This is a genomic window from Streptomyces sp. NPDC005803 (assembly GCF_040630435.1).
GTDB lineage: Bacteria > Actinomycetota > Actinomycetes > Streptomycetales > Streptomycetaceae > Streptomyces.
In genome coordinates this window covers 1-113,141 of sequence record NZ_JBEXXO010000010.1, presented here as the reverse complement: position 1 = coordinate 113,141, position 113,141 = coordinate 1, and the positions used below count along the sequence as shown (strand labels likewise).

Genomic DNA, 113,141 nt, shown 5'->3' with positions numbered 1-113,141 from the left:
CGTCCGCCACGCGGGCAACATCGCTACAGAGCCTTGTTGTCCGCCCTGGGCATATGCACCACCGTGCTGACAGCCGCTCCCGCGATGGCTCAGGGCGCCGGCCCCGGTCCGTCCGCGTCGTCGACGGCCGTACGAACGAAGATCGACCCCGGCCTGCTGAAGCGGATGGACACCGCGCAGGCGCGCGGCGACGGACGCATCGAGGCGGCCGTCGTCCTGCAGGAGAGCGCCGAAGCACCTGCGCCGGGTGACACCACGGCGCAGGTGCGCCGCGAACTGGCGGACGACGCCGAGTCCGTCCAGGCCCCGGTCGTGGACCTGGTGGAGGCTCGCGGTGATCGCGTGCTGAACACGTTCTGGCTCAAGAACATGGTGCTGGTCGAAGCCACACCGGACACCCTGGCCGACCTGACGGCGCTGGCCCCCGTCGCCCGCGTCATCCCCAACTTCACTCTTGAGGCCCCGCCCGGCGAAGCCGTGGAGAAGAGCAAGGCGGCCATCGCCCGCGCCACTGCCCAGGCGACCACCTGGGGCCTCGCCAAGATCGGCGCCGACAAGGTGCACAGCGAGCAGAAGGTGACCGGCGACGGTGTCCGCGTGGCCGTCCTCGACACCGGCATCGACATCAACCACCCCGACCTGGCGGGCAAGCTGGCCGGTGAGGACCCCGACGACGCCACCCACCCCGGCGGCTGGATCGAGTTCGACGCCGAGGGCAAACCCGTACCGGGTTCCGTACCCCACGACAGCAGCTACCACGGGACCCATGTCGCCGGCACCATCGCCGGAGGAGACGCCTCCGGCACGCAGATCGGTGTCGCGCCCGACGTGGACCTGATGGGCGGACTGGTCATCCCCGCCGGCAGCGGGAGCCTCGCCCAGGTGATCGCCGGCATGCAATGGGCCATCGCCCCGTACGCCTCCGACGGCACCCCCGCCGGGAAACCCGCGGACGTCGTCAGCATGTCACTCGGCTCGGAGGGCTACGCCGACGAACTCGTCGAGCCGGCCCGTAACATCCTGCGCGCCGGCATCTTCCCGTCCTTCGCCATCGGCAACCAGTGTCTCCAGGGCTCGGCGAGCCCGGGCAACGTCTACGAGTCCGTCTCCGTCGGCGCGACCGACTCCACTGACAACGTTGCCGACTTCTCCTGCGGAGAGGTGGTCCGCAAGAGCAGCTGGAGCGCCCCGCCGGAGGAGTGGCCCGACTCCTACGTCGTACCGGACGTCTCCGCACCCGGCGTCGACGTCCTGTCGACCCTGCCGAACGGCGGCTACGGCACGCTCGACGGCACCTCGATGGCCACTCCGCACGTGTCCGGCACCGTCGCCCTCATGCTCCAGGCGCAGCCGGACCTCTCCGTCGACGAGGCGCTGTCCATCCTCACCGGTACGTCCTTCTTCGACGACCGCTACGGTGCGCGCCCCAATGCCCGCTTCGGCTACGGCCGCATCGACGCCTACGCGGCGGTGAAGGAGGCGTCCCTGCGCAGCGGCGTACGGGGTACGGTCACCGACGGCAGGACCGGGAAACCGCTGGCGGGTGTCACGGTCACGCACACGGGAACCGGCCGCGCCGTCACCACGGACGAGGAGGGACGCTTCTCGATCCGGCTCGCGCCCGGCACCCAGGACCTGTCCCTGTCCCGTTTCGGGTACGTGGACACGCGGACCCGGCAGGTGGTGCGCACCGACCGCTACACCGACGTGCGCCTGAATCTCGCCCAGACCCGAAGGGGGACGGTCACCGGCACGGTGACGTTCGAACCGACCGGCTCGACCGTGCCGGGGGCGGCCGTCACCGTCCTGGACGTACCTGACGAACTGACCGCGGTGACGGACCACAACGGCCGCTACACCATCCGGGACGTACCCGTCGGCACGTACCAGGTCAGGGCGAGCGCACCCGGCATCTCCCGGTCCGAGCCACTGGCCGTGAAGGTGGACGGCAGGTCCGGCGCGGCCCGGAACACCCGCCTGGTGCTGCCACGCCCCTCCGCCACCGATCGCTCCTCCCTCACGACGCAGGGCGGCCAGGCGAACAACGACGCGTGGTGGCCCAGGGTGAGCGACGACGGCCAGGTGATCGCCTTCGCCAGCCCAGCCTCGAACCTCGTGCCCGAGGACACCAACGGCACCCTCGACATCTTCGTCACCGACCGGGGTACGCAGACGACCGAGAGGGTGTCGGTCGCCTCCGACGGGGCCCAGGGCGACGACTTCTCCCTGACCCCGACCCTCAGCGCGGACGGACGCTACGTCGGTTTCAGCAGCGGCGCCGCCAACCTCGTCGCCGACGACACCAACCGGCAGACCGACGCCTTCGTCCACGACCGGACGACCGGCGTCACGGAACGGGTGTCGGTGGCCTCGGACGGAACACCGGCCAACGGCCTGTCGTCAGCACCTTCGCTCAGCGCCGACGGCAACTTCGCCGTGTTCAACAGCGACGCCGACAATCTCGTGCCCGGCGACACCAACAACACCACGGACGTGTTCCTCCGCGACCGCCGGACGGGTACGACCGTCCGCATCTCACAGGCCGCGAACGGCACACCGGCGAACGGTTCCTCCCGCGAACAGTCGATCAGCTCCGACGGCCGCTACGTGGCCTTCCAGAGCGCGGCCGACAACCTCGCGTCCGGCGACACCGACGGCACGGTCGACGTGTTCGTGCACGACCGCGTGACCGGCACCACGACACGGGTCGACGGCCCCGACGGCGAGAACACGGGTCCGCAGATCAGCGGCGACGGCCGCACGATCGCGTTCAGCAACAACTGGCGGCTCTACGTCCACGACCTTCGCACGGGCGAGGACGAGCGGGTCTCCGACACCGGCGGTGGTGAACCGGCCGACGGCTGGGCCTTCGCGCCCTCCCTCAGCGCGGACGGCACGAAGGTCGCCTTCTACAGCGACTCCGCCAACCTCGCCCCCGGCGACACCAACGGCGCGTCGGACGTCTTCGTACGGGACCGGACCGCCGCCACCACGACCCGGGTCTCGGACGGTTTGGAGGGCGCCGCGGCGGACGGCGCTTCGGACCTCCCCGCCCTCAGCGGCAACGGTCGCTACGTCGTCTTCCAGAGCACCTCGGCCAACCTCGTCGCTGACGACAGCAACCGTCACTCGGACGTCTTCGTCCACGACCTGGTCGCAGGCCCCGAGCCGCTCTTCGCTCTGAGCGATCTGTCGGTGACCCCGTCCCGGGCGCGGCCCGGCACGCCGGTCCGTGTGACGGCACGCGTCAAGAACGTCGGCGAGGAGACGGGAACGTACTCGGCCGTCCTGTCGGTGGCGGGCGAGACGGAGCAGGAGCGTTCCGTCACGGTCCGCACCGGCAAGGAGGCACGTGTGCGGTTCACCGTCCGCCGCGACGCCGCCGGGACGTACACCGTCGGGCTCGGCCCGCTGACCGGGCGCTTCACCGTACGCAAGTGAGTGAGCCGGCCCGGTTCTCCCTGAACCGGGCCGGCACGACCGGCTCGGGGCTGCCGCACAGCCTTCCCGTGGTCGCTCGGCCCTGGCTGAGCGGCCCAGCCCGCTTCAGCGGGAGTCGGCGAACGCGCTTCGCGCCCAGTCGGAGAAGCTGGTCCAGGCGATTTCCGGGTGGGCCGCGTGCAGCGCGGGGATGTCGATGCGGTAACCAGGTCCGTTGAGGAACGTCCACATCGCGTGCATGTCCGGGTTGTCGATCGCCTCCAGCGGGACGCGCTCGTGCCGGACTTCCCGTCCCAGGGCCGCGCTCAGCGCGGCCGCCATGTGTGCCGGGGTGGGTGCGTCGCCGGCCAGCTCGATACGCTGCCCCACGTAAGGGGCGGGGTTGAGCAGCACCTCGGCCGCGAAGGCGCCGAGGTCGGGTCGGGCAAGCTGCTGCAACGGCCTGTCGGCGGGGAGCGGCAGGTCGAGCGCCCCGCTGAGGATGCGCTCCGCTCCGCCGAGGGCGTTGTCGAAGAAGTACGCCGGTCCCAGGACCGTATAAGGCACATCGCCGGAGGCCAGTTCGGCTTCGACGCGGGCCTTGCTGTCGAAGTGCGGCACGCCGCTCTCCTGGTCGGCGCCGGCCACCGAGCTGAACACCAGATGCGGCACGCGCTTCTCGCCGGCGGCGGTCAGGATCGCCTTCCCCTGGGCCACCTCGGCGTCCACGCCGGCCTCGAAGGGAGTCGTGAAGGCGAAGACCCCCGCCACCCCCTCCATCGCTGCGGCGAGGGATTCGCGATCACTCAGGGAACCCGCCACCACCTCGACGCCCTGACCGGCCAGTTGGCGCGCGGCCGTCCGCTCGGGGTCACGAACCAACGCCCGCACCCTGGCCCCGCGCCCCAGCAGCGCGTCGGTCACGGCCCTGCCCTGTCCGCCGGTCGCGGCGAGCACCAGGATCGGCTCATCAACCATCGAAGAACTCCCTCGTCATGAGCACGCGGCCATGGACCGGCAGCGGCAGCACCCACCGTATCCGGCCGTGACGGACGGCATGCGCGGCGACGCGGCGCCCTGCCCCGGGCGTCACCCGCGGACCGGATGCCGGCGCCACGTATCCCGCTTCAGCGCCGGGTACCTCGTCGTACGGCACCTGCCCCGGGCGGCGAAGGCTGCGAAGGCCCTTGCGGTGCGCCGGTTCCGGCTCCGGACGGCCTCCCCGTAGCGCCCGCCCGCACCCCCGCCGCCCCCACTACGGTGTCCCCCACCTACACCCCTGGCCTGCGTCTTCCTACGGCATGGCGAGGGGCGCCCCCGCCGCCCCGGCCGGGTCAGCCTGAGACGCTCGGCCGGCCGTTCTCGATGTGCCCCATCAGCCGGCGCCGGAAGGCGTCGTCCCCGTCGACGGTGACGTCCAGGTCGTACCAGCCGTGCGCGTCGGCCGCCGAGTGCACCACGGTGCGGCTGCGCCCCGGCTTGACCTTGACGCTCCTGGTCCAGTCGCGCAGGTCCGCCTCGTCGACGTATCCCCGCGGCCGCACGGTGAAGGTGAGCGTCGTCCGCCCCGTGTTGCGCAGCGTGAGGTGCAGATCGCGCTCCCGGGCGTCGACCCGCGACGCGACCTCGGCCGGGGCACCGCCCTTCCCGAGCCCGGCGAACTCGCGGCGGAAGCCGTTCGGGCCCGTCACCGTGAACCGGTACGCGGGGCCGGTGACGGGCACCGTCCACTGCGCCGTGCCCTTCACGTCCCGGTGCTGCGGCACGGGGAACTCGCCCGCGTACGGATACAGCGCGAAGTGCGCCGACGAGCGCCCCGTGTTGCTGAGGTCCACCCGCACCGCGCCCTCCACCACCTTCGCCTGCGCGTCCGGCTGGTACGGCAGTGCACGAGCCGGGCGCGCCCCCGGCTCCTGCACCGGCATGTGCTGCACGAGCGGCGGCCTCGGCGACCAGCGACCGCTGAACGGCGGAATGGCGCCCGGCTGCTCCACCTCGGGTCGCCGACGTCCTCGCGAGAAGTCGAAAGCGGAGGTCAGGTCGCCGGTGACGGTGCGCCGCCAGTCCCCGATGTTCGGTTCCCGCACCCCGGTCCAGCGCTCCAGGAAGCGGATCACGGAGGTGTGGTCGAAGACCTCGGAGCAGACGTAGCCCCCGATGGTCCATGGCGACACGACGAGCATCGGCACCCGCATGCCGAGACCGGTGGGCTTGCCCTCCCACTGCTCCTCGGCCACCTCGGGCGAGGCGACCGGCGGCGGCACGTGGTCGAAGAAGCCGTCGTTCTCGTCGTAGTTGATGAGGACGGCCGTGTGCCGCCATACGTCGGGGTGCTTGCCCAGCGCGTCCAGGACCTTGTAGACGATCGTCGCGCTGTGGATCGGCGAGGAGACACTCGGGTGCTCCGAGTCGACGGCGGAGGGCACCAGATAGGAGACCTCCGGCAGCGTGCCCGCGGCCACGTCCTTGGCGAACTCCTCGGCCAGCGTTCCGGTCTCCACCCGGCGCAACGCCCGCTCGAAGAGGCTGCGTTCAGCCTTGTCCAGGGCGGCGACACCCTCCTCCAGCAAGCCGAACAGCCGCTCCCGCTCCGCCGTGTCCGCGTCCCGTACGGCGGAGTAGAACGACTCCATGTACGTGTGCCCGCCGGTCTTCGCCAGCGCCTTGCGGGCGATGGCCTTGAAGGTGGCGAAGAACTCGATCTGGTTGTCGGTGAAGTTCTCCCACTCGGTGTACGTGCGCCAGCTGTGCCCGGCCTTCTCCAGCCGCTCCGCGTAGGTGCCCCAGTCGTATCCGGGGTGGGTGCCCTCGTCGTACGCGTCGTTGCCGACGGCCCGCTTGCCGTTCGGCTCGTTGCCCGTCTTCCCGCTCCACAGGTGGTTGCGGTTGGGGCTCGTCGAGGAGTGGATGGAGGAGTGGTAGGCGTCGCAGACCGTGAAGGTGTCGGCCAGCTCGTAGTGCAGCGGGATGTCACGGCGGTCGTAGTAGGCCATGGTGGCGGCCGTCTTCGCGGAGACCCAGCCGTTCATCCACCCGCCGGCCCACGCCTTGCCGCCGCCGCTCCAGGAGTGGTCGAGCGCACCGATGTACTGGAGGTCCTTCTTCTGCGTCTCGGCGGCGCCGCGCACCGGGAACGGCAGAACGGAGGTGCCCAGCGGTGCGGGCTGCTCGAAGACCGGCTTGCCCGAGGGCAGCTCGACGGCGTTGCGGTCACCGAAGCCGCGTACGCCCCGGAGCGTCCCGAAGTAGTGGTCGAAGGAACGGTTCTCCTGCATCAGGATCACCACGTGCTTGATGGCTCCGAGCCCGTCACGGTCTCCGGATCCCGCCGAGTGTGCCGGCTGCGCCGCTATCGCGGCCTGCAGCGAAGGCGGCAGCAGCGACCCCGCCGCCGCAGCGCCCAGCGCACCGCCACCGAGTGCGAAGAGCCGTCGCCGTGAAATGTCCGTGGCCAAGTTGAGCCTCCCGAGTTCTGTCGTACAGCCGGGAAGCTAATCAAGACGGGTGGCGCGGGGAAGTATTTCGTACGGCGTCGCGGTGAACCTCCAACAGGTCGTACGGGAAAGTCCAACCGCCCAGCACGCACCTCAGCACCCGCCCCGCCCCCTCCGCATCGCTCGCCGACGAGCTGACCAAACCGACCGAGCTGGCCGGTCAGCGAGACGAGGGGATCCGACCGCTACCGACCGCTACCGAGTTCGAGCAGCAGAAAGTACGCCTGCCCGGCCTGTGACGCCCCCGTAATTCCCTTCGTTCGAGGGTCCGGCGGTGACAGGCGGGCGGTCCCCGGCCCTTGGTCTGGGCCGAGGCCGGGAAGCGACTCCCCTCGTTTGACTGACTGGCCACTCTCCTACATGCTGTACTCATGCCCAGACCGAGGAGCGACGACAAACGCGCGGCGATCACGGCTGCCGCCACACGGATCATCGCTGCTCAGGGACTGGGGGCGGCGACGGCAGCGATCGCGAAGGAGGCCGGCGTCTCGAACGGGTCGCTGTTCACCTACTTCGACACCAAAGCGGATCTGCTGAACCAGCTCTACCTGGAGCTGAAGGGGGAGATGGGGGCAGCCGCACTCGGCGGCCTGCCCGCAGCGGACGCGCGCACCCAGATGGGGCACATCTGGTCACGATGGATGGACTGGGCGACAGCCAATCCCCAGAAGCGCCGCACACTGGCGCAGCTCCAGGTCTCCGACGAGATCACGGCGTCCACCCATGAGTCCGCAAGCCGGACCATGACAGGCATCGGGGAGATCCTGGAGCGAAGCCGGGCGAACGGCCCGATGCGCGATGCCCCGGCGACTTTGGTCTTCATGCTGTGCAATGCCCTGGCCGAGGCCACTATCGACTACATCATCGGCGATCCGGATCGCGCCGACGAGCACAAGCAGTCCAGTTTCGACGCGCTCTGGCGCATGATCGGCTGACCCGCCCCTGGTTCACATGCTCATTCACGCACAGCCATTAATGACTGACTAGTCAGACATCTAAGGAGCCTCATGCCCGACAAGGCTTACGTCATTACCGGCCCGACCTCCGGCTTCGGCCGCCGTACCGCCCTCGAACTGGCCAAGCACGGCACCGTCGTGCTGGTCGGCCGCGACGCCGCCAAGCTCAACGACGTACGCGCATGCATCGAAGGCGGGGACGGAGAGGCCGTGACCGTCGTCTGCGACCTCTCGGACCTGACGAGCGTGCGACGCGCATCCGCTCAGATCATCGAGCTCGGCCTCCCGATCACCGGCGTGCTCAACAACGCCGGCATCTTCCCCAGCCGTCCCGGCACGAACGCCCTCGGCTGGGACACCGCCTACGCGACCAACCACATCGGGCCTTTCGTGTTCACGGAGACGCTCGCGCCCCACCTCGAAGACGGCACACAGGTGGTGTTCATCGTCTCGGCTGTGGAGGATCCGGAGCGCAAGCCCGCCACCATGGCCGGTTTTCGTGGCGCCCGGTACATCTCCGCCGAGGCGAGCACCCGAGGCGAGTGGAAACCCGGCGGCTCGAAACTGCCCGGTGGAGACGCCTACGCCACATCCAAGCAGGGCAACCTGGCCACGGTGCTCGCCTTCGCCCGCGAAACACCCCGACTGCGGTTCAACGCCATCGAGCCCGGCTTCGCCCCCGGCACGAATCTCGGCCGTGACGCCAACCTGTTCCTGCGTCTGCTGTCGAAGTACGTGCTCTCGCCTCTGGCCCCGCTCATCCCGTACTGGACCAACCCGGGCACCGCCGCTCGCATGATCACCCGGATACTCACCGACGAATCGGACGCCACCGGCGTCTACTACGACGAGAAAGGACGTCCGATGCGGGGTTCCGCCCAGGTGCACGACCCGGCGTTCAACGCGCGGGTAGTCGCCGAGACCCGTGCACTCCTGGGGACGGTTCCCGCCGCTCCCGTATCGGAATGAGCTGACCTGGCCTGATGCGCCTCACCTGGACCGCGCAAGACATGATCTGCGACCTGTGCCATGGGGTGCCGAGCCGGCGTTGCTACTCGTCCGGCGCGAAGAGCCCGTGGGTGAGGTGTGCGTGGAGGCGTTTACGCGGGCCTGCGAGCTCCGGAGCTCTCGCGAACAGTAAGCACGGGGACGAGCAGGGTGACCTCCTCGGTGGGGCGTCCGTACAGCCTTGCCATCACCAGCCGGACCGGCGCGGGAACCCAGTTCCCGCGCCGGTCCGGTCACGGCGGTGAGGCGGGGCGAGTGCTGCTCGGCGAGCGGTTCCGGGCACAGGGCGATGACGGTGGCGTCCTCGGGGACGATGCGGCCCGAGGTGCGTAACAGCGACAGGAGCGGTCCGATGGGGCTCTCGTTCCGCACGACGAATGCGCTGGTGTCCGGCCGGTCGGCGAAGATCCGGGCGAGTGCACCGGCCACGGCGTCGTAGGTTCCCTCGCACGGCCGGTGCAGCGCGACGTCAACTTCGCCCGACTCCGCGACCAGGACCTGCGCGGCGAGGGCTTCGCAACGGCGGCCTGACCGCCCTCTTCCGGGAAGCACGGATCACCCTGCCCCACTCCGAACCGGCGCCGGGCCTGTGCCTCTCCAGCGTCCAGCGTTCCTGGGCCGACGCGGGCGCCATCGGCCACAGCGTCCTGCGCCTGTACGCCACAGGGCGCACCGGCACCGGCGCGCCGGTGTCCGGCCGGGACTGGCCGCCTATGGGGCCGGATCTGTGGGGCCTGATCGACACCGACGACGGCCAGGTGCCGTTGCCTCCGCCTCGACGTTTCCCTCGGGCTGGTTCCTCTCATGCGCGGATGGCCTCCCCGGGGTGCGTGCCCCACCGGGGCGGGCAATCCTGGCCCCATCAGCAGGACCGTGCGTGAGTACGAAGGGCGTCCGGAGGGACTTCCATGGTGGAGGACGAGAGCAGGTCGCTGACCGAGCTGCATGAAGCGGCGCGGGCCGAGGGCGGCACGTTGACCGTCTACGCGGGTGGCGACTTCGCCGGCCAGCAGGACAGTGCGCTGGAAGCGTTCCACGCGGCCTTCCCCGATATCACGCTCGACATGATCGTGGACTACAGCAAGTACCACGACGTCCGCATCGACCGGCAGATTGCCGCCGGCACCCTGGTTCCGGACGTCACCCACCTGCAGACCTCGTTCGACTTCCCGCGCTGGCAGCGGCTCGGCGTGCTTCAGGAGTACAAGCCCGCGGGCTTCTCCCAGGTGCACGACATGTTCAAGGACCCGGACGGGGCGTGGGTGGCCGTCAACGTCTTCGCCTTCAGCTACATGTACGGCCCCCAGGGCGGCCCGGCGACACCACGGGACCTGGTGAACCCGGAGTGGGAGGGGCAGATCGCCTCGTCCCACCCTGGCGACGACGACGCCACGCTCTTCCTCTACAAGAAATACGTCGACACCTACGGCTGGGAGTGGCTGGAAGCCCTGGCCCGCCAGGACGTGGCCTTCCAGCGCGGCACCAACAGCCCGGGCGACGCAGTGGACGCCGGCGCCAAGCAGGTCGGCGTGGCCGGCGCCGCCACCGGAGGCTCGGACACCACCTGGGTGACACCCCCCGAAGGCCACCCCTTCCTCGCCTGGGGACAGCGCGCGGCCCTTCTGCGCGACGCCCCGCACCCCGAAGCCGCCAAGCTCTACCTGAACTGGATGCTCTCCACTGAACGCCAGGCCGCCGGCTTCAACGGGTGGGGCGTACGCACCGACGTCATCCCCGAGGGCGGTCCGATCTGGACCTGCGAGAACGCCCACGTGGCCGAATTCGCAGACTTCATGGAGGACCGCGCCAAGGTGGAACGCTGGCGCCAGACGATGATCCTCTACCTGGGCGAGGTGCGCGGCGAGCCCACCCCCGGCTGGCTGGGCCTGCACCCCACCCGCCACGCCTGACACCCCGCACTGCACCGCACCGCCGGGCACCACGTGTCCGCCCGATGAGTCGGCACACCGAACTCTCGCCACCGCCCGGACGGCGAGTCGGCGCTCGGGCGGGACGATCCGGCAAGGAACCCGGCACGCCCGACCTACGCAAGGGAGTCGAAGATGACGGTGGACGGCCCAGCCGAGCGGCCGAAGGGGATGCCTGCTGCGTTCATCGGCCACGGCAGCCCGATGAACGCCCTGGAGCACAACCGCTACACCGCTGCCTGGCAGGCCTTCGGCCGGACCGTACCCCGTCCTCGCGCGATCCTGGTGATCTCGGCGCACTGGTTCATCAACGCCACGGCCGTCACGGTGATGCCCCGGCCCCGCACCATCCACGACTTCTACGGCTTCCCCCAAGAGCTGTTCGAGGTTCAGTACCCGGCCCCCGGCATGCCGGAGTTGGTGGAGGAGGTCAGCGAGGCGGTCAAGCCGACCTGGGTGGGCGCCGACGCCGACAGCTGGGGCATCGACCACGGCTCATGGTCGGTCCTGCGGCATGCCTTCCCCCGAGCGGACATCCCCGTGGCGCAGCTGAGCATCAACGCCAACAAACCGTTGGACTACCACTTCGATCTCGGCACGAAACTGTCAGCACTGCGGGCGAGCGGCGTCCTGGTCCTGGGCAGCGGAAACGTCGTGCACAACCTGGGGGGCGTCGATCCGCAGCTGCCGGACACCGGTTTCGACTGGGCGCAGCGCTTCGACGAGAGCGCCCAGGAAACCATGCTGCACGACCCCGCCGCATCCGCCAGGCTGCAAGGCCACAACGACTTCCGCGCCGCCGTGCCCACCCCGGACCACTTCATCCCGCTCCTGTACATCGCGGGGCTGGCCGCCGCCTCCGGCCGCGGCGCGGACATGCTCGTCGACGGCTACACGCACGGCTCGTTGTCGATGACGTCCTACACCCTTGACGTCCACTGCCCGGCCGCCGACGGTGAGGGGCCGGCCGCCGAGTTCCCCGACGGCGTCCCCGCGGACGGCACGAACACCTGACGCCGCGGTGGCTCCCCGCCGGCACACCCGTTACCAGGAACTGTCAATCAGCGCTATGGCGGGAAGGCGGCTTCCCGGGGGCGCGCCCCTTGGCACCGGCGTTCAGCCAGCGGCGGATCAGACGGGTCCAGCGGGGCATGAGCACGAACGTCAGCAGGCCGACGTTGATCAGAAGCGTGATCAGGGTCCGCAGGGCCGGAGAGGCGGGCAGCCGGACCAGATCCGCGGCGGCCTTGACCACCGGTGCGGTGAGCAGGGACAACGGGTACAGCACGGCGACCGTGGCCAGCCACTGCTTCCAGCGCGGCGCGGCGGGTGCGGCGGGGCTGGAAGGGAACCAGAAGTCCAGGCCGCTGTGGAGCGAGATGCTCTCGGCGTCCGCCAGCAGCGGGCGTGCCCGGGCCAGCAGCGCGGCGCGGGTGTCCGAGCGCAGCCATTTCTCCAGCTGCGCGGGCTGGGCGAAGCGCAGGGCAAGGGTGTACTCCCGGGCTCCGTCCCCGGGGCGGGGGGCGGAAGCCCGCACGATGTTGATGCCCCCGTGTCCCTCGAAAGCGGCTGCCGCGGGAATGATCTCGTTCTGCAGCCATGCCTCGTAGTCGGACTCACTGCCCGGGCGCACGACATGGGCGATCTCCGAGATCGCGGCATCGTCGTCACCCGACGGCGGCCTCGGGGCGGCGGACGCGTCCATGGCGTACCTCCTTGGGTGCGCAGCGCCCTGCACCACGTGCGCTGCGCTGTGGGTCGTACAGGGCGGAGTGCGCGCAGAGGGCAGGCCCGGAAGCCCGGCGACTGCGCCCAGCGGCCGGCGTGGGGTGTCACGCCCGGATGCCCGCCGGCCACAGGCGGCAGGTCGGGCCGGTCCTGACGGATTCGGATCGTCCTGGTTCGGGGAATCGCCTCTCGGACCCGCCCGGCGTCCGACGATCGCTGGCGAAGGCAGCCGCCCATCCCGCCTCAGCTTCCGGCGGCAGGTCCGTGCCCGCGCCGTCGGCGGTTACTCGACCTGGTCGAAGGGGTCGGGGACGGTGTGGCCGTTCGCGTTGTTCCAGAAGTTCTGGATGACGTAGCCGTACTCGGGCAGGTCCTCGCGGTACGGGGCGAACAGGGGGCCGCCGCTGGGTAGCTTCCAGTCGGCCTGGAGCTCGCAGCCCAAGGCGAAGGTGGTGACCAGTTCCGCGCCGGCGCGGGCCATCCGGGACATTGACGCGTCGGCCTCGTAGTGGTTCCAGGCAGCGCAGGCGTCGACCACGGGGAAGACCTGGTAGCCGTCGTTGAGCATGGCCAGGACCGGCATCACGGTGCACGTGCCGATGGTGACACCGGCGATGAGGATGTGCGTGCGCCCGGTGTCGGCCAGCAGTTGCTCGAAGGCCGCGCGAAAACTCGGGTCCTCGTAGCAGTTGATGATGCCGGTGCGGCGGTGGATCGGCACGTCCGGGAAGAGGTCCTTGAGCTCAGGGATGGTGTCGCCGTTCTGCCACTGCGCGTTGGACGTGCTGAGCATCACCGGGATCTCCAGGGCCTTCGCGATCTTCGCGAGGCCCACCGCGTTGGCTCGGAACTCGGCCAGCGAGGAGTAGTCCCGGGTGCTGTTGATCAGGCCGATCTGATGGTCGATCAGCAGCAGCACCGCGTTGCCCGGGGTGGGCTTGTCGTAGGCGACCCGGCCGGCGGCGCGCGCCTGTGCGGGCGTGGACTTCAACGGCAGGACACCGTCCGTAATGGGACTGACGATGTCGGCAGCGCGCTCGGCCATGACGGGGACTCCTCAGCGACGTGCGCGGTCGTTCTGCTCCGATCCGCGCGAGCACAGAGTGTGATTTCATCACGCCTCTGGGTCACGCTGCGTAGCGCCGCACACGGCCGACCGGGTGGACGTGCGGCACCACGGGACCGGCGCCTCAGCCGCGAGACCGGCGGGCGCACGCCTGCGGCGGCTCCCGGCACGTGGTGGGGCGCCCCGGTCAGAACAGGTCCCAGAAGCCTTGGGAGGCCGGATCCGCTAATGGCCCACGTGCCCCCGCTCCAGCCCGCGTCCGCCACAACTGTGGCATTGAGCGCAGTGTCACCGAGGAAGCTCGGGTCGTACCTGGCGTCCTCGCCGAAGTCGAACCGGAAGGTACGGCCGATGACCCGCACGACTGCCTCCCCCCGGTCGGAAAGGCGGCCTTGCCAGCCACTGAGTCCTTGCCGACGCCGCGACGGGGCGCCCGCCGGGCACGGCACATCAGGTGCAGGGCGCTCCCCGCCGGGTGACAATCGGCAAGGATGTGCCCCGCCCCACCCGGCTCCCGGAAATGGTCATGCCCGAATCCCCACGCCTCCCGCCGCCGCACACCGCGCGCACCGCGGCCCGGTTCCGCCGCTCGGATACCGCGCGGCTGGAAGCGTTCAGCGACGGCGTGTTCGCCGTCGCCGCCACCATCCTGGTCCTGGAGATCCAGGATCCGGCCCATCACAAGGGCGGGCTGGCCCGCGCCCTGCTCGAACAGTGGCCCTCCTACGTGGGCTACCTGGCATCCTTCGCCTACGTGGCCGTCATCTGGCTCAACCACCATCAGGCCTTCGCCCGGATCCGGTCGGTGGACCGCGGACTGCAGGGGGCCAACCTGCTGCTCCTGTTCACCACAGCCGCGCTGGCCTTCCCCACCGGCGTCCTCTCCGACGCCCTACAGGAGAGCGCGCACGGCGCGGACGCCCGCACGGCGGTCCTGACGTACGCCCTGGTCGCAGCGGCGATGTGCGCCAGCTGGCTGCTCCTGTACACCTACCTGCGCCACCACCCCTCCCTGCTCGACCCGGCCGTCGAGGCGTCCTACGTGCGCCACGGACAGCTGCGCTCCGCGGCAGGCGTGGCCGCCTACACCCTGGCGGGACTGCTCGGCTGGCTGGCCACCCCACCAGTCGCCCTGGCCGTCTTCGCCGCGCTCCCCATCTTCTACTTCGCCACCAGCGAGGGTCTGCCCCGCCACCCGCGCACCTGAACCTGCTGTACCCCCGTTCAGATCCTGTACGTCGACCGGTGTCCGCCCGTTGCACTCGTGTCACGGGTGGTCATGTCCCTCACCATCCCGTCGGCAGGCTGCTGAGGAAGCGCGTCCGTCGGTTCCCGAGAAACTCGCCGTAGGCGGTGCGGTAGGCGACCGCGAGGCTGTCGGGCGTCCACGGTTCACCGGGTGTGAGGTCCGAGAAGTCGTGGGCGCCGAGGCTGATCACCACGGATTGCGGTCGCGGGTGCCCGAGACAGTGCCGTAGCCCACCGTGAGGGAGTCCCCGATGAACTCGATCTGACGGTCCCGGGGGCGCCGGCTTGCTCAGTACGGCACCCCCGGGCGCGGCGACGAAGCCTCCGAACGTGCTGGTTTCCCCCGGGGTGTCGTTGCTGGACCAGGTCGGGCAACCAGCGGGCCCCGCGATGAACAGGTCCGGTCGGGTGCGCCCGGTCAGGCAGTGAGACGGTCGGTCGGCGCCCATCCCCGGCCCGCAGGAGTCGGCTCCCTCAAGGCGTCTGCCTGGGTCAGGTCCCAGACTTCGACCGCGAATTCGCTGCGCAGGGTGCCCGTCGTACGGGCCTGGAGCCGCCACGGCCCTTCGCCCAGTGGATAGAACCGCAGGGTGAGGACCTGTTCGTCGGCCAGGTAGATCTCGGCTATCGAGCGGTCCACGATCACGCGCAGTTCGACGGGGCTGCCAGGGCGCTTCATGGCCGGGAAGGGCATGGTGTACGAGCCTCCCCTGGCCCGCGTGTCGAGCGACGCGTGAGTGCGGTCCACGGTGAGGTGCCCAGCCGCGGGGTCAAGATGAATGTCGAGGTATTCGGCGCCATCGGCGGAGGTGATCAGTCGCAGCCCGCTCGTCCCCGTGGCGTCGGGAACGAGGGCGGCGGCCAGATCGAAGGTACGGCCGACTTGACCGAGCTCGGCCGGTTCGGCCTGTGTGACGTGTCCGGTTCGGTGCAGTGTGCGTGCACCGCGCTGAGCAAGTACTTCGCGAGCGGGGCGTTGGGCGACCGTCCCTTCGGCCGTCAGACGCACCTCGCGGGGAAGGGTGAGGACACCCGCCCAGCCCGCCTCGTGCGCCCAGGCGTCATCGCGGGCCTCCCACGCCCACGCCCACAACAGCCACCGGTCGTCCCCGGGGTCCTTCAGCAACGCGGGGGCGTAGAAGTCAGGGCCGTGATCCAGGGGCGCGGGGGGCGAGTCCGCCGCGAAGCGGCCGTCTTTCTCGCGGCCGGTGTGGACGGTGGTGTGACTGGGGCCGTTCTGCGGGGTCCAGTCACTGACGATCAGTGCGCTCCGGTCGCCGAACGTCGCGTACTGCGGGCACTCCCAGCCGATCGGGGCGGTGCCGGCCGCGGCGTCGCTGGTGTGGAAGGGGCCGAGGTACGTCCAGTTCTCCAGGTCATCGGACTCGTACAGCAACGCCGCGGCGCGGCCGTCGTCGAGGGCGGAGCCGACCAGCATCCGCCAGCGGTCGCCCTGCCACCACACGTAGGGGTCTCGGTACATGGTGGTGCCGGCAGGGGGCTCGGGGATGAGCAGTCGGGGGCGTTTGGCCCAGGTGCGGCCGTTGTCCTGTGACTCGGCGGTGGTGATGGGCTGCCACCAGCGGTCGTTTCGGTGGGCGGAGTAGAAGGCCACTATGCGGTCGTCGACGGAGACGGCGTTGCCCGAGTAGCAGCCGTCGGCGTCGTAGCCGTCGGGCGTGGGGGCAAGGGCGACGGGGAGGGGCTCCCAGTTGATCAGGTCGGGGCTGCGGAAGTGGCCCCAGTGCACGTTCGAGTGCTGCGGCCCGTGCGGGTTGTACTGGAAGAACACGTGGTAGTGACCGTGGTGAAAGACCAGCCCGTTGGGGTCGTTGATCCAGTTATGGGGCGGTCGCAAATGGAGGAGCGGGAGGTGGGGGTCGGCAGGCAGCGCGGACACACTGGGCCTTTCTCGGGGTGCGCGAAGCACACGGAAGTCATCAGGAGGAGGGCGAGCGGCTCGGGGGTGCCGACGATCAGCCCTTGACGCCGCTGGAGGCGATGCTGTTGACGAAGGAGCGCTGGAACGCCACGAAGAGCGCCAGGATCGGCACGGTGATCATGGAGGAGTACGCCATGATCTGGCCCCATCCCACATTCAGCTGGAAGAAGTAGGAGATACCCACCATCACCGGCCGCAGTTCCTCGCTCTGCACGACCATCAGCGGCCACAGGTAGGAGTTCCAGGCCGGCAGGAAGGTCAGGATCGCCACGGTGGCGACGGCCGGCCCGGACAGCGGCATGACGATGCGGCGGTAGATGGTGAACCAGCCGGCGCCGTCCACGATCGCTGCCTCGTCAAGTTCCTTGGGGATGCTCTGGAAGTACTGGTGGAAGAAGAAGATGGAGAAGGCGTTGGCGACGAACGGCAGGATCTGCACCTGGTAGGTGTCCATCCAGCCGGTGCTCCACTCCAGGTGGAATCCGTTGACGTTCAGCAGTGGAAGCTGGTTGACCCACCACACCAGCGGCAGTGCGAAGGTCTCGAACGGCACGATGAGAGTGGCGATGATCGCGGTCAGGACGAGCTTGCGGCCGGGCCACCGCATCCGTGACAGAGCGAAGGCGGCCAGGCTGTTGACGACGATGCCGAACACCACGGTGACCGAGGAGATCAGCACGGAGTTCAGCAGGAACCGTGCAGCCGGAACTCGCTCGAACACCGCTGTGTAGTTGTCCAGCGACAGGGCCCCGACCGGCAGGAACGCGCGCAGGGAGTCCAGGTCGCCGAAGATCTGGTCGTCCGGCTTGAACGACGAGACGAACATGAAGACGAGTGGCAGTGCGAAGACCAGGGCCAGGACGATGCGGCCGGTGTGACCGCCGAGGTGCTTGAGGAAGGAAGTCATGTCAGTCCTTCTCCCGGGTCAGGAAACGCTGGACGAGGGACACGCTCAGTACGAGCACGAAGAAGATCAGCGAGACGGCCGCCGCGTAGGCGGTCTGCTGCTGGTCGTAGCCGCTGTGCACCGCCTGGTACACGACTGTGGTGGTGGAGTCGAGTGGACCGCCCTGCGTCATCACCCTGATCTGGGTGAAGAGGCTGAGCGCGGCGATCGTGATGGTGACGAGCACGAACGTGCGGGTGGCGCGCAGTCCCGGCCAGGTGACGTGGAGGAAGCGGTGCCGGCGGGTGGCTCCGTCGAGGTCCGCCGCCTCGTACAGCTCGGCGGGGATGGTCTGCAGGCCGGCCAGCCAGATGATCATGTGGAAGCCGACGCCCTGCCACACCGACATCAGGATGATGGCGGGCATCGCGGTGGCCGGGTCGCCCAGCCAGTCCGGCCCCTGGACATGGCCGAGGGTGAGCGTGGAGAGGACGTGGTTGACCAGTCCGTCCTCCCGGTACAGGAAGGTCCACAGGAGGGACACCACGACCATCGAGGTGACGACCGGCAGGAAGTACACGGTACGGAAGAAGTTGACGCCTCGGACCTTGGCGTTGACCAGCAGGGCCAGCACCAGGGCGAGTCCGGCCTGCAGAGGGACGACGACGGCGGCGAAGTAGGCGGTGTTGCGCAGGGACTTGTAGAAGGTCGGATCCTGGAAGAGAAGGGTGAAGTTCCTCAGGCCCACGAAACGGGCCGGAGTGGGTGAGACGAGTTTCGCGTCGGTGAACGCCAGAGTGAAGGCCAGAGCGACCGGTACGACGAGGAAGACGATCAGTAGCACGACGGCCGGGGTGGCCATACCGAAGGCGGTGAAGCTCTCACGGCGACGGGCGTTGGTCGTTCGGGTTCGCCGGACCGGACGCAGCCGCTCGCGGGCTGCGAACATGGTGGGCACGGTATCTCCAGGGGATCGGCCCGGTTCGGACGGCGTGGTGGCGCCCGAACCGGACCGGACGGGTCAGTTGGAGTAGTAGTTGTTCGTCTTCAGGTTGTTGTCGATGCTCTTCGCGGCCTGACCGAGAGCGTCCTTCGGGTCGGCGCCGGCCAGGATGTCCTTGGACGCCTTCTCGAACTCGGTGGAGATGTAGGGGTAGGCCGGGGTCGCGGGGCGCACCATCGCGTACTTGCGCGCGAACTGGACCAGCACGTCGAACTTGCCGCCCGGCTGGTAGTCCGCGATCTGCTGCGCGGCGTCGTCGGTGGCCGGGATGGTACTGGTGGCCTTGGCGTAGTCGACGAAGTACTTCGTCTGGCGGGAGAACTTCAGCCACGCCTGCGCACCGGCCTTGTTGGAGCAGGTGGAGCTCATCGCCCACTGCCAGGAGGCGCCGCCGATCTTGGGCCCGTCACCGAAGTCCACCGGCGGGATGATCGCCAGGTCGTCGCCGAGCTTCTCGGCGTTCTTTGCCGCGTTCCAGCTGCCGTCCCACTGGAGGGCGCTCTTGCCGGCCAGGAAGTCCTTGTTGGGGTCGGCTCCGGACTTCTTCGCCATGTAGTCCTTGGCCACCAGCGAGTGGAACCAGGTGGCCCACTCCACGGCCTTCTCACCGTCGAGGGTGTCCGAGGCTGTCTTGTAGTCGCCACGGTCGATCAGGTCCCCGCCGAAGCTCTGCAGCTGCGGGGAGTAGGCGTAGGACCACCACTCGCCGGTGCCGCCGGTGCCCATCTCCAGCGGGTACTTGAACGTGCCGCTCTTCTTCAGCTTGGCGAGCGCCGCGTCGAACTCGTCCTTCGTCCAGGGCTTGTCCATGGTGGCGACACGGACACCGTTCGCGTTCAGCACGGACTTGCGGGCGAAGAAGCCCAGCGAGACATCGTAGAAGCCGAACGAGTAGAGCTTGTCGTCGTACCGTCCCACGGTGCTGGCCAGCTGGCTGAGCACGGGCACTTCACTGCCGGAGACGTCGATCGGGGACAGGTAGCCGCCCCACGCCCAGTTCGCCACGTTGGGGCCGTCCACGTCGAGCAGGCAGGGCAGCTTGCGGGCGGAGGCGGCCGCGACGACCGAGTTGTTGTAATCGCTCTGCGGCAACGCCTGCAGCTTGACCTTGTACGTGTCCTGGGAGCCGTTGAAGTCCTTGATGATCTTCTTGACCACATCGAGTTCCGCCGAGTTGCCGGCGTTGTGCGTCCACAGGGTCAGCGTGTCGCCGCTGGCACCGGACGTACTCCCGCTCCCGGACGTACACCCGGCGACCAGGGCGGTCGCCGCCGTGACGGCTACACTGACAGCAGCGAGGCGTCGTGTTCTGAACAGCATGAGGTTCCTCCATCTCACTGAGACGGGTCTTGCAGGACCCGCCCTCGGCGACCGGTGACGACGGTCGCTGTTCTTGGTGGCCGTCCCGCCACCCGCCCGAAATCATCGGTGCGGGCGGCGGGACAACTGTCTTCGGTGCCGGGGTCAGCCGCTGGTGGGTGCGGCGAGGGAGGCACGGCTCTGCAGCGGCATCGGCACGCGGTGCACGACCGCTTCGAGCGGGCCCGGGCGGAGAATCAACTCCATCGCCTGGTGTCCGAGCCGGTAGTGCGGCAGCCGTAGCGTGGTGAGCGCCGGACGCAGCACCGAGGCGATGTCCTGGTCGTCGAACGAGATGACCGACACATCGCCGGGCACCGACAGACCTGCCTCGCCGAGTGCCTGGTAGGCGCCGAAGGACACCCGATCGGCCAGGCACACCAGGGCACGGGGCCGGTGACCCGCTGCCAGCAGGGCGGACACCTCGCGGTGGCCGTCCAGCGTGTCCCAGTCGCACTCGATGACGCCTTCCAGGCGTGCCCCGCCCTCTCGCAGGACCTCCTCCAGACCGCGCATGCGCTCGTTGCCGGCGATGATTCCCTCAGGGGTGGCCGGAACGGCCTGGTGGCCGCCGATCGCCCAGATGCCCTCACTGTGACCGGCCGCGAGCAGAGCCCGGGCCGCATCCCGTCCGGCCTCCAACTCGTCCGGGACGACGGAGGGTGCGTCGAAGTCCGGGGCCAGGCAGTTCAGCAGGACCACGCGGCGCCCGAACAGCTCCTTGGGCGGGGTCACGTACCGGGTGAACATGGACGCGTAGACCACCGCGTCGACCTGTCGGTCCAGCAGTGCGTGGACCAGCGACGACTCGGCGGCTCGATCGCCGCCCGCCTCGGTGATGAACAACAGGTGGTCCCGCTCCCGGGCAGCCTCCATCGCCCCGCGGATCACTTCGCCGGCGAACGGGGTCGTGGTGATCCGGTCCGAGACGAGCCCGATCGTCTGGGTGGACTTCGTCCGCAGACTGCGCGCCGTGACGTTCGGGCGGTAGCCCAGATCCCGGGCGGCCTCCAGGACTCGTTCGCGGGAGGCGTCGGAGATACGCATGTCGGTCCGGCCCGACAGGGCGAACGACGCGGTCGTCGGCGAGACGCCTGCCCTGCGGGCAACGTCGGCCATGGTCACGCGGCGTTCGGACATCAGAGGATCAGCCCCGTTCAGCTAAATCGGATTAGCAACGTGTGACGAGATTGCTCCACCCGTCATCCACTGTCAACACCCCGGACATCTCACCTGCGTAACGGCGACGTTATGTCCTGATTCCGGCACCTTCAGTGGATACGAAAACGAAGTCTGTCTGCGTTAGCTCTTGCTTTAGCTGCGGCGGCGCACGAACCATGCCGACCCATGACCTAAATCGAATTGGCGACCCGTCAGGTGACGGTCAGCGTCCCGTGGGCGCCTCCCGTGTACCCGGCACGGCAATGGCCCGGCCCACCGGCCGCCGCACCAAGCAACTCCTCCGCACCGCCTTCGGCCTCACCCTCCACGTCGGCGACCGGAAACCGGGGACACAGCGTCGTCGCCGATGCCGGCATCCCCTTCAACCCCTCGCTTCCCGTACCCGCCGCCTCGGCCGTGTCGCGTCCGGGGGCGGCGTCCTGCTCCACCCGCTCATCTCGACCCCACACCACCGGAGGTTCGTATGCGAACCCGCTCGACACCGAAACCCGCGACAGCGAGCAGAGGCAACGTGCTGCGCCTTCTGCTCGCGCTCACGATATGTCTCGGTCTGACGTCACCTCTGATGTCAGAGCCCGCCAGCGCCAGCGAGACCACCCTGTCCAACCCCGGCTTCGAGACCGGCGACCTCAGCGGTTGGACCACCACCGGAACGGCCTTCAACGGGGCCGTCACCGACGACCCCGGCTGGGGGTGGGGATGCTGCTTCAACCAGGAAGGCACCCACCACCTGTGGGGCTTCGCAGGCGGCGGCGACGCCGCCACCGGAACCGTCACGTCCGAACCCTTCACGCTGACGGGTACGGGAATGGTCGGTGCCCTGGTCTCCGGCGGCCGCAACGAGGCTCAGTTGTACGTCGCACTGACCACCCTGGACGGAACCGTCCTCCACAAGGCGACCGGCACCGACGACGAGGCGTACCACCGCGTCACCTGGGACGCCCGCGATCACCTCGGGGAACAACTGCGCATCACCGTGGTCGACCAGGCCACCGGCGGCTGGGGCCACATCAACCTCGACGACGTGCGAGTCGGAATCGACAAGGCGCCCACCCCCGCCCAGGAAGGGCTCGCCGCCTACTGGGACTTCGCCGAAGGCCGGGGCACCGCGACAACGGAGCAGATCAGCCAGGCCGCGGACCCCATCAGCTACGTCTTCAACAACGCGGTGTACAAGCCGAACAGCGACCCCCTCTGGCGCACAAACCGCGAGGAGGAAGGCGTCCTGTCCGGCGCCCTCCTGTTCGACGGCTATTCGACCTGGGTCACACGCGCTGCCTCACAGACGCAGCTGCCCACCGACGGCATGACCGTCGAAGGGTGGGTCGCCCCGCGCGCCTTCGAATGGGGCGACGGCGGCAAGCCCTCCGCCATCGTCAACCAGCAGGACAAGGCCGCACACCGCGGCTTCTCCCTCGGCGTCGGACGACACGGAGTATGGGAATTCGGTGTCGGCACCGGTGACGCCTGGTACGAGATCAAGGTGCCGAAGTCCGCGGCCCTGGCTGCCGGGAAGTGGGCCCACCTCGCGGCAGTGTTCGCGCCGGGCGAAGGCGCCATCAGGCTGTACCTGAACGGCGAACAGGTCGCCCAGACCGCCATCCCCACGAATGCCCGGATGGCCAAGGCCGACGTCCCGATGATCATCGGGCGCCACAACCAGCCCACCATCATCAACGGCACCTTCGCCGTCAACATGTTCAACGGCTTGATCGACGAGGTGAAGGTCCACACCGGCCCGCTCACCGCCGCCTCGGTCGCGGCGAGCCATCAGCAGGATCTCCGGACGTTCAGCGGGGGCAGCATTCCAGAGGCCCGTATGGCCATGGACCGCTCACGCTACGACGGTGACCGCTACCGTCCCGGCTACCACTTCACCGCCCCCAACCACTGGATGAACGAGCCGCACGCCCCCATCCAGGTCAATGGCAAGTACCACCTCTTCTACCAGCACAACTCCCACGGCCCTTACTGGCACAACATCGGCTGGGGTCACGCGGTCAGCGAAGACCTGGTCCACTGGCGGGACCTGCCTGTCGCCCTCGCCCCCACCGCCGACAGCGTGGCGCCCGACGGTGTCTGGTCCGGTGATTCGACGCTGGACGAAAACGGCGTCCCTGTCCTGCTGTTCACGGCAGGCAACGACTCCCAGCGCCCCAACCAGGCCACCGGCCTCGCGCGCCCCGTCGATCCCAGCGACCCCGACCTGGTCGAGTGGAAGATGCACCCCACCCTGGTGACCAGCCAGACCGCCGACCTGAACGTCGGCGCGGGACGCAAGGTCCGCTTCGGCGACTTCCGCGACCCCTACGTCTGGAAGGAGGGGGACACCTGGTTCCAACTGATGGGCTCGGGCGTCCAGACCACCTCGGGCACCGACGTCGGCGGCACCGCCCTGCTCTACACCTCCAAGAACCTCACCGACTGGACCTACTCGGGCCCCCTGATGGTCGGCGACGTCGCGGCTCATCCCAAGACCGGCCAGGTATGGGAACTGCCCACCTTCCTGCCCATCGGAAAGGACGCCCAGGGCCGCCAGCGCCGGGCGCTGCTCGTCAACCCGGCGTTCCCCGCCGGGCCCGGCGAGTACAGCAGCAAGTACGTCTACTACTGGGTCGGCACCTGGGACGCCGGGGCCCGCCGATGGACACCCGACACGACCGAGCCCAAGCTGATGGACTACGGCGACCATTTCACCGGCCCGAGCGGAACGGTCGACGACAAGGGACGGTCTCTTGTCTTCAGCATCGCGCAGGACCGGCGCACGGAACGCGCCCACTACGACGCCGGGTGGGCCCACAACGCCGGCCTCCCCATCGAACTGTCCATGCTGCCCGACGGAGACCTCGGGTTCAGCCCCGTGGAGGAGGTCTCCCGACTCCACACCGGCGCGCCGCTCCTGGACATCAGCGAACCGGCCTCCGTCAACGACGTCAACACGCGCCTGGCCGGCATCAAGGGAGACATGCTCCACATCAAGCTGACCATGGCGCAAGGCACCGCCGGAACCTTCGGACTCGACGTACTGCGCAGCCCCGGGGACGAGGAACGGACCCGCCTGTTCTATGACGCCCCCGCAGGACAACTGGGCGTCGACCGAACACGATCCGGGAACAACTCCAGCGCAGAACCCGACCTCGGGATCCAGAAGGGCCCGCTCACGCTCTCCAACGGAAACCTGACCCTCGACGTGTTCCTCGACCGCTCGATGATCGAGGCATACGCGAACTCACACAAGTCCATCACCACCCGCGCCTACCCCTTCCGGCAGGACTCCCTGGGCCTGCGACTGTTCGGCGACGGCAGCGTCGTCACGTCCATGACCGTCTGGAAGATGGGCAACATGACCGACTGACCTGACCACACGTGCGGAGAGCACGGCGGCCACTGGTTCCCCATGCCCACACCCTGTTCGGTCCGCAGCCTCGTGGCTGCGGACCGAACAGGCGTTTCCCGGTACGTCGGTTCGCCGCGCGTGCATGGTTCTGCCGCCTCGACAGAGGGAAGCGATCCTCGGCGCGCCCCCCGGACGACGGCCAGCAGCCCCTCCAGGGGGAGATCCGCCGCCATGGCCAGCACTGACACCGGCGTCGACACCGAGAAGGACGGCTCCACAGCGGCCGAGCAGAACCGGGACGCTTAGACGACTACATCTGGACGTCCGTCTCGCGCGGTCTGCTCGGCTTCCTGCTGGCGCTCGCCGTCGGTACGCCGCTCGGCCTGCTGGTCGCCCGGTGGCCTTCGTCCGGGCGGCCATCGGCCCCATCCTGTCCGGCCTGCAGTCGCTGCCGTCGGTGGCCTGGGTGCCGCCCGCCGTGATCTGGCCGGGCCTGGACGACTCGATGATGTACGCGGCGATCCTGCTCGGCGCGGTCCCTTCCATCGCCAACGGCCTTGTCGCAGGCGTCGACCAGATCCCACCACTGTTCCTGCGGGCCGGCCGGACGATGGGCGCGACCTGCGCGGGGCCCGGCACATCGTGATGCCGGGGGCGCTGCCCGGCTATCCGGCGGGACTCAAGCAGGGCTGGGCGTTCTCCTGGCGGTCCCTGATGGCCGCCGAGATCATCGCCTCCTCACCCGACCTGGGCGTCGGCCTGGGCCAGTTCCTGGAGAACGGGCGCACCAAATCCAGCATGCCGCAGGTGTTTCTGGCCATCTTCCTGATCCTGCTCGTCGGCATCGTCATCGATCTGCTGATCTTCAGCCCGCTGGAGCGGTGTGTGCTGCGCAGCCGCGGCCTGCTGGTCACCCGCTGAAAGAAGCTTGCACGAGGACACGGTCAGGGATTCGTCCAGGCCCCGGGGTCCTCCGCGAGGATCAGGACCTCGTCGGGCAGCTTGGCCGCGGCCACGTGGGCCAGGGTGACCTCGCCGAGAATCTTGCGGACATTGGCGCGTACGGCGATCCACAGCGGCAGCAGCGACTCCGCCGGACCGCCGTAGGAGAGCTCGGGTGGCCGCACGCCGCGCACTGACACCAGGGGGCCGTCCGCCACACGGATGACGTCCGCGATGGCGATCGAGTCCGCGGGGCGGGCTAGCCGGTAGCCGCCCTTGCCGCCCCGCTGACTGACCACGAGACCGCCCCGGCGCAGGTCGCCGAGGATGCCTTCCAGGAATTTGTGCGGGATGCCCTGCGCCGCGGCGATTGCCTCGGCCTTGAGCGAGGCGTTGTCCCCTGCCGCGGCCAGCTCCAATGCCGCCCGCACCGCATAGTCCGCCCGCGCCGAGATCCGCATGCCGCGATTATCCATCACTGCCGTGTCCGCCCGTCACCGGCTGCGCCGTCAGGCAGGAAGGGCGAAGGGCGGGTGCGCACCGTTGAGGAAGTAGTCCCCGATCTCGCGCAGTCTGTGGGCGGCTGGTTCGCGCAGGGTGTGGGTCCGGGCGTCACGCCAGAAGCGGTCGAAGCCGTGCCGCGTGGAAGCGGCCTCGACGCCGACGACGTCCAGGGCACGGGTGGTGATCTCCTGCGCGGCACGGGAGGCCGCGGCTTCGGCCACGCTCGCGAGGACGGCGATCTCCGCGCACTCGTCGTCGTCGAGATCCTCGCCCTGCGCGAGGCCGCGCAACAGGGCATCCACCGCCTGGTCGGCGAGGGCGGACGCGGCACGTGCGACGACAGCCAGCTCGCCGTACATGGTCAGCGCGTACGGATCCTGCGGGGGGCTGTCCGGCCAGGGCTGAGGGGAGAAGGGCTGCCAGGGCGACCGCACGGCCCTTCCGTGCTCGTGGACCTCAGCCAGCAGTCCCTCGGAGATGCCGAGACAGAACTGGGCCGAGACCAGACGCGCGGTCGGCACGGCGAGAGAGGCGAAGGGTGACAGGACGCCCTCGTCCGGCGAGAGCGACCCGAACACGTCGTCCGCCGCGACCGGCACGGAGTCGAACTCCACGGCGCCACCGGCTGCCAGCCGCTGCCCGAAGGTGTCCCCGCCGCTGCCGCTCACGACACCCGGGCGGGCGGGGTCGACGAGGACGGCCAGCGGCACATCGGTGCCGTACTTGGCGGCTCGGACCACCAGCCGGTCGGCGATTCCGACGCCGGTGGCGTACCTCTGGTAGCCGTTCAGCAGATAGCCGTTCGCCTTGGGGGTCAGGATGAGTGCCGGTTCGTGTGAGGCGATACCGCCTCCCCAGCACCACTGCCCCTCCGTCGACTCCCGCTCGACGCGGGCGGCACGTGCAGGCCCGGCGAAGAAGCGGGCGCTGAAGGACAGGAAGTAGTGGTGGCCCAGCAGGTGGCCGATGGCCCCGTCCGCCGTGGCGACGGTCCGCACGACCGCGTAGGCCGTACGCCAGTCCGCACCTCCTCCCCCCTGCTCGGCCGGTGCCATCAATGTCAGCAGCCCCGACTCGCGCAGCCGTGCGACCTCGTCGATCGGTGCTTTGCCGGCCTGTTCGCGCTCGGCCGCGTCCGTCGACAGGTCGTCCGCGATCTCACGGGCGATGTGCAGCCAGTCGATCTGACCGGCTTCCGCGTCGGTCACCTCGTCCGCCGTCACCGTCATATCCGGACCCGCTTCATGCGACTGCGGCTGTCGTTACACCTCAGTGCTGTGGTCATGGCGTCTTCCTCCAAGGGTACGAGGACGACGCGGTGCCCGGCGAGGCAGCGGGGCAGTGCAGCGGTGTGCGGTGACGCGTCGGCTTCGCCATCCTCACTCTCCTCTTCGACCACCGTCAACACTTCCCTAGTAATTCGATAGGAAAACTAGGGATAGAGGTGCGCTCCGACTGATTCACGCTCCCGGATGGCGAGTTCGCGGTGGCGGGCGGCCAGGTGGTCGTCCCGGCCGCGAGGGCTGCCGACCGGGCGGTGGAGGCGCTCGCGCAGCGTGGCGCCGCCGGACGGGGCCGGGAGCCTGCCGCGGCTGCGGGGTTCCGGGACGACGAGATCGACGATCTCCGCGACGGCGGCGGGCGGCTCGCCCCAGGTGAGGTAGACGTCGACATGCTTGGCGGCGGCTTCTCCCGCGATCGGCGAGGAGCCCCCGGTACACGTCGGGGACCGGGTCGGGCACCCGTGCGAGCTTCACGTCCTCGACATGGAGGTGCTCGCCGCGCAGGTCGACGGTCCTGCCCTGCCACAACCCTCGTACGATCTCGAGGAATTCGCCGGTACGGCGGCAAAGCGCGTCCTTGTCGAGGAAGTCTCTCGGCGTCGCGGGCCGAGGCGCCCGCCCGGAACTCGTCGGGCAGGGCGGACGCGACAGTGACGGCCTCGGCGTCGTCGGTGATGACGTGTGCGGTCATGGCCTCAGCTCGCCGCGGCCAGGAGCGGGGTACGGCCCAGCGCCAGTGAGAAATGGTCGACGACCTGGGTGAGGGCCTCGGCGGCGGCCGGTGCGACAGTGATAGAGCCGTCGTCGTGGGCGGTGATGTCCTTGTCGAGGGTGAACCAGCCCTGCACGATGTGCGCGGCACCCATGGAGTTGAGGACCGGACGCAAGGCGTAGTCAATGGCGAGGACATGCGCGATGGAGCCGCCGGTGGCGAGAGGGAGGACCGTCTTTCCGGTGAGTGCGTACTGCGGGAGCAGGTCGAGGAGCGCCTTGAGGACTCCGGAGTACGACGCTTTGTAGACGGGTGTTCCTACGACGACGCCGTCGGCACTCGCGAACAGCTCGGTGGCCTCGACGATCGCCGGATGCCGGAAGTCCGCGCCGAGCAGGGCCTCGGCGGGGATGGTGCGGACGTCGAGCGGGACGACGTCGTGCCCCTGAGCGGCCAGTCGCTGGTCCAGGTGGCGCAGCAGGCGGTTGGTGCGGGAGGAGGCGGAAGGGCTGCCGGAGACTGACAGGACAGTGGCCATGGGTCCTCTTTCGGGGAGAAGTGGGCGCCTCCGCCGGGGAGGCGCTCTGGGGGCGGTCAGGAGTACCGGGTGGGTTCGGGCAGTTCGCCCTCGATGACCCGGCGCCCCACCTCTCGCCGCTTGTGGGCGACAGGGACGTGGAGGGTGTGGGTCCGGACGTTGCGCCAGAAGCCGCAGGCCCTCGGATGCCGCGGTGGCGCGGGCGCCGGTCACCGCGAAGATCTGGTTGCCGATCGCCAGGGCTCCGTCGGCGGCACGGGCCTTCACTGCTGAAAGGAGTGCCCCCGTCGGCGCCATTCCTCCGCGAGCAGTGCGTACGACCGGACCCGGTCCGTGTGGTCGTGAGTGATCGTCGTGATGAGCAACTCGTCCGCACCCGTGGCCTCCCGCAGTTGTTCCAACTGGTCGGCGACCCGGCCCGGCGAGCCGACGAACTGGGTGTCGAGGCGGTCCTGGACGAGGGCCCGGTCCTCGTCGGTCCACGCGTGAGCGCGCGCTTCCTCCGGTGTCGGGAACTCGATGGCGCCCTCGGCGGTACGGATGCTGCGCACCCACGGGCCGTAGCCGGTAGCGAGTTCACGGGCCGTCGCGTCGTCCTCTGCGACAACGACGTCCGCCGAGACGCTGACGTACGGCTTGTCCAGGAACTCGGAGGGCTGGAAGAAGGACCGGTAGCCCTCCACCGCTTCCAGGACCGTGGCCGGGCTGACGTGATAGTTGGCCGCGAACCGCAGACCGTTGCCGCCCGCCACCTCGGCGCTCTGACCGCCGCTGCTGCCCAGGATCCACGCCTCCACGTCGGCGCCCTCTCCCGGCACCACGTGCGCTTCGACGCCCTCCGGCGAGCGGTAGGTGCCGGCCAGCAGAGCGAGGATGTCGTCGATCTGCTCGGCGTAGTCCTGTGACTCGGCGCCCGGCAGCAGGAGCAGCCTGCGCTGCAGCGCGATGCGGGGTGAGCCGAGCAGATGCTCGAAGGAGAAGCGGGGTGGGATCAGCAGGCCGTTCGGGGTGCGGCCGTCGACGACCGGGGTCGCCGTCGGCAACGGCGCGGCCGGCTGTCCCGGCGGGCGGCCGCCCGAGCGGCCCAGGCCCAGATCGAAGCGGCCCGGATGCAGCGCGTCGAGCAGGCCGAACTCCTCCACGGTGGACAGCGCCGTGCGGTGGCCGAGCTGCACGGCCCCGGCGCCGAGCCGGATGGTGGAGGTGGCGGATGCGGTCAGAGCCAGGACGACGGCGGGTGACGTGCCGGCAACGCCCGGGTTGAGGTGGTGCTCGGCGAACCAGTAGCGGGCATACCCGAAGCGCTCGGCCTGCTGGGCGAGGTCGATGGAGTTGCGCAGGGCATCGGCTGCCGTCGAACCCGACGGGATCGGGACCAGGTCGAGGACGCCGAGGGAGATGTCAGACACTGGCGGGCTCCTGAGTGAACGGTGATGCCGGAAGCACGGGGCCCCAGGCGAACGGCGGATCCGGGATCTCCCGACGCAGCACGGGGGCGACCTCGGACTGGAACAACTCGAGCGAGGCACGGTGCTGGGACTCCGTCAGCCCGCTCGCGTCGGCATGCAGGTGCACCACCGTGTGGCCGAACTGTTCGTGGTAGCGGTGCACCTTGTCGATGACCTGTTGCGGGCTGCCGATCAGGGCGGAGCTGCGTTCGGCGAAGTCCTCCAGGGTCTCGAAGACGACCGGCAGGCCGGCCTTCTTGAAGAACGCCAGGTTGGACTCGAAGATCGGCCGGTACGCGGCCAGCGCCTCCTGGGAGGTGGGGGCCACGTAGATGCCGGCCGTCCCGGCGCCAACCGCGATGTCTGCCGGGTCGTGGCCGTAGAACTCCCAGCGCTCGCGGTAGTGGCGGATCAACTCGGCATACGACTCGATGGGGTTGGTGACGTTTGCCGAGAAGAGCGGGTCGCCGTAGCGAGCGGCGAGGTCGACCGACTCCTTGCTGGTGGCGCTGCCGTGCCAGACCCGGACCGGCTGCTGGTACGGCCGTGGCCACACCTCGGCGTCGGTCAGCGGTGGGCGGAAGCGGGTGTCGGCGGTGACCTTGTCCTGGCGCCAGATCTTCCGGAAGACCTCGTAGCTCTCGGCGTTGCGGTCCCACTGGTCCTCGGGCGTGACGTGGAACAGGTCGCGTTGGGCGGCGCCGTTGCCCTTGCCGATGATCAGGTCGAGGCGGCCGCCCGATAGGTGGTCGAGGGTGGCGTAGTCCTCGTACGCGCGGACCGGGTCCAGCAGGCTGAGCGTTGTCACGGCCGTGAACAGGCGGATCCGCTTGGTCAGGGCGGCCACATGGCTGAGTACGACGGTCGGGGACGAGGAGATGAACGGCCGCTCGTGGCGCTCCCCCACGCCGAAGCCGTCGAAGCCCAGCTCCTCGGCGAACAGGGCGTTGTCGAGGACCTCGCGGAAGCGGTCGTGGGTGGACTTCCGCACCCCGGTGACCGGGTCCGGGCGGTGCACTATCAGGGTGATGGAGAGGAACTTCACGACGCCGCCCGCTCGTCGGACGCCTCGTCCGGGTGCGCGAGGCCGAGGTGGTGGCGGAGGGTGGGGCCCTCGTACTCGGTGCGGAAGACGCCCTGTTCCTGCAGCAGCGGGACGACCTTGTCGGCGAAGTCGTCGAGGCCGGTCGGCGTGATGTGCGGGGCGAGGATGAAGCCGTCGCTCGCGTCGGCCTGGACGTAGTCGTTGATGGTCCTGGCGATGGTGGCCGGTGAGCCGACGAAGGTCTGGCGGTTGCCGGTCTCGATGACGAGGTCGCGGATGGACCAGTTGTTCGCGGCGGCCAGCTCACGCCATTCGCGGGCGGTGGCGATAGGGTCGCGGTACATGCGGACCTGGGCACGCCCCTTGGAGATGTGGTTGTCGCTGACGTCCGGGTCGATGTCCGGCAGCGGACCCTCCGGGTCGTAGGAGGACAGGTCCCGGTTCCAGACGAACTCCAGGTGCTTGAGGGCGGTGGCCCCGCTGACCTGCTGCCGTCGGACGGTCCGTGCCAGTTCCTCGGCCTCGGCGTCGGTGTCGGCGAGCGCGAAGGAGGCGGCGGGCAGTATCAGCAACTGGTCAGGGCGGCGGCCGTACTTGGCGAGGCGGTTCTTGACGTCCGTGTAGAAGGCCTGGCCGCCCTCCAGGGTGGCGTACCGGCTGAAGATGGCGTCGGCGGAGGAGGCAGCGAACTCGCGACCCTCCTCCGAGTCGCCGGCCTGGAAGATGACGGGGCGGCCCTGCGGGGAGCGTGGGACGTTGAACTGGCCGTGGACGTCGAAGTGCTGGCCGGTGTGGACGAAGGAGCCGGCCTTGGCGTCGTTCAGGAAGACGCCGGTCGTTTGGTCCGCGAGGATCTCGTCGCCGTGCCAGGAGTCGAAGAGCTCGCCCGCGGTGGCCAGGAACTCCTTGGCGCGGGAGTAGCGCTCCTCCTGCGGGAGGAAGCCGCCGCGGCGGAAGTTCTCGCCGGTGAAGGCGTCCCATGAGGTGACGACGTTCCAGGCGGTTCGGCCGCCGGAGAGGTGGTCGAGGCTCGCGAACTGGCGGGCCACCTCGTAGGGCTCGTTGAAGGTGGAGTTGATGGTTCCGGCGAGGCCCAGGTGTTCGGTGACGGCGGCCAGTGCGGCGAGGATCGTGAAGGTGTCGGGGCGGCCGACCACGTCCAGGTCGTAGATCTTGCCGCCCTGTTCGCGCAGGCGCAGGCCCTCGGCGAGGAACAGGAAGTCGAACTTGGCGCGTTCGGCGGTCCTCGCGAAGTGCGCGAAGGAGCTGAACTCGATGTGGCTGCCGGCCTTCGGGTCACTCCAGACGGTGGTGTTGTTGACGCCCGGGAAATGCGCGGCCAGATGGATCTGCTTCAGCGGCTTGCTGGTCATGTCGGTGCGGGTCCTTCCGGCTCAGATGGCGGCGTAGCGGTTGGCGGGGCGGGTCAGGCCCAGCAGGCCGCGCAGGGTGTCGGCCTCGTAGGCGGTGCGGAAGGCGCCCCGGCGCTGGAGTTCAGGGACCAGGGACCGGGAGATGGCGGGGACGTCGTGTCCGGCGACCGCGGGACGCAGCCGGAATCCAGTCAGTCCCGCCTCCGCCAACTCCTGAAGCAAATCAGCGAGTTGGGACGGTGTACCGGTGAATATGCGTGCGTCGCTCGAGTACGGCTCTCCCGCGAGGCCGTCCAGGCGCCAGCGGCGGTCCTCGGCGGCGGCCTGGTCGTCGTCGAGGAAGACCACAAGGTCGCCGAAGACATGCAGGAGTTCATCCGCGCGCCCGGCGGCCTCCTGTTCCGCACGGATCTCGGCGACGATGGCGTGGGCCTGGCCGGCATCGTGCGGGGTGACGTAACCGACGTCGGCCTGGCGGGCCACCAGGCGGTACGGGACGGTCTGGTGGGCGAGGGCGGTGACCAGTGGCTGACCCTGCGGCGGGCGCGGGGTGATGGAGGGGCCCTTGACGCTGAAGTGCCCGCCCTCGAAGTCGATGTAGTGCAGCTTGTCGCGGTCGACGAAGCGGCCGGTGGTGACGTCCCGGATCTCCGCGTCGTCCTCCCAGCTGTCCCAGAGCCGGCGCACGACCTCGACGTAGTCGGCGGCCTCGTCGAAGTGCTCGGTGAGCCGCTCCTGACCGGCCGGAGTCTGCAACTCCTCCAGGCTGAGCGGCGGGAAGGTGCGGCGGCCGAAGTGGTCGGCCTCGTACGGGCGGGCGCCGATCTGCACCCGCAGGCCGGCGCGGCCGGTGCTCACGTAGTCGAGAGTGGCGATCGCCTTGGAGATGTGGAACGGCTCCGTGTGGGTGGTGATCACGGTCGGCACCAGACCGATGTAGCGGGTGAGGGGGGCGATGCGGGACGCGATCAGGACGGCGTCCAGGCGGCCACGGACCTGGTCGGTGCGGCCGTCCGGCTCGCCGTAGTAGGAGGACTGCAGGCCGAGGCCGTCCTCGAGGGTGACGAAGTCGAGCAGGCCACGTTCGGCCTCGGCGACCAGGTCGGCCCAGTATCCGGCGGTGAACAGGTCCCGGGGGCGGGCCACTTGCTCGCGCCAGGAGGCCGGGTGCCAGCCGGTGCCGTCGAGGGCGACGGCGAGGTGAAGGTGGGAAGAGGGGGTTGAGGACACGAGGGTGCCTTCCTGGAGGTCCGTACGAGATCGCCGGCCCGCGGGAATCGGGGCGCACGGCGGCTGGGGAAACGGGGTCAGGAGCAACAGAGGGCGCCGGCCACGCGCTGGAGGTCGGTGTGGGGCCGGGAGTGGAGGCGGACGGCACGGAGTACACGTGTCATGTGTCGCACCTCCGTCCTAACGGGCCGGGCAACCGCCTTCGACAAGAACAAGGGCACGGCTATGCCGTTTCTTCCGGCGCGGCGGCCCCGGTGTGCCGGACGAGCGAGAAGACGGTACGGCGGCGCAGGGTGAACCCGATCGACTCGTACAGCCGGATCGCGTTCGCGTTCGTGGCCGCGGCGTGCAGGAAGGGGCGTTGGCCGCGCTCCTTGATGCCGACTGCGACCGCACGGACCAAACGAGTGGCCAAGCCCCGGCCACGGTGGTCGGGGTCGGTGCACACGGCACTGATCTCTGTCCAGCCAGGCGGGTGCAGCCGCTCGCCGGCCAGGGCGATCAGCCGGCCCCGGTGGCGGATGCCGAGGTAGGTGCCCATCTCCACGGTGCGAGGCAGATAGGGGCCCGGCTCGGTGCGGGCGACCAGGTCGAGGATCTCGGGCACGTCGTCGGGACCGAGCAGTACGGCTTCGGGATCGGGCTCGGCGCGCAGGGAGGTGTCCACGAGTTGGACGCCGTGTCCGGTGCGCACGACCTCCCAGCCCTCCGCCGCCTCGGTCACGCCCCGCACCGCGGCGGTGCCGCCGGGGCCGACGAGTGCGGTGAGGTCGGCCCAGGCGCGCGGGTCCTCCTCGTCGGAGAGGGCGTGGAAGGGGGCCACGTCCTGCTGGTAGCGGACGGCGTGGCCGATTCGTTCGGCGAAGTGGGCGTGCGGGCCGGTGAGCGCGGCCCAGGCGGGGTTGTCCAGAATGTGTGAGGAGCTGGTGTCGAGGGCGATGACGGACATGGTGTGGTGGTCTCCGGTGTGCGGCTCGGGGTGTCCGGCGCGCGGGGACGCCACCGCGAGGCGGCCATGGAGTCCCCAGCGTGCGGTGGTCAGGAGTTGTCGAGCGGCAATCCGGGCGGGTCGACCTCGGACTTGGCGACGGCCTCGTTGGAGAGGTTGTAGGCCTTGAGCCACTCGGCGTACTGGCCGTTCTTGATCAGGTAGTTGATGGCGTCCGCGAGCGGCTTGGCAAGGCCGCTGTCCTTCTTCGCGGTCGCCGCGATCAGGCCCTGCAGGCTCGCGCCGGCGCCGGAGTAGGTGCCGGCGGTGCGGGTGGCGTTGGGCGTGTTCGCGACCTGGCGGTTGTGGTAAGCGAAGCCGGGGTTGGGGCCGAAGGAGGCGTCGACCTTTCCGCTGTTCAGCGCCAGGTAGGTGCTGGTGCTGTCCTGGAAGTACTTGACGTTGAGTTTCTTGCCCTCCTTGGCGAGCTTGGCCTTCCACTCCAGGAGGATCCTCTCCTGATTGGTGCCGGAAGCGACGGCGATCGTCTTGCCCGCGAGGTTCCCGTAGTCGCCGTCGAAGTTCCAGGTGCTCTTCTTCGGCACGATGAACGCGAGGTTGTCCTGCCGGTAGGACGCGAACTCGTACTTCTTCTTGCGTTCCTCGGTGTCGGTGACGTTGGAGAACGCCACGTTGACCCTGCCGCTGTCGATGCCGACGAAGAGGTTCTCCCATGTCGAGTTCTTCACCTCGGGCTTGAGGCCGAAGACGGCGGCGACCAGGCGGCCGAAGTCGGGCTCGGCGCCTGTGAGGGTCTTCTGGTCGTTGCCCACGTAGGCCAGCGGCGGGAAGCCGGCCGGCAGGGCGCCGATGCCGATCTCCAGCCTGCCGCTCTTCTTGACGGCGGCGGGCAGTTCGGCGCTGATGGACTTGACCTCGGAGACCTTGATGGTGGTCTGCTTGGCGGCGCCGTTGGAGACCTTTCCGATGACGACCTCGCCGGACTGGGCGGCGCTGTCGGTGGAGGTGGCCGCGTCGCTGTTGCCACCGCAGGCAGCGAGCCCGGTGGCCAGGGAGGCGACGGCGGTCGCCGCGGTGATGCCGCGTATCAGGCTGCGTCGGGTGAACTGGGTGGGCATGGCCATTCCTGTCGCTGGAGGTAATGAGGGTGGCGTGGGGGGAGGTCTGAAGGGTGCGGCGGGTCAGAGGACCTTGCTGAGGAAGTCTCTGGTCCGCTCGTGACGCGGGTTGTCGAGGACCTCGGAGGGCGGGCCCTGCTCGATGATCCTGCCGCCGTCGATGAAGACGACCCGGTCGGCGATCTCGCGGGCGAAGCCGATCTCGTGGGTGACGATGACGAGGGTGGTGCCCCTGGTCGCCAGGTCCTGGATGACGGCGAGGACTTCGCCGACCAGTTCGGGGTCGAGGGCGGAGGTGGGTTCGTCGAAGAGGATGACGCCGGGGCGCAGCGCGAGGGCGCGGGCGATGGCGACGCGCTGCTGCTGGCCGCCGGAGAGCTGGCGCGGGTAGGCGCCGGCCTTGTCGGCGAGGCCGACCCGGTCGAGGAGTTCGCGGGCGAGTTGCCGCGCCTCAGGCCTGCTGAGCCGGCCGGTGGTGACCGGAGCCGCGGCCACGTTGTCCAGGACGGTCAGGTGCGGGAAGAGGTTGAAGTTCTGGAAGACGAAGCCGATCCGCCCGCGCTGGGTGAGGATGGCCCGCTCGCTCAGCTCCTTGAGCCGGTCGCCCTGCCGCTTCACACCGATCGGCTCGCCGTTGACGCTGACGTAGCCGATCTCCGGCTTCTCCAGGTGGTTGATGACCCGGAGCAGGGTGGACTTGCCGGAGCCGGAGGGGCCGAGGATGACGGTCACCTCGCCGGGGCGGACGGTCAGGTCGACGCCGTCCAGCACCCGATGGGTGCCGTACCACTTGTGCACGTCGTGGACTTCGACGGCGGCGGGCGTGACGTCCGCCAGCGGTTCGAGTGTCTTCGCGCTCATACGGCGGCCTCCTGGCGGATGCGGGCTCGCAGGCCGGTGAGCCCGGTGCGGAGCTTCTGCAGCGGAGTCGGTGGCAGGTTGCGGGTGGCACCGCGGGCGTAGTGCCGCTCGACGTAGAACTGGACGACGGAGACGACGCTGGTCAGGATCAGGTACCAGACGGTGACGACCAGCAGCAGCGGCACGATGTCGCCCGGGTAGGTGGAGCCCATGGTCTGCGCGGAGCCGAACAGGTCCAGCAGGGAGACGTAGAAGACCAGCGAGGTGCCCTTGATCAGGCCGATGAGCTGGTTGACGTAGTTCGGGATGATCGAGCGCAGCGCCTGCGGAAACACGATCTTTCGGAACTGGTAGCCCTTCGGCAGGCCGAGCGCCGCTGCCGCCTCGTGCTGGCCCTGATCGACGGAGAGGATGCCGCCGCGCACCACCTCGGCCGCATAGGCCGCCTCGTTGAGGCTCAGGCCGACGACGGCGACGACCATGTCGGTCGCGAGCCTGGACTCGTCGAAGGAGAAGAAGGCCGGGCCGAAGGGGACCCCGACGCTCAACGTCCTGTACAGAGCACTGAAGTTGTAGAGAAAGATCAGCACCACGATGAGCGGGATGGAACGCAGCGCCCAGACGTAGGCCCAGCTGACCGCGCGCAGCACCGGGCTCTTCGACAGCCGGGCCAGGGCGAGCAGGATGCCGCCGACCAGACCCAACAAGGCGCTGTAGGCGGTCACTTCGAGGGTGATGAGGAGTCCGTCGAGAATGTTCGGCCGCAGGAACCAGTAGCCGAAGCGGTCCCACTGGTAGAAGGGGTTGGAGACCAGACCGTGCACGAACTGGGCCGCCAGGACCAGGACGACCGCGGTGGCGACCCAGCGTCCTGGCCGCCGTAGCGGCAGAACTCGCTGGGCAGTGGGGGCTTTCGTCGGTTCGTCGGCGGTCGGCGCCTCGGGGAGGATGACGGTGGCGCCAGGGGGTTCACTCATGGTGGGCTCCGGCTGGGTGGGTACACCCCGGAGGCGCGGCGGCATGCGGGGGCGCACACGACGGCGAGGTACCGGGGACGGGGAGGACAACGGCACACCGCTCGGGCGGTGTGCGTCAGGGAGTGCGGGGGCTGCGGGGAGGTGTCAGCCCCGACAGCGGGCACGGCCCGGTGTCGTACACAGTGCGCTGTTCACGCGGAGCAGGTCGACAGCACGGTCGGCGACGAGGAGGTTCGCGTACGGCCGCACGCAGCCCTGAGGGCGGCATACGGCCGTCCTGGGAGCTGCGTGCATGGCGTCACCGTCACTGTTCCGGCCCTGTGGGCCTCGCGCTTACCGAAACATCATCGGTCCGGTCGTCACCTGGGGCACCCCACCGCCTGCGAGGGTTGCCGGTCAGCTAGCCAGGGCTTGTCGCTGACGCTCATGACCGTTCTGGGCCGTAGTTAAGACAATTGCCCGAACGAATGTCAACGCCGGTCCACCAGGTGGAACGGCTGACGGGCCGCGTGTGCCGCCCAGTCCAGGATCTGAACGGCTGCTCCAGCACCCTCCAGTCCATGGCAACGGGCGTGATGACGGCGCTCGATGCCGTCGAGGTCGAGGTGGCCGCCGAAGGCAGGGTGGGCGGCCAGGTGGCGGGCGTAGGCCCACAGGGTCGGATGGTCGGCGATGCGCCGGACGGCTGAGGCGTCCAGGTGGTTGCGGTGCACGGTGTCGAGTTGGACCAGGGCGACCCACAACTCGACGTCCGCCGCCGTGATTTCGTCGCGAATCATGTACGTGCGGCCGACGAGCCATCGCTCCAGCACGCCCAGCGTCTCGAGCAGCATGGCGAGCGCCGCCGCGCGCTCAGCCTGCTCGCCGCCGGCCGATCCGGCGCTCTGCGCGGCCTGTTCGATGCCCGCGCACATCCGCTCGACGGCCTCGATCTCCGACTCGGCGCCGCACGGGTACGGCGAGGGTCGGTCGCCGCCGAAGCGGCGGGCGAGGTCGCGCATGATGTCCGGAGCGTGCGTGCTGACGATCCGTCCGGACCAGTCGTCGCTGAGCACCGGCGCGACGGCCGGACCGGCGTATCGGTGGGCGCTGGCCTCGTACAGCGGTTGCAGGGCCGAGTGGCCGCCCTCGGGGCAGTCGGGGACGGCCGACAGGAAGGTGGCCGGACAGACGGTGTCCAGGCCGAGCAGGCCGTGGGTGACGGCGATGCGCAGGCCATCGGGACACGCGGTCGACAGATGGAGGCGGTAGCGGCCCGGAACGGCGTAGTGGCCGCTGCGCGCGTCCTGGCCGATCCGGCCCCGGAAGGCGGGCGCGGGTCGGTCGGAGGCGTGGGCGGCCAACGGTGTGACGGACATGAATCTCCCCTGGAGCGGGCGCGGACGTACACGCGGCGGAAGCGACGTCGGGCGAGGGAGCGGGGCTCACCCGTATGCGCAGGTCAGGACGGCACCATCGTGGGGCATCCCTCGGCGCGGGATGGGCGCGGCTCAGCCCTGAGGGCTGATCGAACTGCAGACACGCTGCAGATCGATGTGCCGACGCGAGGTCAGAAGAGGCGAACGGCTCACTCGGACAGCGACCGGCTCCAGGCGCCTCATGTTTCCCTACCTGTTCACTAGGATTCCCCCAGTGAGTGTCGGACCGGCCGCGAGCGACGTCAAGAGGACCGTCCCGCATCGCGGACGCCCAGATGGACGGCGCCCCCGCTCGGCACGGTCACCACGCGTTTCCCACTGCACCGCCGGGACGGGGTGTATCCGGCGTCGGACGAGTCGGCGTCGGCGTGGGTGACGTGCCTGCGAGCTGCGTGATCACCGCTGAAGGCCCTGCCAAAAAGGGCCCGCAGGCTCTCGCCCGCGAAGACCCTCCGCACCGCCGGGACGACACACACCGTCGGGACGACGGGTTGTGAACCTGCGGCCCCTTGCCCGTTTGCGGAGCTTCTGAGCGGCGCGCGACACATCGTTCTTCGAGGCCGGTGTCCAGCGTCCTAGGCCGAGTGAAGGAGTCTGGTAGGAGCCTACGACCGCCCAGGCCAGTCAGTCCGGATACTCCGGCCCCTCCGCAGTGCGGGCGCCGAGCCTCCTCCCCCTGCCCCACCCCAGCTCTCGTCGATATCCGCCGAGCAGCCCGGATTCCTCGAGCTCTGTCACATCACGCACGTGCGAGCCGGGAGCGACCGCGGTAACCAGCGGGGCGACGAACAGCGCGTCGGTCGGGCAGTACGCCTCGCACTGGAAGCAGGTCTGGCAGCTGTCCTGGCGCGCGATCACCGGAACGCCGTCGGCGCCGCGGTCGAAGACGCGCGTCGGGCACACCTCGATGCACCGGTCACAGGCGATGCGGCGGTCCGGCTCGACGATCTCGATCATGGGGCCAGGCCTCCAGTCACGCCAAGGGACTGGAATGTCATGTCCGGACGGCTCCATACCTCGTCGAGCCCCCCGGTGAGCAGCCGGTGGTGCTGGGCCGGGTCCTGCGCCGGCCGGCCGGCCCGCTTCCTGCGCGCACCCCTCACCCACCGGTCCGCACCGGACCGACGACAGGCGGGCTGAGCCCCCGAGCCGGCCCTTGTACACATGACTGACAAGAAGCTGTCACACGCCGACCGGAATGCGGGTCCGGCCGACGCCTGTTCTGACTGACATGACTGTTGGAGTAGCCCTCAACGCGTCCGACGCGCCGAACCAGGTCGACGCCACCGTCCAACTGGCCCAGGAGGCCGCGGAGTTCGGTGTCGCGTCGGCCTGGTTCGGGCAGACCTTCGGCGCGGACTCACCCCAGCTCGCGGCGATCGTCGGGCGCGAAGTGCCCGGACTGCAGGTCGGCACCTCCGCGATCCCCGTATTCGGCCGGCACCCGCTGCTCGTCTCCAGCCAGGCCCAGACCGCCCAGGCCGCGACCCACGGCCGCTATCACCTCGGTCTGGCTCTGGGAACGAAACTGCTGACGGAGACGGGCTTCGGTCTGCCTTTCGAACGACCCATAGCCCGGCTGCGCGAATTCCTCACCGCCCTGCGGAAGTTGACCGAAACCGGCACGGCCGACTTCCACGGCGAACTACTCACCGCCACCACACCGATCACGGCGCGGGTTCCGGGTGCCGAGAACGGTGTCCCCCTGCTCGTCGCCGCGATGGGGCCGCAGGCTCTGCGGGCCAGCGGCGAGCTTGCCGACGGAATCCTGCCCTATCTGGCGGGACCGCGCGCCCTGGAGAACCACATCGTGCCCGCCCTGACCGCCGCAGCCGAGGCCGCGGGCCGCCCCGCGCCCAGGATCGTGGCCCTGGTGCCCGGCGTGGTCACCGACGACGTCGACGCGGTGCGGGCCAAGGCCACCGAGAACCTCGCGTTCTATGAACAGATCCCGTCCTACGCGCGGGTCATCGAACTCTCCGGCGGCAGGCGGGCCGTCGACCTGGCCGTGATCGGCGACGAGAAGACGGTCGAGGCCGAGGTACGCCGTTACCGCGACGCCGGCGCCACCGAGGTCGTGTTCTCCGGGACCGAGATCGCGGGAGAAGCCGACCGCCGACGCACCTGGCGGCTCCTCGGCGAACTGGCCGGCTGAGTACACCCCTCGGCTCGTCAGCCCCCTGCCTCCCCAGCATCCCCTGCACCTAAGGCACCCCCGGCACAAAGGAGATTCCCCATGACCATCGAGGCCACCACCACGGACCTCCACGCCTTCACCGAGATCTGGCTGGAGTGGCACCGCGCCCAGGAGGCCCGGCTCGCCGCCCCGCACGGGTTCCTGGCGGTCACCGGCCTGCACTGGCTCGACGACCGACCGCAGCGCTTCCCGGACGCGCCCGGCGCATGGCACACCGGCCCCGAAGGCGTCGTCGTACACCTCGACGAAGGTGAGGAACTGATCGTCGACGGAACGCCGGCACGCGGCGAACACCGCTTCGGTGTGCTTCCCGAGCGCGGCGGCGTCGACGCCGTCTGGGGAGACGCCGTCATCGAGGTCGCCAAGCGCGGCGGCCAGGACATCGTGCGCCCCCGGCACCCAGACGCGCCGCTGCGCACGGCCTTCACCGGAACGCCCGCCTACGCCCCCGACCCGCGCTGGGCCGTGACGGGCCGCTACATCCCGTTCGACACGCCACGGCCGACCACCGTGGGCGCCGCGGTCGAGGGCCTTGAGCATGTGTACGACGCCCCGGGCAGGGTCGAGTTCGAGCTGGACGGGCAACAGCTGGCGCTGACCGCGTTCCCCGGCCATGGTGCGGGACGGCTGATGGTGCTGTTCACCGACGCCACCTCCGGCCTCACCACGTACGCCGCCAACCGGGCCCTCGCCCTCGACCCTCCTGCCACCGACGGCACGGTCGTCGTGGACTTCAACCGCGCCACGAACCTGCCGTGCGCCTACACCGACCTGGCCACCTGCCCGCTGCCCCCGGCCGAGAACCGGCTGCCGGTGGCGATCGAGGCAGGCCAGAAGATCCCCCGCGAGCGCGGCGGCTTCTGAGCCGGACGCACTCTCGCCCCGACTCTCCTGGCAAGGCGTCCTTTTGCGTCATTGACGTACGCCAAGACCGCTCCGTACGATCACGAACGGCATTGAGTGTCAGCGTCAAGCCCTGGCTCGCTGACCGGCAACCCTCCCCCGCGGTGGGGTGCTCCAGGTGAAAGCCCGGCGGGATCACCGACGATCTCCGCAAGCGCGTGGCCCCGTGATCGGGGCCGGATATGTGGAGGACCGACATGCGGCACGGTGGTGACCTCAGCGCCCGCTTCGCCGGCGCCACCGTGTTCTCCCGGCTCTCCCGTCGGCGCCACATCGACCTCAAGCGCTCGACCAGCTGTCTCTGTCAGGTCTGACGGGCCTTCCCGCCGCTGGTCGCAGTACGGCACCTGTCGTCGCGCACCCGCCCGCGCCTGATCTCTGCCTGTCTTTGATCCCCCGTTTCGTCCTGTCCCCGTCTGCACCGCGCTCCCCCGGCACCGGCGTCGCGCCGGCCGGGGCAGCATGCCCACGCACGGACGTGCCCTGCGCCACAGCCGTGCCTGGTGACTCGAGTAGGAGAAGCCCTCCGTGACTGCACTTTCCGATGTCAGAACCTCCCGGTGGGCGGCACTGACCGCCCTTGTGACCACCAGTGTCCTGCTGACCGCCTGCGGCTCCGGCGGCGGCGATTCCGGCACCGGCGCCGGGCAGCCCAAGTCCGGCCGCACCCTGACCTTCGCGGTGGGTTCGGACTCCGGCTGCGTGGATCCGCAGCAGGTCGCCAGCAACGAGACCATCTACTCTGTGCGCCAGGTCGTGGACTCACTCACGGACCAGGACCCCAGGACCGGCAAGATCGTGCCGTGGCTGGCGAAGAGCTGGGATGTCAGCTCCGACGCCACGACGTTCACGTTCTACCTGAGGTCGGGTGTCACCTTCAGCGACGGCTCGAAGCTGAGCGCGCAGGTGGTCAAGGACAACTTCGACGCGGTGCCGAAGCTCGGCGCTCTGGGGACGCTCGCCGAGGGCTATCTGAGCGGCGTCAAGTCCACCACGGTGGTCGACCCGCTCACCGTCAAGGTGACCTTCAGCCAGCCCAACGCTCAGTTCCTGCAGGCCACTTCGACCCACTCGCTCGGGATCGAGTCGTCGGCGAGCGTGAAGAAGACCCCGCAGCAGAAGTGCAGCGACGGGGTGATCGGGTCCGGACCCTTCGTGTTGAAGCAGTACGTGCAGAACCAGTCGATCACCCTGGCCAAGCGCACGGGATACGCGTGGGGTTCCTCGCGGTGGAGCAAGAAGGGCGAGGCGTACCTCGACAAGCTGGTATTCAAGGTCGTCCCGGAGGCGGGCATACGGGCCGGCAGTCTCCAGTCCGGCCAGGTGGACGCGATCAGCAGCGTGGGCAAGGCCAACGAGGCGGCGCTCAAGGGCGGTCAGGTCGCCCTGCAGCGACGGGCCAACCCCGGCGTCGTGTTCGGTCTCGGCCTCAACAACTCGCGACCGGCCCTGCAGGACACGAGGGTGCGCCAGGCGATCCTGTTCGCCATTGACCGGAAGCAGATCGCCGACACCGTCTTCCCCACCGGCACCCAGGCGGCGACCAGCGTCCTAGCGCACACCACACCCGACTACACCGACCTCGCCTCCCATCTGGCCTTCGACGCGGCCAAGGTCAAGTCCCTGCTACATGCCGCCGGCTGGAAGACCGGCAGCGACGGCATCCGCACCAAGGACGGCAAGAAGCTGAGCCTGACCGTCAAGTGGTTCCCCAACGCCTCCACCAACCAGCCCGCGCTGGAGCTGATCCAGCAGCAGCTCAAGGCCGTCGGTGTCGACGTGGTCCTCAAGCAGCTCCAGGTCACCCAGTTCGCCCCAACCCTCCAGTCGGGTGACTTCGACGCGGTGTGGAGCAACGTGACCCGCGCCGACCCGGACATCCTGCGCAGCTCCTTCTCCACCGAGCTGGCCAACTCCTACCACCTGCCCGCGAGCTCCCTCGACACGACGCTGTCCGATCAGGCCGCGACCGTCGACACGGCCGAGCGCAAGCAACTGGTCACCCAGGCACAGCAGTTGCTCGTGCAGAACGCCTACTATGCGCCGGTGGTGGAGCTCCAGACCCAGCTGGGCGTCGCGAAGAAGGTGCACGACCTGAACTTCGACGCCTCCAGCCGGATCCAGCTGCACGACACCTGGATCGGGTAGCGCATGCGCCGCTACGTCATCAAACGGCTCGGCCAGGCGGTCGGGGTGCTGTGGGCGGCCTACACGGTCTCGTTCCTGGTGCTGGACTATCTGCCGGGTGACCCGGTCACGGCGATGGCCGGTGCCGGAATGGACTCGGGGCAGGTCGACCCGCAGCAGCTCGCCGCCCTGCGGCACGAGTACGGCTTCGACAAGCCGGTGCTGGTGCAGTACGCCGAGTGCCTCGGCCGGGCGGTGCGCGGGGACTTCGGCGACTCGGTGTCCACCGGCCGCCCGGTCACCTCGACGCTGGCCGACGCCCTGCCTCAGACACTGCAGCTGACCGGCGCGGCACTGCTGCTCGCGGTGGTCCTCGGCGTCGGTCTGGCGGTGCTGGCCACCTACACCGCCCAGCGCTGGCTGCGGCAGCTGCTGCTGTCGCTGCCGCCGCTGGGAGTGTCCGTCCCGACGTTCTGGGTGGGGTTGCTGCTCGTCGAGACGTTCTCCTTTCGGCTGCGCTGGTTCCCCGCGTTCGGCAACGACGGATTCAAGGGGCTGGTACTGCCGGCGCTGACTCTGGCGGTGCCGACCGGTGCGCAGATCGCGCAGGTGCTCGCCAAGAGCCTGCTCACCGCACTGGACCAGGCGTATATGGAGACCGCCCGCGCCAAGGGCGCCGGCCGGTGGCGGGTCCATCTGCGGCACGCGCTGCGCAACGCGTCCCTGCCGGCGCTGACGGTCGTCGGCCTGCTGGTGGGGCAGCTGATCGCCGGTTCGGTCGTCGTCGAGACGGTGTTCTCCCGCGACGGCCTCGGCCGCGTCACCGCGGCGGCGGTCACCGCCCAGGACATCCCGCTGGTCCAGGGGGTGGTGGTGTTCGGGGCGCTGATCTTCGTGACGACGAACCTGGTCATCGACCTGGTCTATCCACTCCTCGACCCCCGGATCGTGGTGACCTCGGACAGAAAGGCGGTCCTCGCATGAGCCAGAACCTTGTCGACGACCCCGCCGAAGCGGCACGGGGACTGGCCCGCCCGGTCGCGGCGGGGCCGGAGCCTGATCCCGGGCGCCGCGTGGACGTACGGCGGCTGCTGCGGTTCGTGGTGCGCCGCCCGGGGCTGCTGCTGTCGGTGGTCGTCCTCGTGCTGGTGGTGCTGGCCTCGTTCTGGCCCGACCTGTTCACCTCGCAGGACCCGCTGAAGGGCGTGCCGTCGCAGAACTTCCGCGGCCCGAGCGGCAGTCACTGGTTCGGCACCGACGAGCTGGGCCGCGATGTGTTCTCGCGGGTCGTCCACGGCGCCCAGCTGTCCCTGAAGGCAACGCTGATCGCCGTGCTGGTCGCGTTCGTGGTCGGCGGGCTGCTGGGGGTGGTCGCCGGGTTCGTGGGCCGCTGGGTGGACGACGTGCTGATGCGCTTCGTCGACGTGCTGCTGTCCATCCCCGCGCTGTTCATGTCCCTGGCCCTGGTCACCGCGCTGGGCTACGGCACGGTGAAGGTGGCGGTCGCGGTCGGCATCGCCAGTGTGGCCGCGTTCGCACGGGTGGCGCGCGCGGAGGTGCTGCGGGTGCGGCAGGCCGTCTTCGTCGAGGCCTCACGCGCCGGCGGAGCGCGCTGGTACTCGGTGCTGGGCCGGCATGTGCTGCCCAATGCGGCGGGCCCGGTGATCGTGCTGGCCACTCTCGACTTCGGCTCCTCCATCCTGGCCGTGTCGGCGCTGAGCTTCCTCGGCTACGGGGCGCCCCCGCCGGCCCCGGAGTGGGGGACGTTGATCTCCGACGGCCGCAACTACCTCGCCAACGCCTGGTGGCTGACCGCGCTGCCCGGGCTGGCGATCGCCACGACCGTACTGGCCACCAACCGCATCGCCCGGGCGCTGGACGGCGAATGGTCCCGGCAGCGATGACCGACGAACGTGAGAACGGTGAGGACGTGACCACACCACTGCTGGAGATACGCGGCCTGTCGGTGTCGTACCGCACCCGGGGCGGCACGGTCGAGGCCGTCCGGGGCGTGGACCTCGACGTGTGGCCGGGACAGGTGACGGCGGTGGTCGGCGAGTCCGGCTCCGGCAAGAGCACGACCGCACACGCGATCACCCGGCTCCTGTCGGCGAACGGCAGCATCGACGCGGGCACCGTCCGCTTCGGCCGGCACGACCTGGCCACCCTGTCGGAGGCGGAACTGCGCACCGTACGCGGAGCGCGGATCGGACTGGTCCCCCAGGATCCGACGGTCTCCCTCAACCCCGTCAAGCGCATCGGCGACCAGGTCGCCGAAGTGCTGCGCATCCATGGTCTCGCAACCCGCCGCTCGGCTCCCGCCGAGGCGATCGCCGTCCTGGACCGGGCCGGACTGCCCGACGCGGCCACCCGGGCCCGGCAGTACCCGCACGAACTGTCCGGCGGCATGCGGCAACGCGCCCTGATCGCCATCGCCATCGCCGCGCAGCCCGAGCTGATCATCGCCGACGAGCCCACCAGCGCGCTCGACGTCACCGTGCAGCGGGTTATCCTCGACCATCTCCAGCACCTCACCGAGGAGTCGGGCACCGCGGTCCTGCTCGTCACCCACGATCTCGGGGTCGCCGCCGACCGGGCGCAGCGGCTGGTCGTGATGTCGCAAGGCAAGGTCGTCGAGGCAGGCCCCACCCATGACATCCTCGCCGACCCGCAGGACGACTACACCCGGCACCTGCTGGCCAGCGCCCCGAGCCTGACCACCGCCCGGCCCCGCACCCCTGTCTCCGTCCCCAAGCCGGATACGGCGCCCCTGGTCGAGGTACGCAACCTGGTCAAGGAGTTCAGGCTGCCCCGCGCTGGGGACGGGCCCCGCACCCTGCGCGCCGTCGACGACGTCAGCTTCACCCTCCACCGAGGCCAGACCCTGGCCCTGGTCGGCGAGTCCGGCTCCGGGAAGTCCACCACCGCCCGCCTGGTGCTCCGCCTCGCCGACGCGACCGCCGGACAGATCCTCTTCGACGGCACCGACGTCACCACCGCCACGGGCGCCCAGGCCAGGCAGCTGCGCCGCCGCGCCCAGCTCGTCTACCAGAACCCCTACGCCTCGCTCGACCCCCGCTACTCCATCGGCGAGGTGATCACCGAGCCGCTCCGCGCCTTCAAGATCGGCGACCGCGCCTCCCGGCGCGCCCGGGCCCGTGATCTGCTCGACCGGGTGGCCCTTCCGGCCTCGACGCTGGAGCGCCGCCCGGCGGAACTGTCCGGCGGGCAGCGGCAGCGAGTGGCGATCGCCCGTGCCCTCGCCCTCTCCCCCGACCTGGTGGTGTGCGACGAGCCGGTCTCCGCGCTCGACGTGTCCGTACAGGCCCAAGTCCTGGACCTACTAGCCGAGTTGCAGGCCGACACGGGGGTGGCGTACCTCTTCATCTCCCACGACCTGGCCGTCGTACGTCAAATCGCGCACCAGGTCGCCGTCATGCGGGCCGGCCGCGTCGTCGAGACAGGCCCGCCAGAGGACCTGTTCACCCGCCCCCGCCACGAGTACACCCGCGAACTGCTCGCGGCGATCCCCGGCGGCCGCGTCCCCACCCCCGCCGCCGAGACCACCACGAGCTGAGGACCACGGTCGCATGAGCACACCCACCATCACCTCACTGGCCCTTCTCACCCCGGGCAACTTCGCCGACGACGACCCGTACACCGGTCTGGAGGAGACACTCCAACTCTTCGAGTACGGCGAACGGCTCGGCTACGACGGCGCCTGGATCCGCCAGCGTCACCTCGAACACGGCGTCGGCTCCGCTGCCGTGTTCCTTGCCGCGGCCGGCCAGCGCACCGAGCGGATCGAGCTGGGCACCGCGGTCATCCCGATCGGCTACGAGAGCCCGTTCCGCCTGGCCGAAGACCTGGCGCTGGCCGATGTACTGTCCCGCGGCCGCCTCCAGGTCGGCTTCAGCACCGGCATGCCACACGCCGACCTGCTCGGCGACCTGGTGTACGACGGCGACTGGCGCGGCTTCGACCTGTCGTACGGCCGGATCGCCCGCCTCGTCGACAACCTGCGCGGCGACTGTCTCGGCGGCCCGGACACGGTCATCCAGTCGCCCGGCAACGTCCAACGCCCACGCCTGCAGCCGCACAACCCCGGTCTGGTGGAGCGGATCTGGTACGGCGGAGGCAGCCTGCGCTCGGTCCGCTGGGCCGCCGAGGCCGGCCTCAACCTGCTGTCCGGCAACATCGTCTCCGGCGAGGACACCGACGACTTCACCACCGCCCAGCTGAACCTGCTCTCCGAGTACCGGCGCAGCCTGGGCGACGACCGGACAGCGGCGCGCGTAGCGCTCGGGCGGGTGATCGTGCCGTTCGACAACGCCGACGCGACCACCCGGGCCCGCTACCGGGAGTACGCGGCCAGTCGACACGAGCGCACCCTGAAGCCGCAGACGGTGGCGGCGCTGGGCGGGAAGCGGATCCTGTTCGCCCCGGACGTGGTCGGCACCGCGGCGCAGATCCTGGAGCAGTTGGCGGACGATCCCGTCCTCGCGCAGGTGTCGGAGCTGCGCCTGGAGCTGCCGTACGAGTTCCACCGCAAGGAGTACGAACAGATCCTCCACGACGTACAGCACCTGATCGCACCCGAGCTGGGCTGGCGCCCCGCTTCCCCAGCGTTTCAGGAGGCGGGCAGGTGAGTCCCGTTCCGGAGCGCCCGGTCGGCCTGGAGGCGCACTCCCGCGAGCCGTCAGCCGCAAGCCACCGCTTCCCTGGCACCGGGGCGTACGAACTACTCACCGCCACCGCCCACTACACAGTGGACCCGAAGGCAGCCGCCAACCGCGCGATCCCCGGGAAAGGCTCTCTGATGCGCCGCGGATACCCGATCGTCTTCGGTGCCTGGCAGGGTGATCTGCTTCCGGGCGACGTCCGGCTGCTGCTCGACCTGCCTGCGGCGAGACGAGGTGCGGAGCCCGTGCGCGGCCTGACGACAGCCGAGTTCATCGTGGAGGAACCCACCGCCTCGCTACCGCTGTCCCGCTGGTCGAGCACCAGGTCCTACCCGGTCAGCGAACGGGCCGCACACCACCCGCCTCACCAGGCGGCGCTATCCGCACAGCACGCCGGAGGAACTCCCCACCGGAACCTGGTGGTTCGCAAGACTGCAGGGCGGCGGAAACGACCTGCGGACCGCGGCCACCGCCGTCGTACCGAGCCGGTGCGAGCTCCACGTCGACGGCGGGTTCCGGCCTGGCTGGATCTACGAACTCACCTACGAGGGCGAGGATCCGCTCGTCCTCGGGCTGGGCCTGGCCGCGGTCCGCGACCTCGTCAGCCATCTGCGCAACGACCCCGCACAACTGGCCGGTCCCGTCGAGTACGCCTACGGATGGGGACGCTCCCAGCGGTCAGGCCGGTGCCGCCGAGGATGCTCAGGTACGCCACGGGAGTCAGCACCGCCCCACTGAACTATGGCGAAACGTGCAACTCGGGCAGCCCCCTCCAGGCCGCCCGCTGCCACGCGTTCGGCTCCCGATCACTCCCCCGTAGCGCCCGCCCGCACCCCCGCCACCCCAACTATGGTGTCCCACCACATACGCCCCTGACCTGCGTCTTCCTACGGTATGGCGACACGTCCCCGTCCCCGCCAACTGTCCGGAAGTGGTACCCATGGCCGAACCGGCATCCGCTCCCCCGCCCGCCTCCAACCTCCGCCGCGTCGTCGCCGCCAGCCTCATCGGCACCACCATCGAGTGGTACGACTTCTTCCTGTACGGATCAGCGGCCGCCCTGGTCTTCAACAAGCTGTTCTTCCCCGAGTCCGAGCCGCTGGTGGGGACCCTCCTGTCCTTCCTCACCTACGCGGTCGGCTTCGCCGCGCGGCCGGTCGGTGCGCTGGTCTTCGGTCACTACGGCGACCGGCTGGGGCGCAAGAAGCTGCTGGTGCTCAGTCTGCTGATGATGGGCGGGGCCACGTTCGCGATCGGGCTGCTGCCGACGCACGCCACCGTCGGCGTCGCCGCTCCCGTCCTGCTCACCGTGCTCCGGCTGGTGCAGGGCTTCGCCCTCGGCGGGGAGTGGGGCGGGGCCGTGCTGCTGGTGTCGGAGCACGGGGATGCGAAGCACCGCGGCTTCTGGGCCTCCTGGCCGCAGACCGGCGCGCCGGCCGGGCAGTTGCTCGCCACCGGGGTGCTCTCCGCGCTCACCGCGCTCACGTCGGACTCGGCGTTCGAGGCGTGGGGCTGGCGCATCCCGTTCCTGCTCTCCGGAGTGCTGGTGATCATCGGTTTGTGGATTCGTCTGTCTGTCGACGAATCACCGTTGTTCAAGGCCGCGCGGGAACAGGCCGAGGAGCGCAGGGCCGCGTCCGGGGCGACGGAGAAGCTGCCGGTCGTGGCCGTGCTGCGGCACCACTGGCGCGACGTGCTGATCGCCATGGGCGCCAGGATGGCGGAGAACATCAGCTACTACGTCATCACGGCGTTCATCCTCGTGTACGCGACGACGGCGGCCGACCTGAGCAAGCAGACGGCGCTCAACGCCGTCCTCGTCGCGTCGGCGATCCACTTCGCCGTCATCCCGCTGTGGGGGGCGCTGTCGGACCGGGTCGGGCGCAGGCCGGTCTACCTGGTCGGCGCGGTCGGGGTGGGGCTGTGGATGTTCCCCTTCTTCGCCCTGATCGACAGTCGCAGCTTCTGGAGCCTGCTGCTCGCCGTCACGGTCGGGCTGTTCTTCCACGGCGCGATGTACGCGCCGCAGGCGGCGTTCTTCTCGGAGCTGTTCGCGACCCGGATGCGGTACTCGGGCGCGTCGATCGGCGCCCAGTTCTCGTCGGTCGCGGCCGGTGCCCCGGCCCCGCTCATCGCCACGGCGCTGCTCGCCGACTACGACAGTTCCACACCGATCGCGCTGTACGTGATCGCCGCCGCACTCATCACCGTGCTGGCCGTGGTCTGTGCCAAGGAGACCCGGGACCGGGATCTGGCGGACGTGGACCCCGGCACCGGACAGGACGCGCCCGCGGAGCGGCCGGCGGACGCCGCACGCAGCGGTGCGTAGCGTCCGCGGCGGAACAGGCGGGTGACGTCTGATCCGCGGCGGTCCTGGGGCCGGGCGGCCGTGCGAAGCCCTCGGCCCCTCCCTCACGTCTGTGGGGCGGTGGCCTCGAACCAGGTGGGACCGTCGGTCATCGACTGCTTGATCCGGAAGAGCGCGAACTCGTGCAGCGGCGGCAGCGCGTCGACGGAGAACCAGCCCACCTCCAGCGACTCGTCGTCGTTGACCCGGGCCGTGCCGCCGGTGGCGCGGCAGCGGAAGGTGACGTCCAGATACTGGCAGCGGTCGCCGTTCTCGTACTGGACGGGCGGCAGGGCCTGGGTGAGCACCACCCGCTCCGCCACGCAGTGCACGGCCGTCTCCTCGTACACCTCGCGCTCCGCCGTCGCCGCGGGCTGCTCCCCGGGCTCGGAGATGCCGCCGATCACCGACCACTTGCCGGTGTCGGCCCGTCGTCCGAGCAGCACTCTGCCTTCGTCGTCGAAGACGACTGCGCTGACGCCGGGCAGCAGCAGCAACTGTTGACCCGCGGTGGCGCGGATGTCACGGATGAAGTCGGGAATGGCCATGCCCTGACCCTACGTGGCGGGCGATCGCGCTCAGCGGGCGCGCCTGGCGCGCACCGCCCGGGCCGTCACCCAGCCGAGGCCGATCACCGCGAGCAGGGCCAGCACTCCCTCCGGGAGCGGGCCCATCCGGGTGGCCGGGGTGAGCGAGGAGCGCAGCGGCACCTCGTCGACCAGGGCGTCCGGCGTGAACATCTTCGTCTTCTGCACGACGGTGCCGTCCGGCCGGATCACCGCGCTGACACCACTGGTGACCGGGACGACCACGGACCGGCTGTGCTCGACCGCGCGCACCCGGGACATCGCGAGCTGCTGGTAGGTCATCTCGCTGCGGCCGAAGGTGGCGTTGTTGCTGGGGACGGCGATCAGCTGGGCGCCGTGTTCGACCGTGTCGCGTACGGCGTCGTCGAAGGCGGCCTCGTAGCAGGTGACCAGTCCGACCGAGGTGCCCGACAGGTCGAAGACGCCGACCTTCTTGCCCGGGCCGAAGTCGCGCTGCACCCGGTCGACGTCCGAGCTGAAGACGCGTGCGACGGAACGCATCGGCATGTACTCGCCGAACGGCTGGATGTGACGCTTGTCGTACGTGTCCACGGGGCCCTTGTCCGGGTCCCACTGGATGAGGGTGTTGCGCAGCTTGCCCGTGTCGGGCTCGACGACCGCGCCGACCACGGTCGGCACACCGATCGCCTTCACCGCGTCGTCGATGACGATCCTCGCGTCCGCGTTGCGGTAGGGGTCGAGGTCGGAGGAGTTCTCGGGCCACAGGACGAAGTCGGGCTGGGGGACCTTGCCCGCCTTCACGTCCCGGGCGAGTTGCTCGGTGCGGTTGGCGTGGTTGTCCAGGACGGCGCGGCGCTGGGAGTTGAAGTCGAGTCCGAGCCGCGGCACGTTGCCCTGGATCGCGGCGACGGTCGCGGTGCCGTCCTCGGCGGAGTCGTCCACCAGCGGCAGCGCCGCGAGTGCGGCGGCCACGGGCACGAGGACGGTCGCGGCCACCGCGACGACGGCTCCACGGGGCAGTTCACCGGTGGTGCGGTGGACGCGGAGGCTGCGGACCGCCTCGAAGAGGCCGAAACCGCAGAGCACCACCGCGAAGGAGAGGAGCGGGGTACCGCCGAGGGCCGCGAGCGGCAGGAACACGCTGTCGGCCTGCCCGAAGGCGATCTTGCCCCAGGGGAAGCCGCCGAACGGCACCCTGGCCCGTACCGCCTCGTCGAGCGTCCAGACCGCGGCCGCCCAGACCGGCCGGCAGGGGAGGCGGGAGACGGCGGAGATGCCGACGCAGCCCACGGCGATGAACAGCGCCTCGGCTGCGGCGAGGGCCAGCCACGGCACCGGGCCGACCTCTTCGCCCGTCCAGTGCAGCAGCGGCAGCATGAAGCCGAGCCCGGCGAGCAGGCCGAGGCCGAACGCGGCGCGGAACCTGCGCTCGAAGAGCACCCAGCCGAGCAGGGCGAACCCGGGCAGAACCAGCCACCACAGCGGCCGGGGCGGGAAACTCGCGTACAGCAGGACCCCGGAGAGCACGGCGGCGCCAGGCCGTGCCAGACGCGGCAGCAGACGGCCGGCTCGGGGGGCGGAGTCAGGCTTCTGCGGGTCGCCTACCTGGGCGATGGTGGTGCTCACCCGGCGGAGTCTACGGTGGCGGGCCGAGATGGGGGGAGCCCCTTCCCGGTGGCGGAATCCATACCGCCGGATCGTTTCTTCGCATCTTCTGCACACATGACCGCTGTGGCCGATAACCTGTGCGCCAGTCCCCCGCCGACCGGGCCGCATCCGGCCCTCGCGAACGGGACGGTCACAGGCCGGGGGACGGACGTGATGGCTCCATCAGCAGAGCGGGTGTCCGAGGGCGGCAACGCGTCCGACGCCGCCGGGGCACTGATCCTCGCCGCGTGTGCGATCTGGTCGCTGATCAGCGCGGCGGGCCGGGAGACCCGGCCCGAAGGGGTGCTGCTCGCGCTGCTCGCCGTCGCCGCGGGTTTCGCCTGCGGACGCATCTGCGGGACGCTGCTGCCGGTGGCCACCGCGACCGTCGCCGCCCTGGCCGCCCTGGTCCTGGCGCTCGTCTCGCGTCGCGGCATGCCCGGCGCCACGACCACCGTGGACACCGCTCCGGGACACACCGGCGCGGCCGTCGCACTCCTGGTCCTGGCGGCCGGCGCGGCCTGCTGCGCGGCGGCCGCGACCCGGCGGGCGTCGCTGCGTCTCACCCTGCGGCTGCTGGCTCTCGGCACGGCCTGCGCCTCGCTCGGGCTCGGCTCCGTCGCCGGCTTCGTGGCGGCGACGGGTGTGCTGCTGTGCTCCCTCGCTGCCGCCAGGATGCGGAGCCGGCTGCTCGGTCTCGTCGGTCTCGCGCTGGCCGCCGGTCTGATGGTCGGCCTCTCGTGGGCGGTGGCCGTCAACGTCCTGCCCGACGGGCTCGCGGTCTCCCTGGAGGGCGGGCTGACCGGCAACCGGGTGCGGCTGTGGCAGGACGCCGCACGGCTGGCCGGGGAGCACCCCGTCCTGGGTATCGGGCCCGACCGCTTCGCCGAGCTGAGCCCCACGGCCCAGCAGACGCTCGGGTCGGACGGCAAACCGCACTCGGCCGCGCTGCAGCAGGCTGCCGAGCAGGGGGTGGTGGGTGTGGTGCTGCTGGGAGCCGCGTTCGGCTGGCTCCTGTACGTGCTGTGGCGCTCGCCGCGCAGCACCGCGATCGCGCTGACCGCCGGAGCGGCGCTCACGGCTCTGGCGGCGCTGGCGAGCGTCGGCAACGCGCTGAGCTTCACTCCGGTGACGGCGGGCGCGGGGCTGCTCGCCGGGCTCGCCTCGGCCAGACGGCCGATCGAGGCCGGTGGGACCGCGGGCGGCGGTACGCGGCGGGCTCCACGCGGTGAGGACGGCGTGCCCGGACTCGGTCCGCGGGCCGACCGGGCCGGGCTGTGACCCGCGCCCGGGGGTGGCCGGCCACGTCCCGGACGGGGGTCAGGCGTCGGCCGGTGCGCCGGTGGACGGCAGGTGCAGGCGGTCGCGGATGAACCGGGCGCCTTCCTCCGCGTCGTCGACCGTGACCGTGAAGGTCCTGCCGTCGCCGAGCCTGAGCACCAGGCCCTCGCCCCGGCGCACGACCACGGCCGTGCCCTGTTCGGGGCGCCAGCGGTAGCCCCAGCCGCCCCACTGGCGCGGGGTGACCTGGGGGGCGAACTCCGCGCCCACCACATGGGTGAGCAGGATCCTGCGGCGCGGCAGTCCCATGTGGCCGCAGCGCACTTCCAGGGCGTCGCCGTCGACGCGGACCGCGACGTTCACGAAGGCGAGGGTGCCGAAGAGCATGAGCAGCCCGGCCGCCACACAGCCGATCACCGACGCCAGCAGCGCGGCGATGCCCGAGGTCCAGGTGGAGCTGACGGCGAGCTGGATGCCGAGCGCCAGACAGGCGGCGCCGGCGGCCGCGAGCACCCACTGGGCCCGGTTGGTGGCCCGGCCGGTCCAGACCGCGGTGTGGGTGGCGGCACCGGTACGCGACGGTTCACGGGAGTGGTCCCTCATGGCAAGCAGCGTACTGAAGAATGCGCGCGAGGGGATGGGTCCGAAGGCCCCTGTCGGGCCGCCGGACGGTCAGCGGGCGGAGCTCACGGCGGCGAGCCGGCGCCCTTCTTCGTAGGCCAGCGCGGCTTGTGGCAGCTCGGACAGGTGTCCTCCGAGGAGTACGGCAAGTCCGGCGGACGGTTCGGCCGACGGAGCGGGCTCGGCTCCGATCCGGCGCAGTGCCTGGGCGGCGACGGCGCCGGCGGAGCCGTGCAGGACGACGGGCGGACGGCCGGGCTGCTGCACGACGTCACGGATCCGTTCGGCGACCAGCTCGTAATGGGTGCAGCCCAGCACGACGGCCCGCACGTCGGGCGGGGTGAGGGCGGCTGCCGCGGCCAGGGCCTTCTCGATGCCGGCCTCGTCCGCGTCCTGCACGGCGTCGGCCAGACCGGGGCAGGGAACCTCGGTGACGGCCGCGGACCCGCCGAAGTCGCGGATCAGCCCGCGCTGGTACGGGCTGCCGGTGGTGAGCGGGGTGGCCCAGATCGCGACCGGGCCGCCGGCCGCGGCGGCCGGCTTGATCGCGGGGACGGTGCCGATGACCGGCAGCGCGGGCTCCAGCTCCGCCCGCAGCGCGGCCAGGGCGCGCACGGAGGCCGTGTTGCAGGCGACGATCAGCGCGTCGGGCCGGTGTTCCGCGGCGGCCCGGGCGACCGCGAGGGCGCGTGCCGTGACGTCTTCGGGCGTCCGGGGGCCCCAGGGCATGCTGGCGGGGTCCGACGAGAGCACCAGATCGGCGTCCGGCCTCAGCCGGCGTACTGCGGCGGCGGCGGCGAGCAGGCCGATTCCGGAGTCCATGAGCGCGATCTTCACCCGGTCACCATAGTCGACCGCTCTTGCGGTCCCCGCTCAGTGGGGCAGACTTCGGCCAATGAGCGCCGTTGCCTGGATCGCCGTGGGTTCGCTTGTCGCGTGGGTGTGGCTGCTGCTGGGGCAGGGATTCTTCTGGCGGACCGACCAGCGGCTGCCGAGCCGCGCGGCCCCGGCGCCCTGGCCCTCGGTCGCCATCGTCGTGCCCGCGCGTGACGAGGCCGACATGCTCCCGGTGAGTCTGCCGTCGCTGCTGGCGCAGGACTATCCGGGGCACGCCGAGATCTTCCTGGTCGACGACTGCAGCAAGGACGGGACGGGCGATATCGCCCGTGAGCTGTCCGTACGGTGCGCGGGGCTGCCGGTCACCGTGGTGTCCCCCGGGGAGCCCGAACCCGGCTGGACGGGCAAGCTCTGGGCCGTCCGGCACGGGATCGCGCTGGCCCGGTCCCGCGATCCCGATTACCTGCTGCTCACGGACGCCGACATCGCGCACGAGCCGGACAGTCTGCGGACGCTGGTGGCGGCCGCCGGAGCGGGCGGTTTCGATCTGGTCTCGCAGATGGCGCGGCTGCGGGTGGAGAGCGTCTGGGAGCGGCTGGTGGTGCCGGCCTTCGTCTACTTCTTCTCGCAGCTCTATCCGTTCCGGTGGGTGAACCGGGCGGGGACGCGGACAGCGGCCGCCGCGGGCGGCTGCGTGCTGCTGCGGACCGAGGCCGCTGTGCGGGCACGGGTGCCCGAGTCGATCCGGCAGGCGGTGATCGACGACGTGTCCCTGGCACGGGCGGTGCAGCGCAGCGGCGGACGGATCTGGCTGGGCCTCGCGGAACGGGTGGACAGTGTGCGGCCGTATCCGCGCCTGGCCGATCTGTGGCGCATGGTCTCGCGGAGCGCGTACGCCCAGCTGCGGCACAGCCCGCCGGTGCTGCTCGGCACGGTGCTCGGCCTCGCGGTCATCTACCTGGCGCCGCCCGTGACCCTCGTCGCGGGGCTGTGGGAGGGCGATGCGCCGGCCGCCTGGGCCGGGGGCGCGGCGTGGGCCGTGATGGCCGGGACGTACATGCCCATGCTGGGGTACTACCGGCAGTCGCTGTGGCTCGCCCCGCTGCTGCCGTTCACCGCGCTGCTGTATCTGCTGATGACGGTCGATTCCGCGGTGCAGCACTACCGCGGCCGCGGTGCGGCCTGGAAGGGGCGTACGTACGCCCGTCCCGAGGCCGCACCGGATCAGTGACCGGCGTGCGGGCTCACTTGCGGCCGGGGGTCCAGTTCATGCCCCAGCCGTAGGCCTGGTCGATGGTGCGCTGCGGGCTCACGCCACGCTGCGGCACGAGGTAGCGGGCCTCGCGCTGCACGGTGAGGTCGCCCCCGTTGTTGGTGAGGAGCGCGAGCGCGCAGACCGTCGAGGGGACGGTGCATTCGTCGAGCGAGAAGTCGATCGCCGCGCCGTGCTGGGGCTGGAGGGTGACGGTGGCGTGCAGATCCGCGAAACTCCGGGCCCCTTCGTAGATGGTGACGAAGATCAGGACACGGCGGATCCTGGCCTTCTGGTCGAGGTTGATCGTGAGGTTCTCGCCGGAGGCGACGGCGCCCGTCCGGTCGTCGCCGTCGAGCTGGATGTAGGGCGGCTGATGGACAGCGCCGAAGGCGTTGCCGAGGGCCTGCACCACTCCCTTGCGGCCGTCGGTCAATTCGTAGAGGGCGCAGAGATCGAGATCGAGGTCCGCGTGCTGGGCGACGGCCCTGCCGAGCTTGCTGCCCCACCCCTTGAACCGCTTGCGCACTTCCCAGTTGAGGTTGACGCGCATGGCTCCGGAGGTGCCGCCCTGTTTGGCGAGGGAGACGGAGGGCGCCTCCTTCGTGAGCGTCACCTTGGTGAGGCGCACGGGCTGGGTCACGGGCGGCGCCGGAGGGGCGGGAGGGACCGGCGGGGCCATCGGGGCGGCGAGCGTCGGCTGGGCGTGCGGCGGCAGAGGCTGCGTGGGGGCGACCCGCGTTGCCGGGCTGGGCGGTTGGGGCGGCGGAGGTGTGTGAGGCTGAGGCGCCCGCGGGGGCTGCTGCGGTTCGTCGACGGAGATCCCGAAGTCCGTGGCGAGCCCTTCGAGCCCGGTCCCGTAACCCTGGCCGACCGCCCGGAACTTCCAGGAACCCTGGCGTCGGTAGAGCTCGCCGAGGATGAAGGCGGTCTCGACCGTGGCGTCGGTGCTGTCGAAGCGTGCCAGTTCCGAGCCGTTCGCCGCGTCCGTGATCCGTACGTAGAGCCCGCTCACCCGGCCGAACGGACCGCCGTCCGCGGAGGCCGCCAGCACCACGCGGTCGATGGCCGGCTCCACCCGGGCCAGGTCGACGGCGAGCGTGTCGGTGGCCGCGCCGGCAGCGGTCCGCTTGCCCTCGTGGCGCACCGCTCCGGATGCGTGGGCGGGCTGGTTGTAGAAGACGAAGTCCGCGTCGCTGCGCACCTTTCCGGAACCGAGGAGAAGGAGCGCCGAGGCGTCCACGTCCGGTGTCCCGGGGACGGTGTGCCATCCCAGTTCGACGCGTACGGCCTGGGCCGCCACTGGAACATTGGTGCCTTTAAGCATGGTCATGCTCGCCCCCATCGCGAGTCCGGCTGCCGGGACTTGTCCCGGTCAACCTAACGCCCCTCCCGTCACGGAGCCCACCATCGTGGTGGGGCGGGCCCATGGGTCCGCCGGGCCCGCGCCCGGGGCGGGCCGGCCATCAGGAGACCGTGGCGGCCGGCGGGTTCCAGGGGCGGGTGCGGGACACCGCGCTGGAGACGCCGTAGTCCTTCTTGAGGTGTTCGGGAATGGCGTAGTGCATGACGCGTCCGCGGGTGAGGGAGGACAGTTCGAGGACGGTGGTGAGATGGCCGAGGCGGTCCAGGGCCCAGGCGCCGAGCGGGGAGCGGTCCTCGATGGTCTCCAGGACACCGAGAAGGTGGGGCACGGCCCTGACCACGGTGTCCCAGGGCGTGCGGGGCACCGCGAGCCAGTCGGCGCAGGTGTCTCCGACGAGGTGGCGGATGAGGGCCGGGACGAGGGGATCGAAGAGGGTGCCGGGCACCACCTCCTCGTAGAGGTCGATGAGCTGACGGGTCAGATGCACACCCTCGGCGGAGGGCCCCATGTGCCGGACCATGTACCGGTCGAGAAACCGGCGGGCCTCGTCGAGGTCCTGGGGAACGGCGTCCTGGTCGACGCCGAGCATGGCGCCGACCACGCGCCAGGCGTAGTAGTAGGCTTCCGCGCCTTCCGCCGACATGTGGATGCCCAGGCGGTGCAGGCTGTCCAGCACGAGCAGCGAGAAGAACATCTGCCCGCCGATCATGTCCTCCTGGCAGATCGGTGTTCCGAGCGCGTCGGCGTCCCACCGGTTCTCACGTGTGAGGTGGTGGCGGATGGAGGCGTGCAGCAGGCGGACCTTCTGGGCTGCGGGGATGAAGCGGCTTCCGGTCTCGAAGGCATCGGGCTGCATCAGGTAGACGGTGAACTGGCCGGTCTCCGCCATCCGTTTGGACGGGTACTTCAGCCCGTGGCTCGCCGAGAGGAGCTTCGCCACGTGCGGGACGACGTAGCAGGCGGGCATGGCGGCGAAGGAGAGGGCGGTGGAGATGTGCACATTGTTGTCGATGAAGAACAGCCGGGCCTTCTCCATCACCTCCCAGTCCACCCAGGCCGGCGGGACGCGGGTGGACTCGAGGTACTCGCGCGCGACGTCCGGCAGCCCCTCCGGCAGGGGAGCACCGGCGGTGGAGACGTAACGCATCAGGGTGTTGAACGTGCCGGCCTCACCGCGTTCGAAGAGTGCGGCGACGGTGGCGTCGGCGAGTTCGTCCCCGACGTGGCGCAGGGCGGCCATCGATGCCTCGGTGCAGGTCATGGCACTCCTTCTTATGACGGATCGGCTGCGGCGGGAAGAAGACCGGTGGGACAGGGGGCTGCGTCGCACCGGCACTCAGTCAGGTCAGGCGGACCGCTGCCGAGTGCGTCAGCGCGGTCAGCGCGGCGGCGGCGTGCGCCGGGACGTCCAGATCGTGGAGGGCTCGGAGGGCTTCCTCGACGCGTGCGCCGATCATGTCCTCGACGCGTGCGGGCGTCTTCAGCCGGCGCATCACGTCGCGGACGGTGTCCAGCGCCTCTGCGTCCAGGTCCGGCCTGCCCAGCAGGGTGCTCAGCAGCTCCCGCTCGCCGTCGCCGGCAGCCCGCCACGTCTCCGCCAGCAGGGCGGTGGGCCGCTGCCCGCGGATGTCGTCGACGTTCGCCTTGCCGGTGCTCCCGGGGTCCCCGAACAGACCGAGCAGGTCGTCCCGGAGCTGGAACGCCTCGCCCAGGGGGAGCCCGTACAGGGAATAACCCTCGCGCAGCCGGACGCCCGCCCCGGCCAGGGCGCCGCCGATCAGCAGGGGCTGCTCGACCGTGTACTTGGCGGTCTTGTAGCGGATCACCTTCAGCGACACCGCGGTGTCCGGGCGGTCTCCGGTACGAAGGAGCTCCAGGCACTCCCCTGCGATGAGGTCGCGGGCCATCACCGACCACAGCGGGCGGGCCCGGGCGAGGTACGCGGCGGGCAGACCGCTGGTGGCGAACAGCTGCCCGGCCAGCGCCATCAGCAGGTCTCCCACCAGCATGGCCAGCGACCGCGCGGTGGCGTCGGCGTCCGGGCGCCGGGCCAGTGCGCCACGCAGGCCGACGTGGGCCGTGGGCCGCCCGTGCCGCAGGGGACTGTCGTCGATGAGGTCGTCGTGCACGACGGCGGCGGCGTGCACCAGTTCCATGGACGCCGCCGCCCGCACCAGCGCGTCGCTGTCGGGCTGACCCGCCGCACGCCATCCCCAGTAGCAGAAGGCCGCCCGCAGCCGCTTGCCCTCCGCGACCGCTGCCTCCAACTGCCCGGCCACCGCGCCGAGAAGCGGATCGATCGCCGCGAACTCGTCGGCCTCCTGCGCGACGAACCGGTGCAGTACCTCGTCGACGCGGCCCTTGAAGCCCGCCGGCTCCCACCGGTCAGACGCCATCGTCGGCCCTCCGCGCCAGGGTGTGCCGGGCAAGGATCTCCAGGTGGGCCGGCGGTACGGCCGCGTACCGGTCGAGGGCCAGCCGCCCCCGCGCCATGAGATCGCGCTCGGCCTCCGCCGCCAGTTCCGCGGCGTCCGAGCGGCGCAGCAGACCGCGCATCGCCCCCAGGGCCTGCCCGATCGTACTCACCGCCAGATCGGCCAGGCCGGCTGCCACGAGCAGCGCCGCCCCGTCCCGGTCCTCGTCCTGTCCCGCCTGTCGGGTCATGTCATCCCCCACCCGTTGTGGACGCCGGCCGGCGTCGTCACCCTCCGCCCTTGCGAGCATCGCCGCGCGCCGGGCACGAAAGCGGAAGAACTCACGATCGAGTGATCACATCGCTCGATCGTGCGGATCACCGCCCCGGTGGTCCCGCACCCGTACGTCCGCCGCTCGCGTGCCGGGGGCACCCCGCGCGGATCAGGAGCGAATTAGCTCATGCGTTCGATTCACGTAGACTGGGCACATGGCGACGCACCAGCTCCAGGGATCCCTCTTCGACCAGAGCGACGAGGTGCGCCTGGGCTCGCTGGACGGGATCCGCAGGACGGTCCTCGGCGACGGAGCGTGGATCGACCTGCTGCCGGGCTGGCTCAGCGGCGCGGGGGTCCTGTTCGAACGACTGGCCACGGACGTCCCGTGGAAGGCGGAACGCCGGCAGATGTACGAAAGAGTCGTGGACGTGCCCCGGCTGCTGGCCTTCTACCGGGCCGGCGAACCCCTGCCGCACCCCGTCCTCGACGAGGCACGCCGGGCCCTCTCCGCCCACTACCGCGCCGAGCTCGGGGAGGCGTTCACGACGGCCGGGCTGTGCCTCTACCGCGACGGGCGCGACAGTGTGGCCTGGCACGGCGACCGCATCGGCCGGGGCGCCGACGAGGACACGATGGTCGCCATCCTCTCCGTCGGCACACCCCGCGATCTATTGCTGCGGCCCCGCCAGGGCGGCAAGGCGGTCCGCCACCCCCTGGGACACGGCGACCTGATCGTGATGGGCGGTTCCTGCCAGCGGACGTGGGAGCACGCCGTCCCCAAGTCGGCCCGGTCCGCCGGAGGACGTATCAGCATCCAGTTCCGGCCGCACGGAGTGCAGTAGCGACCGGCCTCCGGGATGCCGAACGGCACCCGGCGGAGCCGGCGCGGGCACTGTACCGGGTCACCGCCCGTCCGCCCCTCGGCCCTCGGCCCTCGGCCCGACGACCGACGCGCGGCGGCCACCCGGAGCGCGCTCGCGAGCGGGTACGGACCACTGGAGCCCCCTGCCCCGCCCACCCGGTCGACCGCCGGCGCCGCGCGCGGGCCCGAGCCCTGTGCCACCTCCCGGCGGAAACATGTCGTGCGCGACCCCTTGACCGCTGCGGCACCGAGGTTCACAGTACTCGTTAATGCGCATTAGTAATACGCATTAACGAACCGGAGGAACGCCGTGGAAGAACCCAAGCAGCGAGCCCGGCCGGGCCGTACGCCCTCCCCCGCAGGCCGGACGTCCCGGCCTCGCCAGGCCGAGGTCGCACGACTGGCCGGGGTCTCGCAGGCCACGGTCTCGCTGGTGCTCGGGGCGCGCAAACAGGGCGCCACGATCTCCGAGGAGACCCGGCAAAAGGTGCTCGACGCGGTGCGTACGCTCGGCTACGTCCCCGATCCGGCGGCCAGCAGGCTGGCGGCCGCGCGCAACAACCTGCTCGGGGTGTTCAGTTTCACCTCCACGTTCCCCACCGACGTGCAGCACTCGTACTACCCGTTCCTCGTGGGCGTCGAGCAGGAGGCCGCGGCCCGCGGCTACGACCTGGTGCTCTTCACCGGTTCCAGCACGGGTGGCGCCGGAGCCGCCGGGCCGCACGCGCTCAACCGGGTGCGGCTCGCCGACGGCTGTCTGTTCCTCGGCCGCCACGCGCCCGCCGACGAGCTCCTGCGGCTGGTCGCCGACGGCTTCCCCGTGGTCCACCTGGGCCGCAGGGACGAGCTGGAGGGGCTCGCCTGGGTCGGCGCCGACTACGTCAGCGCCAGCCAGGAGGTCGTGGCGCATCTCGCTTCCCTCGGACACCGGCGCATCGTGCTCGTACGCGAGGACGACGACGCCCCGGCATCCACCGACCGTGAGCACGGCTTCCTCAAGGGCCTGGAGGAGGCGGGGCTGCCCGGCGGTCCCGGGGCCGTCTTCCGTTCCGCAGATCCGGAGCGCGAGCTCACCGCGGAGCGGCTGCGCGGCTGGCTCGACGACGGGGTGACCGCGTTCGTCGCGGAGGAGACCGACACCGGCGACGCCTGGCGGGCCCTGCACGGCACCGCGCACTTCGCCGGGATCGACTGCCCGCGCGACGCCTCGCTCGCCGTGCTCGGCAGCCCCCCGCCCGATCTGGCGGACGGCCCGTCCCCCACCGGATTCGACATCCCCCGGCCGCAGTTGGGGGCGGCCGCCGTGCGCATGCTCGCCGCTCTGGTGGCCGGGGAGGATGCGACGGAACCGCTCGTGGCCTGCACCTTCCGCCCCGGTTCGACGGCGGGCCCGCCCCCCTCCCGGCTCTGACCCCCCGCACCACCGCACCGAGCACCCCAGCACTTCAAGGAGAACCGTGACATCCGAACCCGACATCCTCATCGTGGGCGCCGGTCTCGGCGGCGTCGCCGCCGCCCTCGCCGCCTGCCGGGCGGGGCGCACCGTCGTCCTCACCGAGGAGACGGACTGGATCGGCGGCCAGCTCACTTCCCAGGCGGTCCCGCCGGACGAGCACCCATGGGTGGAGGAGTTCGGGACCACCGCCTCCTACCGCGCCCTGCGCGAGGCCATCAGGGACCACTACCGCCGCTGGTACCCGCTGCGTGCCGAGGCCCTGGCCCTCACCGGCCTCAACCCCGGGGCGGGACGCGTCAGCAAGCTGTGCCACGAGCCGCGCGTCGCCCTCGCCGTCCTGGAGGCGATGCTCGCGCCGCACCGTTCCTCCGGCCGGCTGACGCTGCTGACCGAGCACCGGCCGGTCGCCGCCGAGGCGGGCGACGACGACACCGTGCGGTCCGTCACGCTGGAGGACGTCCGCGGCGGCGAGCGCCTCACGATCGGCGCCCGTTACGTCCTCGACGCCACCGAGACGGGCGAGCTGCTCGAACTCGCCGGGGTGGAGCACGTGATCGGCGCGGAGGCACGGAGCGAATTCGACGAACCGCATGCCCCCACGGAGGCCCAGCCCCTCAACCAGCAGGGGATCACGGTGTGTTTCGCACTCTCCCACCACGAGGGCGAGGACCACACCATCGAGCGGCCGGCCGACTACGACTTCTGGCGCACCTACCAGCCGGACTTCTGGCCGGGCCCGCTGCTCGGCTTCCTCGCCCCCGACCCCCGCAGCCTGGAAGCCGTGCCGCGTACGTTCGTCCCCAACCCGGACCTCGACCCGCTCGACGTCAACGCCGACCAGTCGGCCGACGCGGGCGACAAGGAACTGTTCGGCTTCCGCCGCATCCTGGCGCGCAAGCTGCACCGGCCCGGGGCCTTCGACTCCGACATCACCCTGGTCAACTGGCCGCTCAACGACTACTGGCTGAAGCCCCTGATCGGCGCCGGCGAGGAGACCTCGGCCGCCGCGCTCGCCGAGGCCCGCCAGCTCTCCCTGTCGGTGCTGTACTGGCTCCAGACCGAGGCGCCGCGCGCGGACGGCGGCCAGGGATTCCCGGGGCTGCGGCTGCGCCCCGACATCACCGGCACGCCCGACGGGCTCGCCAAGGCTCCGTACGTCCGCGAGTCGCGCCGCATCAAGGCGGTCACCACCGTCACCGAGCACGACGTGTCCATCGACATCGTCGGACCGTACGGCGGCACCCGGTACCGGGACTCCGTCGGCGTCGGCAACTACCGCATCGACCTGCACCCCTCGACCGGCGGCGACAACTACATCGACATCGGTTCGGTGCCGTTCGAGATCCCCCTGGGCGCGCTGATCCCGCGCCGGGTCCGCAATCTGCTGCCCGCCGGCAAGAACATCGGCACCACCCACATCACCAACGGCTGCTACCGGCTCCACCCGGTGGAATGGAACATCGGCGAGGTCGCCGGCTCCCTCGCGGCGCACTGTGTCGCCGAGGGCGTCGAGCCGCACCGGGTCCAGGCCGAGGACAAGCGGTTCGACGCGTTCGCACGGCTGCTGGACCGCGAAGGCGTCCAGCGCCACTGGCCCGACGTACGCGGCTACTGACCCACCCGTGGGCGGCGCCCGCCGCCCGCACGACTCCACCGCTTCACCGCACGGCCCCACGGGGCGCGGCGGAGCGCCGGACGGGCGCAGCTCCACCTGTACCCGCCCGGCCCAGGGTTCCGGTCCCGTGACGACGACCGGCCCCTGCCGCCCTCGCCCTGCCCACCCGCACAAGGAGGTGCCCAGCCATGAACACCCACCGCATCCGCGTCGGCATCGACGTGGGCGGAACCTTCACCGATGCCGTGGCCGTCGACGCCACGACCCTGCGCTTGCTGGGGCAGGTGAAGGTTCCCACCAGCCACCAGCACGAGGACGGCGTCGCCCACGGCATCGTCGAAGCTCTCGACCGCCTGCTGGAGCAGACCGGCCACACCCCGCAGGACGTGACGTTCCTCGCCCACGGCACCACACAGGCTACCAACGCCCTGCTGGAGGGCGATGTCGCCACGGTCGGCCTCATCGGCATCGGCGCAGGTCCGAGCGCGGCACTCACCCGTCGGCTGGCCGCCTTCCGCAAATTGGAGCTCACCCCGGGCAAGCGGCTCCCGCTCGTCTACGGGCATGTCGCCGACCCGGAGGACGCGCCCGCCGTGCGCGAGGCGCTGCAGGCGGTCGTGCGGGAGGGCGCCGAAGTGGTCGTCGCCAGCCAGCCGTTCAGCGTCGACCGCCCCGAAGGTGAGGACGCCGTCGCCGCCGCCGCCGGTGAACTCGGACTGCCGACGACCGCCGCGCACGACATCACCTCGCTGTACGGGCTCCACAAGCGGACCCGGACCGCCGTGGTGAACGCCGCGATCCTGCCGCGCATGCTCGCCACGGCCGACCTGGTCGACGCCTCCGTCACCAAAGCGGGTGTCAGCGCGCCGCTGATGGTGATGCGCTGCGACGGCGGCGTGATGTCGCTGGACGAGATGCGACGCAGACCGCTGCTGACCGTGCTGTCGGGACCGGCGGCCGGGGTCGCCGGAGCGCTCATGCAGGAGCGCATCAGCGAGGGTCTGTTCCTGGAGACCGGCGGAACGTCCACGGACATCAGTGTCGTGCGGCGGGGCAAGGTCGCCGTCCGGCACGCCACGATGCTCGGCCGGACCTCGTACCTGTCGGCGCTCGACGTGCGGACCGTCGGGGTCGGCGGCGGGTCGATGGTCCGGGTCGCGGGCGGCAAGGTCACCGGGGTCGGACCGCGCAGTGCGCACATCGCGGGCCTGGCGTACGCCTGCTTCGCGCGTGCGGAGGACCTGCGCGGCGCCGAGGTCGCCATGATCCGCCCGATGGCGGACGACCCGGCCGACTACGCGGTGATCGATGCCGCGGGCGGGCGCTTCGCGCTCACCATGACCTGTGCGGCCAACGCCCTGGGCCGGGTGCCGGACGGGGACTTCGCGCAGTGCGACCGGGCCGTGGCCGAAGCCGCGATCGCGCCCCTGGCCGCCCTGCTCGGTACGGATGTCGCCACGGCGGCGACGATGATCCTGGACGCGGGCACCGGCCAGGTCAAGGCGGTGGTCGACACGATGATGCGCGACTACCGCCTGGACAAGGACACCGCGGTGCTCGTCGGCGGGGGCGGTGGCGCCGCGTCCGTCACCCCCCACCTCGCGGCCGTCACCGGCCAGGAGGGCAGGATCGCCCGGCACAGCGAGGTGATCAGCCCCATCGGTGTGGCCCTCGCCCTCATCCGGGAGCAGGTCGAGCGCATCATCCCGGGGGCCGGCCAGGAGCAGATACTCGGCGTGCGCGCCGAGGCCGAGGCCGCCGTCGTCGCCCAGGGCGCCGCCGCCGACGGCGTGGAGGTGGAGGTCACCGTCGATCCGCAGACCAGCACCGTGCGGGCCGTCGCGACCGGCGCCACCGAACTGCGTACGCAGGACCGTGCCCACCGGGCCGACGAGGCGGACCGGCTGCGCGCCGCGGCCGTCAGCCTCAGGACCGACCCGGCGTCGGTGCGGGTGCTCGCGGGCACCCCCGCCCACACCGTGTACGGCACCGACGTGCACCGCCGGTTCCGCCCGGACCGCCACCCGGTGCGCGTCGTCGACGCGGACGGCGTCGTACGGCTCCACGCCCCCGATGCCCGGGTCGAGACCACCACCGTGGGCCGGGCGCCCGAGGTTCTGGCCGGTCTGGTGAAGGAGGCGACGTCGTACGGCGACGGCGGGGTCCGCGCCCCCGCGCTGCGGCTGCTGCTCGGCTCCCGGATAGCCGACCTGTCCGGGGTGCTGGAGCCGCAGCCGCTGCTCGCACTCGCCCGCAGCGAACTGCGCGCCCGCGCCGCGGACGAACCGGTCGTCGCCGTCCTGGAGGTGCGGTCATGACGGCCGCCCTGCTCGACCGGGCCGCGCTCGCGGCGATCGGGGCACTCGCGGCGTGTGACGACGTCGAGTTCGGTGTACGGCTGCTGGCGAACACGCCCACGCACGAGAGCCGTGACCCGGAACTCCTGCGCCACTGGGCGCGTACGGCCGACGCGTTCGGTTCGACGCTCGCCGCCGCACCGTCCACGGCCCGGACCGTGGAGAGCGACGGTGGTCTGGAGAAGGGCCTGCTCGCCCGCTACACCTCCCGTCCGGTCCCGACCGTCGAACTGTTCACCGACACCCTGGCCCTCGCCGAGGAACTGACCGAGCTGCTCGGCTGGCGCCACTGGTTCCCGGCCGGCTCGGTACGGGCGGCGGCGATCGCCCACGAGGCGGTGCACGAGCGACTGCACCACGGGCCGGCGAAGAGGGAACTGAAACGGGCCCTGAACCACGTGGTGCTGCGCGCGGGGCGTCACACCCTGTACGGCCATGTCGCCGGGGCCGACGAGATCGCCGCCCATGCCCACGCCCGCGCCGCCTGCGGCCTGGGACGCAGCCCGCTCCTGCTCACGGCCGCCCTGGCCACCGCGGCCGAGCCGCGGCACGGATCCCCGCACGGAAGAGAGAAGTAACGCCATGGGCGTCGTCATCCTCCTCGTCATGGCGGCCGGTGTCGCCGCGATGCTCACCCGCAGGCTCCCCACCGCCTTCGCGCTCGTCGTCCTCGGCGTCGTCATCGCCTTCCTCGCGGGCGCCCCGCTGACCGGCGAGAACAGCGTCCTGGACACGGTCGTGCAGGGCGGCGCGCCGATGCTCGCCGCCACGATGATCGCGATCCTGCTCGGTTCCTGGCTGGGCAAGCTCCTCGACGAGACCGGTATCGCGGGCACCCTCGTCCGCAAGATCGTCGAGTTCGGCGGGGACCGGCCGGTCGTGGTCGCCCTCGGCGTCCTCGCCGTCTCCACCCTCGTCGGTACGGTCACCGGCTCCGCCCCCGCGGCGATGCTGGCCGGCATCATCGGCATCCCCGCCATGATCGCCGTCGGCATCCCCAAGGTCACCGCGGCCGGAACGATCCTGATGGGCATCGCCGCCGGCATGCCCTTCGAACTGCCCATCTGGCAGTTCTTCTCCACCGCGCTCGAACTTCCGGTCGACACGGTGCGCGGCTTCATGATGAAGCTGTTCCCGTTCGCGCTGGCGGCTGCCGTCCTGTTCGTGCTCATCGAGACCCGGCGGCGCGGTGTGGAGCACTCCTGGTCGCTCCGGTCGGCTTCCGCGAAACCCGCGTCCCGGCGCAAGGAGCTCGGCGACGCACCGTGGTACGCGCTGCTCACCCCGCTCGTTCCGCTGATCCTGGCCCTCGGCTTCGAGGTGGCGATCCTGCCCTCGATGCTGGCCGGTGTCCTGTACGCGCTGGTCACGACCACACGGCCGCGCGACATGAACAAGCGGCTGCTGCGTACGCTCTACGGCGCGTTCGAAGTCGCGGCGGCACCGATCGTGCTGTTCATCGCCATCGGCATCCTCCTCGCCGCGGTGAAGCTGCCCGGCGCGGTGGAGTCCCTGGAGCCGCTGGTGAAGGCCGTCAGCCCGCAGAACCCGGTGCTGTTCGTCCTGGTGTTCACCCTGCTCGTGCCGCTCTGTCTGTACCGGGGGCCGCTGAACGTCTACGGGCTCGGCGCGGGCATCGCCGGTGTCCTCATCGCCGCGGGCATCTACCCGGCCATCGCGGTCCTCGGTCTCGCCACCTCGTACAACCAGGTGTTCGGGGTGGCGGACCCGACCAGTACGCAGACCGTCTGGAGCGCGCAGTACGCCGGGGTGACGCCGCAGCGGGTGATGCTGCGGACCCTGCCGTACGTCTGGGCCGTCGCCCTCGGCGGGTTCTGCGTGACCGCCGCCAGTTATCTGTGACCTTTCACCCCGGTCATCTGTGATCGCTCACTCCTCGGGACGGAGCACGACATGACCCAGCACGACCACGAGCACGGAGCACACTCCCCCGGCCCCCGGACCACGTCCGGTCCGCGCCGGCCGAGCCGCAGGATCTTCCTGCGGGGCGCGGTCGCCGGGGCCGCCGCCACCACGGGAATCATCGCCACCGGCGCTGTCCCCGGCAGTGCCGCCGCGGCCCCGGGCCCCGCGAAGGAAGGGGTCGTCGCCGCGGCCCCCGGCGGATTCCCCGACTACCGCTACGTCCGTACGCTTCTGACGCCTTCCCAGCTGAAGTACAACCCCACCGGCGAGATCATCTTTCCGTGCATTCGAGGTGTCTACGACAAGCTGCCGAATCCGCTGGGCCGTTACTACCTCTACTACGGTCCGCACGACGCCCCCGGGGGCATCTGCCTGGCCTACGGCGACTCACTGGAGGGGCCGTTCACCGAATACCCGGCCAATCCGATCGTCTCCCACAACTGGCAGCCGTACTACGAGGTCAGCCATGTCGCCTCCCCGCACGTCCTGTGGAACCAGGACGTCAAGGAACTCTGGCTCTACTTCCACGGCGAGAACGGCACGACGCGCCTCGCCCGCTCCGCGGACGGCATCACCTTCACGTACGACAAGGTGGTGCTCACCACGGCGATGATGCCGACGGGCAGCACGGAAACCTCCTACGCCCGCGTCTTCCGGCACGACCTGCCCTCGCGCGGCGCGCGCTACGTGATGCTCTTCATGCTCAACAACCGGTCCAACCACCGTGACATCGCGTGGGGCTGGTCGAAGGACGGCCGGGACTGGGCATTCGACCAGCAGCCGCTGGTACGCCACACCGACGTCGGGGCGGACAACATCGGAGGCCCTCACCTCCTGAGCCGGAACGGGAGCACCTACGTCGTCTACAACACCGACAAGGGGAGCGGCGGCAATCTGCTGATCACCGAGGTCGGCGACGATTTCACCCGCCGCGACCACCTCGGCCTCTTCTACGACTCGGGCAGCGCCGCACCGGAGAACGGCCGCAGCGCCTCACCGAGCTTCGGGACGGACCACGGAGTGCCCTACATGGTCTACGAGGCGGGCGAGCGGCTCCAGGGCTCGATCGCCGTCGCCCGCGGCTGACAGGCCGCCGCCAGGGCGCCGGACCGGGGGTGCGGCGCACGACGCGGGCCGCCCGGCCGGTTCGCGTCCCGGCCGGCGCCCGACGCCGGCTCAGCGGGACACCGCCGGGCCGATCGACGGGAAGACCACGAATCCGCGTCGGAGCAACGGTGTTTGAGGAACCGAGGCGTCATCGATCGACGCCGGCCGGGCCGACACCGTCACCTTAAGTGAATAGCGGTAATCAGAGGGTTCTCACGGGCGCGTTCCGGCGCCCTCCATTCGGGAGAAGGCCACCGGGCATCGCCCTTTGTGTCCGGGCGGCCACTTCTCGTCAGCCAAGGCCCCAACCCCGGGAAAGGCCGTTTACCGAGGGAGCCTTTAACGGTCTTTCAGCAGGCCAGGACGGTAGAATCAGCGTAAAACGGATAACCCCAGGATTGGGACTCCCCAATCAGCACATCGTGGGCTTAACTTAGGTGCCATGACCTCCCCCCGCTCCACCTACGGCGGCGGCTACTACGCCGCACCGTCGTTCCCCGACACCCCGATCTACGACTCCCTGGTCGCGGAGCGGGGCACGCCCCAGATCGCGCCGATCCGGGTGCCCGCCGCGTACGACACCGGCAACAGCTACCTGCCGGCGCTCCCGTCGGCCCTGCCGGCTCTTCCCGCGGCGCCCTCCCAGCCGAATCCGTCGTACGGCTACCAGCAGCCGGTGGCGCAGCAGAACTACGCGCCGATGCAGCCGGCGCAGCTGCAGCACGCCCCGGCGCCGTACATCCCGCAGCAGCCGACCGCCGCCCGTGGCGGATACCAGTCGCCGCCGCAGTACCAGCAGCAGCAGCGGCCGGCCCCGAGCACCGGCTACGAGTCGATGCGTCCGGCCTCGCCGCGACCGGTGCCCGCGCAGTCCCCGTACGAGGACCCGTACAACCGTCCGTACCAGGGACGGGGCTACTAAGCGCCGCACGAGGCGGCGGGCCGCCGGGGAGCGGCTGGCAAAATGGAGGCATGCCGTCTCCCGAACTGAGTGCCGTCCACATCCATCCGGTCAAATCGCTGGCCGCGTGCACGGTCGCCGAGGCCGCCGTCGAGCCATGGGGACTCGGCGGCGACCGCCGTTGGATGCTGGTCGACACCACGGGCAAGGTGGTCACGCAACGGCAGCAGCCCCGCATGGCGTTGATCTCCGCCGTCCCCGCGCCGGGTGGCGGGATCGTGCTGACCGCGCCGGGGAGGGCTGCGCTGACCGTGGAGGTCCCTGAGCCCGGGCAGACGACGGGCGTGGTGCTGCACAGCAGCCGGCTCGACGTGGTCGAGGCGGCGGGGAGCGCCCACGCCTGGCTCGGCGAGTACCTCGGCGCGGAGGTCAGACTGGTCCATCTCGACGCGCCGGACCGGCGCAGGCTCATCGACCCCGCGTACGCGCGGCCGGGCGAGACCGTGAATCTGGCCGACGGATTCCCCCTGCTGCTCACCACCCTCGCCTCCCTCGACGCGCTGAACGCGCTCATCGCGGACGGCGACCACGCCGGCGAGGGTCCGCTGCCGATGAACCGCTTCCGGCCCAACGCCGTCGTGACCGGCACGACCGCATGGGCGGAGGACGACTGGTCCCGGCTGTCCATCGGCGACGTGACGTTCCGCGTGGTCAAGCCCTGCGCCCGCTGTGTCGTGACCACGACCGATCAGCACACCGGCCGCCGGGGAGCCGAACCGCTGCGTACCCTCGCCCGGCACCGCCGGTCCGGCAAGGATCTGCTCTTCGGCCAGAATCTGATCCCGGACTCGGCGGGCGTGATCCGGGTCGGGGACCCGGTGCGCGTCCTGGACTGAACGTCCCCGGCACCCAGAACTCCGGGAGTGGCGAGGCACGTTGACGGGGTGAGGTTGCTCTCTCTTCGTCGCTCCAGCGCGCGAAGTGCGCCGTATCGGGTTATGACGGATACGGAAGGGGGTGCGGGACTGTGCGAGTGCTCACGGGAGTCTGGCGTTGGCGGCACAATTCCCTGCGCCGCGCCACGGACAGGCGCGAGGCGTGGGTGGCTCTGGTCGCGTGTGTCCTGCTCGTCCTCGCGGCGCCGGCGCTCGGCTGGTTCTGCGGAGCGCGGGCCGACGACGCGCTGCAGGCGTCGGTGCGGGCCCAGCAGGCCGGGCGCCGGCTCACCACGGCCGTCGTGGTGCGCCAGGTGACCGGCCGGCACTACGTGACCGACCCCGAGGTCCCCACGGACCGCACGGCGGCGACGCCGGTGGTGGCCCGCTGGCACGCTCCGGACGGTTCGGTGCGCAGCGCCACGGTGACGACCGCGTCGCGCGACACCGCGACCGGCGCACGGGTGCGGATCTGGACGGACCTGGCGGGCGATCCCGCGCCGCGCCCGCTGGACGCGCCGACGGCACACACCCATGCCGCGCTGGCAGGGCTCGGCGCGTCGATGCTGTCCGTCCTGGTGATCGAGGGCGGGCGGCGTCTGATCGTACGGCGCATGGTGCGAGGGCGGTACGAGCGGCTCGACCGGGCATGGGCCGAGGCCGGTCCGGACTGGGGCAGGACGGGCACCGGCAGCTGATCGGGTCAACTCCCGCCCTCCGCGCGCGCTACGGTGGACCGGCCCGCCCGTCACTCCTGCAGGCAGGCCCCGGGGTGACCGCTGCCGCGAGGCCGGTGACACGGGCTTCACACACGCACGAGGTGGGGGCACAACAGCGCCATGGCACAGGGCACGGTCCAGGTGACGCACACCGGAACATCGCGGTGGCGGCGCCGCACAGGCGAGTACGCCTCCCTCACCGCGGCTCTGGAAGCGGCGGCGGACGGTGATGTGCTCACCGTCGCTCCGGGCACCTACCGGGAGAATCTGGTCATCGCCCGCGCCGTGACCCTGCGCGGGCCCGAGGGCTCCGTCGGTTCCGTGCGGATCGCTCCCCTCGACGGTGTCCCGCTGACCCTGCGCGCCTCCGCCGTCGTGCAGGACCTGCACGTCGAGGGCCAGGACTCCGCGGCCCCGGCCCTTCTGGTCGAGGAGGGCGCACCGGATCTCTCGGACCTGCGGATCGTGACGCGCTCGGCCGCCGGCATCGAGGTGCGCGGGGCGGCCCGGCCGACGGTGCGCCGCTGCACCGTCGACAATCCGGCCGGTGTCGGCATCGCCGTACTCGAGGGTGCGGGCGGGGCGTTCGAGGAGTGCGAGATCGTCTCGGCCGGCCAGTCCGGGGTCTCGGTCCGCGACGGCGCGCACCCGAGGCTGGAGCGCTGCCGCGTCCATCACACCTCGGGAGCGGGCCTGTCCGTCACGGGCGAGGGCAGCGGTCTGGAGGCCATCGGCTGCGAGATCTACGAGATCAAGGGCAGCGGGATACAGGTGTCGGCCCGCGCCGCCGCGCACCTCACCGACTGCACGGTGCACCGCACCTCGTCGGACGGGGTCACCCTGGACACCGACGCGGTGCTCACGCTGGCCGACTGCGACATCCACGACATCCCCGAGAACGCGGTGGACCTGCGCTCGCGCTCCGTCCTCACGCTGACCCGCTCGACGGTGCGCCGGTTCGGCCGCAACGGGCTCTCGGTCTGGGATCCGGGCACCCGGGTCGACGCCAACCAGTGCGAGATCCACGACAGCACCGGCGACTACCCCGCGGTCTGGGTGAGCGACGGCGCCACCGTGATACTGGATTCGTGCCGCGTCCATGACGTGCCGGACGCCCTCTTCGTCCTCGACCGGGGCTCGCGCGCCGATGTGGTGGACAGCGATCTGTTCCAGGTCCGCAACACGGCGGTGTCCGTCAGCGACGGGGCGACCGCGCAGCTCGACGACTGCCGCATCCGGGAGGTGTCCACCGGCGCCTGGTTCCGTGACCACGGCAGCGGCGGGACGCTGAACAACTGCACCGTCGACGGGGCGCAGACCGGGGTGATCGTCACCAAGGGCGCCGATCCGACGATCGAACGCTGCACCGTCACCTCCCCCGCCGAGGCCGGTTTCTACGTGTCGGCCGAGGGGCGCGGTACGTTCCACAGCTGCCGCGTCACGGGCAGCGAGGGATACGGCTTCCATGTGATGGACGGCTGCCGTACGACGCTGACACGCTGCCGCACGGAGCGGTGCGCCCGCGGCGGTTACGAGCTCCCGGAGGGCGGATCCCACGGTGACCCGTCGGCCCCCGGGCCGGTCGTGGAGGACTGCACCAGCGACGAGAGCGGGCTGCGCACCGCCACTCCCCCGCCGCCCGCCGTGCTGACGGCCACCCAGTCGGCCCCGGGGCTGCTGGGCGCGGTCCCCGCGCCGCGTGCGGTGGCGCCCGTGGTGGCGGAGGTGCCGGCCGAGCCCGCGCGTACGTCCGCGGCGGTGCTCGGCGAACTGGACGCGCTGGTCGGCCTCGACAGCGTCAAGCGCGAGGTCCGCGCCCTCACCGACATGATCGAGGTGGGGCGCCGGCGTCAGCTCGCCGGCCTGAAGGCGGCCTCGGTCCGCCGCCACCTCGTCTTCACCGGTTCCCCGGGCACCGGCAAGACGACGGTGGCCCGGCTGTACGGCGAGATCCTGGCCTCACTCGGGGTGCTGGAGCGGGGCCATCTGGTCGAGGTGTCCCGGGTCGACCTGGTGGGCGAGCACATCGGCTCGACCGCCATCCGCACCCAGGAGGCCTTCGAACGGGCGCGTGGCGGGGTGCTCTTCGTCGACGAGGCGTACGCCCTGTCCCCCGAGGACTCCGGCCGGGACTTCGGCCGGGAGGCGATCGACACACTGGTGAAGCTGATGGAGGACCACCGGGACGCGGTGGTCGTCATCGTCGCCGGGTACACCCACGAGATGGAACGGTTCCTGACCGTCAACCCGGGCGTGGCGTCCCGCTTCTCACGGACGATCACCTTCAGCGACTACGGGCCCGACGAGCTCCTTCGCATCGTCGAGCAGCAGACCGAGGAGCAGGAGTACAGCCTGGCGCCCGGGACCGGGGAGGCGCTCCTGAAGTACTTCACCGAACTGCCCAAGGGGCCGGCCTTCGGCAACGGCCGCACGGCCCGCCAGACCTTCGAGTCGATGGTCGAGCGGCATGCGGGCCGGGTCGCCCAGCTCGCCGAGACGAGCACGGACGACCTCACTCTGCTGTACCCGGAAGACCTCCCGGAACTCCCCTGAGCCCGCTCCCGGACTCGTCCGCCTGATGGGGCAGGACGGGGACGAGCCGTTCCAGGAGTGCGGCACGCTCCTGGGCGAAGACGGGGTCCGCCTGGTAGTCGGAGTGCCCCAGCACCGGCTCGGGAAGCGGGTGTTCGGGGGTGCGCCCGTAGACCAGCGGATCCTTGAGCGGGCCCCGGTCCACCTCGGGCCCGGACTCCTCGCCGAGCCGTACCTGGCCGCCGATCGGGTCGGTGGGCCGCCACAGGTTGCGCCAGCAGTGCACCGACCGGTGCAGGCCGTGCAACTGGACGGGTCCGAAGTAGGCCGGGAACCAGCGTCCGTAGAGGCGTTCGACCGGCGAGCCGTAGGTGAGCAGGGCGACCCGGCCGCGGGTCTCGGCGGGCAGCTGCCAGACCGCGGAGGCGGCCAGGACGCTGCCCTGGGAGTGGCCCGAGATGACGAGCCGGCCGTGGGTCCGCGCGGTCCAGCCGCACATGCGTGAGGCCAGGTCGGGGACGGCCCGCTCGGCGTAGCACGGCGGGGCGAAGGGATGCGCGGCGCGCGGCCAGAACGTGCCCACGTCCCAGAGGATGCCGATGGTGCGCCTGGCCGAGGCGTCCCGGTACGCCCGCCGCCCGCACGCGACGAAGACCAGGAAGCCGAAGCCGATGAGCCAGGAGCCGGTGGACTGCGCCGCCTCGGCCACCGACTCGACGAACGGGCTGCTGCCGTCCATCGCGAGGCCGGGCACCTGTCCGCTCGCCCACGCCCCGCCGGCGGCCGCCGCACCGAGCAGCAGCGTGGCGCCGGAGACCAGCCCCACCATGCCGGGCGCGGAGTCGGTGAGCGCGGCCATGGCGCGGATCCGGGCGATCTGCCGGGTCCGCACGGGATCGGGCCGTTCCTCCTCGTACTCCTCGTCGATCAGCGGCTCCAGACGGCGGGCCGCGCGGTACGTGCGCAGGACGAGCACGAGGCCCGGGACCACGAGCAACACCAGGAGCACGGGGATCACGGAGGCCTGCCAGCTGAGGAGCACCGGCGGTCCCTCTATAAAGGCGCTGCGGCCCATCCCGGGGCTGCCGGGGCCATCGAGCCAGTCCGCGACGCGCTGGGCCACACCGCCGGTCATCACACCGCCGAGCGCGCAGGCGAGCATCGCGACGGCGGGACCGCCGAGCCCCCGCATGACGGTGCGCGGCTCCGGGCTGCCCCGGTACAGGTTCAGCGCCACGCCGGCGAGGAGGACGACGAGCACACCCTGCGCGAGGGTCACCGCGCGGAACACGACGTCACCGGGAAGCGCCCCGGCGGAGATCCAGCCGGGGCGCGACCAGGCGGCGTGCACCGCGGCGAGGACGAGCAGGACGAGGGCGGACGCGGGCAGATACGTGACGACGGCGCGGTCGAGCCGGTTGTCGAGGCGCCGTTCGCTCCGGCCGCGCCGGCAGACGACCCAGACCACGACGAGCGTTCCCCCGACGAGCAGCACCTCGATCAGCCGGCCGGGCGCCTCGGGCACCGGTCCGGTGACGGAACGGTCCCGGAGGCCCGTCGCACCCGTGACGAAGGCGGTGACGGTGAGGAATCCGGCGGCGGTGTGGGCGGCACGCAGCCGGGCGACGAGCCGGCGCCCGTACCAGAACCCCGGCCGTGCGAGCGCGGGCCGCACCACGGGGGCCGTGCCGGGGGCGGACGGCGGCGTGTCGTCGTCCGGGTCCGTGCCGGTGAGCGGGCGCTGGGACTCGTAGGCGCTCCAGGTCCGGTTGGAGAGGTACCAGAGCAGTCCCACCAGCGCGGTCGGCGCCAGCGCGGCGAGGGCGAGGCGACGGCCCGGCTGGGACCACCAGCCGCCCTGCGAGGCCGACAGGAAGCCCAGCCACGACCGCTGGTCGGAGCAGGCCGCGACCCCCGCGCACTGCCAGGCGGTCAGATCGAGAGCGACCTCGCAGACGGCGGCGGTCAGCAGCACGGTCAGGCTCAGTGCGAGGAGCCGGACGAGTACGCCGTACAGCCTGACCGCCCGGGGGCGGCGCGCGGCGGCCGGGCGCATCCAGTGGGCGAGGTTGATCACCATGAACGGGAGCAGCAGGAGCCACAGCGCACGGGAGCCGTTGCCGGATGTCAGGTTGGACCAGCAGTACGCCTCGGCGATGGGCCGGTCCCGGTAGCGCTCGGGGTGGGACTCGGCGTCGATGTCGCCGGAGCGGCGGTAGATGGCGGCGGTGGCGTCACCGGTGACCCGTACCGTGCGCGGATCGACGAGCATCTCCTGGGGCGTGGTTCCGCCCACGCCGTGGACCAGCAACTCCAGTGCGGGCCGTTCGTTCTGCGGGTCCGGGGTGGCAGGTGGCACGGGGTGACTCGCTCTCGAAGGGGGAAGCCGGGAGGGGACGCTGCTGATGCCCGGTCACCACAGTGGTGGACGATCCCGGGTGCCCGCACCGCTCTTACGGAATCTCCCCAGTGCGGCGGCCCGCGACACCGCGTGGCAGGATGAGCGGTCGGTATGGGCGACCGCACGGCCAGAAGGAAGGACCGGGCACTGCGTTGAGCGAGAATCAGAATCTGCTCGCGGAGCAGCGGCGTGCGCTGATCCTCGACGAGGTGCGCAGGCGTGGCGGGGTCAGGGTCAACGAGCTGACCCGGAAGCTGAGCGTCTCCGACATGACCGTCCGCCGGGACCTGGACGCGCTGGCCCGCCAGGGGGTCATCGAGAAGGTGCACGGCGGGGCGGTGCCTGTCGTCGAGGCGAGTACGCACGAGCCCGGCTTCGAGGCGAAGTCGGCGCTGGAGCTGACCGCCAAGGAGGACATCGCACGGACCGCCGCCACGATGGCCGTGCCCGGCAGCGCCATCGCCCTCTCCGGCGGTACCACCACCTACGCCCTCGCCCAGCATCTGCTGGACGTGCCGGACCTGACGGTGGTGACCAACTCGGTGCGGGTCGCGGACGTGTTCCACGCCGCGCAGCGGCCGGGCTCGCCGGGTTCGCGGCCCGGGGCAGCGACCGTGGTGCTCACCGGAGGGGTCCGGACCCCGTCCGACTCGCTGGTCGGCCCCGTCGCCGACCGGGCGATCGCCTCGCTCCACTTCGATGTGCTCTTCCTCGGTGTGCACGGGATCTCGGTGGAGGGCGGACTGTCCACGCCGAATCTGGCGGAGGCCGAGACGAACCGCCGCTTCGTCGAGTCGGCGCGGCGCGTGGTGGTGGTCGCCGATCACACGAAGTGGGGGACGGTGGGCCTGAGTTCGTTCGCCACGCTGGAGCAGGTGCACACGTTCGTCACGGACGCCGGTCTGTCCGGGGGCGCGCGCGAGGAGATCGAGGAGCACCTGCCGGGCCTGGTGGTGGCGGGCCGGAGCGCGGGCGACGAGCCGGCGCGGGACTGAGCCACGGATTCCGCTCACCTCGCGCCGAAGCCGTGACGTCCTAGGATCGATGTGTGGCCGTCTTCCGGATCGAGCGCTTCACCCCTCTGCCCGCAGCCGAGTCCTGGCGCCGGGTGACGGACTGGGAGCGGCACGCCGCGCACGTCCCGCTGACGACGATCACCGTGCCCACCGGGCTGCCGACCCGGGTCGGCACGGTCTTCGTGGCCCGTACGGGGATCGGTCCGCTGGCGGTCGACGACCCGATGGAAGTGGTGCGGTGGACGCCGCCGGCCGGTGGCAGGGCGGGGTTGTGCCGGCTGGAGAAGCGCGGCCGGGTGGTGCGGGGCCGGGCTTCGATCGATGTGTACCCCGACCGTGCCGGCTCCCGCGTGGTGTGGGTGGAGGAGCTGGGCGTGCGGCTGCTGCCGCGGTGGGGTGATCCGCTGATCGCCGCGACGGGCCGGCGGGTCTTCGGCCGGGTGCTCGACTCCATGCTGGACCGCCCGGCACAGCCGTACGGCTGACCGTCCGGCCGTACGGGAACCCGGACCGCGGTGGCGCACCGGCCGTACGGGAGCCCGGGCCGCGGTGGCGCACCGTCGCTGAGGGATCCGGACCGCGGTGGCGCACCGGCCACTCCACGTCACGCGTCGTGATGCGGGGCCGCCGGATCCGGCGACATCTGACGGGGCGCCAGCTAGGGTGTGCGCGAACCCGTCCGCCGCCGACCGCACGGGAGGTGCGTCCATGGCACGCCGACTCCGCTCCGTAGACCTCGACTTCGTCGATTCCGCCCCGCTCCGGCTGGTCTTCGTCGCCGAGGTCTCGGCGCCGCCCGATGCCGTGTACCGCGCCCTGGCCGACGACGTGGAGGGCTGGCCCGGCTGGTTCACGGCGGTGACGGCGGCGCTGCCGCTCGACGGTGGTGCGGGGCGCGAGGTGCGGCTGCGGGGCGGGCTCGCGTTCCGGGAGACGGTCGTCGCCACCGATCCCGGCGAGCGGTATGCCTACCGGGTCGACCGGTCCAACGCGCCGGGTCTGCGGGCCCTGTTGGAGGAGTGGCGGCTGAGCCCGTCGGGTACCGGCACGCAGGTGCGGTGGACCTTCGCGGCCGATGGTTCGCCGCTGTTCCGGTTCACGCTGCGGCGGGCTCGGCCGGCGGTGGGCAGGTCGTTCCGGGACGCGGTGGACAACCTCGACCGGCGGCTCTCGGCGACCGCCGCCTGAGGTACGCAGCCGCCGGGCCCGCGCCCGGACGGTTTCGTGACCGCCCGGTCAGGCCGGACTGCCCTGCTGCCCGGGCCAGTTGCCGGTGGTCAGGAAGTGGTCGATCGTCCGCGCGTACGGGGCGATGTCCAGGCCCTGCGCGGCCAGCCAGGTGTCGGAGTAGTACTTGTCGAGGTAGCGGTCGCCCGGGTCGCAGATCAGGGTGACGACGCTGCCGGTACGGCCCTGCGCGACCATCTCGGCGACCAGCTTGAAGGCGCTCCACAGCCCGGTGCCGGTGGAGCCTCCCGCCTTGCGCCCGATGGCCCGCTCCAGGGCGCGCACGGCCGCGACGGTGGCCGCGTCCGGGACCTTCATCATGCGGTCGATGGCGCCCGGCACGAAGCTCGGTTCCATCCGCGGCCTGCCGATGCCCTCGATGCGGGAGCCGCAGTCGCTGGTGGCGTGGGGGTCGTGGTGCGTCCAGCCGTCGAAGAAGCAGGAGTTCTCCGGGTCGGGCACGCAGATGCGGGTGTCGTGCTGCATGTAGTGCACGTACCGCGCGATGGTGGCCGAGGTGCCGCCCGTGCCCGCCGTGGCGACGATCCAGGCGGGCTCGGGGTACCGCTCCATCCTCAGCTGCTGGTAGATGGACTCCGCGATGTTGTTGTTGCCCCGCCAGTCCGTGGCCCGCTCGGCGTAGGTGAACTGGTCCATGTAGTGACCGCCGGTCTCCGCGGCGAGCCCGGCGGACTCCGCGTAGATCGTGCGCGCGTCGTCGACGAAGTGGCAGCGGCCGCCGTGGAATTCGATGAGGCGGCACTTCTCGGGACTGGTGGTGCGGGGCATCACGGCGATGAACGGGACACCGATCAGCTTCGCGAAGTACGCCTCCGAGACCGCGGTCGAACCGCTGGACGCCTCGATCACGGGCTTGCCGGGCCGGATCCAGCCGTTGCAGAGCCCGTAGAGGAACAGCGACCGGGCCAGCCGGTGCTTGAGGCTCCCGGTGGGATGGGTCGACTCGTCCTTGAGGTAGAGGTCGATGCCCCAGCTCTCGGGCAGCGGAAAGCGGAGCAGGTGGGTGTCGGCGGAGCGGTTGGCGTCGGCCTGGACCTTGCGGACGGCCTCCTTGAGCCAGGCGCGGTACGCCAGGTCGGTGCGGTCGATGTCGACGGTCGCCACCGTATCGCCGTCGTGCCTGTGCTCACTCGTGCCCATCAGCGCGCTTCTCCTCGTACGACCGGTCTCAGCGGTCCCACGATATGCCCCCTACCTGGGCAAACGTTGACTTTGATACTCCATAGCACTGCCTTGGCGTCGTGGGCGGCACCGGCGGACGGACCCCCGCGTGGGGGAACGGACCTTCGGTCCCGTTCCACTCTGGTGCACATGCCCCTGGGTGTGCACACTTCCTGTCAGGGGTGTGATGAAGGGGGCGAAGGGGCCGTGCGCGAAACCGAGTTCAGTGAGACGGGCGTACGCATCGAACGGTGGGCGCGTTCGCTCAGCCGGGCCGGACAGGTGACCGTGAAGGACGGCCGGGTGGCCCTGCTCACCAGCTACGGCCGGGAGATCGACAGCGCGCCGGCGGGGACGGTGAGCGCGGGCCGGCCGTGGTTCGCGGGCAAGGACGCGACGGTGGCGCGGGTGAACGGGACGCGGTACCGGCTGACGATGCCCCGGCGTCGCGACAAGCCCGATGACCCCACCCCTGCGCGCCGCTTCCTCGAAGCCGTGCAGCGGGCGGGCGGGCGGCGGCGCTGACGGAGCGGCGCGGCGGGGACACCGCGAGTTGCGGAGCCGTGACGGCTGGGCGACATTGGGTACACGTCACTCATGGTTCACCGGCGGTGACACTGTGATCCAGGCCGCCGGCCGGAATCACCAGCCAGCCATCTGCTGGATCCGTTCCTCCGTCTTCTTCCGGACCTACTTCGGGGAGTCGCAGCCGTGATCAGCGAGCCAAGCAGGCACTGCACGGTGGAGCTCCAGGCCCTGCCGTCGCGGATCGGTCAGGTCCGCAGAATCATCTCGGCGCAGTTGCGCTACTGGCATCTCGATCCCCTGATCGACCCGGCGGCGCTCGGCGTCACAGAACTGCTGACCAACGTCCACCGGCACGCACAGCCGGACAAGTCATGCACCGTCGAGGTCGAGCTGCTGCTCGACCGGCTGACGGTGTCCGTCCATGACCACGACCCACGGCTGCCGACCGTGCGCGAGGCCGGTGACTCCAGTACGTCGGGGCGCGGACTCGCACTGATCGCCGCGGTCAGCGAGAGCTGGGGCGTCCGTCCCCGGGGCGGTGCGGGAAAGGTGGTCTGGTTCACCCTTCCCACCCCCTCCCTGTTCGCCACGCAGCCACCGCACGCGCTGTACGGGGCGACGACCGACGGACCGTTCGACCTGAACGGCCTCACGGCGCCGGAAGGCGTGTCCCCCTCGGTGGCCCGGTCGGTGGTCGTCGGCTGACGACGCGGTGGCAGCGGTCCCGCCGGAAGGGGGCCCACCCCGCCGTGCCGCCGAGGACCGTCCGGCCGTGCCGCCGAGGACCGTCCCGTCGTCCAGGGCGGACGCACGGCAGAAGCCAGGACGTCCCCGCGGCCCGGTGGCACGGAACCCCCTCCGCCGTCGGAGCGCCCGCACCCCTCCGGTGTGCGGGCGCTTCCGCGTCGTGCGATGTACCGCATCCGCCGCCGTGCGCTGATCCGCCACGGGCCGGGGACGGCTCCTCAGAGTGACCGATGACCGGTCGTGGTGGAGATGACGGGTGCGATGGCGGTCATGGCGCACCGCCCTTGCCGAGGGTGCCGAACTGCTCGTCGAGGACGGAGAGGCGGCGCCAGTACTCGTCCTCGTCAATCTCCCCGGCGGCGAAGCGCCGCCCGAGCAAGGTGATCGGTGACGTCTCGGCGGGGCCGTTCCGCTCGGCACGAACCTGCCACGGGCCGCGCCGGCCCCGCCACGCGGTGCGTCGCAGGAGGGTGACGACGGTGATGACGACGGCCGCCCAGACGAGCGGGAAGAGGAGGACCCACGGTCCGGGTCCGCCGTCGAAGGCCAGGGTGTTCATCTCGGTCAGCTCCTCGGTTCGCGGTGCGGCTGCACTCTTTCTGTCACTACCGAGCCTGTCTCCGGAGGGGGGTCCGCGTCGTCGTACGGCCGGCGGCGGTGCGCGTACCGCACCGGGAGTAGACGGCGGCCCCCACGGCTGCTCCGGGCCGCCGGGCCCCAGGGTCTGGATTCTGTACCTACTGGTATGTACAGTACCCGCATGAGCGCATCGGACCGCCTGATCGAAGCCACCAGGGAGCTCCTGTGGGAGCGCGGCTACGTGGGCACCAGCCCCAAGGCCATCCAGCAGCACGCCGGCGCCGGTCAGGGCAGCATGTACCACCACTTCGCCGGAAAACCGGACCTGGCGCTGACGGCCATCCGCCGCACGGCCGAGGAGCTGCGCGGGACCGCGGGCCGGGTGCTGGACGCGCCCGGGTCGGCGTACGAGCGGATCTCGGGCTACCTGCTGCGCGAGCGCGACGTGCTGCGCGGCTGCCCGGTGGGGCGGCTGACGATGGATCCGGAGGTCATCGCGAGCGACGAACTGCGGGCTCCCGTCGACGAGACGATCGCCTGGCTCCGCGGGCGGCTCACCGCGATCGTGCAGGAGGGCCTGGACCGGGGCGAGTTCGACCGCTCCCTGGTACCCGAGGACATCGCGGCGGCGGTCGTCGCGACCGTACAGGGCGGCTATGTGCTGGCCCGCGCCTCGGGCTCGACGGACGCGTTCGACGCGGCCGCCCGCGGCCTGCTGGCGCTCCTCGCGCCGCCTACCGACGCCGCCTGACCTTCCGCCGTACGCCGCCTGACCTGCGTCCGTACGTCCCCCACCCCCAGGAGCACCTCGCGCATGCGCATCACCAGGAGCGCGGACGGCAGCACCATCCGCCGGCACTCCGACGCCCGTGTCCCCGAGTACCCGGCAGCCTGAGGAGCGCACCGTGCACGTCATGCAGTACGAGATCACCCTGCCCGCCGACTACCACATGGGCATCATCCGTGACCGGGTGGCGACGAGGGGCCATCTCATGGACGCCTTCCCGGGGCTCGGCCTCAAGGCGTACCTGATGCGGGAGCGCGGCGAGGACTCGCCGGTCAACCAGTACGCGCCGCTCTACCTGTGGACCACGCCCGAGGGCATGAACTCCTTTCTCCGGGGCCCCGGATTCCACGGCATCGTGCAGGACTTCGGGCGCCCCGAAGTGCAGCACTGGACCGGCCTGTCCTACGCGGAGGGCCCTTCCCCGGCCGCACTCCCCCGCTCGGCCACCCGCCTGCGCTCGCCCGTAGCGCCCTCGGCCACTCCGGCGGACGCGGTCGGGGCCGCGCTGGAGGAGAGCCGGCGGCTCGCGAAGGCGCCCGGCGCGGTCGCCACGGCGCTGGCGGCCGATCCCCGTCACGGGGAACTGCTCCACTTCACGCTCTGGGACCACCCGGCGCCGCAGGAGGCCGGCGACCGCTACGAGGTGCTCCACCTCAGCCGGCCGGAGCGCGAACAGCTCGGGGAGGGACGCCGGTGGTAGCCGCGGTCCGCACCGTCCTCGGGGACATCCCCGCGCGGGAGCTCGGTGTGTGCGACGCCCACGACCACCTCTTCCTGCGCAGTCCCGTGCTGCCGGGCCAGGAGCTCGACGACCCGGTGGCGGCGGCCGGACGGCTGCGGGCCTTCGCCGGGTTCGGCGGCCGGTCCGTGGTGCAGTGGACGCCGTACGGCATGGGGCGCCGGGCCGATGCGCTGGCCGAGCTGTCCCGCTCGACGGGTACGCACGTGGTGGCGGCGACGGGTCTGCACCAGGCCGTGCACTACCCGGCCGCCCTGCTCGACCGCATCCGGGACGATCTCGCCTCACTGTTCGTCTCGGAGCTGACCGACGGGATCGGTTCGACGCCGGTGCGGGCGGGCCTGATCAAGGTGGCCGGCGCCTTCCACACGGTCGACGCCCACGCCCGGCTCACCATGACGGCGGCGGCCGAGGCACACCACCGCACGGGCGCGCCGATCGCCGTCCATCTGGAGCTGGGCACGGCCGCTTCGGACGTGCTCGACCTGCTGTGCGGCCACGGGGGTGTGCCGCCGCACCGGGTGATCCTCGGTCATCTCGGCCGTTCCCCGGACGGCGCCCAGCAGCGGGAGGTGGCGCGGGCCGGGGCGTTCCTCGCGTTCGACGGTCCGTCGCGCGCCCACCACGCGACGGACTGGCGGCTCCCGGAGGAACTCGCGGCGCTGGCCGAGGCCGGGTTCGGCGGGCAGTTGCTGCTGGGCGGCGACACCACCGTGCCGGAGACGCCGGGCATGCCGCATCTGCTGCACCGGCTGCGTCCCCGGCTGGCCGAGGTGCTGGGAGCGAAGACCGTGGAGGGCATGCTGGTCGCCAACCCGGCGCGGGCGTTCGCGTTCGAGGCGCCGACGAAGGCCGGCTGAGGGCGGGCGCGCGGCCTCGGCGCGGGCCGGCGCCATCCTCAGGTGAGCGCGCCGAGCGGGTCGTCCAGCACCGGCTGCCAGGCCAGCTCCGCCGCCCCCACCAGGCTGTTGTGGTCGAGGGTGCAGGGCAGGATCGGCACGCTGCCGCTGCGCCCCCACAGGCTGCGGTCCGCGACCACCGCGCGCAGCCGTTCCGGGTCGGCGTCCAGCAGGGCGCGGTGCAGACCGCCGAGGATGATGCGGTCCGGGTTGAGGATGTTGACGAGCCCGGCGAGCCCGAGGCCCAGCCGGTCGATCAGTTCCTCCGCCGCGTTGCGCACCGCCGCGTCACCGTACTCGTTGCGCAGCAGGTCCCCGGACTGCTTGAGCAGCGACTCCTCGGGGCCGGGTGCGCGTCCGGCGGCGGTCAGGAAGGCGAGCGGGTCGGTCTCGACGTCGAGGCAGCCGCGGCCGCCGCAGTGGCAGGGGCGGCCCTCGGGGTTGACGGTGAGATGACCGACCTCCAGGGCGAGTCCGGAACTCCCGGTGTGCAGACGGCCGTCCAGGACGAGCGCGCCGCCGACGCCACGGTGGCCGGTGGCGACGCACAGCAGGTGCTGGGCCCCGCGTCCCGCCCCGTGACGGTGCTCCGCGAGTGCGGCCAGGTTCACGTCGTTCCCGGTGAACGCCGGTCCGGTGATGCCCGCTTCGCGGACGCACGTGGCGAAGATCTCGCGGACCGGGGCGCCGGCGGGCCAGGCGATGTGGAGCGGGTTGAGGGCGGTGCCGTCCGGCTCGGCGACCGCGGAGGGCACCGCGAGGCCCGCCCCGACGCAGCGCAGGCCACTGTCGCGCAGCAATCGCGCGCAGTCGTCCACGACTTCGCCGATGACCTGCGCGGGATCGGCGGTGATGGTGACGCAGCCGGGGACGGTCGCGACGAGCCGGCCGCCGAGCCCGACCAGCGCGGCGCGGAACCCGTCCGAGTGCACCTGGGCGGCGAGTGCCACCGGACCGGACTCGCGCACGGCCAGCCGGTGCGAGGGCCGGCCCTGCGAGCCGGCGGCCGAGCCGGGGCTGGAGTCGACCTGGATCAGGCCGAGCGCCTCCAGTTCCGCGGCGACCGCGCCGGCGGTGGCACGGGTGACACCCAGCTCGGAGGTGAGGACGGCGCGGGTGGGCGCGCGTCCGGTGTGGACCAGTTCCAGCGCGGGCCCGAGCGCGCTGCGGCCCCTCTCCAACTTCGTCCGGGTGGTGGTCCCCTTGCCGTTCATGGGGGCGAGTCTCCCATGATCCGGAGGCGATGCGGACGCCGTGGTGTCCGGCTTCTCCCCCGCGCCGCCCCGCCGGGCGGCCCGGAACCGCCGACCGCGGTACGGCATCCGTCCCGCGCGGGCGGCCCTCTTGCGCCCGTTGCCCACGGGACTCTATGGTGAGTTTGTGCCGCAACTAAACAAACTGCGGACGGCACTGCCGGGGGGACCGGGCGGCAACACCGCCCCACCTTCGTCGACACGCCTCCGCACCGCGCTGACCGTGTTCTTCGCCCTCGACGGGTTCCTGTTCGCCGGCTGGGTGGTCCGCATCCCCGCCATCAAGCAGCAGACCGGCGCCTCGGCCTCCACCCTCGGCCTCGCACTTCTCGGCGTATCCGCCGGCGCCGTGATCACCATGATGCTGACCGGCCGGCTCTGCCGCCGTTTCGGCAGCCATCCGGTCACCGTGGTCTGTAGCGTCCTGCTGTCGCTCAGCATCGCCCTGCCCGCCCGCACCCATTCAGCACTCTCCCTCGGGCTGGTGCTGCTGGCGTTCGGCGCCGCGTACGGCGGGACGAACGTGGCCATGAACAGCGCGGCAGTGGACCTGGTCGCCGATCTGCGCCGTCCCGTCATGCCCAGCTTCCACGCGGCGTTCAGCCTCGGCGGCATGATCGGCGCCGGACTGGGCGGTCTCGTCGCGGGCAGCCTCACACCCTCCGCGCATCTGCTCTGGCTGACCGGAATCGGACTGCTCGTCACGGCCTGCGCGGGACCGGTCCTGCTGCGCCACCCGTCGCGCACGCCCCTTTCCACGCCGGCCGGCGGCGGCGAGGGTCCCCAGCGCCTGAGCGGACGGGCGCGCCGCGTGGTGGCCCTGTTCGGCGTGATCGCGCTCTGCACCGCGTACGGCGAAGGCGCCCTGGCCGACTGGGGCGCCCTCCACCTGGAACAGGACCTGCACGCCCACCCCGGGGTGGCGGCAGCCGGATACTCACTGTTCGCGCTCTTCATGACGGTGGGCCGGCTCACCGGCACGGCACTGCTCGAACGGCTCGGACAGACCCGCACCCTGGTCGCCGGCGGCACCACCGCGGCAGCCGGGATGCTGATCGGCTCACTCGCCCCGGCCACCTGGCTCGCCCTCCTCGGCTTCGCCGTCACCGGACTCGGCCTGGCCAACATCTTCCCGGTGGCGGTCGGCAGGGCCGGCGAGCTGGCCGGTCCCGGCGGAGTGGCCGCCGCCTCGACACTCGGCTACGGCGGCATGCTCCTCGGACCGCCGGCGATCGGCTTCCTGGCCGACTGGTTCTCCCTGCCCGTGGCCCTGACCACGGTGGCGCTGCTGGCCCTGGCCGCGGCGGCACTGGGGTACGGCGCACGCAAGGCCGCGTACACATGATCGAGTGAGTAGCGGTACTCAGGCAGGAACGGTTCTCCCGACGCAGGATGAAGACGTAGGCCATCCGACGGGGAGCACACCATGAACAAGCCGGTCCTGACCAGGCAGCACGTCCGCGCGCTCGCACGGCTCACCTTCGGGAACGCCGCATCCCTGATCTACCTCGGCGCGGTGGCGGCGACCGCCGTGTTCGTCACCGTGGACACGGTGTTCGTCTCCCACGAGGACGCCTCGTTCGCCGGGGTGTGGCTGTTCCTCCTGGCGGCGCCGACCGTCTTCGTCTTCCTGGCCGGCAGTGCCACGTGGGGCGCGGAGACGGCGGGGCCCGCCTGGTTCCTGTACGTGGCCCTGGTGGTGTCCGTGCTGGTGCAGTCGCTCGCCCTGGGCTGGTTCGTACGTGTGCTGCGCGGCGGCCGGTCCCGTCAGGCCCGCCCCCAGGGCGCCTGATCCCCTGGCACAATCCCTGCCATGAAGATCACGGAGCACATACAGTGCCTGGCCGCCGAGGGCGGGTTGCTGGCGGACGCGGCCGAGCAGGCGGGGGCCGGGGCGCCGGTGCCGACCTGTCCTGGCTGGCAGGTGCGTGACCTGCTCAGGCACACCGCGATGGTCCACACCTGGGCGGCCGCCTTCGTGACCGAGGGCCACACCGCCTACGTCCCCGACGCCGGGGAGCCGGACCTGGACGGGCCCGCGCTGCTCGACCGGTTCCGCGCCGGGCACCGGCATCTGGTGGAGGCGTTGGAGCGCGCACCGGAGGACCTGGACTGCTGGGCCTTCTTCGCGGCGCCGTCGCCCCTGGCCTTCTGGGCGCGACGACAGGCCCACGAGACGACGATCCACCGGGTGGACGCCGAGTCTGCGCGCGGCGGACCCCTTTCCCCCGTCGCGTCCGGCCACGCGGTGGACGGCATCGACGAGCTGCTCACCGGTTTCCACGCCCGTCCCAAGAGCCGGGTGCGAACCGACGTACCGCGCACGTTGCGCGTGCGGGCGACGGACACCGGCACCGTGTGGACCGTACGGCTGTCCGCCGAGCCGCCGGCAGCCGTGCGCGAGGCGGTGCCGTCCGGGCTGCCGCCCGTCGACTGCGAGTTGAGCGCCTCGGCCCAGGAGCTCTACCTCACGCTCTGGAACCGGCGGCCGCTCACGGCTCTCACGGTGACGGGCGACCCGGACCTCGCCCGGGTGTGGCGGGAGAACTCCTCGGTCACCTGGTCCTGAGACCGCGGGGACACGCGGCGGGCGGGCTTGTCCGCCCGCCACCGCACCTGTGACACTTCGGACATGGGACACCGAAGCCAGGCGGACCGGGACGCCATGACCGTCGAGATCGGCTTCGCCGTGGTGACGGGCGGCCTGCTGGCGGCGGCCGCGTTCGCCACGGTCTGCGCCCCCGTCCTCCTCCTGGCGCCGGGCGGCGGTGTGAGCCCCGGGCTGCTCGTGGCCGCGGCCGCCGTGGCCGTACTGGTCTTCATCGGCCGCGTCGTCGACGTGCTGGGGCGGTTCAGGCGCCGCGACACCGAGCGCGAGGTCGGCAGGCACGGCCCCGTACTGCCCGATCAGCCCAGCCAGCCCGGCCGCACCAGCCCCGACTCGTAGGCCAGCACGACCAGTTGGGCCCGGTCGCGGGCGCCGAGCTTCACCATGGTCCGGCTGACGTGGGTCTTGGCGGTGAGCGGGCTGACGACGAGACGGCGGGCGATCTCCTCGTTGGACAGGCCGATGCCGACCAGCGCCATCACCTCCCTTTCCCGATCGGTCAGCGCGCTCAGCCCGGTCGCCGCGGCGGGCTCCTTGGACCGCGCCGCGAACTCGGCGATCAGCCGGCGCGTGACACTCGGCGACAGCAGCGCGTCCCCGCCGACCACCGCCCTGACGGCCCGCAGCAGCTCTTCCGGTTCGGTGTCCTTGACCAGGAAACCGGAGGCTCCGGAGCGGATCGCCTCGAAGACGTACTCATCGAGTTCGAAGGTGGTGAGCATGATCACCTTCACCTCGTCCAGCGCGGGGTCCCCGGTGACGGCGCGGGTCGCGGCGAGGCCGTCGAGACGCGGCATCCGGATGTCCATCAGCACGACGTCCGGGCGCAGTTCACGCACCAGCCGGACGGCCTCCTCCCCGTCCGACGCCTCGCCCGCCACCTCGATGTCCGGCTGGGCGTCCAGCAGGGCCCGGAACCCCGCCCGGACCAGCGACTGGTCATCGGCGAGCAGTACGCGCATCACGGTGTCTCCTCCTCGTGCGCCGCGCCGCCCGGCCCGCCGGCCGGCAGCGGAAGTGCGGCCCGTACCCGGAAGCCGCCGTCGGGCCGGGTCCCCGCCTCGATCGTGCCACCCAGAGCCACCGCCCGCTCCCGCATCCCGGCCAGTCCGTTGCCGCTGCCCCCGGCGTCCGTGCCGGTCGCGGGACCCTCGTCGTCGATCCGGAGCGTGATGCGGTCCGGCCCGTAACCGACCCGGACCTCAGCCGTACGCGAACCGGAATGCCGCACCACATTGGTCAGCGCCTCCTGGACGATCCGGAACGCGGCCAGGTCCGCGCCGGGCGGCACGGCCCCGCGTACGCCGTCGGTTACGACGGTGACGGTCAGTCCGGCGCTCGCGGCCTGTTCGACCAGCTCGGGAAGCCGGTCGAGTCCGGGGGCCGGAGCCCGGGGGGCGTCACCGGGCGTACGGAGGGTGTCCAGGACCTGTCGCACCTCGCCGAGCGCCTCCCTGCTGGCGGCCTTGATGGTGGTGAGGGCGGTGCGGGCCTGCTCGGGATCGGTGTCGAGCAGGGCGAGTCCGACACCTGCCTGGACGTTGATGACGGAGATGCTGTGCGCGAGGACGTCATGGAGCTCACGGGCCATTCGCAGCCGCTCCTCGTCGGCCCGCCGCTTCTCCGCGCGTTCCCGCTCGACCCGCTGAGCGGCCCACTGCTCACGGCGTACGCGGACGAACTCGGCGGCCACGATGATGGCCACTACCCAGGCGGCGACGCCCAACTCCTGCCCCCAGGGCCGCGCGGCGTCGCCGTCGGGAGGCAGCCAGCGGTAGAGCCAGTGCGCCACCACGAGGTGGCCCACCCACACCAGGGCGACCGCCGACCACGCGGCCCGCCGGTGTCCGGCCACGACGGCACTGAAGCAGCCGACGGCGACGGCCAGGAAGACCGGGCCGTACGGGTAGCCGGCCCCGAGATAGACCGTCGCCGCGGCCGAGGCGCCGAAGACGGCGACGACGGGGTGCCGGTGGCGGAAGAGGAGGACCGCCACGGCGGCGATGAGGAGCAGGCGCGCGAAGAGGTCGAGCGGGACCTTCTCGTCCAGCTGCCCGCGGGCCGCGAAGGCAGAGCCGGCCAGGACGACGACGCCGAGCAGGATCGTGGACGCCCAGGGCAGCCGGCCGGCGGGCCGCCCCCGGTCGCCCGTCAGCCAGCGCGGCGGCTCTTTGCCGTTCCGCGATCCCCACGGGCCGCGGGAGCCGGCCGGTCGGCCCGGCCCGACGCGCGCCCAGGCCCGTCGACGTGACGGTCCGCCCTGGTCCCCGGCGGGACCGCCGTCTGCCTCCGCGCGCCGCTCTTCCATGCCGGCCACGCTAGACCGCGCGCCCGCGCCCCGGCGTCCGCCGGGCGTGGTGATCCCCCGTACTCCCTGGGGAGTACGGCGAACGGGCCGGCTCAGGCACCGCTCACCGGGCCTACCGCCGGCCTCCGAGGAGCCCGACGGTGCGGGCCAGCTCCGTCACGGCCTGGCGGAAGAAGACCTCGCGGGCCTCCACCACGCGGTTGAACTGGCCGAAGATCTCGAACGACAGCAGCCCGAAGAGCTGTGCCCACGCGGCGACGAGCGGCGCGGCGACCGCCGGCGGCAGACCCGGGGCGATGTCGGCGGCGAGCCGTTCGGCCTCGGGACGCAGCTCCTCGGCGAGCGGCGGCAGCGCGAGCCCCTCCTCGCGGTGCGCGTCCTCGACGACGGCGACGAGGAGGAGACCGACCCGGGACGCGGGGCCGACGGTGGCCTGGGGTGCGGTGTAGCCGGGCACCGGCGAGCCGTAGATGAGCGCGTACTCATGGGGGTGCGCCAGGGCCCAGTCCCGTACGGCGCACGCGACCGCCGCCCAGCGGGCCAGATGGGCGGCGGGCCGGTGGGCTTGCCCGGCGGCCTCGGCAGCGGCGGCCCGGTGCGCACGCTCGGCGGCTTCGCCGACGGAGTCGTACGCGTCGACGATCAGGGCGGTGAGCAGTTCGTCGCGGCTCGGGAAGTAGCGGTAGAGCGCGGAGGACACCATGCCGAGTTCGCGCGCCACGGCACGCAGCGAGAGCTTCGCCGCGCCTTCGGCCGCGAGCTGTTTCCTCGCCTCGTCCTTGATGGCGGCGGTGACCTCGATGCGGGCCCGTTCCCTGGCTCCCCGGATAGCGCTCATGACGGCCAGTCTGCCACGCATGGGAGCACCGACCAACAACGAGAGCAGTGCTCTTGCTTTTGAGCGCCGATTCCGTGCACACTGATCTCAAGCGAGAGCACCGCTCTCCCAAATGGTGGGGGTCCCCATGTCGCAGGCGCAGCCGTACTACCTTCAGGGCAGCCCGTTCGCCATCCGGATGAACAGCGCCATCGGCTGGCTGGCGCGGCACGGCGTCAGTCTGCTCGGGACGCAGGAGATGTCGGTGCGGGGCCGTAAGAGCGGACAGCTCCAGCGCATCCCCGTGAACCCGCACACCTACGAGGGAGTGCAGTACCTCGTCTCCGCACGGGGGCACTCGCAGTGGGTACGCAATATGCGGGCCGCGGGCGGCGGCGAGCTGCGGGTGGGCCGCAGGACCCGCGCCTTCACGGCCGTGGAGATCGCGGACGACGAGCACAAGGTGATCGTCGTCCGCGCCTATCTGGAGCGGTGGGGCTGGGAGGTCAACCAGTACTTCAACGGGATCACGGTCAAGTCCACGGACGCCGAACTGCTGGCGGCCTGCCCCGACCACCCCGTCTTCCGGATCACCGTCGAGCGCTGACTCGCGGGCGGAACAACCGCGTCGAGCAGGGACCTGCGGCCGGATCGCCCCGTGGAGCCCTGGGGGCGCTGGTCCCCTTGGCCGGATCGCCGGATCGCCGGATCTCCGGATCTCCGGATCGGCGGGTCGAGCACCGACTCGTGGACGGATCGCCGCCGACGCGCTGGCGGGAGGCCGGAGCGCCCGCGCCGAGCACTGATCCCGGCCCCATCGTCGCCGGGCGGGCCCCCGCAAGGCCGGATCGCCGTCGCACCCTGACCCGGTCCGGATCACCGTCGAGCAGGGAGCCAAGGGCCGGATCGCGGTCGCACCCTGACCCTGTTCGAACCCCGACCTGCCCGGATCACCGTCGAGCAGGGAGCCGAGGCCGGATCGCCGTACCGTCCCGATCCGGCCGGACCTCTGATGCCGTGCGGGCCCTCAGCGGTCCATCGCCGACAGCGCCCGCTGCGCCAGTGGGTGCGAGCGGACCAGTTCGGCCAGCGAGGTCGTCCCCCGGGTGATGCCCGCGAACGCGTTCCACGCGGGACGGAAGCCCGTCAGCACCGCGTGCAGCATGCCCGGGCGCCGCTCGAAGAGCTTCAGCATGCGCCGTCCCACGCTCATCTCGACGCCGAGGCCGGCCTTGATCGCGAACGCGTAGTTGAGCGCCTGGCGGCGGGCGTCCACCGCGTCGTGCGCCTCGGCCACCCGCACCGCCCACTCGCCGGCGAGGCGTCCCGAACGCAGCGCGAACGAGATGCCCTCACGGGTCCACGGCTCCAGCAGCCCGGCCGCGTCCCCGCATACGAGCACCCGGCCGCGCGAGAGCGGCGAGTCGTCGCTGCGGCAGCGCGTCAGATGACCGGAGGAGATCTTCGGCTCGAAGCCGGCCAGGCCGAGCCGCGCGATGAAGTCCTCCAGGTACCGCTTGGTGCCCCCGCCGTCGCCGCGCGCCGAGATCACACCGACCGTCAGGGTGTCCCCCTTGGGGAAGACCCAGCCGTAACTCCCCGGCATGGGGCCCCAGTCGATCAGCACCCGGCCCGCCCAGTCCTCCGCGACGGTCTCCGGCACGGGGATCTCGGCCTCCAGACCGAGATCCACCTGGTCGAGCTTCACCCCGACATGTGCTCCTATCCGCCCGGCGCTGCCGTCCGCACCCACGACCGCGCGGGCCAGGACGGTCTCGCCGCTGGACAGCACGACCGCGACCGTGCGCCGGTCGGGCACCGCGGCCCCGTGCTGCTCCACCCGCGACACCGCGGCCCCGGTGCGGAGTTCGGCACCGGCCTTCTGGGCCTCCTCGACCAGGCCCGCGTCGAACTCGGGACGGTTGATGAGGCCGAAGAGCATGCGCCGGGAGCGGCGGGTGCGTGCCAGCCTGCCGTTCAGCGAGAACGTGACCGCGTGGATCCGGTCCCGCAAAGGCAGTTCGAAGCCGGGCGGCAGCGAATCGCGCGAATACCCGATGATGCCGCCGCCGCACGTCTTGTAACGGGGCAGCTCCGCCTTCTCCAGGAGCAGTACCCGACGGCCGGCGACAGCCGCCGCATATGCCGCGGAGGCTCCCGCCGGTCCGGCGCCGACTACGACGACGTCCCACACGGACGACTCTTCGTGCTCATGTCCGGCGTCTTCGTTCTCGCTGCTCACGATGTGCTTCTGCTCCCGATCCGACCAGTGGCCCAAGCTGCTTCCGGCATCCTACGGCGCGTTACGGCCAGGCCCTCCTGTGGGAGGATCGGCCGAGCCTCCGTCGTACCTGCCACGCCACACTCCTGGCGGTCATGTACCCGGATATGTATCCATAACGTCGCACCTACCAGGAGCGTGCCCATGACCGCCCATCCGATTTCCGAGACCGTCGCCTCGCTGATGCCCCGCGCCAAGGCGGAGCTGACCGAGCTGGTGGCCTTCCAGTCGGTGGCGGATCCCGCGGTGTTCCCGAAGAGCGAGTGCGAGGCGGCCGCCGCGTGGGTCGCGGACGCGCTGCGCGCCGAGGGATTCCAGGATGTCGCCCTCCTCGACACCCCGGACGGCACCCAGTCCGTCTACGGCTTCCTGCCCGGTCCGGCCGGCGCGCCCACCGTGCTGCTCTACGCGCACTACGACGTGCAGCCGCCGCTCGACGAGTCCGCCTGGATCTCCCCGCCGTTCGAGCTGACGGAACGTGACGGGCGCTGGTTCGGCCGGGGCTCGGCCGACTGCAAGGGCGGTTTCATCATGCACCTCCTCGCGCTGCGCGCCCTCAAGGCCAACGGCGGGGTGCCGGTCTCGGTGAAGGTGATCGCGGAGGGCTCGGAGGAACAGGGCACCGGGGGGCTGGAACAGTACGCGCAGGCGCATCCGGAGCTGCTCGCCGCGGACACCGTGGTGATCGGCGACACCGGGAACTTCCGGGTCGGCCTGCCGACCGTCACCTCGACGCTGCGCGGGATGACGATGCTGCGGGTACGGCTCGACACCCTCGAAGGGAACCTGCACTCAGGTCAGTTCGGCGGCGCCGCCCCCGACGCGCTGGCCGCGATGATCCAGCTGCTCGCGTCGCTGCGCGCCGAGGACGGCACGACGACCGTCGACGGCCTCACGACGGACACGAAGTGGGACGGTCTGCAGTACCCGGAGGAGGAGTTCCGCAAGGACGCCAAGGTCCTCGACGGCGTCGAGCTGATCAGCACGGGCACGGTAGCCGACCGGATCTGGGCGCGGCCCGCGGTCACGGTCATCGGGATCGACTGCCCTGCGGTGGTGGGTGCGACGCCCTCGGTGCAGGCAAGCGCCCGGGCGCAGATCAGTCTGCGGGTCCCGCCGGGCGAGGACGCGGAGCAGGCGACGAAGCTGCTGACCGCGCACCTGAGGGCGCACGCCCCGTGGGGGGCGAGGGTCTCGGTCGAGCAGGTCGGCCAGGGTCAGCCGTTCCGCGCCGACGTCACGAGCCCCGCGTACACCGCGATGGCGGACGCCATGCGCGTGGCGTACCCGGGCCAGGAGATGCAGTCCTCCGGCATGGGCGGCTCGATCCCGCTCTGCAACGCGCTCGCCGAGCTGTACCCGCGGGCGGAGATCCTGCTGATCGGGCTGAGCGAGCCCGAGGCCCAGATCCACGCGGTGAACGAGAGCGTGTCGCCCGAGGAGCTGGAGCGGCTCTCGGTCGCCGAGGCGCTGTTCCTGCAGAACTACGCCGCCTCGAAGACCGTCTGAGCAGGCCGACGGCCGCCGCTACGCGCTGAGCGAAGCTCGCCCGTAGCGTAGTTCCGTGCGGCGGACGCCCGCTGCTGCGTACGTTCGCCGCATGGAGCTCGTCGAGGTACTTCCCCAGCTGCACATGTTCCGCTTCCCGATCGGCCAGGCCTACCTCTGGCGCGACGGGACCGAACTGACCCTGATCGACGCGGGTGACGTGAACGCGGCGTCCGCCATCGAGGACGCGGTGCGCGGGCTCGGTCACGACCCCGCCCGCATCGCCCGGATCGTTATCACCCACGGCCATCGCGACCACTACGGGGCGGCCCAGGAGCTCGCCGACCGCCACGGCGCCGAGATCCTTGCGCACCGGCTCGACGCGCCGGTGATCCGCGGCGAGGAGGAGGTCGGCGATCCCGTGCTGCTCGACTGGGAGCGCCCGCTGTACGAGCACGGACTGACCGTGCCCGTGGCCCCTGCGACCCGGGTCGACACCGAGCTGTCCGACGGGGCGGTGCTGCCGTTCGGCGGCGGGGCGCGAGTGGTCCACTCCCCCGGCCACACCCCGGGGTCCATCGGCCTTCATCTGCCGGAACACGGGGTGCTGTTCACGGGTGACTGCGTGGCCGGCGTGGGGGAAGTGATGCTCGGCGTCTTCAACATCGACCGCGAGCAGGCCGTGGCCTCGTTCCGGCGGCTGGCCGCGCTGGAGGCGGCCACGGTCTGCTTCGGTCACGGTGATCCCCTCACCACCGACGCGGTCGCGGTCATGCGTGCCTCAGCCGACCGGGACTCCGGCCTCCAGGTTGAGCACGGCTGAACGCTCGCGGGCGCGCAGCGCCCAGCGCAGTCGTGCGTAGCGGGTGGGCGGCAGCATGGTCGCCGCCTCCTCCTCGGTGACGAACCGCCAGCCCCGGAGTTCGGAACCGGGCAGGAGCAGCCGTTCGGCGTCCGCGCCCGCCAGCGTTCCGCCGTCGAAGAGCAGCCGCAGTCCTCCGTATCCGGGCGGCTGCGGCGCCTCCCAGTCGACGACGAGGAGTTTGGGCACGTGGGCGAGACGGATCCCTATTTCCTCGGCCACCTCCCTGATCCCGGCCTGCGCCGGTGCTTCGCCCGCCTCCACCACGCCACCGGGGAACTCCCAGCCGGGCTTGTACGTGGGGTCGACGAGCAGCACCCGGTCGTGTTCGTCGAAGAGCAGCACGCCGGCCGCGACGGTCTCCGCCGTGGGGTCGGGTGTCTGGACGATCTCGCAGGCCGGGGCCGCGCCGGTGCGCACGGCCTCGGCGATGGTCTCGGCCGTCTCGCGTGGCGTGAGCGCGCTGTTGTCGATGGTGTGCGCGTCCCGGCTGATCCAGCCGAGCGCCGAACGGTAGGGCTCGATGCGGTCGTACGCCCACCGCCCGGTCGCGTCGACCGTCTCCGGGTCGTCGGGGAACGCCGCCCGGTGGGCGATCCGTTGGCGCAGGATCGTTTCGTCAGGTGAGAGCAGGACATGACGCACCGCGATGCGCCGGGAGGCGAGCCCTCCGAATATCTCGTCTCGATACTCCTGTCGCAGCAGCGTCATCGGCACCACCAGTACCCCACCGACCTCGGCGAGCAGTGCGGCCGCGGTGTCCACCACGAGCCGCCGCCAGATCGGCAGGTCCTGGAAGTCGGTCACCTCGGCGAACTTCTTCTGCGGCAGCAGGGATCCCAGCCCCGTGCCGGTCAGTTCCGGGTCGTAGAAGGTGCTGTTCGGGATCAGGTCGATCAGTTCGCGCGCGGCGCTGGTCTTGCCCGCGCCGAACGCACCGTTGATCCAGATGATCACGGTTCCCCCTCTTCCGTAGGCCCCCAGTGGCTTGCCCGCACCACCCTGCCGTGAAAACACGACTGTGGCGATGGCGCTGCGCGAGCGCAACAGCGCACGGTGGCCGGCGGAGCCCCTCGGTACGGGGGTGGCGCCCGGTACGGGGATGGCGCCCGGCCGGAGCGCTCCGGCCGTAACGGCGACGGCGGGACGTCGTTGGAGCGGACAGCAGAACGAACGACAGGGGGCCGACCGTGCGTCGCACCGTACTTGAGCAGTTTCCCGCCGGGGGCCCGCGGGGCAGTTGGCCCGCCGAGGAGTTCGCCGCGGCCCGCCGCGGGGAGGGCGTCGCGGCGGAGGTCGTGATGGACCTGGAACAGGACGCGTTCCTGGTGGTCGTCCCGCAGCAGTCTTCGGACCGGGGCCGTTGACGCCCCGGGGACGCACGGCGAAACGGCCCCGCAGCTCAGCGCTCGGCACGCGGCACGGAGCTCGAAGCTCAGGACACAACGGCGGCCCGCGGTGCACGTCGCCCGGTGATACGGCCCCGGCAGCGGGTCGGTCCAGCGGGCCGAGTGGCACCTCCGACGACGACGCGGCGGCCTCGTCCCACCGCGGGCCGGTTCAGGGCGCTAAGGGGCCCGGTTCAGGGCGCTAAGGCGTGTCGCCCCGCCAATCCCACTTGTTCGAATCCTCCGCCCGCGGGCCGTACTCGGCCCGGCCGCCCGCTCCGTAGGCGCCGATCTCGGTGACCAGCGCGGAGCCGTCCGCCAGCGCCACCTTCGTCCAGCCGGTCACGTCCAGCAGCAGCCCGTCGAGCGGGCCGCCCACCAGCTCCCGGTAGACCCGGCCCGGCCGGGGTCCTGGGTCGGGGTCGTCGTGATCGGCGCCGTACACCCGCCGCCGCATGATCTCGTCCATGCATGCAGGATCGCACCCGCCACTGACATCCGCCGGTGCGGGAGCACCGAGCCCCGCGCCGTTCACGCTTCCGCCCCCCGGGAAAGGCGGGGGGCGGCCCGGGCTCACCCCACCACCATTCCCGCCCCTCCACGCTTCGGTCACAACTCCATCACTTACGGAACATGAGTCTCCCCTCGCGCGTGCGGTGTGGCTACGGTCGTCTCTCCACACACTTCCGGGGGGATTCATGTCGCACGATCCGTCAATGCACCAGCCGCCTTGGGGACAGCCGCCGCAGCCCTCGGGGCCCCTCCCGTACGTGCCGCCGACGCCTCCCGACCGCAGGCCGGGCTGGACGAGGAAGCGCATCATCATTCCCGCGGCCGTCGTCCTGTTCTTCATCGGCGTCGGCATCGGCAGTTCGGGCGAAGGCGACCGGACGGAGAAGGCCGCGACCGCGAAGCCTTCTCCCGCGGCGACCGTCACGGCGACCGCGACGGAAACCGCCGCACCCGCCCCCGCCGTGACCGAAACCGTCACCGCCAGCCCCAAGCCGGCCCCGACCGTCACCAGGACGAAGACCGTCACGGTCACCGTGGCCCCCGAAGCCGCAGCAGACACCTCCGGAGATTCCGGGTCGGACGACGACGGCGGCTCGGCCTACTACGCCAACTGCTCCGCCGTTCGCGCGGCCGGCGCGGCTCCGATCCGCACCGGCGAGCCCGGCTACGGGCGCCATCTCGACCGGGACGGTGACGGCGTCGCCTGCGAATAGGCGATGACCGGCTCGCCGGTCGCCGCTTGCCGGAACCCGATTCCCTGCTGGAGGCGGCACGCCTGGCGCCCGAAGGGGTCATCGGCCGGCAGGCCACCGTCGATCTGCTGGCCGATCTGGTGGGTGCGACCCCGGTCCCGGGCAGGGAGTTGCGCCGTCTTGCCTCACGCTGTGGACTCCCGGCGTGACGAGACGAGTTCTGTACCTGATCGCCTGTGCCGCCGGCCCAACCCAGTACGTCGACGTGGGGGTTCGGCAGGCGGTGGCCCGCGGCTGGGACACCTGCCTGGTCATGACGCCGTCGGCTGCCATGTGACAAGTTGCCGTCGGAGAGCGACGCGCTCCCGAAGGCGGACGCGATGCTCGTCGCGCCGATGTCGTGCACGACGCTGAACAAGTGGGGCGCGGGGATCAGCGACACTCTGGCGATCGGGTTGCCGTCCGAGGCCGTGCACAGGGGAGTTCCCGTCCTGGCGATGCCCTACTTCAACCAAGCCCAAGGGGCCCAGCCAGCCGTAGCCCGGAGCATCGCGGACCTGCGCGCCCAGGGCGTGGTGTACCTCGACGGCCCCGGCGGCTACAACGCGCACCCACCGAAGAACGGCGACCCGCAGGCGTTCCCCTGGCATCTCGCCTTGGATGCGGTCGGGGCGATTGTCAGCCCGTCGTCGTAGAATTGACGCATGCCCCCTTCCTCTACGCCTGCCACGCCTGCGCGTTCGCTGGCCGCGGTGAACGCGGACATCCGCGCGCTGTGGGCGCGCGGCGGCCGGCTGTCGCCGGAGGGGCGGAGGGAGTACGAGCGGCTCCTCGCCGAGTGGGCGGCCGTGGTACGGGGCGACGTCGCCGAGGCGGCGTGAGTCGGTCGACCGGGCGGTTCAACTGGGTGTGCACCGGCAGGGGATGAGAGCTGGGGGCTGCCTACGCTCCGCGCCTGCAACGATGACCGGCCAGTAAAGGGCCGCGGCTGCCTGCGCGGCACAGATAGCCTGCGCCCGTGAAGCGGATTCAGCGGGCCGCCGGCGAGGACACCGACCCCCTCGCCGCGCTCCCGGACATTCTGGCTCATGTCCACCCCGACCACCGCGGCCGTTACGCCACCGTCCTCGCGCCCGACTGGCACCCCGATCAGGCGACCGAGTCCAACGGTGCCGTATGGCCCTGCCTGGGCTCCGCCGTGTGGGCCCTACGGGCCACCGACAGCTTCGAAGACGCGATACGCGCGGCGATCGACCTCGGCGGTGACACGGACACCGTCGCCGCGGTGACCGGAGGCCTCGCGGGGGCGTACTACGGGCTGGACGCAATCCCCACGCGCTGGACCCAGCCACTCCATGTTCCCCTCCCAGGATTCGACGGACGGGTGCTGCACCTAACAGATCTGCTCGATCTGGCACACCGCCTCGGAGGCTGAACCGGGTGCTGCTCCGCACTCTCCCCGAACTCCGGCCCTCAGCCGCAGTCACCTGACCAGTGGCTCCGCGAGGCGGACGACTCGATCGTGTCAGCCTCGAAGTGGCTGGGGCACGCTGATGCTGCGATCACCCTGCGGGTGCAGGCACCCGCGGGCCGCTCCGAAGCCGCCTCACGCGCTCTCGGCGTTTGTGTACGGCGTCACGCGGCCGACGCTCTCCTTGAGGACGAGGTCGATCAGTCCGGGGAACCGCTGGTCCAGTTCTTCCTTGCGCAACGTGTTGAAGCGGCGGGTGCCGACGTCGTGCTGCCGGATGACGCCGGCCTCGCGCAGGACGCGGAAGTGGCGGGTGAGTACGGACGCGGTGACGTCCTGGGTGAAGCCGCTGCAGGCCAGACCGGGCGAGGCGGCGAGGGTGACGACGATGGTGAGCCGGGTCTCGTCGGTCAGAGCGCTCATGATCTTGAAGAGGTCGAAGTCGTCCAGGTCGGGGTGGACGAGCGGGGACGAGGTGCGGCTGGCCATGGGAGAAGGGTAGCGCTCACACTCATGTTTGCGTCGACGCGTACATAGGTTAGAGTCGAGGAGCGGGTGAATTTCACCCCGCTATCCACCGAATTACGCAAGAGGACTCATGCCTGTCGGCACTTCAGAACTTTCTCCCGTTCCGTCGCTTTTCTCCCCCGTCTCCCTCGGGAAGATAGAGCTCGCCAACCGCGTCGTCATGGCACCGCTGACCCGGATCCGGGCCGGTTCCTCCGGCATCCCCGGGGACCTGATGGCCGAGTACTACCGGCAGCGGGCGAGCGTCGGGCTGATCATCAGTGAAGGCACCTACCCCGACCACGCGTCGCAGGGCTGGGTCGGTGCGCCGGGCATCGCCACCGACGAGCAGGCGGCCGGCTGGCAGAAGGTGACCGAGGCGGTGCACGCCGAGGGCGGACACATCTTCCTGCAGATCATGCACGCCGGCCGCGCCAACCACCCCGACATCAACGGCGGCCGCCGCATCCTCGCCCCCAGCGCGATCGCCATCGACGGCCAGACGTTCACGCCGACGGGCCAGCAGCCCTTCGCCGTGCCGGAAGCGATGACCACCGCCGAGACCCGGGAGGCCCTGGAGGGCTTCGTCGCAGCGGCCCGCCGGGCCGTCGAGGCGGGAGCGGACGGCGTGGAAATCCACGGCGCCAACGGCTACCTGCTCCACCAGTTCCTCGCCCCGGGCGCCAACCGGCGCACCGATGAGTACGGCGGCTCCCCCGAGAACCGGGCTCGCTTCGTCGTCGAGGTGGTCACGGCGGTCGCCGAGGCCATCGGCCCCGAGCGGGTCGGGCTGCGGATCTCCCCGGAGATCGTCCTCTCGGACGTCTTCGAGACCGACCGGGACGACGTCCTGGCCACCTACGGCACCCTGGTGGACCAGCTGCGCCCGCTGGGCCTGGCCTACCTGTCCGTCCTGCACGGAGAGCCGGGCGGCGAGCTGGTGCAGGAGCTGCGGCAGCGCTTCGACGGCAAGCTCCTCGTCAACAGCGGCTTCCTCGGGGGACAGTCCACTCGCGAGGAAGCGCTGCGGCGGATCGAGGACGGCCACGCCGACGCCGTGGTCGTGGGCCGCGCCGTCATCGCCAACCCCGACCTGGTCGAACGCTGGCAGAACGGACATCCCGAGAACGAGCCGCGGCCGGAACTCTTCTACGCACCCGGTGCGGAAGGCTACACCGACTACCCCTTCCTCCAGACGGCTTGAGGCCCTTCGCACCTGTCCCTACTGAGGCCCGCCGGCCCGGCAGGTTGCGCTGCCTGCGGTACGACGCATAGCCCGAACGGGCAGGGCGTGTCCGAAGGTGACAGCCCGGGCATCCGTCAGCGGCCGGCGCGACTCCGTACCGTCCGGCGCGACGGTCCTGACCTCGAACGCGACTCCGGCGGGCCGGCAGAACCGCAGGCAAGGCCCCTCACGCACGCTCCACTTCGGCGACCCCACCCCTTGACGCACGGTCGCATCGCCCCCTGCACGATCAGATGCAGTCAAGTTGGCGGAGGCTCACTCCATGCCCGAGGCCGGCGGACGGGGCAGGGCGGCGACGGACGCCTGGTTCGCAGGCCCCTCTCCGGTCTCCGATTCTCAAACGTTCTCCCCCATCTGCGCAGGTCGGAGTGGCTACTTGCTGGAACCCAGGGTGAGTCCTGCGATGAAGTGCCGCTGGAGCAGCAGGAAGACGATGAGGGTCGGGAGCGCGACGATCACCGAGCCGGCGGCGAGCAGGTTGTAGTCCGTGAAGAACTGACCACGCAGGTTGTTCAGCGCCGAGGTGACCGGGAGTTTGTCGCCGTCGGAGATGAAGACCAGTGCCCAGAGGAAGTCGTTGTACATCCAGGTGAACTGGAGTGTTCCCAGGGCGGCGAGGGCGGGGCGGCACAGGGGCAGGGTGATGCGCCAGTAACGCGTCCAGACGCCCGCCCCGTCCACGACGGCCGCCTCCAGGATCTCCTGGGGCAGGGTCCGCATGAAGTTGGCCAGGACGAAGACGCAGAAGCCGAGCTGGAATCCGATCTGGACCAGGATGACGGCCCAGTAGGAGTCGAACATCGTCATCGAGTCGGACATCCAGTAGGGCAGCGGGATGCGGTTGAAGACGACGTACAACGGCGTGACGATCACTTGTTGCGGGAGCAGGTTCCCCGCGGTGAAGAGCATCAGCAGGACGAGCCCGCCGCGTAGCCTCAGCCGGGCGAGCGCGAACGCCACGAACGAGGCGAGGAAGAGGGTGACGAGGACCCCCGGCACCGCGATGATCATGGTGTTGACGAAGTACTTCGTCATCCCCGAGTCGGTGAACGCCTGCCGGTAGTAGTCCAGCGAGAGATGGCGGGGCAGCGAGAAGTAGCCGTGCTCCGAGGTCTCGCCGTAGGGCCTGAGCGAGGCGTACACGGCGAGCAGCAGGGGGGCGAGGAAGGCGAGCGAGACCGTCATCAGGAAGGCGTGCACCCCGAGCCGGCCGGGGCGGACCCTGCGCCGCGGCGTGACGGCGGCGGGAGGCGCCGGACGGGCCGGAGCTGCTTGCGTGGTCATCGGTCCTTCTCCCCTCGGATCTCCTGGACCAGATACGTCACGACGAATCCCAGGGAGACGGCCAGCAGCACGACGGCGATGGCGGAACCGAACCCGATCCGGCTGGCCTCGCCGATGATGTTGTCGGTGACGAGCACCGACAGCAGTTCCAGGCCGTTGCGGCCGTGGTTGACCGCGTACACGATGTCGAAGGCGCGCAGCGACTCGATGACGGTGATGACGCCGACGATGATGTTGACCGGGCGCAGCGTCGGCAGGACGATGCGGAAGAAGGTCTGGGTCTCGCTCGCCCCGTCGATCGCGGCGGCCTCCTTGAGGGAGGAGTCCACGGCCTTGAGTCCGGCGAGGTAGAGGATCATCACGTAGCCGGTGTGGCGCCAGGCGGCGGCGAGCAGGACCATCCAGATGTTGAGGTCGGGATCGCCCAGCCAGTCGGTCGGCGATGCGGTGTCACCGACGATCGCGTTGAGGGCTCCCTGGTCGCGGGAGAAGACCAGCTGCGTGATGAAGCCGACCACGGCGAGGGAGAGCACGACGGGCATGTACAGGGTCGACTGGTAGAAGCGGCTGAAGCGCACGCCCTTGTCGATGAGTACGGCGAGGAGCAGCCCGAACGGTGTGGCGACCAGGCCGAGGAAGGCGAGCCAGAGCAGGTTGTGGCGGGCGGCGGGCCAGAACTGCGGGTAGTTCGTGAAGAGGTTCGTGTAGTTGCGCGTCCCGACCCACTCGATGTCGCCGATGCCGTCCCAGCTGGTGAACGACAGGGCGACGGAGGCGAGGGTCGGACCCCACACGATGGCGAGGTCGAGCAGGACGGGTATGCCGAGCAGCACGCCCAGCACGACGAGGTCGCGGCGGGTGAAGCGCCGCGAGCCCCGTCGTCCGGCGCGCCGCCCCGAGATGAACGACACGGTCGGTACTCCCGGTTCAGTCCGAGGCGAAGATGGTCTTCTTCTGCCGTTCGATGTCGTTGACCAGGCCGTCCACGTCGTTCGGACTGCTGATGAACTTCTGGATCGCCTGGATCATGACCGTGGACGAGAAGTCCGGGCGGGTGTCACGGTCCAGGAACTGGGAGATCTGCTTGGCCCCCGAGACCAGGTCGACGGCCTTCTTCTGGATGGCGGAGTACCGGGAGGTGTCCGCCTGGTCGCTGACCGCGATGTTGTTCGGGTCGCTCTTGAGGTAGATGTCCTCGGCCTTGCCGGTGGCGAGCCACTTCAGCAGGTCCTTGGCGCTCGCCAGGCTCTTGTCGTTCTTGAGGTTCTTGGACTTCTTCGCCAGCAGGAACCCGTCGATGGGCGCCTCGACGGCGTCCTGCCCGTGCTCCGGGTTGATGACGGGGAAGGGGAAGAAGTCGAGGTCGGCCTGTTCGGCCTTGGGGAACTGGGCCCCGGGGTGCGGCAGGCCGAAGACCGCCATCCCCGCCTCGCGCTTCTGGAGGCTGGTCGCCGCCTCCTGCCAGGTGCGGCCGTTGGCGCCCTGCTGGCAGTACGGGAGCAGGCGCCGCCAGGTGTCGAAGACCTCCCTGACCCGTTTGTCCGTCCAGGCTTCCTCGCCGGCCATGAGGCTCTTGTGGAAGGCGTATCCGTTGGTCCGCATGTTGATGTAGTCGAACGTGCCCATCGCGGGCCAGCCGTCCTTGTCGCAGAACGCGATGGGGACCAGCTTGTCCTTCTGCATCTGCTTGGCGAGGGCCACGTACTCGTCCAGCGTCCTGGGCGCCTGATAGCCCCGTTCGGCGAAGAGGCTCTTGCGGTGGAAGACGGCCCACGGATAGTAGTAGTACGGCGTGAGGTACTGCTTGCCGTCCTCCCCGCTGGACTGGGCCTTCAGGGCGTCCGAGAATCCCTCGTAGCCCTCCCAGTTGTCGCTGATGTCGTACAGCAGCCCCTTCTTGGCGAAGAACTGCATGCGGTTTCCGGCGAACCACATGAAGACGTCGTCTGGCTTGCCCTGCAGATAGCGGTTGATGTTCTCCTGAAAGGTGTTGTGGTCGACGGTGTTGACCTTCACCTTCCGGCCGTCCGACTGGGCGGCATACGCCTTGAAGGCGTCGGCGAACGCCTTCTTCGGAATGGGGTCGGACGAATTCGAACCCAGGGTGATGGTCTTGCCGTCACCGCCGGGGCCCCCTCCGCACGCGGTGAGCAGCGCGGGGAGCGTGACCGCGCCGGCTCCGACTGCCGCGCCACGCAGCAGACTTCGCCGGGACATCCGATGTCCCGCGACGCTGCCGGGCAGATCTGACCTGTCGTACGAGTGCGCCATGACCCCCTCCTCCGGAAGGCAACCCAACACAACCGAACGTGCGCTTGGATCTCACCTCCAACCAGCAGCGCCGTCAAGGGTTTTGACGAGATGTCGAACAACCGCCACCCCCCCTCTTCCAACAGACTTCAACACGCTCTAACGTAATCGCTCGTCTTGGCGTGCACATGACGCCCTTGATTCCGCACGAGTACGGAGGAACGTCACGATGCGTCATCTTCCAAGCCGTACGACCCGCACGAGCCGTCACAGAGTCATCGGAGCGCTGACCGCGGGTCTCCTGTGCGCGGCGGGAGCCGCCGTTCCCGCCTCCGCCCAGTCCCCGGTTCCCGCTCCCGCTCCGGCGCGGGCGGCGGACGCACCGGCCGGCAACGGTCTCGCGCTCACCCCGCCCATGGGGTTCAACAACTGGAACTCGACCCATTGCCGCGCGGAGTTCGACGAGGCGATGGTCAAGGGAATCGCCGATATCTTCGTGGAGAAGGGGCTCAAGGAAGCGGGCTACGAGTTCGTCAATCTGGACGACTGCTGGGCGAAGCCGCAGCGTAATGCGGACGGCAAGCTGGAAGCCGATCCGGTGCGTTTTCCGAACGGGATCGCGGCCGTCGCGGACTACGTCCACTCGAAAGGTCTCAAGCTCGGCATCTACACCAGTGCGGGCACCAGGACCTGCGACAGTGTCGGGCTCCCCGGCGCGCTCGGACACGAGTACAGCGACGCGCGGCAGTTCGCCGACTGGGGTGTCGACTACCTCAAGTACGACAACTGCAACAACCAGGGCGTGGACGCGAAGGAGCGCTACACGACCATGCGGGACGCGCTGGCGGCCACCGGGCGCCCGATCGTCTACAGCATCTGCGAGTGGGGCCAGAACAAGCCCTGGGAATGGGCAGCCGGGCTGGGCAACCTCTGGCGCACCACGGGCGACATCAACGACAGCTGGAGCAGCATGCTGTCGATCATGAAGCAGAACCTGCCGCTCGCCGCCGCCGCGGGCCCCGGCCACTGGAACGACCCCGACATGCTGGAGGTCGGGAACGGCGGGATGACGAACACGGAGTACCGCACCCACTTCTCCATGTGGTCGGTGATGGCCGCACCGCTGCTCATCGGTTCCGATCTGCGCACGGCGACGCCCGAGACGTACCGGATCCTCTCCAATCACGAGGTCATCGCCGTCGACCAGGACCCGTTGGGCCGGCAGGGCGTCGTGCTCTCCTCCGACGGCGGACGATGGGTCGTGGCCAAGGAGATGCAGGACGGCAGCCGGGTGGTGGCGCTGTTCAACGAGACGGGAAGTGCGCAGCGGATCTCGACGACGGCCGCCGCGGCGGGGCTTCCCCAGGCCGACGCGTACACCGTGCGTGACCTGTGGGAGCACACCACCCGCAACACGGCGGGCGGCCTCTCCGCTACCGTCCCGGCCCATGGCACGGTGATGCTGCGCGTTGCCACCGACAGCCACTGGGCGGCGTACCCGCCCGCGGTGGGGCTGGCGCTGGACGGCGACCCGCTGGTGGAGGCCGGCCGCACGGCCCCGCTGACGACCACGGTCACCGATCTGGGCCGGACGCCCGCCGTGAGCGTGTCGGCCGCGCTCACCGGGCCGGCCGGCTGGCAGGTCAGGGCCGGCTCCGCGACCACGGCGGCGGCGCTGCCCACCGGGCGGGCGCTGACCACGCGCTGGCGGGTGACGGCTCCGGCCGGCACCGCCCCCGGAACGTACGACCTGACACTCACCGCGCAGTACCGCTCGCCCTCCGGAGAGCGCGTGCGGTCCTCCGTCCCGTTCCAGGCGCACGTGGTGGTGGCTCCCCCTGCCGGCGGCGGCTACCTGAGCGATCTGCCGCAGCTCACCGCGTCCAACGGCTACGGACCGGTCGAGAAGGACACCAGCAACGGTGAGAGCGCGGCGGGCGACGGGCACCCGCTGACGATCGGTGGCGAGGTGTACGCCAAGGGGCTGGGCGTGCACGCGTCCAGCGCCGTCGAGTACTACACGGGCGGCGCGTGCAGCACGGTGACGGCACGCGTCGGCGTCGACGACGAGAAGGGAGCCAAGGGGAGCGTGGCGTTCGAGATCTGGTCGGACGGCACCGAGGTGGCGTCGACCGGGGTGCTGACCAACTCCATGGCAGCGCAGTCCGTCTCGGCCGACGTCAGCGGCGCGCAGGTCGTACGCCTGGTGGTCACCGACGGCGGCGACGGCGTCGACTCCGACCACGCGGACTGGGCGGACCTCCGCATCACCTGCTGAGGCCGTCCGCCGAGGTAGGACGGGACCCGCGAGGGACCGGGTGGCGGCGTCCGGCGTCGCCACCCGGGGAGAGCCCGCGATGAACGGCGTCCGGCGTCGCCACCCGCGGGGAAGCCCGCGGACCGCGGCGTCCGGCGTCGCTACCGCCGTGCGGGACGAGAAACCGTCCGGAACGGTCCTAGACGGGGACCACCCCGTCCGCACCGACGCGAGCGGCGAAGGCCGCAGCCGCCGCGCCCACCAGCCCCGCGTCGTTGCCCATGACGGCGGGAGCCACGGTCAGCTTCTGGACGAACGACAGCGTCGCGTACCGCCGCAGGGCACTGCGCAGGGGGGTGAACAGCACCTCGCCCGCACCGGCCACTCCGCCACCGATCACCGCGATGTCGATCTCGACCAGGGTGGCCGTCGCGGCGATGCCTGCCGCCAGTGCCTGTGCGGCCCGTTCGAACGAGGCCACGGCGACCGGGTCGCCCGCCCGGGCGGCCGCCGCGACCGCCGCCGCGGTCGCGTCGCCATCCGGACCGGGCCGCCAGCCGCCCTCCACCGCGCGGCGGGCGATGTTGGGACCGCTCGCGATGCGCTCGACGCAGCCGCGCGACCCGCACGGGCACGGGTCGCCGTCGAGGTCGACGCTGATGTGCCCGATGTGACCCGCGTTGCCGCTGGGACCGGGGTGGAGCGTGCCGCCGAGGACGAGGCCGCCGCCGACGCCGGTCGACACGACCATGCACAGCGCGTTGTCGTGGCCGCGGGCTGCGCCCAGCCAGTGCTCGGCCGCCGTGACCGCGACCCCGTCACCGACCAGCTCGACGGGGAGACCGCCGGTCGCCGCACTCACCCGCTCCACCAGCGGGAAGCCCCGCCAGCCGGGCACGTTGACGGGACTGACCGTGCCGGCGGCGGCGTCCACGGGCCCCGCACTGCCGATGCCGACGGCCGTCGCCCGGCTCCACAGCGGCGACGCGGACAGCTCCGCCAGCACGTCGGCCACCGCCGCCATCACCGTCTCGCCGTCCTCGCGGGCGGGCGTCGGCCGCTGCACCCGCACGCGGAGCGTGCCGTCGCCGTCCACCAATGCGCCGGCGATCTTGGTGCCGCCGATGTCCAGCGCGGCGACGAGGTCGGTATGCATCGGTGTGGCTCCGTGGGTGAGGGGGTGGGACCTGCGGCTTCAGTGAACAGTCTGCCTAGTCTCCATTCAGCTGACAACGTTGTCCAGGGCCTATGCTCGACGCCACAGCCTCCGGCCTCCTCCGCGGCACCCCGCGCGGCGCGTCCGGACAGCCCGTACCCGACGACAGGACAGCGCACCGTGGCAGAGACCGCCCGTCACCCCGAGCCCCGTTACGGCAACCGGCCGACCATGAAGGACGTGGCCGCCCGTGCCGGAGTGGGCCTCAAGACGGTCTCGCGGGTGGTCAACAGCGAGCCGGGCGTCACACCCGACACCGAGCGCCGGGTCCAGGAGGCCATCGACGCGCTCGGCTTCCGCCGCAACGACAGCGCCCGCGTGCTGCGCAAGGGCCGCACCGCGTCGATCGGCCTGGTCCTGGAGGACCTCGCCGACCCGTTCTACGGCCCGCTGAGCCGCGCCGTGGAAGAGGTGGCCCGCGCGCACGGCGCCCTGCTCATCAACGGCTCCAGCGCCGAGGACCCGGAGCGCGAGCAGGAACTCGTGCTCGCCTTGTGCGCGCGTCGGGTCGACGGGCTCATCGTGATTCCGGCCGGGGACGACCACCGCTATCTCGAGCCGGAGATCAAGGCCGGCATAGCGACGGTCTTCGTGGACCGCCCGGCGGGGCGGATCGAGGCCGACATGGTGCTCTCGGACAGCTTCGGCGGCGCGCGCGAGGGCGTCGCCCATCTGATCGCGCACGGCCACCGCCGGATCGGGTTCATCGGTGACCAGCCGCGGATCCACACGGCCACCGAGCGCCTGCGCGGGTACCACACCGCCATGACCGACGCCGGGATAGTGGTACAGGACTCGTGGGTGTCGCTCGGTTCCACGGACCCCGAGCGGGTCCGTCTGGCCGCCGAGACCATGCTCGGCGCCCCGGAGCCCGTCACGGCGCTCTTCGCGGGCAACAACCGTGTGACGGTGACCGCGGTGCGCGTTCTGGCCGGCCGCGAACGCCCGGTCGCCCTGGTCGGCTTCGACGACATCGAGCTCGCGGATCTGCTCGGCATCACCGTCATCTCCCAGGACGCGGCGGCCGTCGGCCGCACCGCGGCCGAGCACCTCTTCCGGCGGCTCGACGGCGCCGACCACCCGCCGGCACGCGTCGAGCTCCCGACGAAGCTGATCCCGCGTGGTTCGGGCGAGCTGCGTCCGGCCTGACCGGACGGCAGCACGCGCGGGCGGACTACGGCGCCGTCACCGTCAGTCCGCCACGCCGCGGGGAGGCGAAGGCGTCCAGGCCGGCGCGGGTCAGTCCGGTCAGCCGGGCCACCTCCGCGGTGTCCAGGGCGCCGCAGTCGATGCCGCGCAGCAGGTAGCCGCTGAGCGCCTTGGCGGTGGCGGGTTCGTCCATCACGTCACCGCCCGCCTTCGCCACGTAGGCGGCGAGCCGGGCCGCGGCCTGCTCCAGGCCCTCGCGGTAGAAGGCGTAGACGGCCGCGTAGCGGGTCGGGAGGTGGCCCGGGTGCATGTCCCAGCCCTGGTAGTAGGCGCGGGCCAGGGCGCGCCGGGTGAGGCCGTAGTGGAGCCGCCACGCCTCGTGGACCCGGTCGGTGGGGCCGACGGGCAGGACGTTGGTCGAGCCGTCGGAGACCCGGACGCCGGTGCCCGCGGCGGCCACCTGCATGACGGCCTTCGCGTGGTCGGCCGCCGGGTGGTCGCTCGCCTGGTAGGCGGCGCTGACCCCGACGCAGGCGCTGTAGTCGAACGTGCCGTAGTGCAGACCCGTCGCCCGGCCCTGCGCGGCGTCGATCATCCGGGCGACGGCGGCGGTGCCGTCGGCGGCGAGGATCGACTGGCTGGTCTCGATCTGGATCTCGAAGCCGAGCCGTCCGGCGGGCAGTGCGTGCGCCTTCTCGAAGGCTTCGAGGAGCTGGACGAAGGCGGTGACCTGTTCGGGGTACGTCACCTTCGGCAGGGTGAGCACGAGCCCCTCGGGGAGCCCGCCCGCCTCCATGAGGCCCGTGAGGAAGACGTCCGTGGTGCGGATGCCGCGGTCGCGTACGGCGGCTTCCATGCACTTCATCCGGATGCCCATGTACGGCGCCGCCGTGCCGTTCGCGTACGCCTGGGAGACGAGCCGGGCCGCGCGGGCCGCGGTCTCGTCCTCCTCGGCGTCGGAGCGCGGGCCGTAGCCGTCCTCGAAGTCGATCCTCAGGTCCTCGACCGGCTCACGGCTCAACTTGGCGCGTACCCGGTCGTGGACGGCTTCGGCGAGCCCGTCCGGGATGCCGAGCACGGCGGCCAGGGAGGCCGCGTCGGGGGCGTGTTCGTCCAGTGCGCGCAACGCCTGGTCGCCCCACGAGCGGATGGTGGACGCGGTGAAGGCGTCCCCGGGCACGTACACGGTGTGGACGGGCTGGCGCGTTCCTGGGTCGCCCGGGTAGCGGCGGGCGAGGTCGGCGTCCACCGGTGCGAGGGAGGCGCTGATCCCGTCGCTGACCGCACCGGCGAGGCTCGTCGCCACTTTCTCCTGCTGACCCATGGCCGCACCCTCCACACTCTCATTGTTTCCGCTTCCCGGAATCAACAATCCGTATAGTGAAGTTATAAGGCTGGTGTGTTTGCGTCAATGGTGAGCGGAAACGGCGCGGGGCCGCGCGGTGGGTTTCACCGTGCGGCCCCGGGCCGTTGGCCGTGCCGTGTGCTGTGTGCTGTGTGGCGTGCTGCGGGGTCAGCCCTTGCGGGCGGTGATCTCCTCGGTGAGCTGGGGCACGACGGTGAAGAGGTCGCCGACGACGCCG

General features: G+C 71.2%; 100 protein-coding genes, 6 pseudogenes and 2 riboswitches. Of the genes and pseudogenes, 54 read left to right on the top strand and 52 right to left on the bottom strand.

From position 1 onward, the window contains the following. Nucleotides 1–36: 36 nt before the first annotated feature. Entirely contained in the window at nucleotides 37–3,441 is a 3,405-nt protein-coding gene (locus ABZ454_RS16445) for a S8 family serine peptidase (protein WP_359538523.1), read from the top strand. Nucleotides 3,442–3,546: 105 nt separating this feature from the next. On the opposite strand, the gene ABZ454_RS16440 is transcribed toward ABZ454_RS16445, so the two are convergent. Both ABZ454_RS16440 and ABZ454_RS16435 read right to left on the bottom strand, forming a co-directional pair. Then, the gene (locus ABZ454_RS16440) at nucleotides 3,547–4,398 is read right to left on the bottom strand and encodes an NmrA/HSCARG family protein (RefSeq protein ID WP_359538520.1); all 852 of its coding nucleotides are present in this window, start codon (nucleotides 4,396–4,398) and stop codon (nucleotides 3,547–3,549) included. Nucleotides 4,399–4,754: 356 nt separating this feature from the next. Beyond that, complete coding sequence (locus tag ABZ454_RS16435) at nucleotides 4,755–6,875, bottom strand: phosphocholine-specific phospholipase C (protein ID WP_359538518.1); 2,121 nt, start codon at nucleotides 6,873–6,875, stop codon at nucleotides 4,755–4,757. 410 nt (nucleotides 6,876–7,285) lie between these two features. Between ABZ454_RS16435 and ABZ454_RS16430 the strand changes: the two genes are divergently transcribed. Together ABZ454_RS16430 and ABZ454_RS16425 are read left to right on the top strand one after the other, a co-directional pair. Then, the gene (locus ABZ454_RS16430; protein WP_359538514.1) at nucleotides 7,286–7,849 is read left to right on the top strand and encodes a TetR/AcrR family transcriptional regulator; all 564 of its coding nucleotides are present in this window, start codon (nucleotides 7,286–7,288) and stop codon (nucleotides 7,847–7,849) included. A 72-nt stretch (nucleotides 7,850–7,921) separates the two neighbouring features. Next, entirely contained in the window at nucleotides 7,922–8,839 is a 918-nt protein-coding gene (locus ABZ454_RS16425) for an SDR family NAD(P)-dependent oxidoreductase (protein WP_359538512.1), read from the top strand. A gap of 21 nt (nucleotides 8,840–8,860) precedes the next feature. Here ABZ454_RS16425 and ABZ454_RS16420 read toward each other — a convergent pair whose 3' ends face one another. Further along, complete coding sequence (locus ABZ454_RS16420) at nucleotides 8,861–9,250, bottom strand: substrate-binding domain-containing protein (RefSeq protein ID WP_359538733.1); 390 nt, start codon at nucleotides 9,248–9,250, stop codon at nucleotides 8,861–8,863. A gap of 536 nt (nucleotides 9,251–9,786) precedes the next feature. Between ABZ454_RS16420 and ABZ454_RS16415 the strand changes: the two genes are divergently transcribed. Together ABZ454_RS16415 and ygiD are read left to right on the top strand one after the other, a co-directional pair. Continuing rightward, a complete protein-coding gene (locus ABZ454_RS16415; protein WP_359538510.1) occupies nucleotides 9,787–10,788 on the top strand; it encodes an extracellular solute-binding protein in 1,002 nt (333 codons plus the stop codon). Nucleotides 10,789–10,941: 153 nt separating this feature from the next. Further along, nucleotides 10,942–11,820 (top strand): 4,5-DOPA dioxygenase extradiol, encoded by an 879-nt coding sequence (gene ygiD / locus ABZ454_RS16410; protein ID WP_359538509.1) that lies wholly within the window; start codon nucleotides 10,942–10,944, stop codon nucleotides 11,818–11,820. A 43-nt stretch (nucleotides 11,821–11,863) separates the two neighbouring features. Here the strand turns inward: ygiD and ABZ454_RS16405 are convergent, their stop codons facing one another. Further along, nucleotides 11,864–12,511: a hypothetical protein gene (locus ABZ454_RS16405; protein WP_359538507.1), complete on the bottom strand. Its 648-nt coding sequence runs from the start codon at nucleotides 12,509–12,511 to the stop codon at nucleotides 11,864–11,866. A gap of 306 nt (nucleotides 12,512–12,817) precedes the next feature. After that, nucleotides 12,818–13,579, bottom strand: a complete 762-nt coding sequence (locus ABZ454_RS16400) for an isochorismatase family protein (protein ID WP_359538505.1) — start codon at nucleotides 13,577–13,579, stop codon at nucleotides 12,818–12,820. Nucleotides 13,580–14,126: 547 nt separating this feature from the next. On the opposite strand from ABZ454_RS16400, the gene ABZ454_RS16395 reads away from it, so the two are divergent. Beyond that, on the top strand, nucleotides 14,127–14,807 hold the full coding sequence (locus tag ABZ454_RS16395; protein ID WP_359538502.1) for a TMEM175 family protein: 681 nt from the start codon (nucleotides 14,127–14,129) through the stop codon (nucleotides 14,805–14,807). Between the two features lie 79 nt (nucleotides 14,808–14,886). On the opposite strand, the gene ABZ454_RS16390 is transcribed toward ABZ454_RS16395, so the two are convergent. The 6 genes from ABZ454_RS16390 to ABZ454_RS16365 all read right to left on the bottom strand — a co-directional run bounded on the left by ABZ454_RS16390 (nucleotide 14,887) and on the right by ABZ454_RS16365 (nucleotide 21,178). Next, entirely contained in the window at nucleotides 14,887–15,042 is a 156-nt protein-coding gene (locus ABZ454_RS16390) for a hypothetical protein (protein WP_359538500.1), read from the bottom strand. A gap of 224 nt (nucleotides 15,043–15,266) precedes the next feature. After that, nucleotides 15,267–16,706, bottom strand: coding sequence for a glycoside hydrolase family 32 protein (locus ABZ454_RS16385; RefSeq protein WP_359538498.1), 1,440 nt, complete (start codon nucleotides 16,704–16,706; stop codon nucleotides 15,267–15,269). A gap of 118 nt (nucleotides 16,707–16,824) precedes the next feature. After that, nucleotides 16,825–17,697 carry a carbohydrate ABC transporter permease gene (locus ABZ454_RS16380; protein WP_356315900.1) on the bottom strand — a complete coding sequence of 291 codons (873 nt, stop codon included), beginning with the start codon at nucleotides 17,695–17,697 and terminating at the stop codon, nucleotides 16,825–16,827. A 1-nt stretch (nucleotide 17,698) separates the two neighbouring features. After that, nucleotides 17,699–18,625: a sugar ABC transporter permease gene (locus ABZ454_RS16375; protein ID WP_356315898.1), complete on the bottom strand. Its 927-nt coding sequence runs from the start codon at nucleotides 18,623–18,625 to the stop codon at nucleotides 17,699–17,701. Nucleotides 18,626–18,697: 72 nt separating this feature from the next. Continuing rightward, the gene (locus tag ABZ454_RS16370; RefSeq protein WP_359538495.1) at nucleotides 18,698–19,999 is read right to left on the bottom strand and encodes a sugar ABC transporter substrate-binding protein; all 1,302 of its coding nucleotides are present in this window, start codon (nucleotides 19,997–19,999) and stop codon (nucleotides 18,698–18,700) included. A gap of 144 nt (nucleotides 20,000–20,143) precedes the next feature. Then, entirely contained in the window at nucleotides 20,144–21,178 is a 1,035-nt protein-coding gene (locus ABZ454_RS16365; RefSeq protein WP_356315890.1) for a LacI family DNA-binding transcriptional regulator, read from the bottom strand. A 607-nt stretch (nucleotides 21,179–21,785) separates the two neighbouring features. On the opposite strand from ABZ454_RS16365, the gene ABZ454_RS16360 reads away from it, so the two are divergent. Both ABZ454_RS16360 and ABZ454_RS16355 read left to right on the top strand, forming a co-directional pair. Next, nucleotides 21,786–24,575 carry a GH32 C-terminal domain-containing protein gene (locus tag ABZ454_RS16360; RefSeq protein ID WP_359538492.1) on the top strand — a complete coding sequence of 930 codons (2,790 nt, stop codon included), beginning with the start codon at nucleotides 21,786–21,788 and terminating at the stop codon, nucleotides 24,573–24,575. Nucleotides 24,576–24,865: 290 nt separating this feature from the next. After that, nucleotides 24,866–25,478: pseudogene (locus ABZ454_RS16355) on the top strand (ABC transporter permease subunit); the annotation flags it as partial. A gap of 23 nt (nucleotides 25,479–25,501) precedes the next feature. Here the strand turns inward: ABZ454_RS16355 and ABZ454_RS16350 are convergent. The 17 genes and pseudogenes from ABZ454_RS16350 to ABZ454_RS16270 form a co-directional block, all read right to left on the bottom strand. Beyond that, a complete protein-coding gene (locus ABZ454_RS16350; RefSeq protein ID WP_356315886.1) occupies nucleotides 25,502–25,960 on the bottom strand; it encodes an Rrf2 family transcriptional regulator in 459 nt (152 codons plus the stop codon). 48 nt (nucleotides 25,961–26,008) lie between these two features. Continuing rightward, nucleotides 26,009–27,232 (bottom strand): acyl-CoA dehydrogenase family protein, encoded by a 1,224-nt coding sequence (locus tag ABZ454_RS16345; protein WP_359538490.1) that lies wholly within the window; start codon nucleotides 27,230–27,232, stop codon nucleotides 26,009–26,011. A gap of 395 nt (nucleotides 27,233–27,627) precedes the next feature. Further along, nucleotides 27,628–27,877, bottom strand: a pseudogene (locus tag ABZ454_RS16340) (LLM class flavin-dependent oxidoreductase); the annotation flags it as partial. 104 nt (nucleotides 27,878–27,981) lie between these two features. Beyond that, the gene (gene ssuE, locus ABZ454_RS16335; protein WP_359538488.1) at nucleotides 27,982–28,536 is read right to left on the bottom strand and encodes an NADPH-dependent FMN reductase; all 555 of its coding nucleotides are present in this window, start codon (nucleotides 28,534–28,536) and stop codon (nucleotides 27,982–27,984) included. A 56-nt stretch (nucleotides 28,537–28,592) separates the two neighbouring features. Continuing rightward, nucleotides 28,593–28,812: pseudogene (locus tag ABZ454_RS16330) on the bottom strand (monooxygenase); the annotation flags it as partial. After that, the gene (locus ABZ454_RS16325; protein ID WP_359538486.1) at nucleotides 28,800–29,945 is read right to left on the bottom strand and encodes an LLM class flavin-dependent oxidoreductase; all 1,146 of its coding nucleotides are present in this window, start codon (nucleotides 29,943–29,945) and stop codon (nucleotides 28,800–28,802) included. The gene ABZ454_RS16325 and the pseudogene ABZ454_RS16330, both read right to left, overlap by 13 nt. Beyond that, nucleotides 29,938–31,029, bottom strand: coding sequence for an LLM class flavin-dependent oxidoreductase (locus ABZ454_RS16320; RefSeq protein ID WP_359538484.1), 1,092 nt, complete (start codon nucleotides 31,027–31,029; stop codon nucleotides 29,938–29,940). The genes ABZ454_RS16325 and ABZ454_RS16320 overlap by 8 nt, the downstream gene beginning before the upstream one ends. Then, on the bottom strand, nucleotides 31,026–32,402 hold the full coding sequence (locus ABZ454_RS16315; RefSeq protein WP_359538482.1) for an NtaA/DmoA family FMN-dependent monooxygenase: 1,377 nt from the start codon (nucleotides 32,400–32,402) through the stop codon (nucleotides 31,026–31,028). Before ABZ454_RS16315 ends, ABZ454_RS16320 begins: the two co-directional genes overlap by 4 nt. A 21-nt stretch (nucleotides 32,403–32,423) precedes the next feature. Next, entirely contained in the window at nucleotides 32,424–33,632 is a 1,209-nt protein-coding gene (locus ABZ454_RS16310) for an LLM class flavin-dependent oxidoreductase (protein WP_359538480.1), read from the bottom strand. 77 nt (nucleotides 33,633–33,709) lie between these two features. Then, on the bottom strand, nucleotides 33,710–33,796 hold the full coding sequence (locus ABZ454_RS16305; protein ID WP_359538732.1) for a putative leader peptide: 87 nt from the start codon (nucleotides 33,794–33,796) through the stop codon (nucleotides 33,710–33,712). A 59-nt stretch (nucleotides 33,797–33,855) separates the two neighbouring features. Then, nucleotides 33,856–34,581, bottom strand: a complete 726-nt coding sequence (locus tag ABZ454_RS16300; RefSeq protein ID WP_359538478.1) for a GNAT family N-acetyltransferase — start codon at nucleotides 34,579–34,581, stop codon at nucleotides 33,856–33,858. An 89-nt stretch (nucleotides 34,582–34,670) separates the two neighbouring features. Next, nucleotides 34,671–35,699, bottom strand: a complete 1,029-nt coding sequence (locus ABZ454_RS16295; RefSeq protein WP_359538477.1) for a transporter substrate-binding domain-containing protein — start codon at nucleotides 35,697–35,699, stop codon at nucleotides 34,671–34,673. 63 nt (nucleotides 35,700–35,762) lie between these two features. Further along, nucleotides 35,763–36,560, bottom strand: a complete 798-nt coding sequence (locus tag ABZ454_RS16290; protein ID WP_356315866.1) for an amino acid ABC transporter ATP-binding protein — start codon at nucleotides 36,558–36,560, stop codon at nucleotides 35,763–35,765. After that, nucleotides 36,557–37,537, bottom strand: a complete 981-nt coding sequence (locus ABZ454_RS16285; RefSeq protein ID WP_359538475.1) for an amino acid ABC transporter permease — start codon at nucleotides 37,535–37,537, stop codon at nucleotides 36,557–36,559. Before ABZ454_RS16285 ends, ABZ454_RS16290 begins: the two co-directional genes overlap by 4 nt. A 324-nt stretch (nucleotides 37,538–37,861) precedes the next feature. Then, a riboswitch (SAM riboswitch) is annotated at nucleotides 37,862–37,969 on the bottom strand. A gap of 38 nt (nucleotides 37,970–38,007) precedes the next feature. Beyond that, nucleotides 38,008–38,895 (bottom strand): glutathione S-transferase C-terminal domain-containing protein, encoded by an 888-nt coding sequence (locus ABZ454_RS16280; protein ID WP_359538474.1) that lies wholly within the window; start codon nucleotides 38,893–38,895, stop codon nucleotides 38,008–38,010. Nucleotides 38,896–39,027: 132 nt separating this feature from the next. Beyond that, nucleotides 39,028–39,138, bottom strand: coding sequence for a putative leader peptide (locus ABZ454_RS16275; protein ID WP_346771924.1), 111 nt, complete (start codon nucleotides 39,136–39,138; stop codon nucleotides 39,028–39,030). A 441-nt stretch (nucleotides 39,139–39,579) separates the two neighbouring features. Then, nucleotides 39,580–39,912 (bottom strand): ferredoxin family protein, encoded by a 333-nt coding sequence (locus tag ABZ454_RS16270; protein WP_359538472.1) that lies wholly within the window; start codon nucleotides 39,910–39,912, stop codon nucleotides 39,580–39,582. A gap of 274 nt (nucleotides 39,913–40,186) precedes the next feature. On the opposite strand from ABZ454_RS16270, the gene ABZ454_RS16265 reads away from it, so the two are divergent. From ABZ454_RS16265 to ABZ454_RS16225, 9 genes are all read left to right on the top strand, one after another. Then, a complete protein-coding gene (locus ABZ454_RS16265) occupies nucleotides 40,187–41,110 on the top strand; it encodes an LLM class F420-dependent oxidoreductase (RefSeq protein ID WP_359538470.1) in 924 nt (307 codons plus the stop codon). A gap of 81 nt (nucleotides 41,111–41,191) precedes the next feature. Further along, on the top strand, nucleotides 41,192–42,016 hold the full coding sequence (locus ABZ454_RS16260; protein ID WP_359538469.1) for a DUF1684 domain-containing protein: 825 nt from the start codon (nucleotides 41,192–41,194) through the stop codon (nucleotides 42,014–42,016). 88 nt (nucleotides 42,017–42,104) lie between these two features. Continuing rightward, nucleotides 42,105–42,218, top strand: a riboswitch (SAM riboswitch). Nucleotides 42,219–42,252: 34 nt separating this feature from the next. Continuing rightward, nucleotides 42,253–42,369, top strand: a complete 117-nt coding sequence (locus tag ABZ454_RS16255; protein ID WP_356149602.1) for a putative leader peptide — start codon at nucleotides 42,253–42,255, stop codon at nucleotides 42,367–42,369. A gap of 214 nt (nucleotides 42,370–42,583) precedes the next feature. Then, nucleotides 42,584–44,203, top strand: a complete 1,620-nt coding sequence (locus tag ABZ454_RS16250) for an ABC transporter substrate-binding protein (RefSeq protein WP_359538468.1) — start codon at nucleotides 42,584–42,586, stop codon at nucleotides 44,201–44,203. A gap of 3 nt (nucleotides 44,204–44,206) precedes the next feature. Further along, nucleotides 44,207–45,166, top strand: coding sequence for an ABC transporter permease (locus ABZ454_RS16245; RefSeq protein ID WP_359538466.1), 960 nt, complete (start codon nucleotides 44,207–44,209; stop codon nucleotides 45,164–45,166). Then, nucleotides 45,163–46,086 carry an ABC transporter permease gene (locus ABZ454_RS16240; protein WP_359538464.1) on the top strand — a complete coding sequence of 308 codons (924 nt, stop codon included), beginning with the start codon at nucleotides 45,163–45,165 and terminating at the stop codon, nucleotides 46,084–46,086. Before ABZ454_RS16245 ends, ABZ454_RS16240 begins: the two co-directional genes overlap by 4 nt. Continuing rightward, nucleotides 46,083–47,759, top strand: coding sequence for an ABC transporter ATP-binding protein (locus ABZ454_RS16235; RefSeq protein WP_359538462.1), 1,677 nt, complete (start codon nucleotides 46,083–46,085; stop codon nucleotides 47,757–47,759). The genes ABZ454_RS16240 and ABZ454_RS16235 overlap by 4 nt, the downstream gene beginning before the upstream one ends. A 13-nt stretch (nucleotides 47,760–47,772) precedes the next feature. Then, nucleotides 47,773–48,831 carry an LLM class flavin-dependent oxidoreductase gene (locus ABZ454_RS16230; RefSeq protein WP_359538460.1) on the top strand — a complete coding sequence of 353 codons (1,059 nt, stop codon included), beginning with the start codon at nucleotides 47,773–47,775 and terminating at the stop codon, nucleotides 48,829–48,831. Between the two features lie 973 nt (nucleotides 48,832–49,804). After that, on the top strand, nucleotides 49,805–51,193 hold the full coding sequence (locus tag ABZ454_RS16225) for an MFS transporter (RefSeq protein WP_359538459.1): 1,389 nt from the start codon (nucleotides 49,805–49,807) through the stop codon (nucleotides 51,191–51,193). A gap of 83 nt (nucleotides 51,194–51,276) precedes the next feature. On the opposite strand, the gene ABZ454_RS16220 is transcribed toward ABZ454_RS16225, so the two are convergent. After that, nucleotides 51,277–51,759, bottom strand: a complete 483-nt coding sequence (locus tag ABZ454_RS16220; RefSeq protein ID WP_356315782.1) for an NUDIX domain-containing protein — start codon at nucleotides 51,757–51,759, stop codon at nucleotides 51,277–51,279. A gap of 30 nt (nucleotides 51,760–51,789) precedes the next feature. Then, on the bottom strand, nucleotides 51,790–53,385 hold the full coding sequence (gene lnt, locus ABZ454_RS16215) for an apolipoprotein N-acyltransferase (protein ID WP_359538457.1): 1,596 nt from the start codon (nucleotides 53,383–53,385) through the stop codon (nucleotides 51,790–51,792). Nucleotides 53,386–53,580: 195 nt separating this feature from the next. Here lnt and ABZ454_RS16210 point away from each other — a divergent pair, with 195 nt between their 5' ends. After that, nucleotides 53,581–54,687 carry an O-antigen ligase family protein gene (locus tag ABZ454_RS16210; RefSeq protein ID WP_359538455.1) on the top strand — a complete coding sequence of 369 codons (1,107 nt, stop codon included), beginning with the start codon at nucleotides 53,581–53,583 and terminating at the stop codon, nucleotides 54,685–54,687. Nucleotides 54,688–54,726: 39 nt separating this feature from the next. Here the strand turns inward: ABZ454_RS16210 and ABZ454_RS16205 are convergent, their stop codons facing one another. After that, nucleotides 54,727–55,290 (bottom strand): hypothetical protein, encoded by a 564-nt coding sequence (locus ABZ454_RS16205; protein WP_359538453.1) that lies wholly within the window; start codon nucleotides 55,288–55,290, stop codon nucleotides 54,727–54,729. Nucleotides 55,291–55,359: 69 nt separating this feature from the next. Then, nucleotides 55,360–56,145, bottom strand: coding sequence for an aspartate/glutamate racemase family protein (locus tag ABZ454_RS16200; RefSeq protein ID WP_359538452.1), 786 nt, complete (start codon nucleotides 56,143–56,145; stop codon nucleotides 55,360–55,362). Between the two features lie 58 nt (nucleotides 56,146–56,203). On the opposite strand from ABZ454_RS16200, the gene ABZ454_RS16195 reads away from it, so the two are divergent. Continuing rightward, on the top strand, nucleotides 56,204–57,376 hold the full coding sequence (locus tag ABZ454_RS16195) for a glycosyltransferase (RefSeq protein ID WP_359538450.1): 1,173 nt from the start codon (nucleotides 56,204–56,206) through the stop codon (nucleotides 57,374–57,376). Nucleotides 57,377–57,389: 13 nt separating this feature from the next. Here the strand turns inward: ABZ454_RS16195 and ABZ454_RS16190 are convergent, their stop codons facing one another. The 4 genes from ABZ454_RS16190 to ABZ454_RS16175 form a co-directional block, all read right to left on the bottom strand. Next, a complete protein-coding gene (locus ABZ454_RS16190) occupies nucleotides 57,390–58,742 on the bottom strand; it encodes a TerD family protein (protein WP_359538449.1) in 1,353 nt (450 codons plus the stop codon). A gap of 121 nt (nucleotides 58,743–58,863) precedes the next feature. Continuing rightward, the gene (locus ABZ454_RS16185) at nucleotides 58,864–60,024 is read right to left on the bottom strand and encodes an oxygenase MpaB family protein (RefSeq protein ID WP_359538447.1); all 1,161 of its coding nucleotides are present in this window, start codon (nucleotides 60,022–60,024) and stop codon (nucleotides 58,864–58,866) included. 79 nt (nucleotides 60,025–60,103) lie between these two features. Continuing rightward, on the bottom strand, nucleotides 60,104–61,159 hold the full coding sequence (locus ABZ454_RS16180; RefSeq protein ID WP_359538445.1) for a polyprenyl synthetase family protein: 1,056 nt from the start codon (nucleotides 61,157–61,159) through the stop codon (nucleotides 60,104–60,106). Next, nucleotides 61,149–61,427, bottom strand: a complete 279-nt coding sequence (locus tag ABZ454_RS16175) for a polyprenyl synthetase (RefSeq protein WP_359538443.1) — start codon at nucleotides 61,425–61,427, stop codon at nucleotides 61,149–61,151. The genes ABZ454_RS16180 and ABZ454_RS16175 overlap by 11 nt, the downstream gene beginning before the upstream one ends. Nucleotides 61,428–61,665: 238 nt before the next feature. Between ABZ454_RS16175 and ABZ454_RS16170 the strand changes: the two genes are divergently transcribed. From ABZ454_RS16170 to ABZ454_RS16120, 11 genes are all read left to right on the top strand, one after another. Then, a complete protein-coding gene (locus tag ABZ454_RS16170; protein WP_359538441.1) occupies nucleotides 61,666–62,295 on the top strand; it encodes an alpha-ketoglutarate-dependent dioxygenase AlkB in 630 nt (209 codons plus the stop codon). Nucleotides 62,296–62,625: 330 nt separating this feature from the next. After that, complete coding sequence (locus ABZ454_RS16165) at nucleotides 62,626–63,726, top strand: LacI family DNA-binding transcriptional regulator (protein WP_359538439.1); 1,101 nt, start codon at nucleotides 62,626–62,628, stop codon at nucleotides 63,724–63,726. 46 nt (nucleotides 63,727–63,772) lie between these two features. Beyond that, the gene (locus ABZ454_RS16160; protein WP_356315757.1) at nucleotides 63,773–65,386 is read left to right on the top strand and encodes an FAD-dependent oxidoreductase; all 1,614 of its coding nucleotides are present in this window, start codon (nucleotides 63,773–63,775) and stop codon (nucleotides 65,384–65,386) included. Nucleotides 65,387–65,574: 188 nt separating this feature from the next. Further along, nucleotides 65,575–67,704: a hydantoinase/oxoprolinase family protein gene (locus ABZ454_RS16155; RefSeq protein WP_359538436.1), complete on the top strand. Its 2,130-nt coding sequence runs from the start codon at nucleotides 65,575–65,577 to the stop codon at nucleotides 67,702–67,704. Beyond that, nucleotides 67,701–68,321: a hypothetical protein gene (locus tag ABZ454_RS16150; RefSeq protein ID WP_359538435.1), complete on the top strand. Its 621-nt coding sequence runs from the start codon at nucleotides 67,701–67,703 to the stop codon at nucleotides 68,319–68,321. The genes ABZ454_RS16155 and ABZ454_RS16150 overlap by 4 nt, the downstream gene beginning before the upstream one ends. A gap of 4 nt (nucleotides 68,322–68,325) precedes the next feature. Beyond that, the gene (locus tag ABZ454_RS16145; RefSeq protein WP_359538433.1) at nucleotides 68,326–69,606 is read left to right on the top strand and encodes a TRAP transporter large permease subunit; all 1,281 of its coding nucleotides are present in this window, start codon (nucleotides 68,326–68,328) and stop codon (nucleotides 69,604–69,606) included. 51 nt (nucleotides 69,607–69,657) lie between these two features. Further along, a complete protein-coding gene (locus ABZ454_RS16140) occupies nucleotides 69,658–70,755 on the top strand; it encodes a hypothetical protein (protein ID WP_359538431.1) in 1,098 nt (365 codons plus the stop codon). A gap of 463 nt (nucleotides 70,756–71,218) precedes the next feature. Then, nucleotides 71,219–71,698 (top strand): DUF6643 family protein, encoded by a 480-nt coding sequence (locus ABZ454_RS16135; RefSeq protein ID WP_356315747.1) that lies wholly within the window; start codon nucleotides 71,219–71,221, stop codon nucleotides 71,696–71,698. A 50-nt stretch (nucleotides 71,699–71,748) separates the two neighbouring features. Next, the gene (locus ABZ454_RS16130; protein ID WP_359538428.1) at nucleotides 71,749–72,573 is read left to right on the top strand and encodes an MOSC N-terminal beta barrel domain-containing protein; all 825 of its coding nucleotides are present in this window, start codon (nucleotides 71,749–71,751) and stop codon (nucleotides 72,571–72,573) included. A 131-nt stretch (nucleotides 72,574–72,704) separates the two neighbouring features. Continuing rightward, the gene (locus ABZ454_RS16125; RefSeq protein ID WP_359538426.1) at nucleotides 72,705–73,310 is read left to right on the top strand and encodes a hypothetical protein; all 606 of its coding nucleotides are present in this window, start codon (nucleotides 72,705–72,707) and stop codon (nucleotides 73,308–73,310) included. A 141-nt stretch (nucleotides 73,311–73,451) separates the two neighbouring features. Beyond that, the gene (locus tag ABZ454_RS16120; protein WP_356315740.1) at nucleotides 73,452–75,884 is read left to right on the top strand and encodes a right-handed parallel beta-helix repeat-containing protein; all 2,433 of its coding nucleotides are present in this window, start codon (nucleotides 73,452–73,454) and stop codon (nucleotides 75,882–75,884) included. Here the strand turns inward: ABZ454_RS16120 and ABZ454_RS16115 are convergent. After that, nucleotides 75,857–78,222 (bottom strand): annotated as a pseudogene (locus ABZ454_RS16115) (hypothetical protein); the annotation flags it as partial. The gene ABZ454_RS16120 and the pseudogene ABZ454_RS16115 sit on opposite strands and share 28 nt — an antisense overlap. Before the next feature lie 194 nt (nucleotides 78,223–78,416). On the opposite strand from ABZ454_RS16115, the gene ABZ454_RS16110 reads away from it, so the two are divergent. The 3 genes from ABZ454_RS16110 (at nucleotide 78,417) to ABZ454_RS16100 (ending at nucleotide 80,468) form a co-directional block, all read left to right on the top strand. Further along, nucleotides 78,417–79,259, top strand: coding sequence for a DeoR/GlpR family DNA-binding transcription regulator (locus ABZ454_RS16110; protein WP_356315738.1), 843 nt, complete (start codon nucleotides 78,417–78,419; stop codon nucleotides 79,257–79,259). A 53-nt stretch (nucleotides 79,260–79,312) separates the two neighbouring features. After that, nucleotides 79,313–79,765, top strand: coding sequence for an SRPBCC family protein (locus tag ABZ454_RS16105; protein WP_356315735.1), 453 nt, complete (start codon nucleotides 79,313–79,315; stop codon nucleotides 79,763–79,765). A gap of 223 nt (nucleotides 79,766–79,988) precedes the next feature. Then, nucleotides 79,989–80,468 carry an SRPBCC family protein gene (locus ABZ454_RS16100; protein ID WP_356315733.1) on the top strand — a complete coding sequence of 160 codons (480 nt, stop codon included), beginning with the start codon at nucleotides 79,989–79,991 and terminating at the stop codon, nucleotides 80,466–80,468. A 48-nt stretch (nucleotides 80,469–80,516) separates the two neighbouring features. Here the strand turns inward: ABZ454_RS16100 and ABZ454_RS16095 are convergent, their stop codons facing one another. Beyond that, on the bottom strand, nucleotides 80,517–81,668 hold the full coding sequence (locus ABZ454_RS16095; RefSeq protein WP_359538423.1) for a PLP-dependent cysteine synthase family protein: 1,152 nt from the start codon (nucleotides 81,666–81,668) through the stop codon (nucleotides 80,517–80,519). Between the two features lie 228 nt (nucleotides 81,669–81,896). On the opposite strand from ABZ454_RS16095, the gene ABZ454_RS16090 reads away from it, so the two are divergent. Together ABZ454_RS16090 and ABZ454_RS16085 are read left to right on the top strand one after the other, a co-directional pair. After that, nucleotides 81,897–82,214 (top strand): hypothetical protein, encoded by a 318-nt coding sequence (locus ABZ454_RS16090; protein WP_356315728.1) that lies wholly within the window; start codon nucleotides 81,897–81,899, stop codon nucleotides 82,212–82,214. A gap of 186 nt (nucleotides 82,215–82,400) precedes the next feature. Continuing rightward, on the top strand, nucleotides 82,401–82,922 hold the full coding sequence (locus ABZ454_RS16085; protein WP_356315726.1) for an ATP-binding protein: 522 nt from the start codon (nucleotides 82,401–82,403) through the stop codon (nucleotides 82,920–82,922). Nucleotides 82,923–83,232: 310 nt separating this feature from the next. On the opposite strand, the gene ABZ454_RS16080 is transcribed toward ABZ454_RS16085, so the two are convergent. Then, nucleotides 83,233–83,523, bottom strand: a complete 291-nt coding sequence (locus tag ABZ454_RS16080) for an SHOCT domain-containing protein (protein ID WP_359538421.1) — start codon at nucleotides 83,521–83,523, stop codon at nucleotides 83,233–83,235. 201 nt (nucleotides 83,524–83,724) lie between these two features. Between ABZ454_RS16080 and ABZ454_RS16075 the strand changes: the two genes are divergently transcribed. From ABZ454_RS16075 to ABZ454_RS16065, 3 genes are all read left to right on the top strand, one after another. Then, complete coding sequence (locus tag ABZ454_RS16075; RefSeq protein ID WP_359538419.1) at nucleotides 83,725–84,294, top strand: TetR/AcrR family transcriptional regulator; 570 nt, start codon at nucleotides 83,725–83,727, stop codon at nucleotides 84,292–84,294. Nucleotides 84,295–84,448: 154 nt separating this feature from the next. After that, nucleotides 84,449–85,030: a DUF4865 family protein gene (locus ABZ454_RS16070; protein WP_359538418.1), complete on the top strand. Its 582-nt coding sequence runs from the start codon at nucleotides 84,449–84,451 to the stop codon at nucleotides 85,028–85,030. Next, nucleotides 85,024–85,929, top strand: a complete 906-nt coding sequence (locus tag ABZ454_RS16065) for a phosphotriesterase (RefSeq protein ID WP_359538416.1) — start codon at nucleotides 85,024–85,026, stop codon at nucleotides 85,927–85,929. The genes ABZ454_RS16070 and ABZ454_RS16065 overlap by 7 nt, the downstream gene beginning before the upstream one ends. 38 nt (nucleotides 85,930–85,967) lie before the next feature. On the opposite strand, the gene ABZ454_RS16060 is transcribed toward ABZ454_RS16065, so the two are convergent. Further along, nucleotides 85,968–87,182 (bottom strand): ROK family protein, encoded by a 1,215-nt coding sequence (locus ABZ454_RS16060; RefSeq protein ID WP_356315714.1) that lies wholly within the window; start codon nucleotides 87,180–87,182, stop codon nucleotides 85,968–85,970. A gap of 166 nt (nucleotides 87,183–87,348) precedes the next feature. Here ABZ454_RS16060 and ABZ454_RS16055 point away from each other — a divergent pair, with 166 nt between their 5' ends. The 4 genes from ABZ454_RS16055 to ABZ454_RS16040 all read left to right on the top strand — a co-directional run bounded on the left by ABZ454_RS16055 (nucleotide 87,349) and on the right by ABZ454_RS16040 (nucleotide 90,168). Continuing rightward, the gene (locus ABZ454_RS16055; protein WP_359538414.1) at nucleotides 87,349–88,566 is read left to right on the top strand and encodes an MFS transporter; all 1,218 of its coding nucleotides are present in this window, start codon (nucleotides 87,349–87,351) and stop codon (nucleotides 88,564–88,566) included. Nucleotides 88,567–88,647: 81 nt separating this feature from the next. Continuing rightward, complete coding sequence (locus tag ABZ454_RS16050) at nucleotides 88,648–89,013, top strand: hypothetical protein (protein ID WP_356315709.1); 366 nt, start codon at nucleotides 88,648–88,650, stop codon at nucleotides 89,011–89,013. 21 nt (nucleotides 89,014–89,034) lie between these two features. Then, a complete protein-coding gene (locus tag ABZ454_RS16045) occupies nucleotides 89,035–89,790 on the top strand; it encodes a maleylpyruvate isomerase family mycothiol-dependent enzyme (protein ID WP_359538412.1) in 756 nt (251 codons plus the stop codon). 63 nt (nucleotides 89,791–89,853) lie between these two features. Further along, the gene (locus tag ABZ454_RS16040; RefSeq protein WP_356315705.1) at nucleotides 89,854–90,168 is read left to right on the top strand and encodes a DUF6332 family protein; all 315 of its coding nucleotides are present in this window, start codon (nucleotides 89,854–89,856) and stop codon (nucleotides 90,166–90,168) included. Here ABZ454_RS16040 and ABZ454_RS16035 read toward each other — a convergent pair. The 3 genes from ABZ454_RS16035 to ABZ454_RS16025 all read right to left on the bottom strand — a co-directional run bounded on the left by ABZ454_RS16035 (nucleotide 90,129) and on the right by ABZ454_RS16025 (nucleotide 92,975). Continuing rightward, complete coding sequence (locus ABZ454_RS16035; protein WP_359538410.1) at nucleotides 90,129–90,794, bottom strand: response regulator transcription factor; 666 nt, start codon at nucleotides 90,792–90,794, stop codon at nucleotides 90,129–90,131. The genes ABZ454_RS16040 and ABZ454_RS16035 overlap by 40 nt on opposite strands. After that, entirely contained in the window at nucleotides 90,791–92,137 is a 1,347-nt protein-coding gene (locus tag ABZ454_RS16030; RefSeq protein WP_359538408.1) for a sensor histidine kinase, read from the bottom strand. The genes ABZ454_RS16035 and ABZ454_RS16030 overlap by 4 nt, the downstream gene beginning before the upstream one ends. A 112-nt stretch (nucleotides 92,138–92,249) precedes the next feature. Beyond that, complete coding sequence (locus ABZ454_RS16025; protein ID WP_359538406.1) at nucleotides 92,250–92,975, bottom strand: TetR/AcrR family transcriptional regulator; 726 nt, start codon at nucleotides 92,973–92,975, stop codon at nucleotides 92,250–92,252. Between the two features lie 127 nt (nucleotides 92,976–93,102). Between ABZ454_RS16025 and ABZ454_RS16020 the strand changes: the two genes are divergently transcribed. Beyond that, the gene (locus ABZ454_RS16020) at nucleotides 93,103–93,561 is read left to right on the top strand and encodes a nitroreductase/quinone reductase family protein (protein ID WP_356315698.1); all 459 of its coding nucleotides are present in this window, start codon (nucleotides 93,103–93,105) and stop codon (nucleotides 93,559–93,561) included. A gap of 420 nt (nucleotides 93,562–93,981) precedes the next feature. On the opposite strand, the gene ABZ454_RS16015 is transcribed toward ABZ454_RS16020, so the two are convergent. After that, the gene (locus tag ABZ454_RS16015) at nucleotides 93,982–95,196 is read right to left on the bottom strand and encodes a geranylgeranyl reductase family protein (protein ID WP_356315696.1); all 1,215 of its coding nucleotides are present in this window, start codon (nucleotides 95,194–95,196) and stop codon (nucleotides 93,982–93,984) included. 183 nt (nucleotides 95,197–95,379) lie between these two features. Between ABZ454_RS16015 and ABZ454_RS16010 the strand changes: the two genes are divergently transcribed. Together ABZ454_RS16010 and ABZ454_RS16005 are read left to right on the top strand one after the other, a co-directional pair. Continuing rightward, complete coding sequence (locus ABZ454_RS16010) at nucleotides 95,380–96,744, top strand: dipeptidase (protein ID WP_356315693.1); 1,365 nt, start codon at nucleotides 95,380–95,382, stop codon at nucleotides 96,742–96,744. A 91-nt stretch (nucleotides 96,745–96,835) separates the two neighbouring features. Continuing rightward, a complete protein-coding gene (locus tag ABZ454_RS16005; RefSeq protein WP_359538404.1) occupies nucleotides 96,836–97,546 on the top strand; it encodes an MBL fold metallo-hydrolase in 711 nt (236 codons plus the stop codon). Here ABZ454_RS16005 and ABZ454_RS16000 read toward each other — a convergent pair. Beyond that, complete coding sequence (locus tag ABZ454_RS16000) at nucleotides 97,505–98,542, bottom strand: NUDIX domain-containing protein (protein WP_359538402.1); 1,038 nt, start codon at nucleotides 98,540–98,542, stop codon at nucleotides 97,505–97,507. The two genes, ABZ454_RS16005 and ABZ454_RS16000, sit on opposite strands and share 42 nt — an antisense overlap. Before the next feature lie 233 nt (nucleotides 98,543–98,775). Here ABZ454_RS16000 and ABZ454_RS15995 point away from each other — a divergent pair, with 233 nt between their 5' ends. Further along, nucleotides 98,776–98,952 carry a hypothetical protein gene (locus ABZ454_RS15995; protein ID WP_187284892.1) on the top strand — a complete coding sequence of 59 codons (177 nt, stop codon included), beginning with the start codon at nucleotides 98,776–98,778 and terminating at the stop codon, nucleotides 98,950–98,952. A 223-nt stretch (nucleotides 98,953–99,175) separates the two neighbouring features. Here ABZ454_RS15995 and ABZ454_RS15990 read toward each other — a convergent pair whose 3' ends face one another. Next, nucleotides 99,176–99,442 (bottom strand): hypothetical protein, encoded by a 267-nt coding sequence (locus ABZ454_RS15990; protein WP_351001252.1) that lies wholly within the window; start codon nucleotides 99,440–99,442, stop codon nucleotides 99,176–99,178. Nucleotides 99,443–99,689: 247 nt separating this feature from the next. On the opposite strand from ABZ454_RS15990, the gene ABZ454_RS15985 reads away from it, so the two are divergent. From ABZ454_RS15985 to ABZ454_RS15965, 5 genes and pseudogenes are all read left to right on the top strand, one after another. Further along, the gene (locus ABZ454_RS15985) at nucleotides 99,690–100,199 is read left to right on the top strand and encodes an excalibur calcium-binding domain-containing protein (protein WP_359538400.1); all 510 of its coding nucleotides are present in this window, start codon (nucleotides 99,690–99,692) and stop codon (nucleotides 100,197–100,199) included. A gap of 26 nt (nucleotides 100,200–100,225) precedes the next feature. Next, nucleotides 100,226–100,387: a hypothetical protein gene (locus ABZ454_RS15980; protein ID WP_359538398.1), complete on the top strand. Its 162-nt coding sequence runs from the start codon at nucleotides 100,226–100,228 to the stop codon at nucleotides 100,385–100,387. After that, nucleotides 100,384–100,873: pseudogene (locus ABZ454_RS15975) on the top strand (flavoprotein). Before ABZ454_RS15980 ends, ABZ454_RS15975 begins: the two are co-directional and overlap by 4 nt. A gap of 9 nt (nucleotides 100,874–100,882) precedes the next feature. Further along, complete coding sequence (locus ABZ454_RS15970; protein WP_356315681.1) at nucleotides 100,883–101,059, top strand: hypothetical protein; 177 nt, start codon at nucleotides 100,883–100,885, stop codon at nucleotides 101,057–101,059. 164 nt (nucleotides 101,060–101,223) lie between these two features. Continuing rightward, nucleotides 101,224–101,613, top strand: a pseudogene (locus tag ABZ454_RS15965) (ADP-ribosylglycohydrolase family protein); the annotation flags it as partial. Between the two features lie 171 nt (nucleotides 101,614–101,784). Here the strand turns inward: ABZ454_RS15965 and ABZ454_RS15960 are convergent. Continuing rightward, entirely contained in the window at nucleotides 101,785–102,138 is a 354-nt protein-coding gene (locus ABZ454_RS15960; RefSeq protein ID WP_356315679.1) for a helix-turn-helix transcriptional regulator, read from the bottom strand. Between the two features lie 109 nt (nucleotides 102,139–102,247). Here ABZ454_RS15960 and ABZ454_RS15955 point away from each other — a divergent pair, with 109 nt between their 5' ends. After that, entirely contained in the window at nucleotides 102,248–103,360 is a 1,113-nt protein-coding gene (locus ABZ454_RS15955) for an alkene reductase (RefSeq protein WP_359538397.1), read from the top strand. 414 nt (nucleotides 103,361–103,774) lie between these two features. Here the strand turns inward: ABZ454_RS15955 and ABZ454_RS15950 are convergent, their stop codons facing one another. The 3 genes from ABZ454_RS15950 to ABZ454_RS15940 are packed head-to-tail and all read right to left on the bottom strand — an operon-like array spanning nucleotide 103,775 to nucleotide 106,903. Further along, entirely contained in the window at nucleotides 103,775–104,686 is a 912-nt protein-coding gene (locus ABZ454_RS15950; protein ID WP_359538395.1) for a carbohydrate ABC transporter permease, read from the bottom strand. After that, nucleotides 104,683–105,597, bottom strand: a complete 915-nt coding sequence (locus ABZ454_RS15945; protein ID WP_356315670.1) for a sugar ABC transporter permease — start codon at nucleotides 105,595–105,597, stop codon at nucleotides 104,683–104,685. The genes ABZ454_RS15950 and ABZ454_RS15945 overlap by 4 nt, the downstream gene beginning before the upstream one ends. A gap of 16 nt (nucleotides 105,598–105,613) precedes the next feature. Then, complete coding sequence (locus tag ABZ454_RS15940) at nucleotides 105,614–106,903, bottom strand: ABC transporter substrate-binding protein (protein ID WP_359538730.1); 1,290 nt, start codon at nucleotides 106,901–106,903, stop codon at nucleotides 105,614–105,616. Nucleotides 106,904–107,165: 262 nt separating this feature from the next. Between ABZ454_RS15940 and ABZ454_RS15935 the strand changes: the two genes are divergently transcribed. Further along, nucleotides 107,166–109,214, top strand: a complete 2,049-nt coding sequence (locus tag ABZ454_RS15935) for an NPCBM/NEW2 domain-containing protein (RefSeq protein WP_359538393.1) — start codon at nucleotides 107,166–107,168, stop codon at nucleotides 109,212–109,214. 178 nt (nucleotides 109,215–109,392) lie between these two features. On the opposite strand, the gene ABZ454_RS15930 is transcribed toward ABZ454_RS15935, so the two are convergent. Continuing rightward, nucleotides 109,393–110,349, bottom strand: a complete 957-nt coding sequence (locus tag ABZ454_RS15930; protein WP_356315664.1) for an ROK family protein — start codon at nucleotides 110,347–110,349, stop codon at nucleotides 109,393–109,395. Between the two features lie 180 nt (nucleotides 110,350–110,529). On the opposite strand from ABZ454_RS15930, the gene ABZ454_RS15925 reads away from it, so the two are divergent. Next, on the top strand, nucleotides 110,530–111,558 hold the full coding sequence (locus ABZ454_RS15925; protein ID WP_359538391.1) for a LacI family DNA-binding transcriptional regulator: 1,029 nt from the start codon (nucleotides 110,530–110,532) through the stop codon (nucleotides 111,556–111,558). Between the two features lie 25 nt (nucleotides 111,559–111,583). Here the strand turns inward: ABZ454_RS15925 and ABZ454_RS15920 are convergent, their stop codons facing one another. Beyond that, entirely contained in the window at nucleotides 111,584–112,882 is a 1,299-nt protein-coding gene (locus ABZ454_RS15920; protein ID WP_359538389.1) for an aldolase, read from the bottom strand. Nucleotides 112,883–113,141: the final 259 nt, after the last annotated feature.

Coding starts and splice junctions, on each gene's coding strand:
- ABZ454_RS15950 (WP_359538395.1), bottom strand. CDS start 104,686: ATGACCACGCAAGCAGCTCCGGCCCGTCCGGCGCCTCCCGCCGCCGTC.
- ABZ454_RS15970 (WP_356315681.1), top strand. CDS start 100,883: ATGCCCCCTTCCTCTACGCCTGCCACGCCTGCGCGTTCGCTGGCCGCG.
- ABZ454_RS16150 (WP_359538435.1), top strand. CDS start 67,701: ATGACGGCCGCCCTGCTCGACCGGGCCGCGCTCGCGGCGATCGGGGCA.
- ABZ454_RS16005 (WP_359538404.1), top strand. CDS start 96,836: ATGGAGCTCGTCGAGGTACTTCCCCAGCTGCACATGTTCCGCTTCCCG.
- ABZ454_RS16260 (WP_359538469.1), top strand. CDS start 41,192: ATGACCATCGAGGCCACCACCACGGACCTCCACGCCTTCACCGAGATC.
- ABZ454_RS16440 (WP_359538520.1), bottom strand. CDS start 4,398: ATGGTTGATGAGCCGATCCTGGTGCTCGCCGCGACCGGCGGACAGGGC.
- ABZ454_RS16275 (WP_346771924.1), bottom strand. CDS start 39,138: ATGAGGCGCCTGGAGCCGGTCGCTGTCCGAGTGAGCCGTTCGCCTCTT.
- ABZ454_RS16120 (WP_356315740.1), top strand. CDS start 73,452: ATGGCACAGGGCACGGTCCAGGTGACGCACACCGGAACATCGCGGTGG.
- ABZ454_RS16430 (WP_359538514.1), top strand. CDS start 7,286: ATGCCCAGACCGAGGAGCGACGACAAACGCGCGGCGATCACGGCTGCC.
- ABZ454_RS16075 (WP_359538419.1), top strand. CDS start 83,725: ATGAGCGCATCGGACCGCCTGATCGAAGCCACCAGGGAGCTCCTGTGG.
- ABZ454_RS16315 (WP_359538482.1), bottom strand. CDS start 32,402: ATGACCAGCAAGCCGCTGAAGCAGATCCATCTGGCCGCGCATTTCCCG.
- ABZ454_RS15985 (WP_359538400.1), top strand. CDS start 99,690: ATGCACCAGCCGCCTTGGGGACAGCCGCCGCAGCCCTCGGGGCCCCTC.
- ABZ454_RS16300 (WP_359538478.1), bottom strand. CDS start 34,581: ATGTCCGTCATCGCCCTCGACACCAGCTCCTCACACATTCTGGACAAC.
- ABZ454_RS16080 (WP_359538421.1), bottom strand. CDS start 83,523: ATGAACACCCTGGCCTTCGACGGCGGACCCGGACCGTGGGTCCTCCTC.
- ABZ454_RS16240 (WP_359538464.1), top strand. CDS start 45,163: ATGAGCCAGAACCTTGTCGACGACCCCGCCGAAGCGGCACGGGGACTG.
- ABZ454_RS16145 (WP_359538433.1), top strand. CDS start 68,326: ATGGGCGTCGTCATCCTCCTCGTCATGGCGGCCGGTGTCGCCGCGATG.
- ABZ454_RS15920 (WP_359538389.1), bottom strand. CDS start 112,882: ATGGGTCAGCAGGAGAAAGTGGCGACGAGCCTCGCCGGTGCGGTCAGC.
- ABZ454_RS16100 (WP_356315733.1), top strand. CDS start 79,989: ATGGCACGCCGACTCCGCTCCGTAGACCTCGACTTCGTCGATTCCGCC.
- ABZ454_RS16425 (WP_359538512.1), top strand. CDS start 7,922: ATGCCCGACAAGGCTTACGTCATTACCGGCCCGACCTCCGGCTTCGGC.
- ABZ454_RS16285 (WP_359538475.1), bottom strand. CDS start 37,537: ATGAGTGAACCCCCTGGCGCCACCGTCATCCTCCCCGAGGCGCCGACC.
- ABZ454_RS16245 (WP_359538466.1), top strand. CDS start 44,207: ATGCGCCGCTACGTCATCAAACGGCTCGGCCAGGCGGTCGGGGTGCTG.
- ABZ454_RS16290 (WP_356315866.1), bottom strand. CDS start 36,560: ATGAGCGCGAAGACACTCGAACCGCTGGCGGACGTCACGCCCGCCGCC.
- ABZ454_RS16280 (WP_359538474.1), bottom strand. CDS start 38,895: ATGTCCGTCACACCGTTGGCCGCCCACGCCTCCGACCGACCCGCGCCC.
- ABZ454_RS16095 (WP_359538423.1), bottom strand. CDS start 81,668: ATGGGCACGAGTGAGCACAGGCACGACGGCGATACGGTGGCGACCGTC.
- ABZ454_RS16010 (WP_356315693.1), top strand. CDS start 95,380: ATGACCGCCCATCCGATTTCCGAGACCGTCGCCTCGCTGATGCCCCGC.
- ABZ454_RS16210 (WP_359538455.1), top strand. CDS start 53,581: ATGGCTCCATCAGCAGAGCGGGTGTCCGAGGGCGGCAACGCGTCCGAC.
- ABZ454_RS16405 (WP_359538507.1), bottom strand. CDS start 12,511: ATGGACGCGTCCGCCGCCCCGAGGCCGCCGTCGGGTGACGACGATGCC.
- ABZ454_RS16030 (WP_359538408.1), bottom strand. CDS start 92,137: ATGGAAGAGCGGCGCGCGGAGGCAGACGGCGGTCCCGCCGGGGACCAG.
- ABZ454_RS16205 (WP_359538453.1), bottom strand. CDS start 55,290: ATGAGGGACCACTCCCGTGAACCGTCGCGTACCGGTGCCGCCACCCAC.
- ABZ454_RS16170 (WP_359538441.1), top strand. CDS start 61,666: ATGGCGACGCACCAGCTCCAGGGATCCCTCTTCGACCAGAGCGACGAG.
- ABZ454_RS16135 (WP_356315747.1), top strand. CDS start 71,219: ATGACCTCCCCCCGCTCCACCTACGGCGGCGGCTACTACGCCGCACCG.
- ABZ454_RS16045 (WP_359538412.1), top strand. CDS start 89,035: ATGAAGATCACGGAGCACATACAGTGCCTGGCCGCCGAGGGCGGGTTG.
- ABZ454_RS16295 (WP_359538477.1), bottom strand. CDS start 35,699: ATGCCCACCCAGTTCACCCGACGCAGCCTGATACGCGGCATCACCGCG.
- ABZ454_RS16265 (WP_359538470.1), top strand. CDS start 40,187: ATGACTGTTGGAGTAGCCCTCAACGCGTCCGACGCGCCGAACCAGGTC.
- ABZ454_RS15940 (WP_359538730.1), bottom strand. CDS start 106,903: ATGTCCCGGCGAAGTCTGCTGCGTGGCGCGGCAGTCGGAGCCGGCGCG.
- ABZ454_RS16270 (WP_359538472.1), bottom strand. CDS start 39,912: ATGATCGAGATCGTCGAGCCGGACCGCCGCATCGCCTGTGACCGGTGC.
- ABZ454_RS16220 (WP_356315782.1), bottom strand. CDS start 51,759: ATGGCCATTCCCGACTTCATCCGTGACATCCGCGCCACCGCGGGTCAA.
- ABZ454_RS16155 (WP_359538436.1), top strand. CDS start 65,575: ATGAACACCCACCGCATCCGCGTCGGCATCGACGTGGGCGGAACCTTC.
- ABZ454_RS16040 (WP_356315705.1), top strand. CDS start 89,854: ATGGGACACCGAAGCCAGGCGGACCGGGACGCCATGACCGTCGAGATC.
- ABZ454_RS16380 (WP_356315900.1), bottom strand. CDS start 17,697: ATGACTTCCTTCCTCAAGCACCTCGGCGGTCACACCGGCCGCATCGTC.
- ABZ454_RS16050 (WP_356315709.1), top strand. CDS start 88,648: ATGAACAAGCCGGTCCTGACCAGGCAGCACGTCCGCGCGCTCGCACGG.
- ABZ454_RS16190 (WP_359538449.1), bottom strand. CDS start 58,742: ATGGGGGCGAGCATGACCATGCTTAAAGGCACCAATGTTCCAGTGGCG.
- ABZ454_RS16195 (WP_359538450.1), top strand. CDS start 56,204: ATGAGCGCCGTTGCCTGGATCGCCGTGGGTTCGCTTGTCGCGTGGGTG.
- ABZ454_RS16060 (WP_356315714.1), bottom strand. CDS start 87,182: ATGAACGGCAAGGGGACCACCACCCGGACGAAGTTGGAGAGGGGCCGC.
- ABZ454_RS16350 (WP_356315886.1), bottom strand. CDS start 25,960: ATGCGGATCTCGGCGCGGGCGGACTATGCGGTGCGGGCGGCATTGGAG.
- ABZ454_RS16415 (WP_359538510.1), top strand. CDS start 9,787: ATGGTGGAGGACGAGAGCAGGTCGCTGACCGAGCTGCATGAAGCGGCG.
- ABZ454_RS16370 (WP_359538495.1), bottom strand. CDS start 19,999: ATGCTGTTCAGAACACGACGCCTCGCTGCTGTCAGTGTAGCCGTCACG.
- ABZ454_RS16185 (WP_359538447.1), bottom strand. CDS start 60,024: ATGACCTGCACCGAGGCATCGATGGCCGCCCTGCGCCACGTCGGGGAC.
- ABZ454_RS16395 (WP_359538502.1), top strand. CDS start 14,127: ATGCCCGAATCCCCACGCCTCCCGCCGCCGCACACCGCGCGCACCGCG.
- ABZ454_RS16360 (WP_359538492.1), top strand. CDS start 21,786: ATGTCAGAGCCCGCCAGCGCCAGCGAGACCACCCTGTCCAACCCCGGC.
- ABZ454_RS16365 (WP_356315890.1), bottom strand. CDS start 21,178: ATGTCCGAACGCCGCGTGACCATGGCCGACGTTGCCCGCAGGGCAGGC.
- ABZ454_RS15960 (WP_356315679.1), bottom strand. CDS start 102,138: ATGGCCAGCCGCACCTCGTCCCCGCTCGTCCACCCCGACCTGGACGAC.
- ABZ454_RS16180 (WP_359538445.1), bottom strand. CDS start 61,159: ATGGCGTCTGACCGGTGGGAGCCGGCGGGCTTCAAGGGCCGCGTCGAC.
- ABZ454_RS15930 (WP_356315664.1), bottom strand. CDS start 110,349: ATGCATACCGACCTCGTCGCCGCGCTGGACATCGGCGGCACCAAGATC.
- ABZ454_RS16345 (WP_359538490.1), bottom strand. CDS start 27,232: ATGACGGTGACGGCGGACGAGGTGACCGACGCGGAAGCCGGTCAGATC.
- ABZ454_RS15990 (WP_351001252.1), bottom strand. CDS start 99,442: ATGGACGAGATCATGCGGCGGCGGGTGTACGGCGCCGATCACGACGAC.
- ABZ454_RS16305 (WP_359538732.1), bottom strand. CDS start 33,796: ATGACACGTGTACTCCGTGCCGTCCGCCTCCACTCCCGGCCCCACACC.
- ABZ454_RS16130 (WP_359538428.1), top strand. CDS start 71,749: ATGCCGTCTCCCGAACTGAGTGCCGTCCACATCCATCCGGTCAAATCG.
- ABZ454_RS16020 (WP_356315698.1), top strand. CDS start 93,103: ATGTCGCAGGCGCAGCCGTACTACCTTCAGGGCAGCCCGTTCGCCATC.
- ABZ454_RS16235 (WP_359538462.1), top strand. CDS start 46,083: ATGACCGACGAACGTGAGAACGGTGAGGACGTGACCACACCACTGCTG.
- ABZ454_RS16225 (WP_359538459.1), top strand. CDS start 49,805: ATGGCCGAACCGGCATCCGCTCCCCCGCCCGCCTCCAACCTCCGCCGC.
- ssuE (WP_359538488.1), bottom strand. CDS start 28,536: ATGGCCACTGTCCTGTCAGTCTCCGGCAGCCCTTCCGCCTCCTCCCGC.
- ABZ454_RS16025 (WP_359538406.1), bottom strand. CDS start 92,975: ATGAGCGCTATCCGGGGAGCCAGGGAACGGGCCCGCATCGAGGTCACC.
- ygiD (WP_359538509.1), top strand. CDS start 10,942: ATGACGGTGGACGGCCCAGCCGAGCGGCCGAAGGGGATGCCTGCTGCG.
- ABZ454_RS16375 (WP_356315898.1), bottom strand. CDS start 18,625: ATGTTCGCAGCCCGCGAGCGGCTGCGTCCGGTCCGGCGAACCCGAACG.
- ABZ454_RS16175 (WP_359538443.1), bottom strand. CDS start 61,427: ATGACCCGACAGGCGGGACAGGACGAGGACCGGGACGGGGCGGCGCTG.
- ABZ454_RS15955 (WP_359538397.1), top strand. CDS start 102,248: ATGCCTGTCGGCACTTCAGAACTTTCTCCCGTTCCGTCGCTTTTCTCC.
- ABZ454_RS15935 (WP_359538393.1), top strand. CDS start 107,166: ATGCGTCATCTTCCAAGCCGTACGACCCGCACGAGCCGTCACAGAGTC.
- ABZ454_RS16255 (WP_356149602.1), top strand. CDS start 42,253: ATGCGGCACGGTGGTGACCTCAGCGCCCGCTTCGCCGGCGCCACCGTG.
- ABZ454_RS16230 (WP_359538460.1), top strand. CDS start 47,773: ATGAGCACACCCACCATCACCTCACTGGCCCTTCTCACCCCGGGCAAC.
- ABZ454_RS16400 (WP_359538505.1), bottom strand. CDS start 13,579: ATGGCCGAGCGCGCTGCCGACATCGTCAGTCCCATTACGGACGGTGTC.
- ABZ454_RS16140 (WP_359538431.1), top strand. CDS start 69,658: ATGACCCAGCACGACCACGAGCACGGAGCACACTCCCCCGGCCCCCGG.